Source organism: Sphingomonas gellani (assembly GCF_900110035.1).
Taxonomy (GTDB): Bacteria; Pseudomonadota; Alphaproteobacteria; order Sphingomonadales; family Sphingomonadaceae; genus Sphingomonas; species Sphingomonas gellani.
In genome coordinates this window covers 110,273-220,099 of record NZ_FOCF01000001.1, presented here as the reverse complement: position 1 = coordinate 220,099, position 109,827 = coordinate 110,273, and the positions used below count along the sequence as shown (strand labels likewise).

Sequence of the window (109,827 nt, the reverse complement as noted above, 5' to 3'; positions counted from 1 at the left end):
GTCGCGGGATCGCCGACGAAGATGTTGCGGCTCTGCTCGAACAGCTCGTCCATGCCGGCCTTTCCGGCGCCCGACACCGACTGATAGGTCGCGACCACGACGCGCGTGATCGTCGCCGCGTCGTGCAGCGGCTTCAGCGCGACGACCATCTGGGCGGTGGAGCAGTTCGGGTTCGCAATGATGTTCTTTGCGCGATACAAGTCGATCGCCTCGGCATTCACCTCCGGCACGATCAGCGGCACGTCAGGGTCCATGCGATACAGCGAGCTGTTGTCGATCACGGTGCAACCAGCGGCGGCGAACCTGGGCGCATACACCCGCGTCGCCTCCGACCCGATCGCGAACAGGGCCATGTCCCATCCGGTCGGATCGAAATGCTCGATGTTCTGCACCTTCAGCATGCGACCGGTGTCGCCATACTCGATCTGGTCGCCCTGGCTGCGCGACGAGGCCAGCACCGCGATCTCATCGGCCGGAAACTGACGCTCAGCCAGGATGTTGACCATCTCGCGCCCGACATTGCCCGTCGCGCCCGCGACCACCACCCGGTAACCCATCTCGCCGATACTCCTATGCCCCGCCGTCGCCCTAGTCGGCAGCGACGGGGTTCGCCACCCTAGTGTTGCTTGCTGTCGCCTTCGCTGGGCTTGTCGCGGACCGTGCGGTTCAGGAAATTCATCATGGTCGTGTAGACATGGATGTCCCGCGCCGCCGCATGCGTCTTTCCCGGATAGAACATCATCTCGAACGGCTTGTCCGCCGCCTGCATGGTGGAAACGACCGCGGTCGAGTTGTCCAGGAACACGTTGTCGTCCGCCATGCCGTGCATCAGCAGCAGCGGGTCCGCGATCTTCACCGAATCCGCCACCGCCGCCGATTTCGCATAGGCATCCGGATCGACGCGCGGATCGCCCATGTAGCGTTCGGTGTAATGCGTGTCGTACAGCTGCCAGTCCGTGACGGGAGCGCCCGACACGCCCGCGGCGAACACGCCGGGATACCGCTCCAGCATCTTCAGCGTCATGTACCCGCCATAGGACCAGCCGAACGTCGCGACCTTCGCCGGATCGACGAAGGGCAGCGATTTCAGGTAATTCGCGCCCGCGACCTGGTCGTCGACCTCGACCGAGCCCATGGCGTGGAAGATCTGGCTTTCGAACGCCACCCCGCGATTGGGCGAGCCGCGATTGTCGATCTCGAAAAACACCCAGCCCTGCTGCGCCAGATACTGAGCGAAGGGACTGGTCCAGCCGCGCGTCACCGTCTGCGATCCAGGGCCGCCATAATGCTCCATGAACACCGGGTACTTGCGCCCTGGCTCCAGCACGGGCGTGATCATCTTCCAGTGCAGCACCGACCCGTCCGCCGCCTTCATCGTGCCGAACTGCACCGGGCGGTGATTGGCGAGATACGGGTAGTAGGGATGCCCATCACGCACCGCGTTCTCGTTCACCCAGGCCAGCCGCTTGCCGGTCGCATCGGCCAGATAGACCTGCGACGGCTGTTCGGGGTTGGAGCGCGTGACGATCAGCCGGGTCGCCGACGCATCCATCCGCGCGCCGTTGTTCCAGCCGCGCTCCGTGATGCGGGTCACCACCTTCGGCTTGGCAAGGTCGACGGCGTACAGCTGCTGCTCCAGCACGTCGTCCTTGTTGCCGGTGAAATAGACACGGCCCTTGGCCTGATCGACGCCGACCACGTCGGTCACCATCCAGTCGCCGCTGGTCAATTGGGTCCACTTGCCCGCCTTGAACCGGTAGAGGTGCGCGTAGCCCGACTTTTCCGAGCGCCAGAGCAGGCTGCCGTCGTCCAGCATCCGGTACGCGTCGGTCAGGTTGATCCAGCTCTTCTTCGCGGCCTTTTCCGAAAACAGGATGGTCGACTTGCCCGTGGCGGGATCGACGCGCAGCACGTCCAGCCGTTGCTGGTCACGGGTTTCGCGCTGCACCAGCAGGCCCGATCCGTCCGGCGCCCAATCGACCCGCGCGAGGTAAATGTCAGGGCTTGGGCCCAGGTCGACCTTGATCTTGCCGGTGCCATCGGGGCGCATCACCCACAGTTCGACCAGCGCGTTGGGCGTGCCCGCCGCCGGATAGCGTTGCTCGAACACGCGGGTACCGGTCGCGCCGATCGCCGCGCGCGTGAAGACATGGACCGGCTTCTCATCGAAGCGCTCCACCGCGACGAAGCGTTCGTCGGGACTCCACCAGTAACCGGTGCGGCGATCCATCTCCTCCTGCGCGACGAACTCTGCCTCGCCCCAATGCACGGTCTCCTTGCCGTCGGAGGTGATCGCCTTCGCCTCCCCGCCCGCCAGTGGTTGGACGAACAGGTTCTGATCGCGCACGAAGCTGACGAAGCGACCGCGTGGGCTGATGATCGGATTGAGCTGTCCCCCCGGCGTGCTGGTCAACCGCCGCACATTGCCGTCCAGCGATGCCAGGTACAGGTCGCCGTCCAGCGGCACCAGGATCGACTTGCCGTCGGGCGCCCAGTCATATTGCAGGATACCGGTCTTTCCGGTCAGCGAGCGGTCACGCTCCCGCTGCATCTTTTCCGCCTCCGACAGCTCGGCCCCGCTGCCGACCCGCTTGGAATCGACCAGCATCCTCTCCTGCCCGGTACGCGTGTCGAACGCCCACAGGTCGTACCGCCGCCGCTCGTCGACCCGCGGCCTGACCGAAGTGAGCAGCGTTCCGTCCGGCGATAGGCCCAGCGCCTGCGGCTGCTGCCCGCCCAGATCCGGGCTCGCGAACAGGCGCTCCAACGTCAGTTGTCCACTCGCCTCCGGTGAGGGAGCGGCTTGCGTCACGGGCGCCGTCGGCGCTTGTTGCGGCAGGGGATCAGCGGCCATGGCGGTGGAGCTCAGGAGAACAGCGACAAACAGCATCGGACGCATCGAGGGGCTCCAGCATGGCGACGCTGGACACGCCGCTTTGAACATTCGGGTGCGTCGTCACCGCGCGGCGCAGGGGTGGCAGGGCGGATCGGACCAACACGCGCGCTTGGTGGCAAAGATCAGGCGGCGATGACAGCGAAAACGCGTGCGTCACCCCCGCTCGGTGCGACGAAACGGCAGCGCGCGTCCAGCAACGATCGACCGCCACGCCCATTCGACGGGTGCGATGCGGAAACGGCGCATCCACCACACCGCCAATACCAGCAGCGCCGTGTCAATGACGGCCGCCAGCACCATCAGCGACGCCCATCCGAACTGCCCGTAAAGCCGCAATCCCCATGGCGGGAACAGCAGCCACAGCATCACCAGCGTTTGCAGGATATAGAGGCTCAGCGCCGACCGCCCCGCCGCCGCGAAAGGACGCAACCAGCGCCCACCCCGCCCGCTCGCCAGCAGCCAGTTCACCAGCAGCACATGGCCGAGCGACATGGACAAGCGGCCATATTCCGATGTGGCGTCGGACAAGTGCGGCGCATCCATGAAGCTCATGCTCTCCGTCGCTTCCGTCACCCGCAGCACCAGCGCGAGGGCGTAGACGATCAGCGCCGCGCGCCCGTACCAGCGCGCCGATTGCTCGCCCTGCAACCAGCCGAGCTTAAACAAGGCCGCGCCGATCAGCATCGTCGCCCACGCCTCCAACACCACAAAGGGCTCGAGACCCTCGGCCTGCAACGTCCACGCCTGACGCCACTGGTATTGGACCCACTGCATCGCCGTTCCCGTGCGCGCCGCATCCTCCTCGACGGCGGCTCGCATCTCCTTGGCCAGCCGGCGATCCCGTTCCGCTCGGTGGTCGACAGCCGCCCGCTCCTCCCGGGTCAGCGGCTCATGTGCCGTCAGGTGCGCGGTCGAGGTGCGATAGACGATCGCCTCCTGCCGGGCATCCATATAGCCCAGCCCGCCGCCCACCAGTTGCAACGTCGCGAGCGACAGGCCGAGCGTCAGCAACAGGCGCGGCCTGGCATGGCGCAGCGGAAAGATCAGCAACGCCGCGATGGCGTAGGTGTGCAGGATGTCGCCCGGCCACAACAGGATCAGGACATGGGCGATGCCCAAGGCGAACAGCACGGCATTGCGCCAGCCATAGCGCAGCAGCGCCGCGCCCTCCCCGCCCCTCTCCGCAAAGCGCGCCGTCAGGATCACCATGCCCACGCCGAACAGCATCTCCAGCACGCCGCGCGCGGTGCCGTCCGCGAACACCGCGCGCAGCCACCACGCTACCCTGTCGGGGGCGCTCCAGCCCAGATGCCGCACATCGCCGAACGACGCGTTCATCGACGCGCCCGTGTCGTTGATGTTCATGAACAATATGCCCATGATCGCCAGCCCGCGCAGGATGTCCAGGCTGGGCAGGCGCGGGGCACCATCGGGCTCGTCCGTCGGGACCGGGACTTGGGAGGTTACAGTGATCTCAGCGCTCCCGTCTATGCAGGCCTGACATGATCTCACTATGCAGCGGCGGCCGTTCGCTGTCAGCCAGACCGGCATCGGGGCCGCTGAATCGCACACGTCCTACCCCACCACTGACGGCGTCGCGGTCCTGTAACGCGAAACGGCCGCCCTTCCGATTGGGAAGGACGGCCGCGTTCGTGACCATGAAGGGCCGGTCGCTTACTCGGCGGCCGCGGTGCCCTTGGCCGGACGGGTGTCGCGACGCTCCGCGATACGCGCCGACTTACCGGTGCGGCCACGCAGATAGTACAGCTTGGCGCGACGCACCGCACCCTTGCGGACCACCTCGATCGAATCGATGTTCGGCGAGTAGAGCGGGAACACGCGCTCGACGCCCTCGCCAAAGCTCATCTTGCGGACGGTGAACGACGAACCCATGCCCTTGTTGGCCCGTGCGATGCACACGCCCTCATAGGCCTGAACGCGGGTACGCTCGCCCTCGACGACCTTCACGCCGACCTTCAGCGTGTCGCCCGGACGGAATTCGGGGATCGCACGCTGGCCGGTCAGCTTGGCGATCTGCTCCGCCTCGATCTGCTGGATGATGTTCATGAACTCAGTCCTTCTCGCGCCGCGCGCCAGAGGGCGACCCGACCCGAGCGCCGACATGGCGCTCCCAAAGGTCCGGCCGCCTTAGCCGTGTATCGGTCTCCGCCTGGGCATGACGCCAGGCGGCGATCCTCGCATGATCCCCCGATCGCAGCACTTCGGGGATCGTGCGCCCTTCCCATGTCACTGGTCGGGTATAATGCGGATATTCGAGAAGGCCGCTTTCGAAGCTTTCCTCGACCCCGCTGGACGGCGCGCCCATTACGCCGGGAAGCAGCCGAATGCAAGCATCCAGCAGCACCAGCGCGCCCATCTCGCCGCCCGACAGGATATAGTCGCCGATCGAGACCTCCTCGACCGCTCGCGCCTCGAACAGGCGCTGGTCGAATCCCTCGAAACGGCCGCACAGCAAGGTGACTCCGCCACCGGCCGCCAGTTCGCGCACCCGCTCCTGGTCCAGCGGTCGTCCGCGCGGGGTCAGCGCGATCACCGGGTGGGGTTCCGCCACGCTGTCGAGCGCCGCTGCCACCACGTCGGGGCGCAGTACCATGCCGGCGCCACCGCCCGCCGGCGTGTCGTCGACGGAGCGGTGCTTGTCCGTCGCGAAGTCGCGGATCTGGACGGTGCGACACGCCCAGCGTCCCTCCCGAAGCGCCCTGCCCGCGATGGACGCGCCCAACGGGCCGGGAAACATCTCGGGGTACAGCGTCAGCACGGTCGCGGCGAAGGTCATGGCATGTGCCTATCGCCGCTGCGCAGGCGCCCGGCAAGCAAGCCCTGCCGCGATCGGGAACGATAGCGGCGGCTGGGTTGTTGCGCGGGCGAGATGAAAGACATCGACGACTGCATCATCATCGGCGCAGGGCCGGCCGGTCTCACCGCGGCGATCTACTTGTCCCGCTTCCTGCTCTCGATCCGGTTGTTCGACGGCGGCTCCAGCCGTGCCGCGCTGATCCCGCGGACGAACAATCATGCCGGCTATCCCGACGGCATCCCTGGTACCGACCTGCTGCTTCTCATGCGGCGGCAGGCCGAACGCTTCGGGGCGGTGCGGGAGGCGGTTGCGGTGACGCGGATCGAGCGAGACGGGGAAAACTTCACCGTGTTCGCGGGCGATCGCGCCTTTGCGGCCCGGACGGTTCTGCTGGCGACGGGTGTGGTGAACAACCGGCCGAACATGCCGAACGACGTCCACGATGAAGGCCTGGCACGCGGGCTGCTGCGTTATTGCCCGATCTGCGACGGGTATGAGGTCACCGACAAGCGGGTCGGCATCGTCGGGACGGGCGACCACGGGATGCGCGAAGCACTGTTCCTGCGCGGCTACACCCGCGACGTCACGCTGATCGCACCCGAGGCGGAGCACATGCTGGACGACGCCTGCCGTAAAAAGCTGGACGAGGCCGGCATCGCGCGGGTCGATGGGCCGTGCGGCGGCTGGGCGATCGAGGGCGACCGCATGGCGCTCGACACCGCCGCCGGGCGCCTGTCGTTCGACAGCATCTATCCGGCACTTGGGTCGCAGATACGATCCGAACTCGCGGTCGATGCGGGCGCCAATGCGACCGACGAAGGATGCATGGAGGTCGACGATCACCAGCGGACCAGCATCCCGGGCCTGTTCGCGGCGGGCGATGTGGTGAAGGGGCTGGATCAGATCAGCCACGCCATGGGCGAGGCCGGCGTGGCAGCAACGACGATCCGCAACCTGCTGAGCGAGCGCGCGCCACTCTGGCGTTGATTCCTCCGAGGAGGGAAGCCCCGTTTGAAGTTGTTCAGCGCGACGATCCGCTCTGACGTAGAATACGACGTTCAGGTGGGCCAGCAGCTCAAGCAAAAACGGCACTGGTCGCCGCAAATCGGGTAAGCCCCAGTAAATCTAGCTGACGTCCGGTCATCCGACACCTGAGCGACCGGACCGTCCCACATTAAAGGCGCGTCGCCCCTACTCCGCGTAGGCAGGTTCCACGACCAGCCGCTCAGCACTCCATTCGGGCACCGCCTCTGGCCGCATAGGCACCATGAACCGCTTGCCATCAGGCCGCTCGATTTCGATCACGTCACCTGCGCCGAAATTCTCGACCAATGCTACGAGACCGACCGCCTCGCCCGTGGTCAGCACCACCGGAAGGCCGATCAGATCGGCGTGGTAATACTCACCCTCTTTCAACGCAGGCAGCGTGCTGCGCGGCACGGTCAATTCCGTACCCCGCAACGCCTCCGCCGCCGAACGATCGCCGACCTCGGCGAAGCGGGCGATCAGGCCGCGCAGGCTCTTCACCGTCAAGGAACCGCCATTGAAGACGGTGTACCCCGACAGATCTTCGGTGAAGAGCTTCAGCCGCACCTCACCGCCGATGCCATGCGCGCCGGTGACGACCGCCATGACAACCTCGCCCGCAGGCTTAGTCAGCGGCCGGCGATCCCTGGTTTCCACCTGGGCTGTCGTCCGCACCTTCGGCCGGTTCGGTGTTCGAGACGCCTTCGTTGCTGGCATCTGGCTGGTCATCACCCTTGTTCTGGTCCCGGTCGGGCATCACGCGCTACTCCATTGGCTGTTGAACCAAGGAAACGCATGATGCCGCGATCCGATGCCGAATGTTATTCCGCGGTCGCTTCGGCCGGTGCGTTGGCGGCTTCCTCGGCGGCCTTCGCCTTCTCGGCACGCTCCTCGGCGCGCTCCTTGGCCTTCTCGCCCGGCTCGCCCTTCTTCGGGTTCTGGCGGGCCGCACGCTCACGCACGCCGGCGGCGTCCAGGAAGCGCGCAACGCGGTCGGTCGGCTGCGCACCGACGCTCAGCCAGTGCTTGGCGCGCTCTGCATCGAGCTGGATGCGCTGGTCGGAATCTTTGGCGAGCAGCGGGTTGTAGTTGCCGATCTTCTCGATGAACTTGCCGTCACGGGGCGAGCGCGCATCGGCGACGACGATGCGATAGTACGGACGCTTCTTGGAACCGCCACGCGACAGGCGAATGCTGAGAGCCATTGATAGTCTTCCTTGGTTTGAAGTGTTGAACCGACTTATTTCTTGGTCTTGTTGAGCAGATTGGCGAGCTCGGGCGGCAGGTTCGGCATACCGCCTGGCCCCTTGCCCATCCCGCCCAGGCCGGGAAGGCCGCTGCCGCCCCCCGCCTTGGTCATCATCTCGCCCATGTCCGGGCCGCCCAGCGCGTTGCCGAGGCCGCCCAGACCGCCCTTGCCCAGCATGGACAGCATCCCCTTGATGCCGCCCATCTTCTTGATCTTCTTCATGGCGGTGGACATTTCCTGGTGCATCTTCAGGAGCCTGTTCACCTCCTGCACCGTGGTGCCCGATCCCTTGGCGATGCGGATCTTGCGCTTGGCGTTGATCAGGTCGGGCTTCGACCGCTCCTTGACCGTCATCGATCCGATGATCGCGTCCATATGGACGAGCACCTTGTCGCTGCCCGGCACCGCGTTCATCGCGGCCTGCGCCTTCTTCATGCCGGGCATCATGCCGGCCAGCGCACCCAGGCCGCCCATGCGCTTCATCTGCGCCAGCTGGCCGCGCAGGTCGTTCATGTCGAACTGGCCCTTGGCGAGCCGGGTCGCCATGCGCTCGGCATCTTCCTGCTGGATCGACTCGGCGGCGCGCTCGACCAGCGAAACCACGTCACCCATGCCCAGGATGCGACCGGCGACACGGCTGGGGTGAAATGCCTCCAGCGCGTCCAGCTTTTCGCCGGTGCCCGCGAACTTGATCGGCTTGCCGGTGACGGCACGCATTGACAGGGCAGCACCGCCGCGTGCGTCGCCGTCCATGCGGGTCAGCACCACGCCGGTCAGCGGCACCTGGTCGGAGAAGTTCTGCGCGACGTTGACCGCGTCCTGGCCGGTCAGCGAGTCGACGACCAGCAGGATTTCCTGCGGCCGGGCGATGTCGGCGACCGCCTTCATCTCATCCATCAACGCCTGATCGACATGCAGTCGGCCGGCGGTGTCGAGCATCAGCACGTCGAAACCCTGCAGCTTCGCCGCGGACAGCGCGCGACGCGCGATGTCGACCGGCTGCTGCCCGGCGATGATCGGCAGGGTCGCGACCTCGACCTGCCCGCCCAGCGTCGCAAGCTGTTCCTGTGCCGCCGGACGGTTCACGTCCAGCGAGGCCATCATGACCTTCTTGCCGTCGCGCCCCTTCAGCCGACGCGCGATCTTGGCCGTGGTGGTGGTCTTACCCGATCCCTGCAGACCGACCACCATCACGATGGCGGGCGGCGCGACGTTCAGTTCCAGCTCGGCCTCGTCGGCGCCCAGCATCTCGACCAGCGCGTCGTTGACGATCTTGACGACCTGCTGCCCCGGCGTGACCGAGCGCAGGACGTTCTGGCCGACCGCCTTTTCGGTGACGTCGTCGACGAACTTGCGCGCCACGGGCAGCGCCACGTCCGCCTCCAGCAGCGCCACGCGCACTTCGCGCATCGCGGTGCGGACGTCCGCCTCCGTCAGTGCGCCGCGTCCGCGCAGGCGATCGAAGACGCCGCCAAGCCGGTCGCTCAGACTGTCGAACATCGCCTCAAAACCCCATACAAGCCACCAAACGCAAGAAACGCCGGCGGGCGAAACCTCGCCGGCCAGCGTACGCCCGTGGGCGCAGGGTCACATGCGTTCCGCGACGGAACCCGTGCGCCCTACCCCCGATCCGTCGGAAAGGCAAGTCGAGCGCGAGGGGGAGCGGCTTAAGACTCTCTACACCTGTGACGTGCGAGGGTCGCGCCACGAACAGGTTGGGATTGTCGATGACTTTGGCAAGCGGAGCGGAACGGCAGGCGAAGCGGCCGCACGGCGAATACCTGACCGGCCCGGTCACCGGTGCGGCGATACTGCTGTTCATCGGCACGGGCAGCATGGTGCTGGGCTCCGTCCTGTCGAACATGTTGGGGCGGGAGAGCACGATCGACCAGACCCTGCTGGTCGCCATGCTGCTCAACATCGCCATCATCATGCTCGGATGGAGTCGCTATCGCGCCATGACGGGCGAGGTCCGCAACCTGACCGCCGCCAGCGAGCGCGCGGAGCACATGGCGGCCCACGATCCGCTGACCGGTTTCCTCAACCGCCGCAGCGCCGCCGACGAGGGGGCGGCGCTGTTCGCGCTCGCCGCCCGTCGCGGCAAGGCGCTGGCCATGCTGATGCTGGACCTCGACCGGTTCAAGACCGTCAACGACCTGCATGGCCACGCCGTGGGTGACGCGCTGCTGCGTCATGTCGCGACCGAGATCGCAGGCCAGATGCCGCAAACCGCGATGATGGCACGCCTGGGCGGCGACGAGTTCGCCTGTGCCTTCCTGTTCGATCCGGCACATCCCGACACGGTGGAGCGTGCGGCGGAGGGACTGCTCGCCCGGTTGTCGCGCCCGATCACGCTCGACGGTATCCACCTGCATATCAGCGCGTCGATCGGCCTCAACCGTTCCGACATCGACTGTTCGTCGGTGGAGGCGATGATGCGGTCGGCGGACATCGCCATGTACGCGGCCAAGACGGCGGGCCGGAACCGCTTCGCCTGGTTCGATCGTTCGATGGAACACGCGCTACAGGCCCGCAACGAGGTCGAATCGGGCCTGCGCGACGCCATCCCGCAGCAGCAGATCGTGCCCTATTTCGAACAGCAGGTGGATCTGGCCACCGGACAATTGTCGGGTTTCGAGGTGCTGGCGCGCTGGGAGCATCCGCTGCGCGGCCTGATCGGTCCGGAGGCCTTCATCCCGGTGGCCGAGGAAACCGGCATGATCGCGGACCTGTCGCTGTCGATCATCCGCCAGGCCTTCCTCGCGGCACGCGACTGGCACCCGTCGCTGACGCTGTCGGTGAACATCTCGCCATGGCAGCTGAAGGATGCCTGGCTCGCCCAGAAGATCATCAAGGTGCTGACCGAAACCGGCTTTCCCGCCAGCCGGCTGGAGGTGGAGATCACCGAAAGCTCGCTGTTCGACAATCTGGCGCTCGCGCAATCGATCGTGGGCAGCCTCAAGAACCAGGGCATCCGCCTGGCACTGGACGATTTCGGCACCGGCTATTCCAGCCTGGCGCACCTTCGCGCCCTGCCCTTCGACCGCATCAAGATCGACAAGAGCTTCGTCACCTCCATCTGCGAGAATCCGGAAAGCGCGGCGATCGTCACCGCCATCGCGAAGTTGGGCGACAGCCTGAACCTGCCCACCACCGCCGAAGGGATCGAGGATGCCGACACGGAGGAGCGGCTGCGCGGCATCGGCTGCGCCAAGGGTCAGGGATATCTGTACGGCCGGCCGATGAGCGCGGCCAAGGTGCGCCAGTTGCTGGCCGAACGCGGATTGCTGATCGCCAGCGGGCCGACGGACGCGCGCTCCGTGATCGTGCCCCTGCCGACCGCACGCCGGGCGATCGGCTGAGCCTCACCAGCCGGCGCCGGGTTCCGCCAGATAGGCTTCCTCCTCCGGCGTGGAGTGTCGGCCCAGCGCCGCGTTACGCCCCGGAAAGCGGCCGAAGCGACGGAACACATCGGCGTGGTCATGGGCGAAGCGGGTGTTCTCCGGTCGATCGAGCGCCTCGAACCGGTTCACGCTCAACGCCTGCAACCCCGCATCCTCGGCATGCATCAGGGGCATCAACAGGAACACGCGCCGCTCCGGTGGAAAGCGCTCTTCCCAGCCACGATCGATCGCAAGCAGCGTCAGCGAGGCGGCAAGGTCGTCGCCGCGAAACGCCTCCGCCGACCCGCGATGAATGTTGCGGGAAAACTGGTCGAGCAGGATGATCGCGGCCAGCAACGTGTCGGGATCGTCGCGCCAACCCTCCGCCTTGTCGGCAAGCACCCGGTCGCGCATGCCCGCGAACCGTGCTCGTATCTCCGCGTCCAGCGCGTCGTCCTTTGCGAAATGCCGGTCTGCCGGCAGGCCGAACCAGAAGCCCAGCACCTCCCGCGCCTGTTCCACGACATCCCGGTCGTGGACTTCGCGCCTGTCGCCACCTAGATCGCCCAGCATGTCCCCGTCTCCCCAGCCGGAGGTCGTCAGCCTCGGCTGCCGGCTCAACATCGCCGAAAGCGAAACGATCCGCTTGCTGGCGGCGGGCCGCGACGTGGCGGTGGTGAACAGCTGCGCCGTGACCAACGAGGCGGTGAAACAGAGCCGCGCCGCGATCCGCCGCCTGCGTCGCAGTCGTCCGAGCGCGGAGTTGGTGGTGACCGGCTGTGCGGCGACGATCGATCCCGCCGGATTCTCCGCTATGGCGGAGGTGGACCGCGTCGTCGCCAATCCGCACAAGCTGTCGCCGCCCAGCTGGGGATCGGACCAGCCGAACGCACCGGTTTTCGCCTTTGCCGGCCACGCCCGCGCCTTTGTGGAGGTGCAGAACGGATGCGATCATCGTTGCACCTTTTGCGCGATCCCCTTCGGACGGGGCGCGAGCCGGTCTCTCCCCGCCGGCGCGGTCGTCGATCGTGTCCGCGCGCTGGTCGATGCCGGGCACCATGAGGTGGTGCTGACCGGCGTCGACGTGACCAGCTGGGGCAGCGACCTGCCCGGCCGGCCGAGCTTCGGTGCGCTGGTGGAGCGCATCCTCGCGCATGTGCCCGCCCTGATGCGCCTGCGCCTGTCGTCGCTCGACTCGATCGAGATGGATGAGCGGCTGATCGCCTGCATTGCCGGTGACAGGCGGGTGATGCCGCACATCCACCTGTCGCTTCAATCGGGAAGCGACCTGATCCTGAAGCGCATGAAGCGCCGCCATGGCCGCGCCCAGGCGATCGCGCTGGTCGAACGGCTGAAGGCGGCGCGGCCGGACATTGCGATCGGCGCCGACATCATCGCCGGCTTTCCGACCGAGGACGATGCGATGTTCGCCGACAGCCTGGCGATGGTCGAGGCCTGCGACATCGTGCACGGCCACATCTTCCCCTACTCTCCGCGTGCGGGCACGCCGGCCGCACGCATGCCACAGGTCGAACCCCAGATTCGCCGCGACCGTGCCGCCCTGTTGCGCGAAGCGACGGCGACACGACGCGCGCGCTGGCTGGCCGGACTTGTCGGCACCCGGCAAAGCGTTCTGGCCGAGCGGCCGGGAAGCCACGGCCATGCCGAGAATTTCGCCGAGGTCCGGCTCGAGCGGGCGGTACAGCCCGGCACCATCCATCCGGTGACCATCACCGGTGCAACCGATTCACACCTGTTGGGCACCATCGCATGAGCACCAATCCATCCTGGCACGAAAAGCTGCTGGGCGGTTTCCGACGCACGTCCGACCGGCTAATCGGCAATCTTGCCGGCCTGGGCGGCGCGCGCCTCGAGTACGAGACGCTGGACGACATCGAGGAGGCGCTGATCGCGTCCGACCTCGGTCCCGAAACCGCCGGGCACATCAGGAGCCGCCTGGCCGAGGGGACGTTCGAGCGCGACATGGAGGACCTTGGCATTCGCCTGGTCGTGGCGGAGGAGGTGGAAAAGGCGCTGGCCAAGGTCGCCCGCCCGCTGGAAATCGACGCCTTCCCCCGGCCCCAGGTGATCCTGGTCATCGGCGTGAACGGATCGGGCAAGACCACCACCATCGCGAAGCTGGCGCATCTGTTCATGGAACAGGATTACGGGGTGATGCTCGCGGCCGGTGATACGTTCCGCGCGGCCGCGATCGGACAGCTCGCGACCTGGGCCGAGCGTGTCGGCGTGCCCATTGTGACGGGACCGGAGGGCGGTGACGCCGCCGGCGTCGTCTGGGACGCCGTCAAGCAGGCGACCGCGACGGGCATCGATGTGCTGATCGTCGACACCGCCGGCCGCTTGCAGAACAAGCGCGAGCTGATGGACGAACTGGCCAAGATCCGCCGCGTGCTCGGCCGTCTTAACCCTGAGGCTCCGCACGATGTGGTGCTGGTGCTCGACGCGACCACCGGCCAGAACGCCCTGTCGCAGATCGAGGTGTTCGGCGAGGTGGCCGGCGTTACGGGGCTGGTCATGACCAAACTGGACGGAACCGCCCGTGGCGGCGTGCTCGTGGCGGCGGCGGAACGCTTTGGCTTGCCGATCCACGCGATCGGCGTTGGCGAAGGCATGACCGATCTGCGCCCGTTCGATGCCAATGAAGTCAGCCGGATCATCGCCGGCGTCGATGGAGCCCGCAAGTGAACACAGTGTCCTCGTCCGGCGGAGCCCCAGCTCCCGCGCCTGCCGGCCTCAAGATGGCGATCGAGTATGCGCCATTGATCGTGTTCTTCCTGGCGAACTTCCTGGTGCCCGGCGACGCCGCGCGCACCATCGTCGCACGTTTCACGTCCAGCCTGGACACGCTGCAGCAGATGGAGGCGCTGCTGATCGCGCGCGTTATCGTCGCCACGGCGGCCTTCATCCTCGCAAGCGGCGTCGCAATGCTCTATTCGCGCATCCGCCTCGGCCATATCTCCGCGATGCTGTGGATTTCGGGCGGGCTGGTCGTCGTGTTCGGCGCGTTGACCATGTATTTCCACGATCCCCGCTTCATCCAGATGAAGCCGACCATCGTGTACGTCATGCTCGCCGGCGTGTTGGCGTTCGGCCTGAAGACCGGCCGCCCCTTGTTGCAGGAGCTGCTCGGCGGCACCTATCCGGGCCTGTCGCAGGACGGCTGGCGTAAGCTGACAGTCAACTGGGTCTGGTTTTTCGTAGTGATGGCGATCGGCAACGAGGCGGTGTGGCGGATCGCTCGCGCCAGCATGGGCTCGACCCGGGGATGGGATGCCTGGGCGATCTACAAGGTGTGGATCGTGATACCGCTGACGCTGGTGTTCGCGATCGCGAACGTGCCCATGCTGATCCGCAACGGGCTGAAGCTCGGCGGCGAAGCGCCTCTGCCGCCGGAGGGTTGAGGGATATGCGGGTGGGTCGCCCCACCCGCGCACCCGGTCAGTTGGTGCCCGACACCGCCGCGTCGTAACGCTGACCGACCTTGTCCCAATCGACCACATCCCACCACGCCTTCAGATAAGCGGCGCGATCGTTCTTGTAGGTCAGGTAATAGGCGTGCTCCCACACGTCGTTGCCGAGCAGCGGCGTGCCGCGATCCGCGACGTCATCCATCAGGGGATTGTCCTGATTCGGCGTGGACGTGATCTTCAGCTTGCCCGACCCGTCGACGATCAGCCATGCCCAACCGGACCCGAACTGACCAGCACCCTTGGTGTTGAAGTCTTCCTTCAGCTTGTCCAACCCGCCCAGGTCAGCGTCGATCGCCTCGGCCAGCTTGCCCGACGGCGCGCCGCCACCCTTCTTCATGGTCTTCCAGAAGAAATCGTGGTTCCAGTAACCGCCACCATTGTTGCGGACCAGCGGCGGCTGCGACGACATGTTCGCCAGGATGTCCTCGATGGACTTGCCCTGCAGGCCGGCGTCCTTCTCGACGCCCTCGTTCAACTTGTCGGTATATGCCTTGTGATGCTTGTCGTGGTGGAACGTCATCGTCTCCTTGGAGATGGTCGGCTCCAGCGCGTCATAGTCGTAAGGCAGCGGGGGCAGTTCAAAGGCCATAACTGTTCTCCTTGAGGATCTGCGAGGCAAACGCAGGAAGCGGCGTAGCGCTCCCAGACCGTTACGCAACCGTCACGCATTTCGACGGGCGATCAGCTCGTCCCGTCGCCGGGCTTCGCCTCTCCCGCGCGGATCAGGTCGTGCCGGCGCAGCGCGTGGCGCAACTGGTCATAGGTCAGCCCCAGCGCCTCCGCACAGGCGCGCTGGTTGAAGCGGTGCTCGGCCAGCGTTCGTGCCAGCAGCTCCCGCTCGAAGCGGGCGACGCGGCTCTTGAAGTCCGAAGGGCCCGCCTCGCACGCGGCCACCACATCATCGTCGGGCTGCGCGGCAGGTGCCGGCGCTTCGGCGGCCAGGGCCGGCGGCGCCGCGTTGCCGCGAGCGCTCGCCATCGCCTGCGGCCGATAAGGTGACTGGAACGGATCGACTTCGATCAGGTCGACCGGGCCGTCATCGTCCCAGCGATACACCGCGCGCTCCACCACGTTGCGCAGTTCCCGGACGTTGCCAGGCCAGCGATGCGCATTCAGCGCCTCCGTCGCGGCCGGGCCAAAGCCGGGCCAGGTCTGCCACCCCAGCTCCGCCGCCATGCGTCGTCCGAAATGGTCCGCCAGCACGATGATGTCAGACCGTCGCGCCCGCAGCGGCGGCAGCGTCACCACCTCGAACGACAGCCGGTCGAGCAGGTCCGCGCGAAAGCTGCCTCCGTCGACGCGATCCGGCAGATGTTCGTTGGTCGCCGCGACGATCCGCACATCCACGCGCATCGGCCGCGACGAGCCGATCCGCGTCACCTCGCCATATTCGACCGCACGCAACAGCCGTTCCTGCGCGCCCATGGACAGCGTGCCCAGTTCGTCCAGGAACAGGGTGCCGCCATGCGCCTCCTCGAACCGGCCGACCCGCGCCTTGGTCGCGCCGGTGAACGCACCCGCCTCATGGCCGAACAGTTCCGCCTCGATCAGCGTTTCGGGCAGCGCGGCGCAGTTCATCACCACCAGCGGCTGATCCCAGCGTTGGCTGAGCCTGTGCAGGCGCTCCGCCACCAGTTCCTTGCCCGTACCCCGCTCGCCGATCACCAGCACGGGACGGTCGAGCGACGCCGCGCGACTTGCCCGCTCCAGGGCGTCCATGAAGGCACCCGATTGCCCAATGACCTGCGTAGCGCGCTCCATGAGCCAAGGTCTGGCGCAGAATCCCGACACTTGGCAACCCATCAACTGTGTTTGTCAGTCAACACACCTGTTAAGTCGCTGTTTCAGCACGAGAAGAAGTTTGGCACGGCACCTGCAATGCTTGGGGCAACCGCGCTGGACGCGGAGATGAGACACACAGGTTCACGGAGATTTCGCCATGTTCACCGACTTCCGCCGCCAGTTCGCCGTTCTGGTCTGCACCGTCCTGATGAGCTCCGCCTGCGTGCTGAGCGCGGTCGGACCGGCTCAGGCGGGCGCGTCCCCCTCGGTCGCCAAGGCCGCGCGGTTCGTGGCATAAGGGGTCGTTCACAGGAGTAGCCGCAGCATGGGCATATTTTCCCGCACCCGCGACATCATCGCCGCCAACATGGCCGACCTGCTCGAAAAGGCGGAGGACCCGGCCAAGACCATTCGCCTGATCATCCTGGAGATGGAGGAAACGCTGGTGGAGGTTCGTGCCTCCGCCGCGCGCACCATCGCCGACCAGAAGGAAATGCGCCGCCACGTGGCAAAGCTCGAGTCGCTCCAGGACAGCTGGACCGAGAAGGCGGAGCTGGCATTGTCCAAGAACCGCGAGGATCTGGCCAAGGCAGCGCTTGTCGAAAAGCAGAAGGCCGGCGACATGGCCGACCAGCTGAAGGCGGAGATCGCCGTACTCGACGACGCCCTGCGCGCCAACGAGGAGGACATCGCCAAGCTGCAGGGCAAGCTGCGCGAGGCACGGGTCAAACAATCGAACGTCCAGACCCGACTGGAAAGCGCCACCAACCGCTATCGCCTGCGCGAGATGTATGCGGGGCCGAAGACCAACGAAGCGTTCAGCCGCTTCGACGTGCTGGAACGCCGGGTGGACGAGGCCGAGGGCCGTGCGGACGCCATGGGCCTGGGCGCGATCAAGAGCCTGGACGACGAATTCGCCGAACTCCGCTCGTCCGACAAGGTCGACGCCGAACTCGCCGCGCTGAAGGCGCGCATCGCCAAGCGGGAGGATTGAGATGGATCCGCTCGGCCTTATCGCCATCGTCGCCAGCCTGATCGGCCTGCCGTGGCTGATCCTCCATTACATCACGAAATGGAGACAGGCGCCCAAGATCACCGTCGAGGATGAGAGGATGCTCGACGAGATGTACAATCTCGCCCGCCGGCTGGAGGAACGGGTCAACACGGTCGAGCGCATCATCAGCGCCGACAACCCCGACTTCCGCCCCGGCCTGACCGGTACGTCGCCCGAGTGGAAGGCTGGAGCGACCGCTGAATCCCGCTACCAAATCGATCGGAGGAACTGAGATGAGCGACAGCCGCACCAAGTTCTACCTCGACAAGCAGAATGCCAAGATCAAGGGCGTGTGCGCCGGCATCGCCGACTATACCGGTCTCGACCCGCTCTGGGTCCGCCTGGGTGCAGCCGCGCTGATCGTCGTGGCGCAGCAATGGTGGATCGTGCTTGCATACTTCATCATGGCCTGGGTGGTGCCGACCAAGCCGTTCGGCCTGTACGACACGCCGGAGGATGCACGCTTCTGGCAGGGCGTCCGATCCAACCCGAAGCGTTCGACGGCGGAGGTCCGCTCCACGTTCCGCGAACTGGACCGGCGGCTGGCCGACATCGAAACCTTCTACACCAGCCGCAACACGCAGCTGGCCAACGAGATCGACAGCCTGCGCTGACCTGACCGACAGGGGGAATCATCATGAGCAACTGGGGAGTTCTGGTGCCGGTCGCCGCGATCACGGTCGGACCGGTGGTGTGGGCCTTCAACAACTGGACGCGGGCACGCCACGGCTATGTGCCCGAACGGTTCGAGGGCGAGTTCGAGAAGCGCGACGCCGAGGAGCGTCGCCGCATGGACCTGCTGGCCAGCGACAATGAACGGCTGGCGGGCCAGGTCACCCGATTGGAGGAGCGGCTGCGCGTGCTGGAACGCATCGCCACCGACCCGGCCACCCGCACCGCCCAGGCCATCGAAGCCCTTCGCGACTGAGGAGCACGACCATGTCACCCGAGCAATATCAGATCATCACCCTGCTCCTGCCGCTGGTTGCGGTGGTGGTGGCCGCGTCCATCGGCGGATGGGTTCTGAACACCTGGCTTCGCATCAAGAACGGCTATCCGCTGGAAACCAGTTGGGGCCGTCCGATCTATCCTCAGCGCAACGAGGAAACGACCGAGCGCGTGAAGCTGCTCAGCCAGGAAAACGCGCAGCTGCGGGCCGAGCTCGGCTCCGTCAAGGACCGGCTCGCCAATGTGGAGCGCATCGTCACCGACGGCAGCCACAACCTCGACCGCGAGATCGAGCAACTGCGCACCCGCGCCAACTGAGGGAGGCCGATCATGGTCGATGACCTTGTTCCCATCTTTGCACTGATGATCCCGATCGTCGCCATCCTCAGCGCACTGGTCGTGCGCCCGTGGCTGAGACTGAAGGAGCGACAGATGCAGGCGAGTTCGGCCGCCACCGCCGAAAAAGCGGCGCAATATGCCGCGCAGACCGAGCGCCTGGAGCAACGGGTGCGCGTGCTGGAGCGGATCATCACCGACCGCGGCATCGCGGTCGCCGACGAGATCGACCGGCTACGCGACGATCGGACGACCGATCCGCGCCCGCTGAACTGAAACCAAGAATAGGGAGACTGACGGACATGGGTCCGGGAACTGTGATCATGGTGTTGGGGATCGTGCTGATCGTGATGATCGGCCGGGTCCTGAGAGCCCGCTACGAAGCGCATGGCGGCGCCGGGATGACGCCCCGCGACAATCACGACAGCCTGCGCCTGCGCGACGAAGTGCAACAGCTGAAGGACCGCATCCAGGTGCTGGAGCGCGTCATCACCGACAATCATTCCAGCGTCGACCTCGATCGTCAGATCGAGCGCCTCCGCGATCGGTAAGGGACATGGGAGCCATGGACGTCAACACCTATATCGTGGTGGCCAGCGCCGGTCTGGCCGGCCTTGGCATGGTCACGGTGGCCGGACTGAACGGCTGGCGCGGCTGGTTGCAGTTGAAGCGGCAGGAGATGGACCATCTCCACGCCGCGGGCGCAGCCCAGCACGGCGCCGGCGCGCGGATCGAGATCGCGGACCTGCGCGAACGCATCCGCAAGCTGGAGGCGATCGCGGCCGGCATCGAATTGTGATCGCAGCGACGGCGTGCCGCGGACCGACTGGGCGCTGCCTGTCGTTCAGCCTTGAAGATGCACCGTGCCAGGTTGCGGCGGAGGCAGGGTCGCTGTACCCGCCCAGCCATGGCGAACCTGGCCGATATCCGCGACGAATATGAATTCCTGGAGGGCGACGATCGGTATCGCCTGCTGATCGATCTGGGCCGCGCGCTGGAGCCGATGCCTGATCCCCTCAAGACCGATGCCACCCTCGTGCGGGGATGTTCGGCCGCCGTGTGGGTCTATCCGGCACGACAGGCGGATGGCACGCTGCACTTCTTGGCCGACAGCAACGCCGCCATCACCAAGGGGATCATCGCCCTCGTCCTGCTGACCGTGCAGGACCGCGCGCCGCAAGACATCCTGGCGGCTGATGTGGAGGGCGCACTCGCGCCGTTCGACCTGCGCGCACAGCTCAGCTCGAACCGCACGCAGGGCATCCCGAACATGATTGCACTGATCCGCGAAACCGCGCGTCGCTACGCGGGCGGCTGATCCATCAGCCGTCGGGCCAGTTCGTCCATCTCGGCGCCCTCCGGCATGATCAACCAGTCGCCGGGACGCCGGGTGTCGACCAGCACCGCCGCGCCTTTCGGACACACCTTCAGACAGCCGGTCTCGACCACACCCAGCGCAGCCTTGCGCCCCTTTTTCAGGCCGAGCGCCCGGCGCAGCGCCTTGGCCAGCGAACTGCGCCCCTTGTCGCCAAAGCCACCGTCCAGCTTGCGCGAGCATTTGCCGCACACCAGCACGGCGCCGGACCAACTCGATCGGACGTGACGCATCAGGCGGGTCGGCCGATCCCTGCCCGTTGCCGTTCGTCCTCGTTCGCGCGCAACACCTCATAGGCGGTCTGCACGGCCTGGAAACGGGTGGCCGCATCGGCGTCGCCGGGGCGCACGTCGGGATGATTTTCCTTGGCCAGCCGCCTCCACGCGGCCTTCACCGCATCGTGGTCGGCGTCGCTGTCCAGTCCGAGCACGTCCAGCGCGCGCATCTCGTCGCGCGATCGCGAGCCGTCGCCGGGACCGCCCCAGGCATAATGGTTGGCGCTGGCGTAACCCGCCGCCCCCCGCCGCTCCGTCCGTTCGCGCGACGCGGCCTCTTCGGCGTCCAGGCCCGCGAAATAATCCCAGCCCTTGTTGTATTCCGCCGCATGGGCTTGACAGAAATACCAGCGGTCGGGGCTGTTCGGGGACTTGGGCGCCGGACAATCGCCGGGTTGCTCACACCCGTTCCGGTCGCACAGCCGCACCGGCTTCGCCTCACGCGCGGACCCATAACCCCGCCAACGGGGAAAGCCCCAGTCCTGTGATCGGGTCGGTCGCGTCATGGCGGTTGCAGATAAGCCCTCCCGCCGCCGACGCAACCGCCCAGTCGATCACACTCAGTGCGGCATTAGGAAGCGAACGCGCGACGTGCTCGCGCCGCAGCCCAACTCCCCCCCCGGGCGGAACGTCTTGGCATAGCGCGCGTCCGCCATGGTCTGAGTGCCCGCCTTGGAGAAGACGAACGGGGGATAGCTCAGGATCGCGCGTTCGTTGACCACCCGGCCGTCGGCGGTGATGTCGAACTGGGTTTGCGTCCAACCCTCAAACCCCCAGCGCACCGCCTCTTGCGGATAGGTCCCGCCGACCTTGACCAGCTTGGGCGGCGCATCGATCAGGGAACATTGGCTGGGGTCCAGCCCGGTCTTCTCGAATGTCGTTCGGGCAAGTTCGGTGTTGCCCCCCTCCTGCTCCAGCGATGCCAGCCGGACCAGCGCTCCAACGCGGAAGCGGTTGTCCTTGGCAAGGGCGGCATCCTCGGCGACCTGAGCCAGTAGCGGCCGCTGCGCGTCGTCCTTGCGCCCCATGCTCTCCGCCATCACCAGCCGTGCCGCCGCCCGCGCCTCCGGGTCCGCGGTATAGACCGGGTCGGTCAGCAGGGGGCGGTACGGCATTTCCCCTCGACGAAAGGACGCCTTTGCGGTGCGCCGCGCGTCCACGTCGAGCGCCAGCAGCACGAGCGCCGGCGCCTTCTTGGCACGGGCGATATCCATCGCGCGGAGGAGCAGGTCGTGGGTTTCCTCGCGCCCCACCACCGCATTGACGCTCAGCGCCCACAAGGCGGCGAGCGTCTGCAACCCGGCGGGATCGGCGGCGACCGCGCGCGCCAAGGCGGCACGTTGCGTCGCGACCTGCCGCGCGTCGCCGTCGCCCGCATCGGACGGCACCTCGACCCCGTGATCGCCCAGCCAGCGGACCAGATCCGCCGCCAGCAGGCTGGACACGCCGGGCCGCTCGAACCCCGTCGAACAGCGCATCTCGACCCGCGCCATGTAGCGGAAGAAGGTCGGAAGCCCCTTCACCTGGTCCGGCGTCCAGGACCAGCCGCGCGCGGCCTGTGCGAAGTGCAACGCCACCTGATGGCCGTTGGTCGCATAGATCGGGGCGACGTGGCGAACGGCGCCGTCATCGTCGATGGAGAACTGGACCACGGCGACATCGCTCGGCTTCAATCCGGCATCGCCGCCGCAATCCGGCACGCTCATCTGCACGGCCGGATCGAACTGACCACTCGGCAGGCGGCCCGCGCCGGTCATCGCCATGTACTCGCGCGCCGAGTCCCCCGATCCGGCCAAGAGCAGCGCCAGCGACGCGGTGGAGCGTGCCGCGACGTCGCGTAGGTCGGTACGTTGGGTCAATCCCCCGAGGCGCGTCACGGCCAGCTTCGCAGGGACCACCGCTGCGGCGAACTGGCCCTGGTTGAGCAGCAACAGCGCCCGCGCCTGTTCGACCGCCGCCTGCACCACGGGCGCCGCACCATTCGCGGCGACCACGGCATCGACCCGCCCCATGGCCGTCGTCGCCAGCGCCGGGTCGGTGAAGGTCGCCACCTGAACCAGTCCCAGATTGGCGTTGAGCTTGTCGGCGGGCGTGGCGGCAAAGGTCGCGGCACGGCTGAACGCCTCCGCCGCGCCGGCATAATCCAGGCTGTCCTTGTTGGCGAAGGCGACCGTGGTCAGCGCATCGAAGCGGTCGGCATCCAGCGTGCGGTCCGACTCCGGCAGGTCGGCCAGTCCGGCCCGCGCCGCGACCAGCGCATCATCCTCTCGCCGCAATTGCAGCAACGCCTGACTCTTGCGGATCAGAACGATCGCGTGGGTGCGGCGATTGCGCGCCACCCTGCCCTCCAGTGCCTCCCAGGCCGCCAGCGTCGCTGCCGCATCCGTACCCTGCGACAGTTTCGTCGCAGCGTCGAACTGCTGCTGTACCGTTTGTGCCGTTGCCGTCGGCTGCTGCGCCGCGATTCCTCCGGCCGAGACGGCGGCCGCGATGATGCCTCCCGCGACGGCGACCAAACGTCCACTCGACATGCGAACACTCCCCTCTTCCCCTGCGCGCATCCTGCCGAACGGCACGGCCCGCGCAAGGGGCTTCGGGAAGGAGCAGAGTGCCAGAGGGTCTGTAAGCCGGGTTCTGTCCACCTTCCGCAGGGGAAGGATAGGCGACCATTCCTCTCGGACGACGCTTGCGCGCCGTCTCCAGCAACCAACCCGGGCAGTGGGCGGGAACACGCCCTGGTGCCTTTCGGCCCCGTACCGCCCCTATTCGGTCTTGCTCCCGGTGGGGTTTACCTTGCCGCACCTGTTACCAGGCACGCGGTGCGCTCTTGCCGCACCCTTTCACCCTTGCCTGCCCGAAGGCAGGCGGTCTGCTCTCTGTGGCACTGTCCCTGGGGTCGCCCCCGGCGGGCGTTACCCGCCACCGTTGTTCCGCGGAGCCCGGACTTTCCTCGACATGCGCATGGCATGACGCGGCCGCCCGACCCTCTGACCCGGCCCCCTTACGCGTCGCCTTGCGGTTTGGGAAGCAGCAGCGCGAGCAGGATCATGCGGCATTCCGCATCGATCTCCCCATCGATCAGCTCGGGGCGAAAGCGGCGCTGGAACGCCATGATCGCGGCCATGCGGTCCGTGACGTCATAGCCGAAACGCTCCAACGCCAGGCAAAAGCCCGCCTCCGTCCAGTTCGGGTCCATCAAACCCTTGGTCGGACGGGGGAGCGCCAGCCGCAGCCGGGCGAGGCGATGCCAGGGGAACAGCTCGCCCGGGTCGCGCTTGCGTGCAGGCGCAATGTCGGAATGGCCGACAACGTTGCCGCGCGTGATCTCGTGCCGATCCTTGATCTGCGCCACCAAGGCGATCACCGCATCCATCTGTTCGTCGGGAAAGGGGCGGTATCCCCAATCATGGCCGGGATTGACGATCTCGATCCCGATGCTGGCGGAATTGACGTCCTCGACCTCGCGCCAGTGACTACGCCCAGCGTGCCAAGCGCGCTTCGCCTCGTCCACCATGCGCAGCACGGTTCCGTCTTCCGCGACCAGGTAATGGCAGGACACCTTTGCCTCCGGATCGCGCAGCCGTGCGATCGCCCCTTCCGCATCCTGCATGCCGGTATAATGAAGGACGATCATGGAGATCGGCAGGCTGCGCTCGTCCCAATTGGGAGACGGCGTGTCGATGATCCTCATTCAGCCCCTGCCCGCGCCACGGTGAGCTGTCAGGATTGGCGAAGCCGGGCCTGAATGTAAACCATGACCGCCGAACCGCGCAGCCGGCGGCTCACTTGGCTCCGGGCACCGGAACGGCCAGCTCATAGAATCCGCGCAGGCGCCGGCTTGGCTCGAACGCGCTGGTCTGGCCGATCACCGTCTCGCCCGCTCCCAACACCAGCAATCCATCGGGCTTCAGCGCAGCGGCCAAGCGGGAGAAGACGCCCGCCTTTCCCTCTGCGGACAGGTACAGCAGGACGTTGCGGCACAGGATCACGTCGAACCGTCCGGGCGGCCAATGGGGGGACACCAGGTTCAGCGGGCGAAAGACGACCTGGCGGACCAGATCGGAGCTGGCGATCCAGTCGCCCTGCGGCTCCGGCTCGAACCAGCGCATGGCACGCCGGATCGGCAGCCCACGCTGGACCTCGAACTGGCTGAAACGTCCCGCGCGGGCGCGGCTCAGCGCGGTTTCGGACACGTCGGTCGCGACGATCTCCGGAATCGGCGCGCCGGTCTCCTCGCGCCGCTCCGCGAACAGCATGGCGAGCGACAGTGGCTCCTGACCGGTCGAGCACCCGGCGCTCCAGATACGTGCACGACACCCCTGCGCCTCCACCTCGGTCACGGCAGCGAGAATGCTGTCGAACACCGTCGCTTCGCGGAAGAAGGATGTCTCACCATTGACCAGCGCATCGACGATCTGGTCCGCGAGCGGCAGGTCATGCCCGCCAAGCAGGCGGGACACGAGCTGGTCCAGCGTGGCGAGGCCACGATCCCGCATCAGCGGCTTCAGCGCGGTGTCGATCCGCCAGGAACGATAGCTGGCGATCTGCTGACCGGTTCGTGCCTCCAGCAACTGGGTCAGCACGGCCATATTCTTCGGCGACACGGAAGAGGTGGCGGCCGCTGTCGCGGTCATCGCGGTCATGGCCGGCGCCGTTCGATCATCAGGCGGCCGATCCGGTCGGGGGGCAGCTGTGCGTCGGCTATCCCCATCGCGGCGACGGTGCCGGGCATGCCCCACACGACGGAGCTTTCACGGTCCTGCACCACGACGCAGCCACCCGCCTCATGCACGCGTCGCGCGCCATCGGCACCGTCGCGGCCCATGCCGCTCAGGACGATGGCCATGACGCGGTCGCCAAAGGCGGCTGCGGCGGACTGCAACATGGGATCGACCGAGGGCAGGCATCCGCTTGGCACCGCATCCTGCGACAGGCGGATCGCACCGCTGCCATCGGACAAGCGGATGCATCGGATATGCGCGTCCCCCGGCGCGATGACGATACGGCCCGGACGCAAGCGAAGGTGGTCGGTCGCCACATCGCACGGGCGGCCGGCGACCAGCGCCAGTTGCGCCGCAAAGTACGGCATGAACGATGCCGGCAGATGTTGCGTCACGAGGACCGGCAAAGTGAAGCTGACGGGCAGCATGCGCAGCACGCTGCTGAGCGCGTGGATGCCGCCGGTGGAGGCGCCGATCGCCACCAGGTCGAACGCGTCGCCCACTCCCCCCGATTTGCCGAGCGGGCGCACCGGTTTACGGTTGTCCGGCAATGGACAGATCAGCAGGGAGGGCGGGACCGCGCCGTCCAGCCTGTCTAGCTTGTCGATCAGGTCCCGCCGGAATCGGCTCTGCGATTCACCCGATGCGGGCTTGGCCAGCGTGTCCGCGGCGCCCTGCGCCAGCGCCTGCACGGTCACCGCCGCACCGACATTGGCGGTGGTGGACACCACGATCACCTTTGCGCCCCGGCCCGCGACAAGCAGGTCGGGCAAGGCGGTGATGCCGTCGACGCCGGGCATCTGCACGTCGAGCAGGATGAAGTCGACACGCTGGGTCTGCAGGAAGCGCAGCGCCGCCGCGGCGTGCGCCACCGATCCGGCCACGACGAATCGTTCCGTCGGCTCCAGGCAGCGCGCGATCACGGCGCGTGCGACGGCCGAATCGTCGACGATCAGCACGCGGCTTCGATCGCCTGCGGGCTCCGCCATGTTGGCAAGGGCGACGCTCACGGCGCAGCCTCCCGAATAGGAGTTCAGGCGAGCCCGACGATCTGGAGCTTGCTTTCCAGCGTCTCGCGATCGAACGGCTTCATCACATATTCGTCCGCACCCGCCTCGATCGCGGCGCGGATGTGCGCCATGCCGTTCTCCGTGGTGCAGAACACCACCTTCGGCCGGCCAGGCAGTGCGCTTTCGCGAAGGGCGCGCAGAAAATCCATGCCGTTCATCACCGGCATGTTCCAGTCGAGCAGCACGACGTCGGGCGGGGAAGCCATGCAATGGTTCAACGCCTCGCGCCCGTCCGCCGCCTCGCTGACGGTGAAGTTCAGCGTTTCCAAGATGTGGCGGGCGACTTTGCGGATGACCTTCGAATCGTCCACCACCAGGCACGTCTTCATCGTTCGACCTTTTCACTGACGGCAGGAGTCACCGACCTGTTCCGCCTATGCCGGATAAGCGTAATCAGCACGTTAAGCCGAACCCTCGGATATCCACGGGTCACGCCGCCAACGCCTTGATCGCGCTCGGCACTAATGCCGACAGGTCGAGGATCAGCAGCGGATCGCCGTCGCGGTCGACCAACCCCTTGCCCGCCCCCGACCATCCGCGATCGAGCGCGAGGCCCGACGACAGCGGCAACGGCTCGAAATGCGCGACATCCTCCAGGCTGTCGACCAGCACGGCGTAATGATGCCCCTCCACCCGCGTGATGACGGCGCGGCGACTGGATGCCGGCATCGGCTCGATGCCCAGCGCGGTACCGGTGTCGATCACCGTCATGACGCGGCTGCGCAAGGCGGACAGGCCGCGGACGGACGCCGCCGCACGGGGCACGGCCACCACATCGCCCAGATCTACGACCGATTCGACCTGCTCGGTGGGGATCGCCACGCCCCGTCCGGCGATATGCGCGATCAGGAACAACTCCATCAGCCTGCCCTCCGCGCGGCAACGGCATGGGCCAGCGCCGACAACAGCGCGTCCTTGTCGTATCGGTAGATGCTCGGATCGGTGCCGAGCGGCGCTGTGCGTTCGCGACGCAACCGCACCACCGGCACTGCATCATCGGCCGGTGCGCCGGCATCGCCCGCCGCCATCGTCAACGTCACCGCCGGCCGGCATCCGTCCTCAATCCGAGACACGCAGCGATAGCCGGCCATTTCCAGAACCGGGCGCAGGAAGACGTTCATCCATCCCGCGTCATCGTCCCGCAACAGACACAGCGCGGGCTCTGCGGACACGGACTCGGCATCAGCGAAAAGGGCCAGCGGATCGAGAAGCTCGACCTGCTCGCCCTCGATCAACACCACGCCGGCGACCAGGCCGTCGCCGCGCGCCGGCGCGATCTCGGTCGGGAGTGCCACGATATCGAGTGGCTCCGCGATGCCATAGGCGATCTCGGAACTGCCATCGGTCAGGCGCAGCACCGGCAGCTCGTCGCGTCCGGCCAGGTCGCCGACCAAGCGAATAGGAAGCACAGCGCCGTCCACGGTCAGGCGAAGGCAGCCGCCCGCCCGTCGGATCGCACCCACGGGCACCGTCTCCACCCGGTCGATCGCCGCCAGCGCCATCGCGCGACGCTGACCGTCCAGATCGTCGAACAACAGGGCCGGCACCTGCTGGTCCGCCAGCGCCTCCGGCTGCACCTCATCCGCCATGATGCCGCGGTCGAAGTGCAATCCGGCGACCGCCGCAATCCCCGCGCCGTCCAGCAGCAACATGGGAAGGCCGCTGTCGGGCAGCGACTGGCCGGCATAAACGCCCGTTGCCATCACAGCCGGGGCGGCCGGCTTGATGACCAGTTCCTCCGTGTCCAGCACGGTGTCGATCGCCAGTGCATAGCTGCCGTCGCGCGTGCCGACGATCGCAAGCGTGCGCGCCGCACCGCCGGTCAGGCCGAGCAGCGGCGCCAGCGTCACCAGCGGCAGGCGCGTGCCACGCACGGTCGCCACCGCCGCATCGCCGACGGTGTCGATCCGCACGGTTTCGCCGCGCAGGGTCACGATCTCGTCGATGCTGGCACGCGGCAGCGCGAACCGCTGATCGCCGCACCCGATCACGATGGTCGGCATGATGGACAGGGTCAGCGGCACCTGGATCGTGATCGCCAGCCCTTGGCCCGCTCGATTGGACAGCGCGATGCGCCCGCCGATCTGCTCCACGTTCGCGCGGACCACGTCCATGCCGACGCCACGCCCCGACACCGACGTCACCGAATCTCGGCTCGACAGGCCCGGGGTGAAGATCAGCGCCAGACGGGCGGCATCGTTCATCCGCTCCGCATCGGCGCTGGTGCACACGCCCCGCTCGACCGCCTTCGCGACGAGGCGCGGCACATCGACGCCCTGACCGTCATCGGCGATCTCGACCAGAATCTGGTTGCCGGACTGTCGCGCGGACACGGTCAGGCGCCCCATTTCCCGCTTGCCGGCCCTGCCGCGCGCAGCGGGCATTTCAATGCCGTGATCGATCGCGTTGCGGATGATGTGGACCAGCGGATCGCGCATCATCTCGATCATCTCGCGGTCAAGCTCAACGTCGGAGCCTTCCAGCGTCAGCGCGACCGTCTTGCCCAGCTCCGCCGCGGTGTCGCGCACCATGCGCGGCAGCGCGGAGAACAGCGCCTCTATCTTCTGCATCCGGGTGCGGGTCACGGCGTCGCGCATTTCCGCCACCGTCACCGACAGGCGCTCCAGCGCCGCCTCTACACGCGGATCGCTACCCTCGTCACGCAGGCGGCGGGCGAGTTCGTTGCGCGCCAGTACCATGTCGGACATACCGCTCATCATGCGGTCGAGCAAATCGACGCTGAGGCGAACGGATCGCGCGGGCGCACGGTGCCCGGTGTTGGTCAGGTTGTGCGACACGGGGCGAGCATCCTCGGCCAGTGCGGCGACCAGCAGGTCCTCGCTGGAATCGTCCAGCGGCACGCCGGCGTCGATCGCCTCCACGATCTCCCCGATCCTGTCGACGATGGCGAGCACGGCATTGACCAGTGCGGTGTCGGGCGCACGCGTCCCTTCGCGCACGGCCGCCAGCACGTCCTCCGCCGCATGGCTGAGGCGCGAGAGCCTGGGCAGGTCCAGGAAACCGCAGCTGCCCTTTACCGTGTGGACGAATCGGAAGATCGCATCCAGACGCGCGCCGTCGGTCGGCTGCGCCTCCCACGCGACGATCTCTCCCGCCAACGCTTCCAGCGTTTCACGGGTTTCCGCCACGAACTCCTGCAACAGATCGTCCATGGGGCTGTCCTGCCCCGTGGGGGGTTAAAGCGCGGTTTACCCCGCCCGGAACGCCGCGCCGAACACAGCCACGCCGTCCTCGTCCTGCGACACCATCACGCGCCCGCCGCCATGGGTGACGATGCTGTGCACCAGATACGCCGCCGCGCCGCGCGACGTCACGCCCTCCGTGCCCTCTCCGTTGGTCAGCGTGTCGCGCAGTTCGGGGTCCAGGATGATGCGCGGACCGGCGATCCGAACCACGATCTCCACCTGACCCTCATTGGTCTCCGCGCCGATATCGAGCTTCCCGCCCCGCACCAGCGCCTCGTTGGCGATCAGCGCCAGGTTGAGCAGCACCTTCAACGCGGCCTTGGGCAGTTCGGCGCCCTCGACCAGCCAGCCCAGTTCCGTCCGCTTCTGGTCCCCCAGCAGGGCCTCGATCGCGGAGCGAGCCTCACGGACGTCCACCATCTCCCCGAACCCGCCGCCGGCACCGAAGGCGAGGCGAAAGAACTTCAGCTTCGCCGCCGACGTGCGCGCGCTTTCGTGCAGCAGTTCCACGACACGCTCGCGCATCGCGGGGTCGGTTTCGTCCGCCAGCAATTCCAGCCCGTTGTTCAGCGCGCCCACCGGCGACAACAGATCGTGGCACAGGCGCGAACATAACAGGCTGGCAAAGTCGACGGGGCTGACCGGCATGGATAAGACCTTAGATTCGATCGGCTCTTGTGGCCGCTCAATCCACGACGTGCAAGGAGAGCGGCGTGAACCGGCCCTCCACCGTGCCGGCTTCCACCGCCCGCCACGCCGTAACCTCCATGCCCGCCACGATCAGCCAGATCGATCCGTCCGGCGCCGCATCCTCCGCATCGCGGGGCGATGGCCGGGCGATGCCGGCGGGATGCGAGTGGTAATGGCCGATCACCGGCGTGGCGCCCGTGCGTGCGGCCCTGTGTGCCGCGAGCAAAGTCAACGGATCGATCTCGAACCGGCGCCGTGTGTCGGATGCGACGTTCCGGCTCGGCACGACCTGGGCGATATGGCTTTCTCCGCCCAGCAGCAGGCCGCACACCTCGCGGCCCTCATCCCGCCGCGCGTGGGTCAGAATGCCATCGCGAAGGGCGCTTGAAATCGTCACGGCAGTTCCCATCTCCCGGTCAATGGACCGGGGGGTCTCTATCATTCAAGCGACCATCGGGTCTGGATCGGACGGCTGGCGGCTGGACCGCGCGCTGGCCGATGCCGTGCCGACCCTGTCGCGGGAGCGGCTGAAGGTGCTGATCGCGTCCGGCGCCGTGTCGCGCGACGGCACCCTGTTCCGCGACCCTGCGCGAAAGGCTGCGGCGGGTGAGACGTTCGCGGTCGCGGTACCCGCGCCTGCGCCGGCGCATAACGAGGCGCAGGACATCCCGCTCGTCATCGCGTTCGAGGACGAACATCTGCTCGTGGTCGACAAGCCCGCCGGGCTGGTCGTGCATCCCGCCGCCGGAAACCTTGACGGCACGCTGGTCAACGCGCTGCTCCACCATTGCCGGGGTTCGCTGTCGGGGATCGGCGGGGTCGCCCGCCCGGGCATCGTGCATCGCATCGACAAGGATACGTCCGGGCTGCTGGTCGTCGCCAAGACGGATCGGGCGCATGAAGGGCTGGCGAAGCAGTTTGCCGCCCACTCGATCGATCGTCGCTACCGCGCGATCGTAGGCGGGCGACCGCTGGCGGAGGGAAAGGTCGACGCCCCCCTCGCCCGCTCGCCATCGAATCGGAAGAAGATCGCGATCGTCTCAAACGGGAAACGTGCCGTGTCGTTCTATCGCACGCTGCGCACGTTTCGCGACGCGGCCCTGGTCGAATGCCGCCTGGAAACGGGCCGGACGCATCAGGTCCGGGTGCACATGGCCTCGATCGGTCACGCGCTGCTTGGCGATCCGGTCTATGGCCGCGACAAGGGTGCGACGAAGGCACTGCTGGAGACGCTGGGTTTCCGGCGCCAGGCCTTGCACGCCGCCACTCTGGGGTTCATCCACCCCATCACGACACAATCCATGTCGTTCAGCAGCGAAATGCCGCCCGACATGCAGGAACTGTTCAGCGCGCTTCACGTATAGAGTGTGCCGATGTGCCGCATCGCGGCAATCGTGCCTCCGCCAGGAAAGGGAGTTTGGATCATGGCCAACCGCAGCAACGTCCCCGCGACGGTTCCTGCCCTGGGCGGGGAGCAGAGCCTCAACCGCTACCTGTCGGAGATCAAGAAATTTCCGATCCTGGCACCCGAGCAGGAATACATGCTCGCCAAGCGCTTTCAGGAGCATGGCGACCCTGACGCCGCGGCACAGCTGGTCACCAGCCACCTGCGGCTCGTGGCCAAGATCGCGATGGGCTATCGCGGCTATGGCTTGCCGACGTCCGAGCTTATCAGCGAGGGCAATATCGGCCTGATGCAGGGCGTGAAGAAGTTCGAGCCGGATCGCGGCTTCCGCCTCGCCACCTACGCCATGTGGTGGATTCGCGCCTCGATCCAGGAATATATCCTGCGGTCGTGGAGCCTGGTGAAGATGGGCACCACTGCGGCTCAGAAGAAGCTGTTCTTCAACCTGCGGCGCATGAAGTCGAAGCTGGACGCGTTCGAGGACGGCGATCTGCGTCCGGAGGACGTGACCAAGATCGCGACCGACCTTGGCGTGGCCGAGGCGGACGTGGTGTCGATGAACCGCCGCATGGCGATGGGTGGCGACACCAGCCTGAACGTCTCCATGAACGAGGACGGCGAGGGCCAGTGGCAGGACTGGTTGGCCGATGAGGGTCCGTTGCAGGATCAGGTTGTTGCGGAGACGCAGGAAGCCGACGTACGCCACGGCATGCTGGTGTCCGCGATGGACGATCTGAACGATCGCGAAAAGCACATCCTGACCGAACGGCGGCTGACCGACGACCCCAAGACGCTGGAGGAGCTGTCGCAGGTCTATGGCGTCAGCCGCGAGCGCGTCCGGCAGATCGAAGTTCGTGCATTCGAAAAGCTGCAAAAGGCGATGATGCGCCTGGCCGGCGAAAAGCGGATGCTGGCAGCGGCGTGATCCCGACCGGCTGCACCGTCGTCGTGGGCGGCGGTGCGGCCGGGATCGCCGCCGCGCGGGTGTTGCACGACGCCGGTTCTGACGTACTGCTGCTGGAAGGCTCGGACCGGCTGGGCGGCCGGGCGCGCTCGATCGCACTCGCCTCGCCTACCGATCGCGATGTTCGTTGGACGGTCGATGCTGGTTGTGGCTGGCTACATTCGGCAGCGCGTAATCCCTGGACCCGCTTGGCGGAGCAGTACGGCTTCCACGTCGACCAAACATCGCCGGGTTGGGACGAACAGTGGCGAGACCTTGGCTATCCTCGCCAGGAGCAACAGGCATTCGGCGCGGCATGGTCGCGCTGGGAGGCGGACGCGCACGCTGCTCTGGGTGGCCCCGATCGGCCCTTGTCCGACTTCATCGGGGAGGACGATCCTTCCCGCCCGATGATTGATGCCATCTCCGCCTATGCGAACGGCGCGCCATTGCGTGACGTGTCGCTGCACGACTGGGCCGCCTACGAAGATGCTGCCTCGGATGACAATTGGGCCGTGCGCGAAGGGTACGGCACGCTGGTCATGGCCCATGCAGCCGGAATTCGCACGCGACTATCAACCCCCGTCACGCGCATCGATCATGGCGGCCGCACCATAAGGCTGCATACCCCGGACGGCGTGATTGAGGCCGACCGGGTCGTCATCGCCGTGCCGACAACCATCCTGGCACGCGGCGACATCGTGTTCGACCCGCCCTTGCCCGACAAGCAGGTCGCTGCCGAGGCGCTGCCGCTCGGGCTGGCGGACAAGGTGTTTCTGGCCGTTGACCATCCACCATGGCCGGCTCACGCGCACCTTATCGGCGATCCGCATACTGCGCTGACCGCCAGTTATCGCCTGTCGCCGTTCGGTTGGCCGGTGGTGGAGGCTTTCTTCGGTGGCGATCTGGCCGAGACGCTGGAACGGAAGTCGGGTGCGGCGGAGGCATTCGCGATCGACGAGCTGGTCGCCCTGCTCGGCAGCGACTGGCGCGATCGGCTACACCCCTTGGCCAGCACGCGCTGGAGGGCGGAGCCCCTGATTGGGGGCAGCTATTCGCATGCGCGGGTCGGCCATGCCGGCGCCCGCCGCGTCCTGGCGGAACCGGTCGAGGCCCGCATCTTCTTCGCCGGAGAAGCCTGTTCTCGCCATGACTTCTCGACCGCGCACGGCGCTTACGAGACGGGGGTCGCTGCGGCTCGCGCGATCTTGTCGGGATCGGCCGCCCTCGCCTAAGGACGCGGCATGACCGCGTTACGTGTGATCCGCTGGGCGCTGAAGGCGGCCCTCGCCTTTGTGCTCGTGACGGTCGCCTGGGTAGCGCTGTACCGGTTCGTGCCACCGCCCTTCACCTTCACGATGCTGGGGGACGTCGTCCATGGCCAAGGCGTGACGAAGACGTGGATGCCGCTCGACCGGATCGATCCGGACATGCCGCGCGCCGCCATCGCGGGAGAGGACGCGCGCTTCTGCGTCCACAACGGCTTCGACTGGAAGGGGATCGCGAGCGCGGCGGCGAGCAATGCGGAGGGCCGCCGCATCCGGGGCGGATCGACCATCAGCCAGCAGACCGCGAAGAACGCCTTTCTGTTTCAGGGCGGCGGCTATGTGCGCAAGGCGTTCGAGGCCTATTTCACCGTCCTGATCGAGGCGATCTGGGGCAAGCGGCGGATCATGGAGGTGTATCTCAACCTCGCGGAAACCGGCATCGGCACGTACGGCGTGGAAGCCGGGGCGGAGCGCTATTTCAACCACAGCGCCACGACGCTCAGCCCGACCGAGGCCGCCCGTATCGCCGCCGTCCTGCCACTTCCGAAGAAAAGAGCGGCCGTCGATCCGCATGGTTTCGTGCGCCGCCACGGCAACCGGCTGGCCCGCTACGTCGGCACTGTCCGCCGTGCCGGGCTGGACAGCTGCCTCCGTTAAAAGAACGGGGAGGACCGCACCTCCCCGTCCGTAGCGATTACTTCCCGCCGATCGCGGCGCCGGCCTTGTCGGCGGTCGACTGGACGCTCTTGGCGGCGGAGGTGACCGCGTTGTTCTTTGCCGTCTCGCTGCTGTTGCGCGCGAACAGGAAATACCCGCCGATCAGCACCGCGATCAGCAGGACCACTGCTAGCAACGTCGTGCCGCCGCCGCCACTCCGCTCAATCACGGTCGTGTGGGTGTTGCCCGGCGCGGACGTCGACGATGCCGCTGGGGTTTCCACGATACGCTCATCGGCCATGTTACACTGCTCCCTGTTGATCAGGCGCGTAACGTGGATCAACCCGTGCGGTTCCCGACGGCGCTATGCGGACACGCCGATCAGAAGGGCAGCTTGAAGCCGGGGGGAAGGGGCAGACCGCTGGCCATCTTGCCCATCTCCACGCTGGATGCGGCATCCGCCTTCGCCCGCGCGTCGTTGAACGCAGCGATGACCAGGTCCTCCAGCATGCCCTTTTCGGACACGTTGACCAGGCTGTCGTCGATGTTGAGGCCGATGATCCGCCCCTTTGCCGACGCCCGTACCTTGACCAGGCCGCCGCCGGCCTGACCCTCGACCTCGATCGTGTCGAGGCTTTCCTGCGCCTTGGTAAGTTCGGCCTGGACGTTCTGCGCCATGGCCATGATCTGTTCGATGTCTTTCATGCGATGCTCCGTTTGTCCGGCCATTGTTCGAGTTCTGCGTCGGGAAACGCCTGAAGCGCCGCCAGGACCAGGGGCGATTGCAAAAGGGCTTGCCGGGCCGCCTCCGCCGCGACGTCTTCCGCCTCCTTCAGCGTCGGCTCGCCGGGCTGGTCGACCAGCGCCACCTTCCACACCCTGCCCGTCAGCCCCTTCAGCGCCAGGGACAACTCTGACAGCGTGTCGGCCGCGATCGGCCGGCTGCCGCTGAGCAGCAGTTCGGGCGGATCGTACCGGACCAGGCGGCCGCCATGCTTCAACCTGGCGGCAAGTGCCAAATGGCCGGCCGCATCCAGCCGCTCGATCATGGCGGGATAATCGCGCGGGTCACGGCTCTCCTCGACGGGAGCAGGCGGGGCGGGCGGCGGCGCAGCCGAAGCGGCGGCCGGACCAGGCGTCGGCAACGGCTGTCCGCTTTGCAGGCGCCGGGCGAGGTCGCCGGGGTCCGGCAGTGACGACGCGTGGATCGCCCGCAACAGCGCCATCTCCGCCGCCTCGATCGGCAGGGTCGCGCGGGCCACCTCGTCATGCCCCTTCAGGAACAGCTGCCACAGGCGATGCAGCACCGGATAGCTGAGCCGGGATGCCCAATCTTCGCGCGCGGCACGCTCCTCGGCCGATTGCGCGGGATCGGGCGACGTGCCGACCTTGACCAGCGTGATGCCGTGCACCGCCTCCAACAGGCCGCGCATGACCGACTGCGGATCGGTGCCGCCGTCATATTGGCGCCGCAACCCGTCCAGCGCACCCGGCGCGTCGCCTGCCAGAACCGCCGACAACACGCCGCGCACCGCGCCACGATCCGACAGGCCGAGCATCTGGCGGACCGATTCGGCGGTGATGCCCCCGCCCTCCAGCCCGGCATGGGCGATTGCCTGATCCAGGATCGACAGGCCGTCGCGCGCCGACCCTTCCGCCGCGCGCGCGATCAGCGCCAGCGCCTCAGGCTCGGCGACCACCCCCTCCAGCTCCAGCACGCCCGCGAAATGAGCCGCCAGCATCTCGGCCGGGATACGACGCAGATCGAAGCGCTGGCACCGCGACAGCACTGTGACCGGTACCTTGTTCACCTCCGTCGTGGCGAGCAGGAACTTCACATGCGCCGGCGGTTCCTCCAGCGTCTTCAACAAGGCGTTGAACGCCGCCTTCGACATCATGTGGACCTCGTCCACGATGTAGATTTTGTAACGCGCGGACACCGCGGCATAGCGCGAGGCCTCCGTGATCTCGCGCACGTCGTCGATGCCGTTGTGGCTCGCGGCGTCCATCTCGATCACGTCGATATGCCGCCCCTCCGCGATGGCGCGGCACGGCTCGCACACGCCGCACGGATCGATGGTCGGTCCACCTTGCCCATCCGGTCCGATGCAGTTCAGCGCCTTTGCGATCAGGCGGGCGGTGGACGTCTTTCCGACGCCACGGACGCCGGTCATCAGGAACGCGTGCGCGATGCGGTCACGCTTGATCGCGTTCTCCAGCGTGCGCACCATCGCCTCCTGCCCGATCAGCTCGGAGAAGGTGCGCGGGCGGTATTTGCGGGCGAGGACGCGATACGCCTCTGGCCGGGTGGGCTGGGACGGTTCGCCAAGGTCGAGGAAGTCGGCCATTACGCCGCCCATATAGAGGCGCGGGGCCGAGAGTCGAAGGGGAAGCTTGTGGAGCCGACGCCGAGCGGGCTTATGCGTGTCAGCCGCGGCCACCTGGCAATGGGCGCGCCAAACGGAATGCCCCCATCAGGAAGGCAGAGACACCAACAAGGGCGCTTACCGCGGTGTAAAGAGGTGGGAGCCGGAACGACCCGTGGCGAAATCGTTGTGGCTGCTGCCTTCCGGCCCTGACCAGGTTGGCGACGACCACGCCCGCCCGACTCCCAAGCGCCCTATGGCCGAGGCGGACGGCGCAATCAAGTCGCGCCGCCCGTTCTCTATTGCGGCCGGTGGATAGCCGGCCGGCGGGGATCAGCGATAGCTGCGCACCGTGCGGCACACGCGCTCGCGATGACCATGGCGCCACTCGCGCTGGCACACCCGGCGGGTATGGACGCGACGGTGGTGGTATCCGCGATCGTCATGGCGCACGACGGTGCGCTCCCGCACCACCGTCCGATGCTGCGCGGCGGCGGGTGTGGCGATCGCCACCGGGGCCAGGCCGGTCAGCAGGGTCAGGCCGGCTGCTGCAAGGGTGAACAGTTTCATATCGTCTCTCCCAGGTTGAACGGATCAGTAAGCTTGAAAACAACGGCGTTCGGGGCCGTAATAGCCGCGATGCACCCGGCACACGACGCGTGGCCTGCCGCGATAACCGCGCCAGCCATGACGCGGGCCACGATAGCCATAGTCACCGCGATAACCGTAGCCGCCCCGATAGCCGCGATGGTCATAACCGCCGCGATAGCCGTGGTGACGATAACCCGGACCGCCGCGATAGCCGTCATGGCCGCGGTACCCGTCGCGATAGCCATGATCGTAACGCTGCGCCGCCACCGGAAGCGCGGTCACCGTGCCGGCCACCAGAGCGCCGACACCAAGCAGAGCCATCAGTTTCATGAGGCCAACTCCCTTCACTCGCGCCCGACAGACACTGTGGGCACGATCGGGAAATGCACGACACCCCATGCATCCCGGCTGAACCCGCCGTTGTGAAAACGACAGCCTCGCTGACACTGTTCCGTCAGGGTACGCGGACGGTGATCGCGCCCAGTGCCGCGTCCAGCCTGACCTGACAGGCCAGCCGGCTGGTGCGCGTCGCGGACGGTGCCAGGTCGAGCAGGTCCTCCTCCTCCTCGCTGGCCGGTGGCAGGCGTGCGAAGTCGGCGGCGTCGATCACGACGTGACAGGTGGCACATGCCATATCCCCGTCGCATGTGCCCTCCAGCGGCTGCCCGGCGGCCTGCGCGACATCGAGCAGGCGCGCGCCCGCTTCCGCCGTCGCCCGCATGGCTTCGCCGTCGCTGCCGACAAAGGTCACGATCATGACAGACCCTGCCGCCCGGCGGCGGTGGCGATCCGGTCGATCGCCTCGGCCAGTTCATCCTCGCGCGTGTAGCGGCCGAAGCCGATGCGGATGGACGATCGCGCCTCCGCATCGGACAGCCCCAGCGCCTTCAGCACATGGCTCGGCCGGCCCGACCCGCTCGCACAAGCAGACCCGGCGGAGAAGGCCACGTCGCGCACGTCACTCATCAGACGCCCGACATCCAGACCGGCGCGGCGGACGTTGATATTGCCACGGTATCGTTGCACCCGGTCGCCGTTGAGCAGCCATTCCGGCCCGCGCAGACGATCAAGCGCGATCCGCCACAATTCCTCCGTCCAGCCGATATCGTCGCTGGCCAGGCTTGCGGCGGCCGCCCCGAAACCCGCGCACAGCGCCGGGCTGAGCGTTCCCGAACGGATGCCGCCCTCCTGTCCGCCACCATGCAGCAGGGCATCGGGTTCGTGGCCGTGGCGTACCCACAGCGCGCCGATCCCCTTGGGCCCATAGACCTTGTGCGCCGACACCGCGACGAGGTCGCAGGCCCATAACGGCAACGGAACGCGACCCCAGCCCTGCACGGCGTCGCAGAACATGGTCGCGCCGGCACGCCCCGCGAGCCGGCCGAGTGCCTCGATCCGCTGGATCGTGCCGATCTCGTTGTTGGCCAGCATCGCCGCGACCAGCGCGGTACGGTCGTCGATCGCCGCAGCTGCCGCGTCCATGTCCACCAGTCCGACGCCGTCCACCGGCAGCACGACGACCTCCGCCCCCTGCGCCGCCAGCGCGCGTACCGTGTCGAGAACGCAGGCATGTTCGGTCGCTATGGTGACGATCCGCGGTCGCGTTGCCAGCCGTCGCTGCCAGGTGCCGGCGATCGCCCAGTTCGCCGCCTCCGTGGCGCCGCTGGTGAAGAACAGACGACCCGCGTCCGGACCGTGGGGGCGGCGGGCGGCGACCTCGGCCTCCATGTTCTCCAGCACCTTCACCACGCCCGGCTCCAGCCCATCGGTGACGACGGGATGCGGCACGACAGGATCGCCGACCAGAGCGGTCAGCACCTGATCCCGCGCGACTTCGACCGCCGCACGCGCGCGACGCCCTTCCCGATGCGCGGAATGCGGGTTGGCGTGGCCATCGCGCAGCCAGGGCAGCATTGCCTCCAGTGCCTCGGGTGCCAGCGGCGTCGTCGCCTGATAATCGAGATAGGTCATGGCGTCGCGATCAGGCGGCGAAACGATTGGTGGCACGCGCCATCGTCCGCCACGCGGCGATGAAGGCGTCGACCTCCGCCTGGGTCGTGGTGCGGCCGAAGCTGACGCGGATCACCTCTTTCGCGGCATCGGGCGCGTATCCCATCGCCGCCAGAACATGACTGGGTTTCAGGCTGCCGCTCGCGCATGCGCTGCCCGCGGACACGGCGATGCCCGCCAGGTCCAGTCGGATCAGCTGCGCCGCCGATGGCGTGCCCGCCAACCGGTACGATCCGACCGCCGGATGCCGCGGCGATCCGGCCGCAACCACCTCGCCGCCCGACCGAACGATCGCATCGTCCAGCCGCGCCCTAAGCCCCGCCCAGTCCCCGATCGGCTCCGCCTCCGCCAGTGCGGCGGCATAGGCCAGCGCGCCCGGCAGGTTCTCCGTGCCGGGTCGATAGCCCCGCTCCTGCCCGCCGCTTGGCCGGATCAGCGACAGGTCACGCACCAGCAGCGCACCCACGCCGGGTGGCCCACCGCGCTTGTGCGCCGAGAGCGCGACCAGATCAGCGTGCTCTGCCAGTTCCGCGTCGACACCGGCCGGCATCTGCGCCGCGTCGACCAACAGGCGACACCCGGCCGCGTGCGCCGCCTCGGCGATACGCGCGATCGGCTGGCGCACCCCGGTCTCGCTGTTCGACCATTGCACGCAGACCAGCGTTCCCGCTGGAAGGCTGGTGATCGAGTCGGGATCCACCAACCCGTCGGCTCCGACGCGGATCACGTGCGCGCCGTCACCGGCGGCGCGAATGGCGGCGTCATGTTCCACCGCACTGATCGCCACGGCCGGCAACGTCGAACGGCCGATCGCCAGCCCCAGCGACTCGCTGGCCCCGCTGGTCAGCAGCACCTCTCCCGTCCATCCATGCGCGGCGGCGACGGCGGCCCGCGCCTCCTCCAGCGCGGCACGGGCGGCGCGACCCTCCGCATGCGGGCTGGACGGGTTCGCCCAGCGCGCCATGCCCTCCAGCATCGCCGCGCGTGCCGCCGGGGTCATCGGGGTGGTGGCGGCGTGGTCCAGATAGATGCGGTTGGCCAAGGACGTTCCATTTCGGTGTTCCCGCCCTATATAGCGCGGCAATCCGGCGGGTTCGACCCGCTGTTCCCTGTTCCGTCTTCGCTCAAGGTCCTGCTATGCCCGAAGTGATTTTCCCCGGCCCCGAGGGTCGCCTGGAAGGGCGTTTCGCCCCCGCGCCCCGCCCGCGCGCGCCCGTCGCCATGATTCTGCATCCGCACCCGTCGTCGGGCGGCACCATGAACAACCGTATCGTGCAGGAGCTCTACAAGACGTTCCAGCGGCGCGGTTTCGCAACCTTGCGCTTCAACTTCCGCGGCGTCGGCAAGAGCCAGGGGACGTTCGACAATGGCGTGGGCGAGTTGTCCGATGCGGCGTCGGCGCTCGATTGGGTGCAGAGCTTTCACCCGGAGGCGCAGCAGACCTGGATCGCGGGTGTCAGCTTCGGCGCGTGGATCGGCATGCAGCTGTTGATGCGGCGGCCGGAGATTCGCGGCTTCATCTCTGTCGCACCGCCAGCCAACATGTACGACTTCACCTTCCTGGCCCCCTGCCCGTCATCGGGAATCATCATCCAGGGTGAAGGCGACGAGGTGGCGACCCCGGCCGCGACGCAGAAGCTGGTCGACAAGCTCCGTACGCAGAAGCACATCACCATTCACCACGACACGATTCCGAAGGCGAACCACTTCTTCGAGCATGAGATGCCGCAGCTGATGGGGTCTGTGGACAAGTATCTGGACATGCGGCTCGATCCAAACTCGCCGATCCGTTGAATCCTTCCCCGTTCAGAGCGGGGCGAGTTCGCAGAACGCGCTTTTGACCTCGCGCGCATTGATCGGCTTCATCAGCACCACGCCCGGCGGCTGGCATGGGGCGCAATCCTCGGGCGTGGCGGTGATGAAGATGACGGGCACGTCGCCCAGTTCATCCTGAATCTGTTTCACGGCGGCGGGCCCGGTGCCCTCCAGCAGATGCACGTCCGACGCGATCAGATTGGGCTGATGCTCGCGCGCCAGACACACCGCGTCCCGCTCGGTCGCGGCGAAAGCGAAGGATGTCGCGCCCACTTCCTCGAACAGGTCCTGCAACAACATCGCGACCATTGGCTCGTCTTCAATGACCAGGACGTGACACATACGCTCCTCGGCATCCTCGATGGTTGATGCAGATTAACCGTTCGGAAGCGCGGTCGATCCCTCCCCGCCGCAATCTTTTGATACGAAAGCGCATTCTACAGCGTCCAGATCAGCACATTGGCCAGCAGCACGGCCGCCGCGACCAGCAGCAGGATGCCCTTTCGCCGCTCCTTCCCCCTCGCGATCATGACCACACCGCCGATACCGCAGGCGAACACCGCCAGCATGGCAATCGCCGGTGCCGCCGCCGCGACGCCGGTAAGGGGACCGGGCAGTGCCGCCGTCATCGGCCCAGCACCCGTGCATAGGCCGCCATGTCGACATTGCCCCCAGACAGGATCACCAGCGTGCCGGGCGTCAGGTCGACACGACCGGACAGGCACGCCGCCAGCGCCACCGCGCCACCCGGCTCCACCACCAGCCGCAGCCGCTCCGCCGCCCAGCGTTGCGCCGACGCGGTTTGCTCCTCCGACACGGCCACCCCGCGCGCGCCACGTCCCGCGAGGACGTCAAAGGTCAACGACGACACCCGCATCGTCTGCAACGCGTCGCAGGCGGTGGTGGGCGGATTGGCTCCGACAGGCTCGATGCAGCCCGCCTCCAGGCTGCGTCCCATGTCATCCCAGCCCTGCGGCTCCGCGACGACGATCCGCGCCTCGGGCAACGCCAGCGCGGTTCCCGCCGCCAGTCCGCCGCCCCCACATGGCACGATCACCTGCTTCGGCTCAGCCAGGCCGGCCGCCTGCATCTGCGCGCGCGCCTCGACGCCCGCCGATCCCTGCCCCTCGATGATCCACGGATCGTCGAAGCTTGGCACCAGCGTCGCCCCGCGCGCCTCGGCGAGTCGGGCGGCGATCGCCTCCCGGCTTTCGGCGGCGCGGTCATAGTCGACCACCTCCGCGCCCAGCTTGATCGTGCCCTCCCGCTTCGCGCGCGGCGCGTCGGCCGGCATCACGATCGTCGCCGCGATCCCCAGCCGACGCGCAGCCCAGGCGACGCCCTGCGCATGATTGCCCGACGAGAACGCGACGACCCCCCGACCTCGCGCCGCGTCGTCCAACTCGGTCAGCCGATGCCACGCGCCACGGATCTTGAACGCACCGACGGGTTGCAGCGATTCGACCTTGAAGCAGATGGGTATCCCCTTGATTTCATGGACCAACAGGGGCGTCGGCGGCAGGATCGCCGCCACCTTCGCGGCCCCGTCCCGAACACCCGCCGCGGTGGGTCGTCGCACAATCGTCACAATTCATCCTCCACCCGGATTCGACCGCTTTACAGCCGGGATAGTCGATCCTATGTGCGCCGTCCGCTGCCCCATGGGACTTCCAACCGCAAGGCAGCTTTCGAACGTCGTCGCCGCAAGGCACTTGGAGGTCCCTTGAATTGCACAAGCATCATCGCGCGCTGGGGCTAGCTGCCGCCTCCTTCCGCAACGCCCTTGACGTTGCGCAGGCATTGTCGCCCGTTCAGCCGGTTACGCTGACTCGTCCCCACGCCGCGGCGCGGGCCGCCCGCTTCTTTTCGGAGAAGTTTCCGGGCCGCTCGATGTATGCGGTGAAGGCGAATCCGTCGCCCGAACTGATCCAGATCCTGTGGGACAATGGCATCACGCATTTCGACGTCGCCTCCATCGCGGAGGTGCGGCTGGTCGCGCGTACCCTGCCCGATGCGACGCTCTGCTTCATGCACCCGGTCAAGGCCGAGGAAGCGATCGCCGAGGCGTATTTCACGCACGGCGTGCGCGTGTTCAGCCTCGATTCGCTCGAGGAACTGGAAAAAGTGCAGCGCGCGACGCGTCATGCGTCCGACCTGACGCTGTGCGTGCGGCTGCGCGTGTCGTCCGAACATTCCAAGCTCAGCCTCGCCTCCAAGTTCGGGGTCGCCCCGCACGAGGCGAAGGCGCTGCTGTTCGCGGCACGCCAGGCGGCCGACGCGCTCGGCATCTGCTTCCATGTCGGCAGCCAGGCGATGTCGCCCGACGCCTATGCTCAGGCGATGGAGCGCGTGCGCCAGGCGATCGTCGAGGCGGCGGTGACGGTGGACGTGATCGACGTCGGCGGTGGCTTCCCGTCCGTCTATCCCGGCATGGAGCCGCCGGCGCTGGAGCGGTATTTCGAGGTGATCGGCCGCGCGTTCGAGAGCCTGCCCATCTCCTACTCCGCCGAATTGTGGGCGGAGCCGGGCCGGGCGCTGTGCGCGGAATATTCCTCCCTGCTGGTCCGCGTCGAAAAGCGTCGGGGCAACGAACTGTACATCAACGACGGTGCTTACGGCGCGTTGTTCGATGCGGCGCATATCGGCTGGCGTTTCCCGGTGAAGCTGCTGCGTGAGCCGGAATCGACGGTGCGCGACCATCCGTTCAGCTTCTACGGGCCGACCTGCGACGACCTCGACCACATGGCCGGGCCGTTCGAGTTGCCGGCCGACGTGGGCGCGGGCGACTTCATCGAGATCGGGATGCTCGGCGCCTATGGGGCGGCGATGCGGACCGCGTTCAACGGCTTCACGTCCGAACAGACGGTCGTGCTGACCGACGAGCCGATGGCCTCGCTCTATATGGACAGCGACCGATCCGCCGTGGCCGACATGGCCAGCAACGTCGTCAAGCTGTAAGACAGCGCGATCACAATGACCGGCCGGCGGGGTGCAAGCGCCCCGCCGGACCAACGGGTTTCCGCGTCCCCTTCAACGACGCCGGCTTTGACTAACCAGAGGCCAGTCATGACCGACACCCTGAACAAGACCCAGTCCGCGAACGCGCCGATCAACGACACCCGCAAGGCGGAGCTGTTGTCGAAGCAGGTCAAGCATATCGACATCACGTCGTTCGACGCGCGTCCGATCGTCGACGCGATGAGCGACATGAGCTTCACCAGCCGCGATCTAGGCCGCGCGACGAAGATCTACAACCAGATGCTCGCCGACAAGGACTGCACCGTGTGCCTGGTCGTCGCCGGTTCGACCTCGGCCGGCGGCTGCATGGACCTGTATGCGGAACTGGTCCGCAACAACATGGTCGACTGCATCGTCGCGACCGGGGCCACCATCGTCGACATGGATTTCTTCGAGGGCCTGGGCCACAAGCATTTCCAGGCGCTGGAGATCCCGGACGACGACACGCTGCGCTCGCTCTACATCGATCGCATCTACGACACCTATATCGACGAAGAGGCGCTCCAGAACGTCGACCACACGATCTTCGAGATCGCCGAGTCGCTGGAGCCCAAGGCCTATTCGTCGCGCGCCTTCATCCGCGAGATGGGCAAGTATCTGGTCGAGCATGGCAAGAAGGAGAACAGCCTGGTCAAGCTCGCCTATGAGCATGACGTACCGATCTTCTGCCCGGCGTTCGTCGACTCCTCGGCAGGCTTCGGGCTGGTCAAGCATCAGGTCGACGCGGCCAAGGCGGGCAAGCCGTACCTGATGATCGACGCGGTCGCCGATTTCCGCGAACTCACCCAGATCAAGATCGAGGCCGGCACCACCGGCCTGCTGATGATCGGTGGCGGCGTGCCGAAGAACTTCATCCAGGACACGGTCGTGTGCGCCGAAATCCTGGGCCATGAGGATGTCGCCGTCCACAAATATGCGGTGCAGATCACGGTTGCCGACGTCCGCGACGGCGCCTGCTCCTCCTCTACCCTTCAGGAGGCGGCGAGCTGGGGCAAGGTCAACACCGGCATCGAGCAGATGGTGTTCGCCGAGGCCGGTTCGGTCATGCCGCTGCTCGCATCCGACGCCTATCATCGCGGTCACTGGAAGGACCGGGCGAAGCGCGGCTGGGCGAAATTGTTCGCCTGAGGGGCACGCGGGTAGCGAAAGCTATCCGGGAGACCGCGAACGGCCGGCGGGCGCGGCAACACCGCGTCCGACGTCACGGGGTTCGGCCCCGTGACGGCCGCCCGATAGGAGCATGGCATGAGCGTCGCCTTTCGCCGCGAGTCCGATGAGGAGCATCTCGAACCCAAGTTCGAGCGGCCGATCGCGCCCGGCCCGAACCTCGTCACCCCGCGCGGCCTCGATCTGATCCGGGCGGAGGTCGTCAGGCTGGAAGCGGTGATCGCGTCCGCCGCCCCCGACGCCGTGGACGCGCTCAGGCGCGACCTGCGCTACTGGCACACGCGCCAGGCCACCGCCGAGCTCGCGCCACCCCCACCGGAGGGAGAGATCGGCATCGGCTCGCGCGTTACCATTCGCCAGAACGGTCAGGCCCGCACGATCGAAATCGTCGGCGGCGACGAGGCGGATCCTGCCGCCGGTCGCATCGGCTTCCAGGCGCCGCTGGCTCGCGCCCTGATCGGCGGCTACAAGGATGAAGCGGTCGCGTTCGCCGGCAACACCATTACCATCGTGGAGATCGCCTGATGGCCAAGGACAAGGACTTCGAACGGCATCGCCAGCCCTGGACGACGGACGAGATCCAGAAGCTGCACACGCTGGCCAAGAAGGGCATGGCCCTGCGCGCGATCGCAAAGGCGCTGAAGCGATCCGAGGAATCGACCAAGGAACGCGCCAAGCAGGACGGACTGTCGATCGCGAAGCTGCACTAGGCCTGCGCCGTGCTGCTTCAATCGGCGCCGGCCATCCTGTCGATCAGCGTGGCAGGCTGCCCTGCGGCCCGCAAGAATGCGGCGATTACCTCGCGCGGGTTTCCCTTCGCCTGACGCTCTACCGACAGGTGCAACGCCACCGCCTGTTGCGAGCCGCCCAACAGCCGGGCGCGCAGCGTTTCCAGCTTCACGCGGCGCGGGTCTGAGGTGACGATCCCGCCGATCCGGTACCAGGTCGCGACCGTGCGCTCCACCGGACCCGGCGCGATGATCCGCACCACCGACCCACCGGCCAGCGGCGCATCGTCGCCAACACGTACCCAGGGGGCACCCGCCCGCAATACGCCGATGCCGTAGCCGACCAGCTCCCGCCCCTCTTCCTGCCGCGTGAAGATCGCCATCGACAGGTCGACCGCATGGCCGGCACCGTCGACGTAGCGCGCCTGGACCGTTCGTGAGGCGCCCGGGTACCAAGCCGTCCACCGCGCCGCGCTGTGCGACCGTGCGAGATGCCATCCCGGAACGCGGAGAAAGTGCACGGCCGGAGCTGTCGCTGCCTTGCCTGCGGTGACGTGCGACCAGCTGGGGAATAGGCTCGCCAGCAGCAACACAGAAGTCACCCCGGCCGCCAACGGCACCCTGCCCCTGACCGGACGGCGCAAGGTCTGGGGGTCGAACGCAGGCGCATCGGCGGGGCGGTCGAACCACCGCCAGCCGATGGCCAGCATCGCGGCCATCACCACGCCGAAGAATATCCAGCCGTACACGATATGATCGAACCCGGCGGCCGTCTGAACGCTGGTGCGATCCGCAACCCAGATCGTCCCGAACGCGCGGACGCCGTTGGCCATCACCGGCACGACCAGACAGGCCAGCAGAAACGCCAGCCGCCGTCGCCACGCGGTGAAGCATATGTTCGCAACCAGCACGCCGAACGCCGCCATCGACAACAAGAACTTTGCCCCGGAACAGGCCTCCGCAACCTCGAACCAGTATCGGCCGGCGTGGATCATGACGCCATCGCTTGCCGCGGGAATGCCCGCCTGGGCCAGCAACGGCATGACAAGCCGCACGGTCACCTGCTGCAAAGGTGGCTCCAGCCACTCGCCGAACGGCACCAGGAAGACGGCATAGGCCAGGGGGAAAGCCAGGCCGCGCGCGACGTTCGGGCCGAGCAAGGTCACCACAGCGCCCTGCATCATCAGCAGCAGCCCGAATTGCCGCGCGAACGCGAAGGTCGCGGCATCGCCCACCAGCCACGCCGCACCACCGCCGGCGACCAGCGCCAGACCCGGTGCCCAGGCCACCGGCTTCAACTGCGCGAGTTCGGGCCGCCGCTGCCAGACCAGCCAGGCGAGCACGGGACCGATCATCAGACAATGGCCGAACGTGCTGCTGGTCAACCAGATGCCGACCATGTCGACGGCATCACGACGGAACAGCAACAACAATGCCGCCCAGCACAGCGCCAGCCCCAGCAGGTGGGTCGGCCACCGGCCAAGGGTGCGCGCGTTCGCTCCGACGGGCAGCGCCAGCGTCACGCCTCCGGAAACCCCAGCAATCCCGCCAATGGCTGCAGGCGCACGTTCCAGTCGTACCGTGCAAGCACCTGCGCGCGCGCCGCGCGGCCAAGCGCGTCGGCCGCGTCCACATCGTTCAGCAGCGCGGTCACGGCCGCGGCGAATGGCTCCGGCCCGTCAGCGACACGCAGCGTACCCCGGTGGTCTATCCCCTCGGCCGCGGTGGGCGTCGCCACCACGGGCAGCGCCATGGCCATCGCCTCCAACACCTTGTTCTGGATGCCACGCGCGAGGTGAAGCGGCGCCACCGCCAGCTTGGCCGCAGACAGCCACGGGCGGGTATCCGCCACCGCCCCGGTGACGATCACGCCGGGCCGCCGGGCAAGGTCCCGCACGGCCGCCGTGGGTGCCCGGCCGACGATCGCAAATCGGACCTGCGGATGCGTGCGCTGGACGGTCGGCAGGACCTCGGTCGCGAACCAGGTCGCCGCCTCCACATTGGGGGCGTAATCCATCTGACCCGTGAACACGATGTCCGCGCCGGAGGGCTCAGGCGCCACGTCCGGCGCGAAGGTCACCGCGTCGATTCCGTTCTCGACCACGTCGACCCGCCCGTCCCCGCCGCCGGACAGGAAAAGCGCAGCCTCCGCATCGCTGACGAACAGGCTCGCATCGACCCGCGCCGCCACCTCGCGCTCGAACCGGGCGAGCAGCCTCGCCTCGCGCGCGAGCAACCAGGACATCGGGACGGAAGCCTTGCCGGACAGATCGGCGAATTTGGCAGAATCGACATCGACGAAGTCCATGACCCTCCGCCCGGTCGGCGGCAGATACTGCGCCATCTGCCCCGAAAACGCATAGATCGCGCCGATCGGATGCTCCGCGAGCACCCGCCGCACCGCCTGCGCCACCTGCCGATCGGCAAAGGCGGCGACCGACGCCGCGCAACCCGTCGCGAGGCCTTCGATCAGCGCCAACGCCCGCGACTTGCGCCGATGCACCAGCGTGCAACTGGCGGTCAGCGCCTGCAACTCGGGCGCAGGATTCGCCTCCTGCGCTTCATCGACGAACGCGACCAGGTGGACGCGGGCACGCGCCGCCAGATGGCGCAGGACGTGATAGCTGCGGATGCGGTCGCCGCGATCCGGCGGAAACGGCGCGCGATGCGCGAGGAACAGGATATCCACTATCCCAGGCCGCGCGAAATCCACGGCCCCAGCATCGTCGCGACGGGCAGCGGCAGCCGTTTCCAGTTTCGCACCATCAGCGTGTATTTCGGGTTGAGCGGATTGACCTCTCGCACCGGACCCTCCGACCGGCGCACGTAACGGCGCGGGACCGGATCGAAGCCCCAGTTCTTCTTGAACGCGGCCGCCCCCGTTTCCGTCTTCGACCGGCCGAAATCGAACCGGGTGCAGCCCCGTTTGCGGGCATGGTTCATCAGCGCGAAGTACATGCGGTCGTTGGCGCGTAGACCCCGCGCCGCCGGCGTGCCGCCCCCCCAATAGGGATAGATCACGCCCTGCCAGTACAGGCTGAGCACCGATGCCACCGCGCGCCCCTCACTCCGCACGGTCAGCACGTCGCTGTCGATGCGCGCCGCCACTTCGCGGAACAGCCGCCGTGGAAAGACCGGGGTGCCAAGATTGCGCACCGACTCCGCGTACACGCGGTAATGCTCGTCCAGTTCCGAACCCACCGTCACTTCGAGGTCGAGGCCGAGCGATCGCCGCACCTCCGCCCGCTGCTTGCGGGGGATCGCCTGCAATTGCGACGCCTCGTCCGCCGCCAGGTCGCGCACGAAGCCCTGGTAGCTGGTGTCATCGACGCTCCATCCGGGCGGAGCGGCGCCCCCGCGCAACTCGACATCACCGCACCCGATCCGCTGCGCCAGCGCCCAGGCCGCGTCCGCCAGCGACTCCGCGCCCTCTCCCAGCACGCCGCCATCGACGCCGAAGCCGGTGGAAACCAGCGCGCGCCCGAACAGCAGCGACCGCATCTCGGTCAACGGCAACACGCCCGCAAGCGCGCCGTTAGGCCGCTCGGCGATCAGATAGCGCGCCGGGTTGCGCGTGGCGGTCGCCACGGCAATGCTCCAGCCGGGAAGGTGGAACGGCGTCGAGTCCGGCGCTTCCGCAACGAACGCGTCGATGCGCGCACGCTGGCTGGCATCCGCCAGGTCCAGTTGCCTGACGAACAGCGTCACGCCGGCAGCCCGTCGATCGCCCGGTCCACGCGCCCCCATTCGTGCCGCCCGAGCAATCCGGCCAGCTTGCCGCGCATGGCACCCAGCCGGCTGTAATGGCGCAGGCGGGACCGCAGCGGCGCGGCGCGGACGCGCGGCTGGTCGGGGTCGATCTCCCATGGATGGAAATAGAACATCGCCGGCTGATGCTGCGCGTTCACCGCGCGCACCGCCCGGTCGGTGACGCCGGCAGGCAGCAGCCGGAAAAAGCCGCCCCCCGCGGTGATCCGCTTCGGTCCCAGCGCGGCGATCGTCACCGGCACTTCCACCAGATCGCTGTCCGGCAGGGGCCGATGCGCGAAGCGTGGTGCGTCCGGCCAGCCATAATGATCGTGTGCGATCGGTGCGATGCTGGAGGAGTAATGATACCCCGCCTCCGCCAACACGGCATGAGCCCAAGGCGTGCGCCGATCGATCGAGAAGCTGGGTGCACGATACCCGGTGACCGCGTGGCCGCCGGCATCCTCCAGAGCAGACCGTGCCCGCGCCAGATCGGCGCGGAACGCCGCCGCGTCCATCGTGAACACGCGCGCATGGTCCCAGCCGTGACTGGCGATCTCATGCCCGGCATCGACGATGCGCCGGATCAGCCGTGGATGACGATCCGCCACCCACCCCAGCGTGAAGAAGGTGGCGGAGACACCCGCCTCCGCGAACAGGTCCAGCACGGCCCCGGTGTTCGCCTCGACCCGGCTTTCCAGGGTCCGCCAGTCCCCCTTATCGATCACGCGCTCGAACGCGCCGACCTGGAACCATTCCTCGACATCGACCGACATGCCGTTCAGCATCGTTGCGGTCTCAGGCAGCTTCGTCGCGCACGGCCGCCAGCGAGGGGCGCGTCGCATCACCCTCGACCCAATCGACCAACAGCATCAGCACGCGGCGGAGCGCGCGATCCTGTTCGTCGATGCGTGCTTCCAGCTCGGCCAAGCGCGCATGGTCCGCCGCTTCGTCACCGGCGAGTGGCGGGTGTTCCGCCTCCTGGTCCGACGCGGCGACCGCTTCGACAACCGTCACACGACCGGGCGACGGCAGGTCGGCGCGCAGATCGGCCACGACCGCCTCCACGACGTCGCCGTCGATCAGGTCATTCCCGGTCAGCGCCGCGTGCAGCATCAACCGGTTGGCGATGCTGTTGACCTGGCGCGGGATGCCGCCCGACGCACGATGCAGCGCGGCGAACGCGTCCGGAGTGAAGTCAGGCCGCCCTTCCCAGCCGACCACCATCAGCCGATGCGCGACATAGGCGTCGATCTCCTCGACGCCCATCGGGTCCAGATGATGGATCGCGACGACCCGCTGGCGCAGCTGTTCCAGATGGTCGGACCCGTGCAGCCGTTCCCGGAACTCCGGCTGGCCGAGCAGGATGATCTGCAACATGGCGCGGCCGCCGGCCTGGAAGTTGGAGAGCATGCGCAGCTCCTCAACCGCCGACACGGACAGCGCCTGCGCCTCGTCCACGACCAGCAGCGTGCGCCGCCCGGTCCGCGCCACGGAGTGCAGCCCCCGCTCGATCGCGACCAGCAGGTCGGCCTTTGCCAGCCCGGCCGTCGCCACGTCCAGTTGCCCCGCGACCGTGCGCAGCAGATCGTCGGCATCCAGCGCGGTGGACACAAGCCGGATCGCGTTCAGCGCCTCTGGATCGATGGTGGCGAGCAGATGCCCCATCAGCGTGGTCTTGCCCGCGCCGATGTCGCCCGTGACGACCACGAACCCCTCACCCTGTTGCAGGCCATAGCCGAGATAGGCCATCGCCTTGCGATGGGTCGCCGTCTCGAACCAGAAGGTCGGGTCCGGCGTCAGTTGAAAGGGACGGCCCGCAAGCCCGAAATGTTCCTCGTACATCACGCCTGTCCTTAGAAGGTGTAACGCGCCGCCAGCAGCACCTGCGCCGACAATTCGCTGTCGAAATCGCCGATCTGGAAGCTGTAGATGCCCACGCTGGCAATGGTGCTGACGCGGCCGAACGCATGATTGTAACTGCCCGTGGCGCCATAGGACCAGACGCCCTCCGCCAACCGGCTCGCCGGATCGTAGTAATTGACGAAGATGTTGGCGTCGACGCTGGACACTGGGCTCAGCCGGCGGCCGAAGAACGCCTGCGCGTAATAGCTTTCGTCCTCCAGGCCGTACAGCGACACGCCCGGCGTGTAGCGACTGTACAGCTTGCGGTTCACGTAACCGACGCCCAGGCCATAGCTGGTCAGGCCGCGCGTCGCGCTGACGATCCCCTCGACACCGCGCGTCCGGTATGTCGCGGTGCTGATCGATTGCAGCACCCGATTGAGACAGGCGCCCGGCGCCGCGCCGGTCGTCCCGAACACGCATCCGTTGAACTGCTGGCTATACTGGTCGCGCGCGGTGATGAAGCTGGTCGGCAGCGAGCCCAGCGAATCGCGCAACTGGTGCCCGAACGTCTCCACGCTGTCATAGACGTTGACCGCGACCCCGACAGACGGGGACGCCGCCCACGTCGCCTGCCCGACATAATAGGTGCTGTCGTAACGGCGACCCACCGCCGCCGACACCGATGTGCGCCGGTTCGGACGCCACACCACGCCTGCGTCGAAGTACACGCCATCCGTGCGGTAATCGACCCGTCGGGGCGCCGACTTGTCGGTCACGAAGCGGCCGTTGCCGTCGACCACCGGCTGTCCATCCTGGGTAAACAGCGGCGCGCGGCTGCTGGAGGTCAGCTTCTCGTATCCGATACCGCCCTGAAGCGCGAGATAGGGCGACACAGGCAGCAGAGCGTCGAGCCGGCCATACCCATCCTCGAAACGCTGATCGAGCTGGTTGGCATCCTCGCGCACATAGCCGCCACTGAGCGTCAGCCCCACCGGCAGCACCGTCCCCGGCGACGTACCCACCCGTGCGGTGACGAGATGCCCGATCGAGCGATCGTAATTGTCCAGCCGCGGCTGACCGGGAGTCAGTCCGCCCGCGCCCGGCACCTCCACCTTTGTGTAGCCGATCCGGTAATCGGCACCGACGTTCAGCGCGCCGAAGCTGTTCGCGTAGCTGGGCCCGGCATATACCGCATACAGCTGCGACACATTGTCGTTGTCGCCCGACAGCAATCCGGGCGCCGCGCCGCCAATGTTCGACCGCGTGCGTGTCGCCAGCGCGCCCGCCTCCACGCTGAGACCCGGCGCCACCAGGGCGGCGACACGAGCCAGGCCGGTGTGCACGTCGCTGTCGCCGAAATCGTCGTTCCAGGGGATGCGCCGCTCGTAGCGATAGCTGATCTGCGCCTGCGTCCGCGCGGTGGCCGCCGCGGCATCGACCCCTGCGGCGAGGTAGGAATAGGTGACGGTGTCGCCACCCTTCAGGTCGGCGAGCAGCACCTGCCCGACTTCGACATAGGGCTGAACCGCGACTTGTCCCCGGCTCGCGGGCGCGGCGGAGGTGGACGATGGGGCCGGCGACCCGGCGTCGGGAATGCCGGCCGGCTGCGCGTCGACGCCGCCGATCTGCGCGGTGGCTGGCGTGGTACATGCGACCGCCAGCAGCCCGGCGCCGGCCAGCAGGGAGCGCAGCCCGCTCACCGCCTGTCGTCCTGACCGTAATAGCTGCCGAAGCGCGCATTGCCGGACACGAACGACACGGCGTTCAGCACCAGCGAGATGTGCTCGCACGCGTCGAGCAACCCGACTGCCTGCCCAACCTCGGACTCCGGCGTCCGGTCCGCGCGCACGACCAGCATCACCTGCCCGACCAGCATCGCCAGCACAGACGCCGGGCTGGCGGCGAGTGCCGGCGGTGAGTCGAATACCAGCAGCCGATCCGGATCCGCCTCCAGCAATCGCGCGATCACCCCGCGGGTGCGGGCGGAGGCGAGCAATTCGGTGTCCATCGCGGTCCGCGCGCCTGCCGGCAGCACCGACAGATGCGGCACATCCGTGCGCACCACCAGCGTCTCCGGATCGAGCGAACCGTCGGCCAGCGCGTCGAGAAGGCCCGGCCCCTCGGTCAGGCCCAGCTGGCGCATCACATCTGGCTTCGCGAAATCCGCATCGACCAGCAGCACCTTCAGGTCCCGCTCGGCGGCCAGGCTGAGCGCCAGATTGATCGCGCAGAAGGTCTTGCCGTCCGCCGGACGGGCCGAGCACACCAGCACGGAACGCGCCTTGTCGACCGCGCCCCCTTCCACGACCCGCTCGCGGGTGGCGAGCAACTGGCGCTTCACCAGCCGGAACTCCTCCGCCAGCGGGCCGACTGGCGCGCCGGGCACGATCATGCCCGATTGCGCCAGCATCAGCCGGTCGATCGGGGCGACATCGCCGACTCCCTGTTCTGGCGCAGAACCATGGCCAAACCCGTCCGCCGGGCCGAAATGCGGCGCGAAGTCGGACTCCATCTCGTCGAACACCGGCATGGCGGCCTGTTCCACCAGATCGTCCGCTATGCCTTGGCCTTCGGTCGGGACCTCCGACGAAGACCGCTTCGGCATCGCGGGCCGAAACATGCGTCCGAAGTCGTAGGTATCCGCCGCCCTTTCGAGCAGCGACGTTCCGGCCCTGACCGGGTGATCGCTTCGCGCGTTCCTCATGCCGCCACTCCCCGTTGCAGCAGTTCGACCCCGAGCAGCAGCACATAAGCGGCGGCGAGCGCAGCCGTGCCGCCCAGGAACATCTTCATGCGACGCGCCCGGTCCTCCGACTGCTGCCGCGTCAGCACCTCTCCGATCGCGCCGATCACCGGTAGCCCGGAGGCGCGCTCCAGCCGCTCCTTGGTGGCAAATGTGGTGCGCAGCTTACCCATCGCGAAGGCTCCGCCCAGCCCGGCGCCAAGGCCCGCGATCAGAACGCCGGTCAGCAGCAGGAAGCGGTTGGGCGCAGCCGGGGCACGCGGCAGCGTCGGTTTGTCGATCACGGAGAAGCGGACCCTGTCGGTCTGGCTCTGCGCCTGGCCGCGAAGGGCGATCTGCTCACGCTGGGTGAGCAACTGGTCGTACTGGTCCTTCAGGACCTGATAATCGCGCTCGATCTGGCCCTGCTCCGCCGCCACCGCGGGGTCGCCGGCCAGTTTGGCGTTGAGCTGGTCCAGATCGCCCTGCAACTGCGCCTTGCGGATCTTCAGGCCCGCGACCTGGCTCTGCTTGTCCGCGACCATGGACTGGAGCGACGTGTACAGCGGGTTCGGCGTACCGCCGCCTGCGACGCCCGCCGGCTCCGCCTTCGCGGCGGCGGCGGCGGCGGCAAGCTGGCTGCGCAGCGCGACCACGTCGGGATGGTTGTCGGTATAGCCGCGCGCACGCGCATCGGCGATCTGCCCCTGGATCGCCGCCAGCCGGGCGCGAGCGGGTCCCCCCGCGACGCCACCGACGCCCGCCACCGTTGCCGGCGTTCCCGCCATCTGGCCCTGCACGGCCGCCAGGCTGGACTGCGCGGCGGCAAGGTCGCCGTCGACCTGCGACATCTGTGAACGCGCCGCGCCCATGCGATCACCGACCGACCCGGCCCCCGGCAGGCTGCCGAGATAGCGGTTCTGGAAATCGGCCCGCTTCCCCTCCGCATCGGCCAGCTGCTGCTGGCGCTGCGCCAGTTGCTGGTCGAGGAAGCGAAGCGACTGCGCATTGCTCCGCCGGTCGCCGGCCAGATTCTGTTCGACGAAGATGTCGATCAGCTTCTGCGTCACCTGCTGCGCCAGCCTGGGGCTGCTGGCGGTGGTGGTGATGGCGAACATGTTCTGTTGCTGCGCGTCGACCTTGATCTGCTTCGCAAGCCCGGCGACCCGGTCGGCGACATCACGGTCGGTGGACACGGTGTTGGCCAGGTCGGTGCCGCGCACCACCTTTTCCAGGTTCACCGCCGATACCAGCGTCTGACGCACGGTGTCGATGTCGCGCTGCGGGTCCGACGTGCCGCCGAGGCCGGGCAGCAGCGAGTCCATCTGCACCAGCACCCGCGCCTGCGACTCGTACCGGCTGGGCATCTGGGACACCACCAGCCAGCCCAGCACGCACGTGATCCAGGCGATGACCAGCGCCAGCCAGCGCCGGTTCCAGACCGCGTGGATCGCGATGCGCGCTTCGTCGTAGATACCGTTCACCGAGCGCGCCTCAGAACATCGACTCTGGGATGATGATGACGTCGCCCGGTTCCAGCTTCACATTGGCCGACGAATCGCCCCGCTTCAGCAGGCGCGAGATCTGCAGGGCGTATTCCTTCTGCTTGCCCGTATCGCGGTCGTACCGAACCAGCTTCGCCTTGTTACCGGCGGCATATTGCGACAGGCCGCCGACCGCGATCATCGCGTCGAGCAGCGTCATGTTGGCGCGGTACGGGATCGATGCGGGCTTTTCCGTCGCGCCGACGACGCGCACCTGCTGCGAATAGGTGCCGGAGAAGTTCTCCACGATCACCGACACGATCGGCTTGTTCACATATTCGGACAGCGCCGCCTTCATGTCGTCGGCGAGCATCGCGGGCGTCTTGCCGACGGCGGGCATGTCGTTGATCAGCGGCGTGGTGATGCGCCCGTCGGGTCGGACCTGCACCTTCGCCGACAGCTCCGGGTTGCGCCACACGAAGATGTTGAGCTGATCCAGCGGCCCGATCACATATTCCTCACCCGGCTGCTCCTTGGTGGCGACATAGCCGGCGGAGGGCAGTTCGGGCCGTGCCGTCCCGCTGCCGGCACAGGCCGACAGCGCAAAGGCGGCGAGGCCGAGAGTGAGGAACGATCGGGAAACGGGACGCATGGCCGAAAAATCTCCTCGCGGCATGTCACGGGGGACACGCGGCTTCGACCATTTGCGATACGGAGAAGAGGTGAAGATACCGTTAGGCGTGAGCGACCGCCCGCGTCAGGCGACGACCTCCGCGGCGGCGGGGTGGCCCAGGAACGCGGTCGGACTGGCTGTCGCGCCATAGGCGCCGGCCAGGAACACGGCGATCAGGTCGCCCGGTTCGGCATGCGGCAGGCCGACATGATCGCCCAGCCGGTCCAGCGGCGTGCAGAGCGGGCCGACCACGGACACCTCCTCTACTGTCTCGCTACCGATCCGCGTCGCCACGGCCAGCGGATAGTTACGCCGGACCACCGTGCCGAAATTGCCGGTTGCGGCGAGCTGATGATGCAATCCGCCATCGACGATCAGGAACGTCTCGCCCCCGCTCCGCTTCCGATCCACCACGCGGGTCAGGTACACGCCGGCCTCCGCCACCAGCCAGCGTCCGAGCTCTATGGCGAACCGCGTGTCCGCAAGAACCGCCGGTCGCGACGCAAGCGCACCGGCCAGCCCTTCTCCGACCGCCTCGACGTCCAACGCCACGTCGCCGGAAAAGTACGGCACCCCGAACCCGCCGCCCAGATTGACCAGCGGCGGCGCGGCGCCCGCCTCCTCCGACAGGCACGCGGTCAGCGCCAGGGTCGCCGCCTGAGCCTCGATCAACGCGTCGGCCGACAAGGCCTGGCTTCCGGCATAGACGTGAAAGCCGCGCCAGTCGGCGCCCGCCGCGACCAGCACGCGGACCAGCGCGGCGGCGCGATCGGCATCGACACCGAAAGGCGAGGGGCGGCCACCCATCCGCATGCCGGACCCGCGCAGTTCCAGGTCGGGATTGACCCGCACCGCCACCCTAGGCCGCACCCCGATCGCTTGCCCCAGCGACAGCGCGCGCGCCGCCTCGCCCTCAGACTCCAGGTTCAGAATCACGCCGGACCGGATTGCCGCAGCGAGCTCCGCGTCGCGTTTGCCGGGCCCGGCGAAGCTGATCGCGTCGGCCGGCTTGACCCGAACCGCCCGCTCCAGCTCGCCGCCAGATGCGACGTCTAGGCCATCGACCAGCGGCGCGACCGCGTCGAGCAAAGCGGGCAACGGATTGGCCTTGATCGCGTAATGCAGGTCGACATTCGGAAACGCGGTGCGGAAACGCGCCACGCGTGCCGCGACGATCGCGCGATCGATCACGAACACCGGCGTGCCGTGATCCTCGGCCCATGCCGGCGCTTCACGCCCGGCGATGACCAGCACGTCCCTTTGGTCGGCGAACTCGGGCGGCAGCGGCCCCATCGGCTTCATACGCCACCCTCCCCGCGCAAGGTCCGGGTCAATGCGGCCCGGTCCAGCTTGCCATTGGCGTTCCGGGGCAGCGCGTCCAGCCACAGATAGCGTGCCGGCTGCTGAAAGCTGGGCAGCACCGCCTTCAACCGCGCGCGCAGGGCCGCCTCGCCAGCCGGGTTGCCGGCCACTGCGACCGCGATCGCCTGCCCCAACCGGTCGTCCGGCACGCCGACCGCCACCGCCTCGCGCGCCTCTGCACCGTCCAGCACCGCCTCCTCGATCTCGGCGGGGCTGATGCGGTTGCCGGCGGACTTTATCATCTCGTCGTCACGACCGACGAAGCGGAGCAGGCCGTCCTGCCCCTCCACCATCGTGTCCCCCGACCACACGGCGACGCCGCCGGCCGACGACCATTCGGGTGCGGGACGGAAGCGCAGGCCGGTACGTTCCGGATCGCGCCAATATCCTTGCGCCACCAGAGGACCGGCATGGACCAGCTCCCCCGGCTCGCCGCGGTCCGCCCGTGTCCCGTCGGGACGCACCACCATTACCTCCGCGAAAGGAATGGCGGTGCCGACAGCGTCTGGGTGGACGTCGACCAGCACCGGGTCGAGAAAGGTCGATCGGAACGCCTCGGTCAGGCCGTACATCGCGTACAACTCCGCCGCCGGAAAGCGACCGCGAAGCTCGCGCACCAGCCGGGTCCCCAGCGCCCCGCCCGAATTGGTCAGGCGGCGCAGCGGACGGATCGCCGCGTCCGGCCATTCCGCGTCCAGCAACTGCACCCACAAAGGAGGCACCCCCGCCAGCGTGGTCGCGCCGACCCGCTCGACCGCCTTCACCACATCGCGCGCGGTGAGATAGTCGAGCGGCGCCACCGCCGCACCGGCCGCCCATGTCGAGAGGAGCTGGTTCTGCCCATAATCGAAGCTGAGCGGCAGAACCGCGAGCACCCGATCGTCCTGGTCGAGTTTCAGATAATTCGCAACCGAGATCGCACCGAGCCACAGATTGGCGTGGCTCAACATCACCCCCTTGGGCCGCCCGGTAGAACCGGATGTGTAAAGCAACGCGGCCAGGTCCCGTGGGTCAGCATCGGACGGCGGCAAGGCGTCGCCCTCTCCCGCCGCCTCGTAGACGGACGCTCCCGCCGGCACATCGCCCGCCTCCAGCGTCGCGGCGCGCGCCGGCTGGGTCAGCAACGCCACCGCGTCGCTGTCGGCCAGGATATGCGCCACCTGCGCCCGGCGCAGCGCCGGGTTGATCGGCACATGCGCCATCCCCGCCCGCGCCGCCGCGAGCGGCAGCAGGCAGGCGGTTCGTGTTTTCGGCAGCCAACTGGCAATCCTGGCGCCCGGCTCCGCCAACGTGGACAGCCAGCCCGCGAGGCGCGCGACTGCTTGCTCCGCCTGCGCGAAGGTCAGCACATCATCGCGCTCGATCAACGCGACATCCTCCGGCCGGCCGCGGAGCAACAGGTGGTCGAGCGGCCGGGGAACGGGATCGAGCGGGATCATGCCGCCCTGTGTAGCCCGGCACCGTTGCCGAATTCACCCCCACAGATTATCGCGACGCATCGTTCATGGGGTGTGGGGGCATCGACGTTGATCTTCGAGGGCAGCAACGAGGTTGAGGCGGCCGTGCGCGGCGTGCTTGCCGATGTGCTGGGCCTGTTCCCCGAACGGGCGGCCGCGATGACGGATGTCACACCGCTGTTCGGTGCGATGCCCGAACTGGATTCCATGGCGGTCGCGGGAGTGCTGACCGAGTTGGAGGATCGGCTGGGCATCCTGATCGAGGATGACGAGGTCGATGGCGACATGCTGGAAAGCTTCGGCAGCCTGGTCGCGTTCGTTGCCGCCAAGAGCCTGACGTAAGGCGATCGGCCGGACATGACCGGCCATGCCGACAACAGGCTTCGCATCGACAGCTATGACTGGCGCGGAGGGCGGGAGGCGGTGTTGCGCTTCGGCCCGGATCATGGGCCGGCAGTGATCGTCGCGCTGCCGCTACTGGAAGAGGGCAACCGCACACGCAGCCTGGCCGTATCGGTCCTGCGCCTGCTGACGGATCGTGGCATCGGCGGCCTGCTGCCGGATCTTCCCGGCACCGGCGAAAGCATGACGTCGACCGAAGAGATGCGGCTGGCCAATATGCAGGACGCCTTTGCCGCCGCCGCCGCGACCCGGCCGGGTGTGCATGGCGTTGCGATCCGGAGCGGCGCGTTGATCGATCGGGCCGCGACACTTGCCGGACGGTGGCACCTGTCGCCGCAGGATGGAGCGTCCTTGCTGCGCGAGTGGCGGCGCATCGCCGGTCAGGGCGCGGACGCGCCATCCTTGGCCGTCGCGGGCAATGCGGTCGCGCCCGGTCTGCTGGAGGACTTGCGCGAGGCTGAGCCAGCGAAGCACAACGCGCGTACCCTGCGGCTCGCCAACGGAGCGGGTCGTGCGGACGGAACCCTGCCGGGATCGCCGGTCTGGCGCCATAGCGAACCACGCAACGACCCCGTGCTGGCGCAAGCCATCAGCGACGACATCGTGCGCTGGATTTTGATGTGAGGCGGCCTGTCACCTTCGACTGCGGCGGCGACCGGCTGGTCGGCTCGCTCGATCCCGCGGTTGGTCCGACCGGCCTGCTGATCGTGTCCGGCGGCAATGAAGTGCGGTGGGGAACGCATCGCGGCATGGCGATGCTGGCGGCACGTCTCGCCGCGCGCGGGATCGCCGTGTTCCGCTTCGACCGGCGTGGCGTCGGTGACTCGGAAGGGACAAACCAAGGCTGGGCCTCGTCACGGCCAGATATGGAAGTGGCGTTGGCCACCTTCCGCCGCGAACAGCCGCAGATGACCCGCGTTCTGGCGCTGGGCAATTGCGACGCGGCGACGGCGCTTGCCTGTTTCGGCGCGTCGCTTCCGCTCGGCGGGCTGATCCTGACCAACCCGTGGACCGGAGATGACGCGGACGGATTGCCGCCTCAGGCCGCGATCCGCGCCCGGTATCGTCAACGGCTGACCGACCCGATGATGTGGAAGCGCGCCGTGACCGGCCGCCTAGACTTTCGCCGGCTGTTCAGGGGCTTACGCAAGCTGTTTCATACCCGAGCACAGGATGTACCTACCCGCATGGCGACCGGCCTCCAGGCCTTCGCCGGCCCCGTTACGGTCATTCTCGCGCGAGAAGACGCGACCGCGATTGGTTTCCGCGCCTGCTGGACGCAGCACGCCTTTTCGGCCCTGCGCGACCGGGTGCACTGGTTGGAGGTCGCCACATCCTCTCACAGCTTCCAGCATGCGCCCGACACCGCCGCGCTCGAAGCGGCGGTGTACGAGGCGCTCGGCTGAGCTCCTATTCCGCCGCTTCCTTCATCTCCTCGAACTCCACCGCCTGCAGGAAGCGCTCCGCATCCAATGCCGCCATGCAGCCGGTGCCTGCCGCGGTGATCGCCTGACGATATACCTTGTCGGCCACATCACCGCACGCGAACACGCCGGGCACGCTGGTCCGCGCGGTTCCGGGTTCGACCTGGATGTAATGATCGTCGTCCAGCGCCAGGTGACCGCGGAACAGCTCGGTCGCGGGGTGATGGCCGATCGCGACGAAGCCGCCCTCCACGTCGATGCGGCTATGTTCCCCGCTCCGCGTGTCCTCCAGGTCCAGCGCGACCAGCCCGGCGGTGCCGCCGCCGTCGACGAACTCCCGCACCTCCTTGTTCCAAAGCACGGTGATGTCGGGATGCGCGAACAACCGCTCCTGCAGGATGCGTTCGGCACGCAGCGAATCGCGCCGGTGGATCAGGGTCACGTCGGGGGAATGGTTGGTCAGGTACAGCGCCTCTTCGACCGCCGTGTTGCCGCCGCCGATCACCGCCACCTTCTTGCCGCGATAGAAGAATCCGTCGCATGTGGCGCAGGCGGACACGCCCTTCCCCTTCATCGCCTCTTCTGACGGCAGGCCCAGCCACTTGGCCTGGGCACCCGTCGCGATGACCAGTGTCTCGCCCTCGTAGACGTCACCGCCATCGCCGATCAGCCGGAACGGCCGTGTCGACAGGTCGACAGAGATGATAGTGTCCCACATCATGCGCGCGCCGACATGCTCCGCCTGCGCCTGCATTTCCTCCATCAGCCATGGCCCCTGGATCACCTCGCGAAAGCCCGGGTAATTCTCCACGTCCGTTGTGGTCGTCAGCTGCCCGCCGGGCTGAATGCCCTGTACGACGATCGGCTGCATCCCCGCTCGCGCGCCATAGATCGCGGCGGACAGGCCGGCCGGGCCGGAGCCCAGAACAAGCATGCGGGTGGAATGGGTGGTCATCGATGGGTCCCGAACGAAAGAGTCGAATGATGATCTAGGGCACCGGGCCATCATTTTGAACCATACGAAATTCCTGTCACCGGGCATCCAAACCGCCGACGGCTCGTTCCCACGCGAAGCGGAGGATCAGGCGAATGAGCGGCAGCAAGATTCCGGCCGAGGGCGAAGGCCCGGTCGAGATCAAGGAATATACGGGCGCAGCGGGTGGCTGGGGCTCCATGAAGTCGTTGACGACAATCCTGCCCGAGGAGCGGATCGGAACCGACGCCCTCGACGCGCTTCGTCGGCAGAACAAACCCGAAGGGTTCATGTGCGTGTCCTGCGCATGGGGCAAGCCCGCCAAGCCGCACATCGCCGAGTTCTGCGAGAACGGCGCAAAGGCGACGGCGTGGGAGATGACCAGCTTCCGCGTCACGCCCGACTTCTTCCAGAAGCACAGCGTCAGCGAGCTAGACCAATGGCCGGAACATGACCTGGAACAGGCCGGTCGCCTGACCCACCCAATGAAGTACGACGCCGCCACCGACCGTTATGTCGCGGTCAGCTGGGCAGACGCGTTCGAGGGCATCGGCGCGGCGATGAAGCGGTCGGAAGCGAAGAAGGTCGTGCTCTATTCCTCCGGCCGCGCCAGCCTGGAGGCGTCGTACATGTACGCGCTGTTCGCCCGCATGTGGGGGCAGCAGAACCTGCCCGATTCCTCCAACATGTGCCACGAGACCACATCGGTCGGACTGAAGAACGCGATCGGCAGCCCGGTCGCCACCATCCAGCTGGAAGATTACGAGAAGTGCGACGCGATCTTCGCGTTCGGGCAGAATGTCGGCACCAACGCGCCGCGTATGCTCCACACGCTCAGGGATTGCGCGAAACGGGGGGTGGAGATCGTTACCTTCAACCCGTTGCGCGAACGGGGGTGGGAGCGCTTTACCGACCCGCAGAACCCGATCGAGATGGCGACCGGCAAGTCTACGCGGATCTCCAGCCAATATCACCAGGTCCGCGCCGGAGGCGACATCTCCGCGATTCTCGGCATCTGCAAGCTGAGCATAGAGGCGGATGATGCCGCCCTTGCCGGTGGCGGCGAGCGGGTGCTGGACCAGCACTTCATCGACCAGCATACCGTCCGCTTCGAAGAGTTCGCCGCCTTCTGCCGCGCCGCGGAGTGGGACGACATCGTGCGGGAAAGCGGCCTGACGCGTGCGGCGATCGAGGATGCGGCGCGAGTCTACATCAACGCCAAGGCGGTGATCGCGGTTTACGGCATGGGGATCACCCAGCACCGTTTCGGCATGGACAGCCTGTACATGCTGACCAACATGCTGCTGCTGCGCGGCAATATCGGCCGTCCCGGCGCAGGTCCGGGTCCGGTTCGGGGCCACAGCAACGTGCAGGGTCAGCGCACGGTCGGCATCACCGAAAAGACGGAACTCGCCCCCGTCGACCGGCTGAAGGCGCTGTACCAGTTCGATCCCCCGACCGAAAAGGGTTGGGACACGGTGGAAAGCTGTCGCGCGATCCTGTCGGGCGAGTGCCAGGGGTTCGTGCAGCTCGGCGGCAACTTCCTGCGCGCGATCCCGGATTACGGCCGAATGAAGGAGGCGTGGGCCAAGCTGCCGTTCACCGTCCACATCGCGACGAAGCTCAACAAGTCGCACCTCGTGCCGGGCAAGGAGAGCTGGATCCTGCCATGCCTCGGACGGTCTGAACTGGATATACAGGGCAGCGGCCGTCAGGCGGTGTCGATCGAGGATTCGTTCAGCCACATCTATGGCTCAATCGGGAAGGCGACACCCGCCGCCGACACGCTGTTGTCCGAACCGGCCATCGTCGCCGCCATCGCGAAGCAGGTGCTGCCTGAAAACTCCAACGTCCCCTGGGACGCCTGGGTGGCGGATTACGGCAAGGTCCGCACCGCGATCGAGAACACCTATCCCGACAAGTTCGGCAATTATAACGAGCGGCTGTTCCAGCCCGGCGGGTTCTGGAAGGGCAACCCCGCATCCCATCGCAAATGGGAAACCAAGAGCGGCAAGGCGGAATTCAACGTGCCGCGCGCGCTGAACTCCAGCGGGTTCCAGGACAAGGACGGGCGTTTTCGCCTGGTGACGTTGCGCTCCAACGACCAGTTCAACACGACCATCTATGGCTATGACGACCGCTTCCGCGGCATCAAGGGCACACGACAGGTGGTGATGATAAACGTCGCGGACCAGCAGCGCCTCGGCGTGAAGGACGGCGATATCGTGGCGCTGGTGTCCGACGCGGACGACGGGATCGAACGGATGGTCGACGGGCTGCGCGTCACCAACTACAACCTGCCCGACGGCACCATCGCCGGATACTATCCCGAACTGAACGAGTTGATCCCGCTGGAGCATCACGCACTCGAAAGCCACGTGCCGGCTGGCAAGTCGGTGCCGGTGCGGGTGCGGACCGGATCATGACCCGCCTGCTCGGCGCGGTCCTGGCCGGGGGGCGGTCGAGCCGGTTCGGATCGGACAAGGCGATCGCGTTATGGGACGGCAAGCGCCTGCTCGATCGGGCCCGTGGCCTGCTCGACCCGTGGTGCGACGATGTGGTCGTGGTCGGCCGGGACGGAGGTATCGCCGATCTGCCCAGTCCCGGCCTGGGCCCGCTGGGCGGTATCGCGGCGGCGCTGGATCATGGCGCGACACGTGGCTTTCGCTGCGTCCTGACCATCAGCTGCGACATGCCGCGCGTGCCCAAGGAGGTATTCGAAGCACTGTTGCGCCGCGGGCCTTCCTATTGCGTGGAAGCGCCGGTGCTGGGTCACTGGCCGGCTGCACTGGGCGCGCAACTGCTCTCCTATCTGGAAACGGGGCCTAGCCGCTCGGTCAAGGCCTGGGCGCAATCGATCGGTGCACTGCCGATCGATGCGGAGGTGCCGATCGCCAACATCAACACGCCTGCGGACCTGCTCGCCCTGTGACGGATCTGGGCGGCAGCGTCAGGACGGCACCCGTGCTGGTCCTGACGCCCGAGGCGAGCGCCGTCGCCGCAGAACGGCTCGTCGCGGAGGAGGCGCCGGTCGCGATCGAGGTCGACGGCATCGGTTACGCGGTGATGATGATGACCCCGGCCGACCTGCCGGCATTCGCCACCGGCTTCATCCTGACCGAACGGCTGGCCGACCACGCCACCGATATCCTCGACATCGACGTGTTCCAGGCAGAGGCCGGCACGATCGTCCGCGTGGCGTTGTCGGAGCGTTGCCGCGGTCGCATCCACGAACGGGTCCGCCACCGCAGCAGCGACACCAGCTGCGGCCTATGCGGGCTGTCCGGCCTGGAACAGCTTCGCCGTCCCGTCCCCGGTCGGCCGCCCCGACCCGATGTCGCTGTGCCCGCACTGTTCGCCGCGCTGGGGCGTCTGGGCGATCACCAGCCGCTGACCCGCGCCACCGGAGCCGCGCACGCCGCCGCCGCATGCGATGCGATGGGCCGTGTCATGACGGCCTTCGAGGATGTCGGCCGGCACAACGCGTTGGACAAGCTGATCGGCGCGATGGCGCTTGCGGGCATCTCGCCTGCGTTCATCCTCGTGACGTCGCGGATCAGTTTCGAGATGGTGGACAAGGCGCTGGTTGCTCGCGTTCCGCTGCTCGTCGGCATCTCTGCGCCCACTGGCCTCGCCCTCGATCATGCTCGGGAGCACGGCCTGACGCTAGTCGCCCTGGCCCGCTCCGACACGATGCTCGCGATAAACGATCCCTGGCGTGTGTTCGGGGACCTCTGAGCCCCACGCAGGGCACATGGTGCCACGTTAGAAGTAATGGCGACGAAGAACTGACCACACGGCCACCTCTTAGGCGGCGCGACTTGCTTTTGCGGGACAGGGCGGCAAGGCACGCCCATGGATATTCCCGCTCTCTATCATTCATTCATCACGTGGATCGGCGATGGCACAGGCCTGCCCGATTCGATCCTGCACATCCATGCCGGGCTGGCAGTGCTGCTGGTCACGCGCATCCTGACCCGTCGTTCGCTCGGCAGCTTCATCCCCTTCGCGCTGGTCGTGGTGGCGGAAGGAGCGAACGAGCTGCTCGACTATCTCCATTATGGCTGGCGCCCGGCCGACACCTATTCGGACATCGCCAACACGCTGTTCTGGCCGCTGGTCATCAGCGTCGCGGTACGCATGCGCCCGATGACGCTACGTGACAGGCGATCATCGTGAAGCGCCCAGCAGGGCGGTGGTAGCGGAGGAGGGACTTGAACCCCCGACACGCGGATTATGATTCCGCTGCTCTAACCAGCTGAGCTACTCCGCCGTACCTGCTGGGAGCGGCGCCTATAGAAACGCCGCGGCGGCCGGTCAAGCGAACATATGCCGCGACAGCGGTTCCCATGGGCCGCCCCGATACCACCAGGTACCGATCCCCGCGATCTCCACCTCGCGCGGGCGGAAATCGCGTTGCAGCCGCTCCAGCAACAACCGCGCGACGGCAGGTGTCACCTTGTTCTGGATGGTGACGTGCGGGCGCCAACCGCCCGCATCCTGCGGGGTCAGCAATCCCGCGAACGCCTCCGCCAACGAGGCGCGCAACGCGGTGAGTTCCGGCGATTCGATCCGGAACGCCACGCCCCGCCCCAACGACATCAGCCCACCGACCCGCGCGACCGGAGCCCGAACTCCCCGCGTTTCTCCGGCCAGACGATGCTTCAGTTCGTCGGCCGCGGACGGCGGCAGGTGGTGGAACAGCGTCAGGTGCGCGTCCAGCTGGTTGCGCTCTGCGGGGAAGTGCTCACGGCGCAGGGCGTCGAACCATGCCTGATCCTGGCGACCGAACAGGGCCGTCACGATGATCGGCGCGGGGGCAGACAGCTCGCTCAGATCTCGACCTGACTGCCCAGTTCCACCACGCGATTGGTGGGGAGGCGAAAGAACTCCATCGCGCTTTCCGCGTTGCGCAGCATCCAGGCGAACAGCTTCTCGCGCCAGATCATCATGCCCGGCCGATCCGATGCCAACAGGGTTTGTCGCGACAGGAAGAAGCTGGTGTCCATCATCCTGAACGACGCGCCCGACGCATCCACCCCCTTCAACGCGGCGGGCACGTCGATATCGTCCATGAAGCCGTAGCGGAGTACCATGCGGTGGAACCCCTCGCCCAGCGCCTCGGTCTTCGCGCGGTCTTCCTCGGGCCAATAGGGCTGGCCAGTGATCTTCACCGTCAGCAGGATCACCCGCTCGTGCAGCACCTTGTTGTGCTTCAGGTTGTGCAGCAGCGCGTGCGGCACCCCTTCCGCGCTTGAGGTCATGAACACCGCCGTACCGGGTACGCGGCTGGCGCTGTTGGCGGCGGAGGTGATGAACACCTTCACCGGCATGGCCGATTCGGTCAGCCGGTCTATCATCAGCTTCCGCCCCTTCGACCAGGTGGTCAGCAGGGTGAAGATGATGAAGCCGATCATCAGCGGGAACCAGCCACCGTCGGGGATCTTGGTCAGGTTGGCCGTCAGGTACGCACCGTCGACCAGGAAGAACAACGCCAGCAGCGGCATCGCGGCAAATCGCGGCCAGTTCCACAACCGGGTCAGCGCCACGCCCAGCAGGCAGGTGTCGATCGTCATCGCGCCAGTGACCGCGATGCCATAGGCGCTGGTCAGGTTGGACGACGTGCGGAAGAACAGCACCAGCAGGATCACGAAACACATCAGCGCCCAGTTGACGAGCGGGATGTAGATCTGGCCCGCCGTGACCGCGCTGGTATGCTCGATCCGCAGACGCGGCATGAAGCCGAGCTGGATCGCCTGCTGCGTCACGGAAAACGCGCCGGAAATCACCGCCTGCGACGCGATGATCGCGGCCATCGTCGCCAGCAGCACCAGCGGCAGCTGCAGGCCGTCGGGTGCCAGCATGTAGAACGGGCTTTCCAGCGCCGCCGTGCCCTCGCGGAACAACAGCGCACCCTGCCCCATGTAATTCAGCATCAACGCGGGCAGGACGAAGAACAGCCAGGACACGCCGATAGGACGGCGGCCGAAATGGCCCATGTCCGCGTACAGCGCCTCCGCGCCCGTCACCGCCAGCACCACCGACCCAAGCGCCAGGAAAGCGCGCAGCGGATCGAGCAGGAAGAACTCGACGGCATAATGCGGACTGAGCGCCCACAGCACGCCGGGCGTCTGCGACACGCTGAGCACGCCCAGCACGGCCAGCACGGCAAAATAGACCAGCATGATCGGGCCGAAGAACAGACCCACCTTGCCGGTGCCGACCGACTGGATCGAGAACAGGCCGATCAGGATCGCCACCGCGATCGGCAACACGAACAGGCCCAGCGTCGGCGATACGACGCCCAGGCCCTCCACCGCCGACAACACCGACACGGCCGGGGTAATCATGCTGTCGCCGTAGAACAGCGATGTTGCGAACACACCCAGCAGGATGATCCCGGCCGACCAGCGCCGCGTCTTGGTCTTGCCCGACACCAGCGCCAGCAGGGCCAGGCTGCCGCCCTCCCCCTTGTTGTCGGCGCGCATGATGATGGCGACGTACTTCAGCGTCACCACGATCATCATCGACCAGAACATCAGGCTGATCACGCCCATGATGTGCGCGGGGTCGAGCGTCAGCTTGTGATGGCCGGCGAACGTCTCACGAAAGGCGTAGAGCGGGCTGGTGCCGATGTCGCCGAAGACGATGCCGATCGCGCCGACCGCCAGCTTCACCAGCCCTTCGCTGCCATGACCATGGCCGTGGCCGTCATCCGGCGACTCCACCGCGCGCGCGGAGGGAAGGTCGGCGGCCGTGCTGGTCGTCGGAAGAGGCTCGGTGGTCACGGACGAGGGCGACCCGGCATGGCTGGTTCCATCTTGCTGGCGGTACGGGAATGTTCGCCGAAAGGACGAAACGGTGCCAATACCTGTGTGTTCCGGCGGGCGCAATCGATGCCGCCCGGGCCGATGCTCCAGTCAGGGACGCCGGATCACCTCGCGGATGACAAAATGGCTGGCCAGGCGGGTGACGCCGGGCAGGCGGGACAGGGTTTCGCGGTGGATGCGCTCGAAACTGTCGGCCCGCTTGATCTCCACATGCAGCAGGTAATCCGCCTCCCCGCTCATCAGGAAGCAATCGCGGACCTCCGGCACGGCGACGATCTCCCGCTCGAACGCGGCCATCGTTTCCTCGCGCTGGTCCTTCAACGTGACGTTGACCAGCACCACGCCTGGGTCGCCCCGCGCCGCCTTGGACAGGATGGCGCGAAAGCCGGTGATCATGCCGCTCTGGCGCAACTGAGCGACGCGGCGGTGCGCCGCGCTGGCGGACAGCCCCACCGCATCGCCCAGCTCCGCACTGGTCATGTCGGAATTCAGGGCAAGCTGGTCGAGCAGCTTGCGATCTAACGGATCGGGCAAATATCCCTCCAACGGCGCTCCCCGCGCTATAACCTACCGCGCAGGGACGCATCCGTGCGAAATTCGCACATTCCTCCCGCTCATTAGCCGGTACCCTGCCCGCAACAAGAGGAGAGTTGCGTCATGCGAGTCGGTGTTCCCAAGGAAATCAAGAACCACGAATACCGGGTCGGCCTGACCCCGCCGTCTGTCGCGGAACTGGTCGCCGCCGGCCACCAGGTGGTGGTGCAGACCGGCGCCGGTGCCGGCATCGACTTTTCGGACGAGGATTACCGCGCGGTCGGAGCGACCATCCTGCCCGACGCGGCGGCCGTGTTCGCCGGTGCCGACATGATCGTGAAGGTCAAGGAGCCGCAGCCGTCCGAGATCGCGCTGCTGGAGCCGCGCCACCTGCTGTTCACCTATCTCCACCTCGCCGCCGACAAGCCGCAGGCGGAGGGGCTGATGAAGTCGGGCGCGACCTGCATCGCCTATGAAACCGTGACGCAGGCGCGCGGCGGCCTGCCACTGCTGAAGCCGATGAGTGAGGTGGCGGGCCGCATGTCGGTGCAGGTCGGCGCGCACTATCTGGAAAAGGAACAGGGCGGCCGCGGCATCCTGCTGGGCGGCGTGCCCGGCGTGGCACCGGCAAAGGTCGCGATCCTGGGCGGCGGCGTATCCGGCATCAACGCCGCGCAGATGGCGGTCGGCATGCGCGCGGACGTCACCATCTACGACATCAACAACGATCGCCTGGCCGAGCTGGACATGTTCTTCTCCAGCCAGATCAAGACCGCCTATGCCAGCCGCGCCGCGATTGCCGCGGCGGTGAAGAACGCGCATCTGGTGATCGGCGCGGTGCTTGTTCCCGGCGCCGCCGCGCCGAAGCTGGTCACGCGCGACATGCTGAAGACCATGAAGCGCGGCAGCGTGCTGGTCGACATCGCCATCGACCAGGGCGGCTGCTTCGAAACCAGCCATGCGACCACGCATGAAGACCCGGTGTTCGAGGTCGACGGCGTGATTCACTACTGCGTCGCCAACATGCCCGGGGCGGTCGCACGGACCAGCACCTTTGCGCTCAACAACGCGACACTCCCCTTCGCGTTGAAGCTGGCGAATATGGGTGCGGAAGCGGCGATGAAGTCCGATCCGCATCTGGCGAACGGGCTGAACGTGTTCGGCGGAAAGATCGCGTTCAAGGCGGTCGCCGACGATCTCGACCTGCCGTATCAGGCATGGCACGGCTGACGGAACACAATACGAACATGTGGGTTGGGATGGTCCGAAAGGATCATCCCATGGCCGATACCGAAAACCCGAAGAGCAACCCGACCTCCAACGCCGTCAAGGACCCGGACGACTGGACCACCGGCGGAGAGGCGATGACCGGCGCCCAGGCCAGCTATCTGAAGACGCTGTCCGAGGAAGCGCATGAAGAATTCGACGATTCGCTGAACAAGGCGGATGCGTCGAAGAAGATCGACGAACTGCAGGAAAAAACCGGACGCGGCCAGTAAGCGTCCAGGCGTTTCAGCGCTGCTCGGCCATGGTTAGGTACCGGTCGAGCAGCGCGAGCCTTAAGGCGATATCGCGCTTGTACGACGCACCATCCGGCGACAGCGTCATCGCGCGGGCCCATAGCGGGCGCGCCTTCGCGAAGTCCCCTGCCCTGACATAGGCCAGCCCTAGGAAGAACGGCGGCGCCGGGTGTTCCGGCCCCAGTCGCGCGGCCTGCTGGAATGCGAACAGCGCCGGCGGCGATACCTGATTGCCGTCATGCGCGGTCAACGCCATGCCCAGGCCGTTCCACAGCAAAAGGCTGTTCGGTACGCGACGCAGTCCGCCCAGGATGACCTGCACCGCTGCCTTGTCATCCCCCGCACGCGTCATGGCATCGGCGGCGACCTGATAGGCGCCATCGCCGGTGTAGCGGCCCAGCATGCGATCGCGCAGGTCGGTCAGCGCCGGATCATCGGCCACCCGCTCCGCCGACGGTCGGGCGGCACGTGTCGGCATCAGCGGCGATCCCTGCACGGCATACCCGGTCGCGCCAAGCATGAGCGCCGCGCCCACCACCGACCAGAGCAGCCGGGGCACGCGCAATGTGACCAGTCCGCCAAAGCTGAGCAGCCCCAGCACCAGTAGCGCCAACCACCCCATCATCGCCTCCTTTTGCGGAAGCTCGCCCGCGCGATCCAGATCCCCGCCAGCAGCAGCAGGATGGGCGCCAGATACAGTGGCCAGGTCGCGCCCGACAAAGGCGGGTCGTAACTGACATAATCGCCGTAACGGGAGATCAGCCAGCGCCGGATCGCCGCCGGGCTTTCTCCAGCGGCTATACGCTGGCGCACCAGGGCACGCATGTCGCCCGCCATGGATGCGTCCGAATCGGCGATCGACTGCCCCTGGCACACCAGACAGCGCAGCGTTTCCATCAACGCCTTCGCCCGCGCCTCCTGCGCCGGATCGGCCAGCTGGGTGTAGGCGAGCGGCTGTGCGGGCAGCGGTGTGTCCGCCGCGAGAGGCGATACGCCGGACGCTGCCAGCAACGCGAGTGCCGCCAGTATCGCGCGCCTCATCGCAGCCCCCTCACCTTGGCGGCCAGTCCGTCGACCTCCTCGGCCCGAATGTCGCCGACATGCTGTTCGACGATCCGACCATTGCCGTCGACCAGGAACGTCTCCGGCACGCCCGACGAGCCAAGCGCGAACTGCACCGCGCTGTCCGGATCGCCCCCGATCGCGTCATAGGGATCGCCGTAGCGCGCCAGGAACGCCGCCACCGCCGCCGGGGTGTCCTTCACCGCGACCGCGTCGATCGGCACGCCCATCGCCTTCAGCCGCAAAAGCTGCGGCGCCTCCGCGGCGCAGGGGATGCACCAGCTGGCAAAAATGTTGACCAGCCGCGCCTGCCCCTTGGCGAAGCGGCCCGCCTCGATACCGGGCTTCCCCGCCACGACCGGTGCCAGCGCGATCCCCGGCATCGGCTTGCCCACCAAGGCAGACCGCACGGTGCGGTCGGCGGGGCGCCACAGTCCGATCGCGACGATCGCGAACAACAGCACGAAACCGGCAAGCGGCACCCAGATCAGGCGCGACCCGCCCGTGCGCTGCTCGGACGCGGCCGTGCTCATGCCCAACCGCCCCGTTGCGCGGCTCGACGGTCGCGCGCGACCCGGCCGATCAGCGACAGCGCCCCGCCGATCGCGATCAGCGCACCGCCCAGCCAGATCAGCGTGACGAACGGCTTCCACCACAGCCGCACCTGCCACCGGCCACGGCCATCCGGCTGGCCCAGCACGGTATAAAGCTGGCCGTCCCAGAAGCTGCGGATCGACGTCTCGTTCGTGGTGGTCGGCGGGTTGGCGAAAAAGCGTTGCTGCGGTTTCAGGATCAGCACGTCCTCGTCGCGGGTGGCGCGCAATTGCCCCTCCAACCCGGACCAGTTCTCCCCCAGCACCGGCGCGATACCGACCAGCGTCACGGTGAAGGGACCTACCCGCGTGGGCTCCCCCGGCCCGACCGCGACCAGACGCTCCTGCGTCCAGGCACTGCTCGCGGCCATGCCGGCCAGGCTGACCGCGACCCCCAGATGGGCCACCACCATGCCCCAGATCGCGAGTGGCGTCCGCCGCAGCGCGCGTCCCCACAGGGGTGCGATGCTCGCCACCGCCAGTCCCGCCGCCAGCGACAGGGCAAGCAGCGGCAGGATCGCCATGCTACCGCCAAGCGCGATCAGGCCCGCTGCCGTAAAGGCGGATGCCGCGATCGGCCAGGTCATGCGCGCCAGCACCGCCTGCCCATCGTCACGGCGCCACCGGACCAGCGGCCCGACCGCCATGGCGGCGACCAGGATCAGGGCGATCGGCCCCGCCGCCTTGTCGAAGAATGGCGCGCCGATCGACAGCTGCACACCGAAACCGGCGGCGACCAGCGGATAAAGCGTGCCGATCAGTACGATGCCCAGAATCACCGAAAGCAACAGGTTGTTGAGCACCAGCCCGCCTTCGCGGCTGACCAGGTCGAAGGTCGTACCCTGCCGCACCGTCCCGACTCGCAGCGCGAACAGCGCCAGCGCGCCACCGATATAGATGGCGAGCAACGCCAGGATGAACGCCCCGCGCGTCGGATCGACGGCAAAGGCGTGGACGCTGGTCAGGATGCCCGACCGGACCAGGAAGGTGCCGATCATCGACATGGAAAACGCGACCACCGCCAGCATCACCGTCCAGGCGCGCAGGCCGTCGCGGGTCGCCAGCACCGTCACCGAATGGAGCAGCGCCGTCGCGGCCAGCCACGGCATCAACGAGGCATTCTCCACCGGATCCCAGAACCACCAGCCGCCCCAGCCCAGCTCGTAATAGGCCCAATAGCTGCCCGCCGTGATGCCGACCGTCAGGAACGTCCAGGCGCCCAGGACCCAGGGCCGCATCGCACGTGCAAAAGCGGGACCCACGTCGCCCGTGACCAACGCGCCGACCGCAAAGGAGAAGGCGACGGACAGCCCGACATAGCCAACGTAAAGGGTGGGCGGGTGAAAGGCGAGGCCGGGGTCCTGCAACAGCGGGTTCAGGCCCAGTCCGTCGGCCGGCGCCGGCCATATCCGCGCGAACGGATTGGATGCGACCAGCAGGAACGCGTAGAATCCCAGCGCGATCGCCGCCTGCGCCGCCAGGGTCGCGATCAGCGTCCGCTCCTCCAGCCGCCGTTCCAGCAACGCCACCGCCCCGCCGGCCAGGCCGAGGATGGTGACCCACAACAGCATGGACCCCTCATGATTGCCCCAGGCGCCGGCGACCTTGTACATCATCGGCTTCGCGGATTGGCTGTTCTCGACCACCAGCTTCACCGTCATGTCCGACGTGGCGAATACCCAGATCAGGCAGAGCATCGCCACCGCGGAGAGCAACCCCTGCACCACCGCCACGGGCCGGACACTCCCCGCCAGCGCCGCGATCGACGCCGCGCGGCGTGGCGTCGCGTCGGCGCGGCCACCCCAACGGATGGTCAGCGCGCCCAGCAACAGCTGCAACAGCGCAAGCACCGCGGCGAACCACAGTGCGGCAAGGCCCGCCTCCGCCATCATTGCTTCAGCGTCTTGGTCTCATGCATCTTGCCGGCCATTTCCGGCGGCATGTACTTCTCGTCATGCTTGGCGAGCAGGTTGCTCGCGACGAAGCTGCCGTCCGGGCGGAACCGTCCCTCCGCCACCACGCCCGATCCCTCGCGGAACAGGTCGGGGACGATGCCGGCGAACATCACGGGCGTGGTCGCCTGTCCATCCGTGACGGTGAAGCGCACGGTGACGCCATCGGGTGCCCGCTTCACCGATCGTGCCGCGACCATGCCGCCCAGCCGGACGTCACGGTTCAGCGGCAATCCGTTCTTCACGACGTCGGACGGCGCGTAGAAGAACGCGGCCTGATCCTTCAGTGCCGACATGGCGAGCAGCGCCGCCGCCACCACCGCCCCCAACCCCAGCAGGGCGAGCGTCAGTCGTTGATGCTTCGGCTTCATTTCTCGGCCCGCACCATGGCAAGATAGCTGAGCAGCGCCAGCACTCCCGCCCCGCCCAGGGTGACGCCATAGGCGCCGATCACGAACGGCCACGGGTTCATGGCCGCGCCATCCTGCGCATCCGCGCCTCCGATTTCGCCCTCGCCAGCAGCATCCGCATCCGCATCAGCACGACACCGGCGAAGAACAGCGTCGCGCCGGCGAGCAGGATCGGCAGCGGCCACAGGATCGACCGGTCGATGGTGGAACTGGTCAGCCCGATCGACGGCCCCTGGTGCAGCGTGTTCCACCAGACCACCGAATAACGGATCACCGGCAGCAGCACGCTGCCCGCAATGCCGAACACCGCCGGCAGCCGCCCGTCCCCGCCCCGGTCCGCATCGGCGCGGGCCAGCGCGATGTACGCGCAATAGACGAAGAAGAGCAGCAGCATGGACGTCAGCCGCCCGTCCCACTGCCACCATGTGCCCCATGTCGGCCGCCCCCAGATCGCACCGGTCAGCAGGCAAAGCGCCGCGAATGTCGCGCCCGCCGGGGCGATTGCCCGCGCGGCGATAGCGGCAAGCGGGTGGCGCCACACCAGCATGGCGACGCTGGAGATCGCGATGCCGCTCCATCCCCCCATGCCCAGCCATGCGGCGGGCACGTGGATGTAGAGGATGCGCACCGTTTCCCCCTGCAGATAGTCGGGCGGCGTCAGCGTCAGCCCGGCCCAGCATCCGATCAGGGCAAGCGCCACGCCCAGCCAGATCAGCACCGGCGTCAACGGACGGGCGACCTTTAGGAAGCGGGCAGGATTGGCGAAGGCATGAAGAGCAGGCACGGTCGGGCTCGTGAATAAGCCGAAATGCCGGCCGCGTCACCCCGCTAGAACTTCTTAAGGATTGCCGGACATAGGTAATCCCCCGGAGGTTCCCCAATGTACCGCATTGCCGTCGATACCGTCCATGCCGTCGTCGAGGTGACATTGAGCGGGATGATGACCGTCGAGGAAGGCGCCGCGTACATCAACGACCTGAGACGCGCGCTCGTCGTAAACCGGCTGCGGTACGGTTATGCGATGGTGATCGACGTCAGCGAATGCCCCATCCAACAGCAGGACATCATCCAGACGATGCGGGCGCACATGGCCGAGATGCCGAAGGCCAGGGCGCTCGCGATCGTGACGGGCAGTTCGCTGGCCCGCATGCAGGTGCGCCGTCTGTTCACGCAAAGCTACGCGCGCATCGCCGCCTCGATCGACGAGGGACGGGCATGGGTCATCAACGGCGTCGAGCCCCTGGTGGACCGCCCGGTCGTCGCGATCGCCTGAGACCAGTCGAGGGGCGGCCCGGCCATTCTAAGCCGTCCGCACTTCGTCCGTGTAGGCGTCAGCCCCGGCCGATCAGCCGCTGGGCGATGCTATCCGCGACCTCGGCCGCCGGCTTTCCGCTTGCTTCGCTCTCGTCCCAGACCTGGTCCAGGCGCGACGGAATGCGTGCGATCCGCGCCATCACCTCCGCCTCGTCACCCTGGCCGAGATATTCCAGCCCGACATTGATGATGCCGCCGGCGTTGATGACGTAATCGGGCGCATACAGCACCCCCGCCTCGTGCAGGCGCGCATAATCCGCGCGCGTCGCGAGCTGGTTGTTGGCACCGCCCGCGACGATCTTCGCGCCTAGCGCCGGGATCGATTGCTCGGTCAGGATCGCGCCCAGCGCGTTGGGGCTGAAGATGTCCGCCGGCGTGGACAGGATCTCGCCTGCCGGAACGGCGGTCGCGCCCAGCTCCGTCGCCAGCGCTTCGGCACGCCCCGCATCCACATCGGCCAGCGTCAGCACGGCGCCGTCCTTCGCCAGCAGGCGCGCGGTGCCGCCGCCGACCGAGCCGACACCCTGGATCGCGACGCGCACGCCGGCCATGTCGTCGGTGCCCAGCCCGCGCTTCGCCGCAGCCTTTACGCCCAGATACACGCCATGCGCGGTGTAGGGGCCGGGGTCGCCCCCCGCCGCGCCGCTCGCCACCGGCAGGCCGGAGACATAGCGTGTCTCCCCCGCGATGACCTTCATCCGCGCCTCGGACATGCCGACATCCTCGGCCGTCACATAGCGACCGCCGAGCGATTCAACCGCGCGACCGAACGCCTTCAGCTGTTCGTCGGTGATGACGTCGCCGGGTAGTGCCGCCAGGACCACGCCCTTGCCACCGCCCAGTTCCAGACCGGCCATGGCGTTCTTGTAGCTCATGCCCCGCGACAGGCGCAGCGCGTCGGTGATGCCACCGCCGGTGCCGCCATAATGCCAGAACCGGACGCCGCCCGCCGCCGGCCCGAGAGCGGTGGAATGGATCGCCACGATCGCCTGAAGACCCGACGCCGGATCGGTGAAGAGGTGCACGCCCTCGTGATCGTCGAAGTCGGGAAAACCCCAGTCGGCGCTCATGCGAAGTCTCGTCTGTGGGAAAGGGAAAAATGGGGCGATCGACGGGACTTGAACCCGCGACCCTCGGTACCACAAACCGATGCTCTAACCAACTGAGCTACGATCGCCGCGAAGGCCCGAGCCAGTACGAGCCGCCCGGCGTTGCGTCAAGCAGTCAGAAACGCCCCTCGATCGAAAGCTGATGCCCGTCCGCCGATGGCGCAAATCCCGCCGCCTCCAGCTTCTGCGCCGCCGCCGGGTCGGACGGGCGCACCAGGAACCGCGCCGAATAGCTGCCCGCCGACGACATCCGCACCGTGACGCTTTCGCTTCCCGCCGTGCTGACCAGCGGGAGGAGCAGCGCCGTGCCGTCGCAGCGCGGCGTGCCCGTCAGCGTGGCGGGCAGCGCGATCCCGGCCGCGCCCGGTGACAGCGCCACCGTGACCCGTCCGACCGCATCGCGGCAACCACCATCGGCGAAATGGACGCTGACCGCATCCAGGTCGAGCCGCGTGACGGGCAGCGGCGCGAACAAGGCACCAGTCGCCAGCGACGCGGTGAAATCGTCCAGCCCGGCGCGGTGGCGACTGACCGTGACCGCGCCGCGCAGACGGTCCGCCGCATCGCCGCGCCCATCGAGCTCGACCCGAGCCCGCCCGATCAGCAGCGACCATGGCGACAGATGCGCCCGCAGGTCGCCAAGCGCCAGCCGCCCCAGATGCGCATCGGTCAGCGACCCCGCCCACACGCTGCCCCCCGCCGAGCGCGCGGTCAGCCCGACCGAACCGGCGTCGAGCCAGCCCAGCACCAGCCTGAGCGGCAGGAACAGCAGCAGCGCCGCCGCCAGCAACATGCCGAACAGCGCCGAGGGCCCCGCCCGCAATCGGATGCGCCTCATCGACCCTGCGCTTTCAGTACCAGGTCGGCCGACACCGTGCGGTCGCCATTGTCGGTCATCCGTGTCGAATCGATCAGCACACCCGCACGCTCCAGCCGCGCAAGCCATGCGACCAGAACGCCGGGGCGTGCCGAGGACAGCGTGACATGGACCCGGTCGTCCGCCTGGGGATCCAGGCTCGCCAGCGTGAACCCCGCCGCATCGGCGCGCGCGCGCACCGTGTCCGCCAGCGTTCCGGCCAGCGCAGGGCCATGCAGTGCCTGCGCGGTACGTACCGCCTCCACCTGCGCGCGCGTCTCGCCCAGCCGCGTGACGGCATCCGCCTGCCGCTCCTGCGCGCTCGACAGGGCATCGCCTACCGGTCGGATGATGCCCGCCCAGGTCACCGTCACGGCCAGCAGTGCCAGCATGACCAGGATCAGCCGCTGTTCGCGCAGCGAGCGGGCGGCGAACCACGGAAAGGCGCGGGTCATAGCGGTGATCCCGTCATCGCGCCCCGACCGTCATTTCGCCCGTGACCCGCCCGTTCGACGCGGTGAACGTGCTGGCGCTGACCGTCAGCCCCGCCGCCTCCAGCGCCCGCTTGACGTCTGTCGGACCCGCCTCGCTCTGGGTGGCGAGCCCGATGTGCAGGTCGCCGTTCGGCTCGAACGTCATGGCCGTCAGTTCCGCGCCCTGCTGCGCCTGAATGACTGCGAAAACTGCCGCGGCGCTTTCGCTGAACCCGCGCCCCGGCCCGCGCAGCCGCGACAGCCGCTCGTCCAGCTGGCGGCCCGCGTCCGTCACGGTTTCGCCGCGCGGAAGGCCCGTCCGCGCCAGGGCGTCCGCCTGCATCTCCGCGCGATCGGCGGACAGGTTCAACCGAACGATGCGCATCACATCGACGGCCAGCGTTAGCAGCAGCGCTATACCCGCCAGCACGACCAGCCGTCGCACCAGCGCCCAATCGATGGCGAAGCGCCGCCTGCGGGCAAACGCTCCCTGACGCAGGTCGAGGGGCGGTCGCGCGGTCGCGGCGATCAGGCCCGCTTCGCGTGCCTCGTCATCCAGGTCGACCAGGGCGACGCCGCCCGTGACCAGTTCGGTGAAACCTGGCTCGTCCGCGAAGCCGCTCGACGCGCCGCGCACCAGGCCGCGTCCGGCGATCGCGGCGCGGACGAAGCCCTGCTCCGGTTCCGGCAGCAGCAGCGACGCGGGTACGATGGCGTCCGGATCGACGCCGATCGCCGCAAGCTGAACCAGCCAGTCGCGCATGCGGCCGGCGCTGACCACTGCGACCGCGCGCCCGCCGGGGCCGCTATCCGGCTCCCCCACCGCGACATGCAGGTCACCGACCGGCTCCGCGCTGGCCTCCGCGACCAGTATCCGGGCGGCGGCGGCGGCCTGTGCCGGCGAACGGCTGGGCAATTCGGCCCAGTGCAGCGTCACGTCCTCGGCCGGAGCGACCGCGATCACCGCGTCCGCGATCTCGGGCACGCCCTCCCCCTCGCCGGTGGCCATGCCGTCGGCAAAACGCAGCCAGCGCCAGTCTGTACCGTCACCGGGGAGGAAGAGCAGCGTGGTCATGTCGCCTCCCCCCATTGCCGCGAGACGAGCTGCGCGGGAAGCCTTGTTGCGTCGATCAGGCCACGTTCGCTGCGTTCCGCGCCATTCACCGTCACATCGACGCGCAACGCGAACCATTTGGTGGTCACCGCCACCTGGCCGGTATTGCCCAGGCCGGTGTTCACGCCCGCCTGGTTCGCCTGCTGCCAAAATGCGTCGGCGGTGGCCCAGCCCTGTGGCGGGCGCCGCAGGATCAACTGGCGCGCCGTCTCCACCGACAGCGTGTCCGGCACCTGCATCGCCAGCAATGCAGCCTGTTCCGGCAACAGCGTGTTGATGTTGATCGCCACAGGCTCAGCGCGCGGCAACGTGCACAGAAACGGCCGCAGGCGCCGAAACAGGTCGGGCGTCACGCCCGCGACCGCGCGCAACTCGCTGACATCGGCCATCAGCGTGCCCGCGGTCCGATACGGCACCGCCAGCGACATATAGCTCTGGTCCTCGGCCCCGTTCGCCTGCTGATCGGAATCGCTGTCGATCCAGTCGGAGGCCGCCGCGGCGACCGGATCGCCCTGGCCCGGCAGACCGAGCAGCGCGATCAGCCGGGCAAGCTGCGCCCGTGCGAGCGGGTTGCTCGTGTAAACGCCCGGCCCGCCCGCGACGACCAGCCCGTTGAGGTTGAAGCAGTTCCCCCCGTCCGACACTCGCGCGGTCGCAATGCCGCCCGGCAGCGGCAGGGCGAACGGCCGTCCGCTCCAATCGCCGGCCAGGGTCACGCGGTCGCGGCTCTGCGACAGCAGCGCGTCGATCCGGGTCAGCGCCAGCGTCTCCGCCGCGCGGGCGAAGCCCTCGGCCGCCTGCCCGGCCACCGCGTTGCCGGCCAGCCGCGTGGTCAGGGTCAGCCGCTCCAGCGCGGTGCCGGCGATCACCGCGATCACCGCCACCAGCATCAGCACGGTCAGCAAAGCCGCGCCCCTTTCGCGCGGGTTGGTTGGATCACGAGACACGCGTCGACACCCCGGCCGGCCGGTAGCCGGTCCCCACCGCCAGCAACGCGCGATAGGTCACACCGTCGCGGCGCACTACCAACAGCTCCGCCGCATCGGGCAGCGGTTGATCCGGGCCACCCTGCCACACGTCGCTCCACGCGCCGTCATGGCGAAAGCGGAAGCGCAGCGACTTGAGATCGGTCATCAGCACCGCCGCAGGCAACGGCGCGGCTCCATCCAGGAAGGGATAGGCTGTACGCTGCAAGGCGCCGCCGTTCAGCACGTATGCAACCCGCTGCAATGACGGACGCGGGGCACCGTCCAGGTTGCTCCAGCCGCCCCGCACCAGCGTCATGCCGGCACCGTCTCCGGTAAAGGCAGGACGGGTCATACCGCCCTCGTCGCGCCACGGCCGATCCACCGCCTGCGCCAGGTCCGCCGACAGCACCGCCACCGTACGCTGCAACGCGGCCGCCTGATCCAGCCGTGCAGCGCTCACCGCGCCCGCACGCACGCTGAACGACAGGATCGCGACCCCGGCCACCGCCAGCATCGAAAAGATCAGCAGCGCGACCATGACCTCCACCAGGGTGAAGCCCTCCTCCCGCGCCCTAGCCGCGCGGATCACGTCACCACACCGACATAGGGTGGCCGGACCAGCGTCGCGCGCGCGACCACGCGACCCCGCGCATCGCTGACCGCCACGTCGACGCGCAGCACGCGGGCATTGCCCGTCGGCGACACGGTACGCGTCCAGGCCCAGCCGCGTCCGCCATTGACCTCCCGCCCCGTCTGCGCACCAAGCGCCGGGGGACGGGCGCTGGTCACCGCGTCCTCCGCGACGTTGTGCGCGACCAGGTTCGCCGCCGCCGTATCGTCGATGATCGAAACGCCCCGGATCGTGCCGCTTTCCAGCCGCAGCAGCGCAAGCACCGCCAGGCTGAACACGACCAGCGCGACCATGATCTCGATCAGCGTGAAGCCGTTCGGGTCGGAACGATCATCCATCGACCCGTGCGCTTCCGTCCGCATCGATGCTGACCCCCGCCTCCGCACCCCGTCGCTCCAGCCTCAGGTCGAAGGGCCGATCCGCGAGGCCGGTGGTGTCGAAGGTGATCCGGACGCGTCCGCTCGCATCGCCTACGGTCGCGCGCGTCCCCTCACGCCACCGCTCAAGCCGCAGGCCCTTTTGCGCGAACGGCACCCATTGTCCCCCGACACGCTGATCGAAGCCATAGCCGCCGGCGGTGACCCAGACGCTGACCGGACGCGCCAACACGATCGCCTGGTCGCGCGCAGTCCGCGTCCGCACCGCAAAGCGCGCCGCCTCGTCGCTCAGGCGTCCGCGCGGGTCGGGCATGGCCCACATCGCCGCCGCCGCGGCGAGCCCAATCACGGTGATGACGACCATCAGCTCGACCAGCGTGAAGCCGGCCGTTCGACCACAAGGGCGGCAAGGGTCGGGTTCGGTCACGGGCGTCACGATCGCGGTTCCGCCGCCTGGTCCGTTTACTGCCAGCTGCCGATATCAGCGTCGGCGCCATCGCCGCCATCCTTGCCATCGGCGCCCAGCGACCAGACGTCGACCTCGCCATGCTTGCCTGGCGACGCGTACAGATAGGCGCGGCCCCAGGGATCGGTCGGCACCTTGCCCCCCTTCAGATAGCCGCCGGGTTGATAGCTGGCCGAATTGATCCCCTGCGGCGCGCGGATCAGCGCCTCCAGGCCCTGCGTCGTCGTCGGATAGGCACCGTTCTGCAGGCGGTACATTTCCAGCCCGCCCTCGATCGTGGAGATGTCGGCCTTCGCCCGCACCGCCCGTGCCTTGTCGCCCGATGGCAACACGTTCAGCGCGACGATCGTCGCCAGCAGGCCGATGATGACGATCACCACCATCAGCTCGACCAGGGTGAAGCCGTCTTCGCGGCGCCGGCGATTGCGGCGGTTGGGATGAGTGGGCTTGGAATGCATGGGGGTCCTCATGATCCGGCTCACTGGCCGGCAAGGGTGCTGAGTTGCAGGATCGGCAACAGGATGGATAGCACGATGGTCGCGACGATGCCGCCCATGATGACGATGATCGCGGGTTCCAGCAGCGACAGCGCGGTCGCGGTGAAGCGGTCGAATTCCCGCTCCAGATAATCGGCCGCGCGTTCCAGCATCTCGTCCAGCCGCCCCGCCGCCTCTCCCGAAGCGGCGAGGTAGGTGAGCAGCGGCGGAAAGACCGCGGCCCGTCGCATCGCCGCCGACAGGCTGCCGCCGCCCCGGATCGCATCGACGATCTGGTCGGACGCCAGGCGCAGGCGCCGGTTGTGAATCGTGCCCGTGGTCAGCTCCAATCCCTCCAGAAGCGGCAGGCGGCTGGCCACCATGGTCCCCAGCGTCCGCGCCATGCGCGCCGCATGCAGGTCGCGCAGCAGCCGGCCGAGCAACGGGATACGCAACAGAGCGGTATCGAACGACAAACGGATCGCCGGCTCCTTCAACACCCGCCATCCGATCAGCGCGACCGCGCCCAGCCCTAGCAGCAGTGCCCACCACCATCCGGCCAGGAAAGCGGAGAGCCCCATGACGATCCGGGTCAGCAGCGGCAGTTCCTGTCCCACCGTGTCGAACTGCTCCACCACCTGCGGCACGACGAAGATCATCAGCGCGGCGACCACGCTCATCGCCACGAACGCCAGGATGGTGGGATAAGCCAGTGCCGTCAGCAGCTTGCCGCGGATCTCCGCCTGTCGTTCCAGCAACACCGACAGCCGCTCAAGGATCGCGGGCAGCGTGCCGGAGCTTTCGCCGGCGGCGACCATGGCGCGGTACAGCGGCGGAAAGCTTTTCGGCTCGCGTGCCATGGCATCCGCCAGCCGGCGCCCTTCGACAACGCCGGCATGGACCTGCGCCACCACGGCACGGACATGCTCCTGCTCCGTCTGCCGCGTTATGGTGCGCAGCGATTCCTCCAGCGGCGACACCCGGTTGAGCGTCGCAAGCTGCCGTGTGAACAGCGTTAGTTGCTTGCCCGACATGCGGCGGCGGGCGAGTTGCAGGCCGAACAGCGGACGCGACGTGGCGGTCGGCGGCGCGCCCGGCTCGATACGCACGACATACAGGCGTCGCGCGTCGAGCGCCCGGCGCGCGGCGTCGATGTCCGTTGCCGCGACATGCCCGCGCCGCTCACCGCCGCGCGTGTCGATCGCCAGATAATCGAAATCGGCCATGCCCGGCTCAGCTGTCGGGCGGCGGGGGCACCGCCTCGATCACCGGATCGGTGGCGTCGCGCCGTGACACACGGACCGCCTCCTCCGGCGTGGTCAGCCCCGCCTCGACCAATTCGCGCGCGGCCTGCGCAAGCGTCGGCGTGCGGGCAAAGGCATGGCGCGCGATCGCGGTTTCATCGCCGCCCTCGTTGATCAGGCGGCGCACCGTGTCGTCCACGCGCACCGCCTCGAACACCCCGATCCGGCCGCGAAAGCCGGTCCCGTTGCACCGCTCGCACCCTTGTGCCTCGTACACCGTCGTGTGTGGCGCGATGCCGAGCAGGCTGGCGACCGAATGGGCCGCCTCCACCGGTCGGCGGCAATGTTCGCACAATCGCCGCACCAGCCGCTGCGCGATCACCGCGCGCAATGTGGAGGCGAGCAGGAACGGCTCCACCTTCATGTCCCGCATGCGCGTGATCGCGCCCACCGCGTCGTTGGTGTGAACGGTGGACAGCACCAGATGCCCGGTCAGCGAAGCCTGCACCGCGATCTCCGCCGTTTCCCGGTCGCGGATTTCGCCGACCATCACCACGTCCGGGTCCTGGCGCAGGATCGCGCGCAGCCCGGCGGCAAAGGTCAGGCCGACCTTGGCGTTGACCTGGGTCTGGCCGACGCCCTCCACCGCATATTCGATCGGGTCCTCTACAGTCAGGATGTTGCGGCTGCCATCGTTCAGCAGGCGCAGCGCCGCGTACAGGCTGGTCGTCTTGCCCGACCCCGTCGGTCCGGTGACGAGCAGGATGCCGTTCGGCTCCGCCAGCGCTTCGCTCAGCAGCTGGAACATCGCCGGCGTCAGGCCCAGTGCCGGCAGGTCGATGCCCGCATTCTCCTTGTCGAGGATACGCAGCACCACCCGCTCGCCGGCCCGGCTGGGCAGCGTCGACACGCGCACGTCGAGCAGCTTTCCGCCCAGCGTCAGCCCCATGCGCCCGTCCTGCGGCACGCGCCGTTCCGCGATGTCCAACCGCGCCATGACCTTGATACGGCTGACCACCACCGGCGCGACGTGCGGCGGCATGCGCAGTGTCTCGCGCAGAACGCCGTCGATGCGCATGCGGACCACCAGCCCGGTCTCGTACGGCTCGATATGGATGTCCGACACGCCGTTGCGCGCCGCATCCGCGATGATTCCGTTGATGAGGCGGATGGCCGGCGCGTCGTCGGCGGTGTCGAGCAGGTCCTCCGCCGTCGGGATGCCGTCCGCGAGCAGGTCCAGTTCATCCCCCATGCCGACCGCCGCGATCGCCGTCGCCTGCCCGTCCATGGCATAGGCGTCCGACAGCAGCCGGTCGAACGCCGACGGCGCCACGATCGCCACCTCCAGCCGGCGGCGCAGGAACCGGCGCAGTTCCAGCAACGCGCGCGGATCGGCCCCCTCCCTCAGCGCGACGCGCTCGCCATCCATGACCACGCCGAACCGACGCGCGAAGGCATAGGGGATCGCGGGCAGCGGGTGATGCGTGACATCCCCGAACGCCAGCGTCGGAATGCCGTCCGCCGCCGCGATACCGCCCGCAGGCTCCAGCCCCTCGCGGATGACCGGGGCGTCGGTCACTTCCGCCTGCGCTGCCGGATGGTGGTGGTGGATGTCGAGTTGGTGACCACCGGGACGCCGATCCTGGGGTCCTCGATATTGCCGAGCCCGGGCGCGGCCGGGATCGGGGCCGCCGCACCCATGTAATCGCGCACCAGCTCATCGATCGTCGGTTCACGCGTAGGGTCCTGCAATCCCTGTTGCAGGCGCAGATAGCCATAGCGCTGTTCCGCGACACGGCGACTGTCGTCGGACGTACGCAGGATGCTGGGCCGGATGAAGATCATCAGGTTCGTCTTCGCGCGGGACTTCGCCTTGGACTTGAACAGGTTGCCCAGCACCGGGATATCGCCCAGCAACGGGATCTTCTCGATCGTGCGCCGTTCCTCGTCCGACAACAACCCGCCGATCACGCCGATCGCGCCATCGTCCAGCGTCAGCGTCGTCTCCACCTCGCGCTTGTTCAGGATCAGGTCCGAATTGTCGCTGGACACGGGGCCGGCGATGGAGCTGACCTGAAGGTGGATGTTGACCTTCACCGTGCCGGATGAATTCACCTGCGGCCGCACATCCAGGCCGATGCCGACATTCTCACGCTGCGTGGTGCGGAACGCATTGTCGAAATTGGTCGACAGCGCCTGGCCGGTGGTGATCGGGATCTCCTGACCGACAAGGCTGTGCGCCTCCTGGTTGTCCAGCGTGATGAGGTGTGGAACCTGAAGCAGGTTGGACGCGGTGTCGCTCTTCACCGCGTTGATGATGGCGCCGAAGATCGTGCTGCCGATCTTGCCGCCGAAACCGCCAAAACCGCCGGACGAGTTGATGATGGACTGGATCGCCGATTGGGTCAGCTGGTCCGCGCCGCTGGGATTGGTGCTGGTGGTGGTGCGGGTGCCGTCCGGCGCGACCACGGTGGTCGTGTTCGTCGCCAGTTCCCGCGCACCGAGTGCGCCGGCGATCTGAAGAATGTTGGGCGATGCGCTGGAAAAGGTCGACGCGCCGAATGCGCCACCCTTCGGGTCCGCAACGATGAACTGCGCGCCCAGCTTGTTCACCGTGGCATCCGATACCTCGGCCACGATCGCCTCAATCAGCACCTGCTCGCGCCGGGTGTCGAGCTGCCGCACCACCTCCGCCAACTGGCGCTGGATGTCGCCTGGCGCGGCGATGACGATCGCGTTGGCACCGGCGAAACGGGTGACGACCGCCGCCGTCCGCCCACCGGCCGTGGTCAGCGCGGGCTGGCCGCTGCCGGCCGACGCCGCCGCATTCGCGGACTGGACGGGCACGGGCGCGGCCTGTTGCGTCGGGAAGCCCGAGCTGGAGGCATTACCGCCCGAACTACCGCCCGTGGAGCCGAAGCTGGTCCGGCTGAGCTGTTGCGTCTGTGGCTGATCCGGCGTCTGGCCGACCAGCTGCTGGAGGACGGGCAGCAACTGCTCTGCGTCCGAATTCTCCAGGAAGACGACCCGGATCTCGGTGCCGTTCTTTGCCTTCAGGTCCAGATCGGCCGCGACCTGCGCCAACCGCGACACGGTGGACGCGTCGCCGCGCAACACGACGGCATTGGAGCCCTCCACCGCCACGACTGACGTGGGCGTGGCGCCGCCGCCGGGGCCAGCCGACGGTACTCCGCCCGTGCCGCCGCCGATCAGGCCCTGCAACGCCGTCGCGATCTCTCGCGCGGACGCGTTCTTCAACGGCACGACGCGAGTGGACGCGCTGTCGGTGTCGATCCGGGCCAGCACCTGCCGCACGCGCCGGATATTGTCGGCGAAGTCGACGATGACCAGGCTGTTGCCGCCGCGATTGGCGGTCACGGCTCCCTGCGCGCTGACCAGCGGGCGTACCGTCTCCACCGCACTTGCGGCGTCGATGGCGCGCAGGCGGACGATCTCCGTCACGAAGCTGTTGCGGTTGGCGCTGCTTGCGCCGATGCTGCTCGGCTGGCTGGCGGCGTTTTCCAGCGGCTGCACCCGCAGCGCACCGTTCGCGGTCGGCACCGCCACCAGGTTGTTGGCGCGCAGCGTCGACAGGAACACCTCGAAATATTCCGACCGGGACAACGGACGGTCCGTGACCACCGTCACCTTTCCCTGCACCCGGTTGTCAATGATGAAGGTGCGACCGGTCACCTTTGCCGCGTCCGCGATAAAGGCGCGGATATCGGCATCGCGGACGTTCAGGGTCGTCTGGGCATGAGCCCCCACGGCCAGAGCCATGGCTAGGGCCGGAGCAAGGAAAAGGCGCGTCATCGATCCTGCGGTCATGGGGTGGAGATCACCGGAATAGCGAGCGACAGAGTCTGGCGACCGCGCTCCACGGTGACGGGAATGCTGCCGGCGCCACGCAGGTCGCCGCCGACACGGTCGACATCCTGCGGACCGGTGACCGGGCGGCCGCCGATCGCCGTCACGACGTCGCCGTCGCGCAGGCCAGCCTGGCGGAACAGGGCACCCGAGCCCTGCGCACGCACGACCAGCCCACTGATCCGGCCATCGTCGATACGCGGGATGAAGCCGATCTCGCTGCGCAGGCGGTCGGCCGATGACGAGCCGAGGCTCGGTGGCTGCGCGGTCGGCATCGAGGGGGCGCCGATCGCCGAGGCGGCGGGTGTCACCGGTGTCACCGCGCCCGACTGGTCCAGGAACAGGTCCTCGGCTGCGCCACCGCGATCGATCGTGACATGATCGAACGCCACCGCCTTCAACCGAACGCCGGGCGAAACCTCCTCGCCCACCGAAAAGCTCTTCTGCACGCCGTCGGGTCCGGCCAGGATGGCGGAGCCACGGCCCATCGCCTCATCCACACGCGTGCCGAACAACGTCAGTTGCAGCGAGGTCACCGCTGCCGGCTGCCCCCCTGCGGACAGGCGGAAAAAGGGATCGAAGCCGGACAAGATCTCGGTCGATGGCGCCGTGGGCCTGATCGGACGCCAATCGCCAACCGGCGCGACCGGGGTCAGCGTCACCCAGATCAATCGCGCGGCCTGCACCGCCACCGCCGCCATCAGCGCCAGTTCCGCCACCGAGTACAGGTTGACGCGCGGCAATCGCCGCAGGATGCGGCGCGCGCGGGCATCCATCGTCAAGCGCATCGTGCAACCCACCCAAGCATTGGCCGCATCACGCATGGCAGGTTGTGCCGATGCGTCAACCGCTTCCCTGCCGATCCCACTGGCGCGGCACGAGATGCGCTGGCAATCTGCCGGCCATGACCGCCCCCGCCCCTCTCGGTTCCGGGCACCCGTCCGAACCCATCGTGCAACGCATCCTGGCGCAACCGGGCGTCCAGCGCGTTCCCTCGCCCAAGCTGACGCTGTTCATCAAGCGCGCGTTCCTGCCCGCGGACCTGTGCGAAACGCTGATCGCGCAGATCGATGCGGTGCGCCGCCCCTCCACCGTCAGCGACTTCAACGGCGACGCCGCCTACCGCACCAGCGAAACCGGCGACCTGAACCGCGACGACCCCGCGGTCGCCGAGGTGGAGGCCCGTATCGCCGCCTTCACCGGCCTCGACCCCGCGCATGGCGAACCGATCCAGGGGCAGCGTTACGCCGTGGGACAGGAGTTCAAGGGGCATACCGACTATTTCGAACCGACCGGCATCGACTATCACCGCTTCTGCGGGGTTGCGGGCAACCGGACCTGGACGGTGATGATCTATCTCAACGAACCCGAGGCAGGCGGCGCCACCCGCTTCAAGACGGTCGACAAGATCGTGCAGCCCGAGACCGGCAAGCTGCTCGCCTGGAACAACCGCCGCCCGGACGGCACGCCCAATCCCGCCACCATCCATCAGGGGATGAAGGTGCGGAGCGGCGTCAAATACGTCATCACCAAATGGTTTCGCGAACACCCCTGGCGCTGATGACACCCGACCGCGCAGGGGCGGCCGGGCGCATCGATCAGAAGGTGGTGCTGACGCCCAGGGTGAAGATGCGGCCCAGATTGTACCGGTTGATGAACACCTCGTTGCCGCTCGAAAAGGTCTGGCTTTCGCGATAGCGCGTCCGGGTCAGGTTGCGCGCCTCCGCCTTGATCTCGAACCGACCGCCGAACGCCTCGATACCCTGCCGCGCCACCAGGTCCAGCCGGATGCCCGGCCGTTCCACCACGTCCGGCTGGAACCCCACGCCCGACAGGTTCGCCGGACCACGATTGGTCACGCGGTCGCTGGCATAGTTGAACAGCGCCGTCAGCTGCGACAGCGACGCGGTGTCGTCGATGCCCAGTTGCAGGTTGACGAGATGGTCCGACTGGCCCGTCAGCGACGCGCCATCGCGGAATTGCAGGCTGGCCGGACCATAGCCGGTCGCACACCCGCCCAGCGTCTGGTTCAGCACGTTGGGCACGCACTGGCCGCCCGCGTCGATCTTGGACTTGGTGTAGGTGTAGTTGGCCAGCGCGAACAGCCGCCGGGTGGCGAACGCCTCACCCAGGCTGACCAGCGGCAGATATTTCTGCACCTCCACCTCGGCACCGTACAGCGTCGCCTTGGGCAGGTTGGTGAAGCCGGTCTGGAGCCGATCGTCGGCACCGGTGTAGAAACCGACCTGCTCGATCGGATTGTCGATCCGCTTGTAGAACCCCGCTGCCGTGAAGCGCTGATCGCGCCCGAAGAACCATTCGTACCGCCCCTCCAGATTGTACAACTGCGAATCGCGCAGCAACGGATTGCCGAAGAACAGCCGGTCGGAATCCGGATCGCGGAACTGCTGCGGCGCCAGTTCGCGGAACTGGGGGCGGGAGATCGTCTTGGAGAAGGACCCGCGCAGCTGCATGTTGGGCGCGAAGTTCCAGGTCAGCGTCGCCGCCGGCAGGAAGTAATCGCGCTTCAGCCGCGTCGTCGCGGTGTCGATCGGCGTCACCGTCTCCACTGCGTTCTCGTATCGCACGCCGATCACCGCGCGCAGGCCGTCCAGCGCCTCCGCCTCGGCCTGGGCATAGCCGGCATGAATGCGCAGGCCCGCGTCATAGGCATAGGCGCCGAGCGGCGTGTTGAACTGCAACTCGATCGTGCAGGCGCCGGGCCCGATCTGCGGACACGCGTTGAACAGCGCGTCTGGGCCGAGCAGATAGTCGGGACGCAACAGGTTGACCGGATAGCCCGGCGCGGTGCCCCCGCCCAGGCTGGTCTGGTAGTTGAACTGCAGCCGACTCGATTGACGATCGGTGTCCGAGTAGAAATACCCGGTCGACAGGGTGAAGGGCCGGTCGGTGTCCAGCTTGTACGACAGGTCCGCCTGCCCGGTCCAAAGATCCTCGTTCAGGTCGCTGAATATGATCGACGCGAACGGCGTGAAACGACCGGTGACCTGGTAGGCGCCGTTGCAGGTGAACAGGTCGCCGGGCACCGGTTCGTTGTTGTTGACGATCTCCAGCCCGTTGGTGGTGCGGTTGGAACACAGATAGTCGAATTGACGCTCGTAGGGGGCCTTGCGCTTGGAATTGGCATAGGCCCCGCGCGCGTCGACGCGCAGGCGGTCGGTCAGCTTGAACTCGCCGACCAGCTGCGACTCGATCAACTGACGCTCGAACCAGCTGGTGTTCTGCTGGAAGCGGAGGCCACTCGGGTTGTTGTACAGGGTCGCCGCCGCACCCCGCGCCTGCTTCAGCGTGTCGTGAATATAGACGTTGCTCCAGCGGATCGTGTTCTCGCCGAACTCCAGGCCCAGCCCGACCAGCGCGTTGGTGACCGCGCGATTGTCGGTCAGCAGGGTGCGGAAATCGTTGCGCAGCGTGCCCGCCTCGGTGACCGAGTCCTGTTGCGTGCTCAGGCGCGTGCGCCAGGTGTTGCTGGCGGACAGGGACGCGATCACGCCGAGCCGGCTCGATCCCACGTCGAACACGGAGCCGCCGGATACCTCTGCCGACCAGTTGGCGGGCAGCTGGTTGTTGCGCTGGAGCAGCGTGGTGGACGCGTTCGACAGCTGTGCGACCTGAGCGGCCGGGATCAGGCCGTTCCCCTTGGCGGCGTTGCGGATGAAGCCGGGCACGTCGCGCGTGCCGTCGTCGAAGCCGATCCAGTCCGCCTTGCCGCCATAATAGGTGTAGCCCAGCTCGCTCGTCGTCGCGTCGTCCGCGCCGATCGACGCGCCGGCGGACAGGAAGTTCTTGTCGGGCAGCGCCTTGGTGGTCAGGTTGATGACGCCGCCGCCGAACTCGCCGGGATAGTTCACCGAATAGGTCTTCTGCACCAGCGCAGAGCCGACGATCGTGGTCGGAAAGATGTCGAGCGGCACCGACCGCCGCAGCGGTTCCGGACTGGGCAGTGGCGATCCGTTCAACAGCGACGAGGAATAGCGGTCGCCCAGACCCCGCACGAAGACGAAGCCTCCGCCGACCACCGACAGGCCGGTGACGCGGGTCAGCGCGCCGGCGATGTCGCCCTCTCCCGTCCGCGCGATGTCGGCCGTAGAGAGCACCGACACGATCTGCGCCGTCGCCTTGACCGTGTTGGGGATGTTGCGGCCCACCACGACCACGTCGGCCGGCTCACCGGACGCGCCCGGCACCGACACCTCGACCGGCGCGTCGCCCTCTTGCCCCTGCGCTGCCTGCCCCTGTGCCGCCTGGGATTGCGGCGTGCCGCTCTGCGTCGTCGGTGTTTGCGCGTCGGTCGGCGCAGCCGTGTCCGGCTGTGTACCGGTCGTGCTGATCGGCGGGGTGGAAGGCGGCGTGCTCCCCGTCGGCGATCCACCGCCGGTCTGCGCCAGCACCGCCGGCGAGACGAGCTGCGACGTCAGGAGAAGAAGGGTGGCGTAGGCGTGGCGACGCTGCATGGCCGTATCTTTCGCGCGGATATGGAAAAGGACCGGGGCGGCGGAGATGCCGCCCCGGTGAAGGGCACCGAGGCGGGTCGCCTCAGCGGCCGTTGCAGGCGAAGTAGACGGAGTTGAACGAGGGTGGGCCGAAGTCCTGCTTGCTGTCGTCCTTCGGCCGCACGGTGGAGCGGTCCGATTGGCTCGCTTCCTGTGCGATGAAGTTGACGCAGGCGACGTTGCCCGGCGACTTCACGATTCCGTTGACGAAGCGCATGTCCGATCCGCCGCGCTGACGGATCGCAGCCGGTGCCAGCGCGGTCTGGATGAAGGTGAAGTTGGCGTAGCTGGCGAACGTACGCGGCAGCAGGTCCTCCGCACCGTTCGAGTCGATCTCAGTAGAGAAGCTGTCGGCGGTCGCACCCAGAACGCGCTGTGCCGCGATCATGAACTGCATGAAGCCGCGATAGCCGTTGTCGATGTCGAAGCCGTCGTCGTCCGCGCCGGTCACCGCGATGTACTTGATGTTGGTGGTGCCGCCGAAGATCTCGATGCCGTCATCGGCCGAATTGTGGCTCTGGATGTGATCCAGCACGGTTCCCGAGCCCGTGCCGCCCAGCGTCAGGCCCTGCAACTCGTTGCCGTCGCTGATCGCAATGCCTGAGTAACGGATCTGGACGTAGCTCATCTGGCCGCTCGAGTCCGCCGCGGTCGGGCCGCCGTAGAAGCGCCCGGTGACGCCCTCGATCGCCTGCTGGCAGGTGGTGGAGGTGCCGCCCGCATTGTTCGGCCCTGTGCCCGCCGCGCACACGCCGATCGGCGCGCGACCGAGCAGGATGATCCCGCCCCACTGACCCTGCGTCGCGTCCGACACGCCGTTGTTGGCGAGGTTCTGCTGCGAGGTGAAGATGATCGGGTTGTCGCGCGTGCCGACCGCCGAGATCTTCGATCCGCGATTGACGATCAGCAGGTCGTTGGTCGCCTCCGTCGAGTCGGCCGCGATCACGACGCCCGGCTGGATGGTGAGCGTGATCCCGCTGTCCGCGCCGGTAGTGCCGACATCGGTGCCGACCTCCGTCTGGCCACGCAGGCGATAGTACACGCCCGCGATCTTCGGCAGCGTCAGGCTGGCGGTGATGACCGTCGGCAGTCGGCACGCGCGGAACGTCTGCACCAGACCGTCGTCGATCGTCCCGGTCGGGCACGCCGCCGCGGAGCCGCCGGTACCGACCGCCGGCACCGCCGTGCAGCGCGCACCCGATCCGCCGAACTCCGCCGAGGTGGAGTTGCAGGTCCAGCCCTGGAAAGCGGTATCGCTCGCTCCGTTGAGCGCGCCGACATAGTTGGTCGAGGTGAAGAAGCTGTTCAGCGTCGACGGATCGGTCGCGGTGGTCAGCGATGTGCTGCTGGTCGGATAGACACCGTTGATGCCTGTGCCGACGCCATCGACATTGTTGTTGGTCCCGGCCTTCACGATCGCCAGCTGCTCGTCGGCGGTGATGCTGATCGTGGAATTGCCGCCCGATGTCGACGCGAACTGCGCGGCGGTGATGGCGCTGGGGGTCGGCGTCGGCGTCGGGGTGGGCGTCGGCGTCACGGCCGGCGGGTTGATGACGATCGTGCCTGCACCCGGCGACGCCACATTGTCCGCACCGCCGCAGCCCGCGAGCGCCGCGCATGCGGTGCTGACCAGAAGACGCGTCGCACTCCGCTTGAGGACCGCCATTGCCGTAAACTCCCTGTCGATCTGTGTCCGCCGGGCTGATGCCCAGTTGTGATCGACGCGAAAGTTCGCCCCGCCGCCGACCGCCGGACGCCGATCTAGGCGGCTCGTGTGACGGCTAGGTTGGCTTTGCGTGACGCCTGGATGACGCCGCGATGACGATATTGTGACAGCGGGAGGAACGGAGGCGCGTACCGACGCGCGACGCCCGGATGATGACGAACCTACGCTCCCCCTCCATAGCGCGGTCAGGCACTCTCACCCTGCAGGCGCCGAACGCCGCTAATCCAGCGTCAGGACGATCTTGCCGCGCGGATGACCGGACTCCTGGTCACGGTAAGCGTCTGCCGCCCGCACGATGGGAAACGTTTCGGCAACCGTTACCTTGACCGTCCCAGCGGCCATCAGGTCAGCGATCTGACCCAATTGAGCCGCGTTGGGCTCTGCCATGTAGCGTGGCGCGATCCGGACGTTGCGGCCCTGCTTTGCATCGTCAGCAGGCGGCTGCAAGGTCGACACCAGGATGCCCCCTTCGCGCAGGACTGCCAGGGAACGCTCCCCGGTCTCGCCACCGATCAGGTCGAACACCACGTCCACATCGTTCGCCACATCCTCGAAGCGATCCGCCTTGTAATCGACCACCGTGTCCGCCCCGAGCGATCGGACGAAGTCGAGATCGCCGGAGGACGCGGTCGCAATCACCGTGGCCCCTTTCCACTTCGCCAACTGCACCGCCAGATGCCCGACGCCGCCCGCGCCGCCATGGATCAGCACGGTCTGCCCGGCGTCCAGCCCGCCATGGTCGAACAACCCCTGCCATGCCGTCATCGCGGCAAGCCCGGCGCCGGCCGCATCGACAAAGGACACCCCCTCGGGCAGGCCGACAAACTCGGTTGCCTTGGCGACGACATATTCGCTCTGCGCGCCGCGATCAAAACCGATATGCGCCATCACGCGGTCGCCATGACGCACCATGTAATGCGCGCGCGTGCCCACCGCCTCCACCGTTCCCGCCAGATCGCGGCCCATGATCTTGGGCAAGTCGTCCTCGCCGACGGGTGGAAACTCGCCCTGCGCGATCTTGTAATCGACCGGATTGACGCTGGCGGCGCGGACGCGGACCAGCACCTCGTCGTCCCGGGGCTGTGGGATCGGCGTTCGCTCGACCGACAACGCATCCGCGCCGCCGAACCCTTGCAGCACGACCGACACTGCGGTCGTATCGGCATCGGACATGTTGCTGTCGGAGGAAGTGTCGGCGGGACTGGTCATGGGCACGCTCCTGCTTGTGCGTGCCGAACGGTTGAACGTCGCTTGCGGTCCCATGCCCTGCACGCACCGTTACTGGTCCGCTGCCGACCCGCCGATACCGGGTCTGAACGCCAGTCCGAACAACAGTCGCACTCTACCGCGGAATTGCCGCTGCGAACCGCGAACAGAAAAAGGCCCGCTGCCACCGGGCAACGGGCCTGTAGATGGTGGGCGCGACAGGGATTGAACCTGTGACCCCACCCGTGTGAAGGGTGTGCTCTACCGCTGAGCTACGCGCCCGATCCCCTGGATGGCTGACCATCCGCAAACCGGAAGCGGGCCTCTAGACGGCGCCCCGCCCCCTGTCCAGATCGAAAATCATCGACCCGGCGCCGGCACGCATCAGATGTTGACCGAGTCCTTCAGCACCTTGCCCGCCTTGAACTTGGGCTGGCTCGACGCCTTGATCGTCATCGGTTCGCCGGTGCGCGGGTTGCGGCCGCTCGACGCCTTGCGCTTGGAAACCGAAAAGGTGCCGAAACCGACCAGCCGGACCTCGTCGCCCTTTTTCAGCGCGCCGCCGATCGCGTCGAACACCGCCTCCACCGCCTTGACGGCGTCGCCCTTGGTCAGGCCCGACGTGTCGGCGACCGTCGCGATCAGCTCCTGCTTGTTCATCTACTCAAACCCCCGTGGTGGAACGCCGCGACTCCGCCGGAATCGCCCTGGCGGAACGCGGCGCAAGTAAGGCGATGGTCCTAACCTGAGTCAACAGCCACCGCCCTGATCGCGCTCAACCACCACGCCCACGGGCTCTAATGATGCAATTCACCACCCGCCGGTGCGATTGGCGCGGGGGGAAACGCAGCCAGTTCGTCCGCATCGGTCCAGTCGATCGCCTCAAGCGGCTCGGTGAGCGCGAGCCGCAGCACCTCGTCGACATGGCTGACCGGCACGATGGTCAGACCTTCCTTCACATTGGCCGGGATGTCGGCAAGATCCTTTTCGTTCTCCTGTGGGATCAGCACCGTCTCGATCCCGCCGCGCAGGGCCGCGAGAAGCTTCTCCTTCAGCCCACCGATCGGCAGAACCCGACCGCGCAGCGTGACTTCGCCGGTCATCGCCACTTCGCGCCGGATCGGGATACCCGTCATGGTCGACACGATCGACGTGACCATGCCGATGCCGGCGGACGGTCCATCCTTCGGGGTCGCACCTTCGGGAAGGTGGATGTGCACGTCCTTGCGATTGAACAGGCTGGGCTTGATGCCATAGCTGGGCGCACGCGCCTTCACGAAGGAGAAGGCCGTTTCGATCGACTCCTTCATGACGTCGCCCAGCTTGCCGGTCAGCTTCGCCGCGCCCTTGCCCGGCACGGTGACGCTTTCGATGGTCAGCAACTCGCCGCCCACTTCCGTCCAGGCGAGCCCGGTGACCGCGCCGATCTGGTTTTCCGTTTCCGACAGGCCGTGGCGGAACTTCTGCACGCCCGCGAACTGGTGCAAATTGTCCGGCGTGATCGTGACGCTGCTCGCCTTCCCTTCCAGGATCTGACGAAGCGCCTTGCGCGCCAGCTTCGCGATTTCGCGCTCCAGCGTGCGGACGCCGGCCTCTCGGGTGTAGCGCTGGATCAGCGCGCGCAGGCCCTCGTTGGTCAGCGTGAACTCGCCGTTCTTCAGCCCGTGCGCCTCGATCTGCTTTGCGATCAGGTGCCGCTCGGCGATCTCGACCTTTTCGTCCTCCGTATACCCTTCCAGCCGGATGATCTCCATCCGGTCGAGCAGCGGCTGCGGCAGGTTCAGCGTGTTCGCGGTGCACACGAACATCACGTCGGACAGGTCGATGTCGATCTCGAGATAATGGTCGTTGAACTTAGCGTTCTGCTCCGGGTCCAGCACCTCCAGCAGCGCGGAGGCGGGGTCACCCCGGAAATCCTGGCCCAGCTTGTCGATCTCGTCGAACAGGAACAGCGGGTTGGACGCGCCGGCCTTTTTCAGGTTGGTCACGATCTTGCCCGGCAGCGATCCGATATAGGTGCGCCGGTGACCGCGGATTTCCGCCTCATCCCGCACGCCGCCCAGGCTCTGCCGAATGAACTCGCGGCCCGTCGCCTTCGCGATCGACTGGCCCAGGCTGGTCTTGCCTACGCCCGGAGGGCCGACAAGGCACAGGATCGGCCCCTTCAGCTTGTTGGTACGCGCCTGCACGCCGAGATATTCGACGATACGGTCCTTGACCTTCTCCAGCGCGTAATGATCCTCGTCCAGCACGGCTTGCGCCGCGGCGATGTCGCGCTTGATCTTCGACTTCTTGCCCCAGGGCAGGCCCAGCAACACGTCCAGATAGTTGCGCACCACCGTCGCCTCGGCGCTCATCGGCGCCATCGACTTCAGCTTCTTCAGCTCAGACGTCGCCTTGGTCCGCGCTTCCTTCGACAGCTTCAGCGTGGCGATCTTCTGAGTCAGCTCGGCGATCTCGTCGCCATCGCCCTCCTCGCCCTCATTGCCCAGCTCGCGCTGGATCGCCTTCAACTGTTCGTTCAAATAATATTCGCGCTGCGTCTTCTCCATCTGGCGCTTGACGCGGCTCTTGATCTTCTTCTCGACCTGCAGGACGCCCAATTCGCCCTCCATCAGGGCGAAGGCCATCTCCAGCCGCTTGGCGGGATCGACCTCGACCAGCAGCGCCTGCTTGTCGGCGACCTTGACGTTGATGTTCGCGGCGACCGCGTCCGACAGGCGCGCGGCATCGTCAATCTCGCCCAACTGCACCGCGGTTTCCGCCGGCAGTTTCTTGTTCAGCTTGGCATAGCTTTCGAACTGCGACACGACGGAGCGCATCAGCGCCTCGACGTCGGTGCCCTGCGCCTCCACCTCGTCGATCGTCTCGACGGTGGCCGTCAGATATCCTTCGACTGGCGCCAGCTCGCCCAGCCGCGCGCGTGCCTTGCCCTCGACCAGCACGCGTACCGTGCCGTCGGGCAGCTTCAGCAATTGCAGCACCGACGCGGTGACACCCACTTCGTACAGATCGCCGCGCGCGGGGTCGTCCTCCGCCGGGTCGAGCTGCGCTACCAGAAAGATTTCCTTGTCGGCGGCCATTGCCGCCTCAAGCGCCGCGACCGACTTGTCGCGTCCCACGAACAGCGGAACGATCATCTGGGGGAACACCACGATGTCCCTCAGGGGCAGAACGGGAAAATGGGTCATGCACACTCCGGCGGGTGCCGAACGCGGCCACCCCTTACCGCTTGTATATGGGGAGGGTTGCCAGTCCATCAATTGCCCGACGACGCTTGACCGATCGACACCGATGCGGCGAACGACGGACATGCGCCTCCGCCTTCTCGCCGCCCTTTCCCTGACGCCCCTGCTGCTCGCCGGCACCGTGCCGCTGAAAAAGGGAGAGCCGGCAATCAGCGAACAAACGCAGCGATCGGGGGGCATGCGCCCGGCGGAGCAACTTGCGCTTCGGTTCGACTCGGCGGACCTGCAATTCGAGGTGCTACCCGATCGCCAGGCGCTGAACGGGGTCGCGACGCTGACCTTTACCGCCACCGCGCCGCTGTCGCGCCTGCTGGTCGACCTCGACCGCAACCTGCCGGTCAGCGCGATCAGCATCAACGATCAGCCGCTGGCACGATCGGCGTGGAGCAATCCACAGGGACAGCTCGCCATCCGCCTGCCGCGCCCGGCGGCCCGGGGGGAGCGGATCGTCGCACGGATCGGCTATGCGGGCACGCCGCACATCGCGGTCAACGCGCCGTGGGACGACGGCATGGTGTGGTCGAAGACGCCCGATGGACGCACCTGGTTCGCCACAACGGCGGAGGGCTATGGCTGCGACCTGTTCTGGCCCTGCCTCGACTTCCCGACCGGGGAACCGGCAGTCGCGACGATCCACATCACCGTGCCTGCGGGGCTGAAAGCACCCAGCAACGGCGTGCTGCTCGGCATCGATGCGCTGCCCGACGGGCGCACGCGGTGGAATTGGCGGGTGAAGCAGCCCAACACTTACGCCATCGCTCTCAACGTCGCACCGTATGAGGAGGTCGCGGGCGGCTATCGCAGCCGATACGGCAACACCATCCCCATGCATTACTGGTACCTGCCCGGCGAGCGGCGCCAGGCGGAGGGGCTGTTCGCCGAGTTCGCGCCGACCCTCGACTTCTTCGAGGCGAACATCGGCCCCTACCCCTTTGGCGACGAAAAGCTGGGCGTGGTCGAAACGCCGCACAAGGGCATGGAGCACCAGACGATCAATGCCTACGGCAACGGCTATGCCAAGGCGCCGGAGGGGTTCGACTGGCTGTTTCAGCACGAGTTCGCGCACGAGTATTTCGGCAACCAGCTGACCGCCGCGGACTGGGACGATTACTGGCTGCACGAGGGCTATGCCGAGTACATGCAGCCCGCCTACGCGCTCTGGCGGGAGGGCGAGGCGCGCTACGCCGCGATGATGCTCGACCAGCGCAACCGCATCCTGAACAAGCAGCCGCTGGTGCGCGGCCGCGAGGTCACGGAGGAGGAGGTCTATGAGGATGCGAAGGGCGGCCCGGCCCAGGACATTTATTACAAGGGCGCGTGGGTCCTGCACACGCTGCGCTGGTTGGTCGGTGACAAGGACTTCTGGGCGATCACCCGCCGCGCCGTCTATGGCCGACCCGATCCCAGACCCGGCAACTTCGCCCCGCGCTTTGGCTCCACGGCCGAGTTTCAGCGCATCGTTCGGGAGGTCACGGGCAAGGATTATGGCTGGTTTTTCGAAGTTTATCTGCGACAGGCCGCGCTGCCGGACCTGATCGAGCGCCGCACAGCCGGTCGCCTGTCGCTGACCTGGGCTGCACCGGGCGGCGGCGCTTTCCCGATGCCCGTCGACGTCGAGGTGAACGGGACCGTGCGGCGGGTCACTCCCCCCGTCAGCATCGACGTACCCGCCGACGGCCATGTCGTCATCGACCCCTGGGCGCGCATCCTTCGCCGCAGTCCGGCGGTTGAAGCATTCCAGGCCTATCAGGCGCAGCAAAGGGCGAAGAAATGAACGACAGAGACTCACCCACGCATGACGCCAACGATGCGGAGAGCAACCTGTCGATCGGTCTGAAGCGCGCGGCGGAAATGGCGGCCGTGTTCATGATCGGCGACGGCGCGCTGGGATTGATCCAGGCGGTACGTCACGTCGACCTGTGGCGGTCGGACGTCGCGGCGGTGGACGCGCTGGTGAAACCGTTTGGTGGGCGACCCGGCCGCCGGCGCCTTTACGGGGTCGCGCAGATCGCCGCCGGACTGGCCTTGGCCGCCAGCCTCCGTCCGCGCCGCAAGTAACCAGCCGCGCGGCTTATTGCAGGGCCAGCGTCAGGCGCCGCACCAACGTGCGGGCAATCGACCTTTCGAAACGGCATCCGGCCAGCCCCGCCTCGCGCCAGATCAACTCGATGGCCGCTTCCTCGCCATCATCGAAGCGCAGCACCAATCGGCTGCCCGCCTCCGACGCGCCGGCGCACAGCATGCGGCATCCGAAAGGCGAAATGTCGAGCAGCATCGCGGCCAAGGGCTGCGCGCCCTCTCCTGCCCCGATCAGCTGGACATGCGCGGTCGGTCGCCGCAACGCGGCGCGGTTTTCAACCAGCGCCGGGTGCACCCGACGATCAACAGTGAAACGCGTGGCCATGCCGCCCTCCCATGCTGCTCATGTAGCCGAGTCAAGATGAACGGTTGTTCAACTTCGCACGTCATGAGAGGGCGAAGAACAGGCCTGCACCTCCGCCTGTCCCGCGCCACGAACCGTTCAACTGTAATGCGTCCGAGGCGAACAGTTCAGCTTCGACGATATACGTAATAGCAGCCGATGTTCCGCCGCTTGACCGACTCGACTCGGGACGCGCCGGCCAGTGCTCACTTCTCGAAAGAGGCGTCAGTAGATGCCAGCATACGGTCGAAAGGCGCGTAGAGCCGTTCGGCCCACCGAACGAGATATCAGAGCAGGCGCGTTACGTTGGCCACGCCCACTTTGCAGGCGCCATGAGTACGCTTCCGACCGCGCACGAGGCGCTGATTAGCCAAGCGGGTTCCCAAACCGACCCTGTCCCAAGCTCCGCCATTTCGGGCCATGCCCTTCTGTCAGGGGAACCGGACGTGAAGCAGAGGGCGGCTAGAGAGAATTTGTCGCGCCGTTGCGCAGGCAGAAGCGCTCTATGAAGACCGTCGACCTAGTTCACGAACACGGCGGCAGAAGATCGGCATTGCACGCGTGAGAGGTCGGATACCGTGGCATGGATCATTGGCAAACGCGTCAGTCGACGGCGTCTGAAGAGAAAACATGCAGCTCAAGCGCCTCTCCCAAATTGTTCGACAATGCCGTCGAGGATTGTGCCAAAACACGGCAGAGCCTGATGCTCGTCGGACAGGTGCCAAACAAGTGATTGCTCTGCGTTCGCGAGCGTAGAGCAGGCAAGGTCACCCCCGCTCGCGGCGCATTGCGAGGGCATAGTCCTACCCAATTGCGAGACCGAACTATGGCCTAGGCTGCGGTATAGCACGCTGGAGCGTCGGTGCTTCGGTTACAGGCCGGGCCATAAGCCAGCGAAGTCTGCGCGATCCCGCGGGCGGTACCGCAGGCATCATGCCGACGGATAGGTCACGGTAAAAAGGTGACCTTACCCGTCTAGGTCGTGAACCCATAAACGCGTAGGTGGCGGATGGTGAGTGCGATATGATCATCGCACGTTGCGGATGGTCAGGCGGCCGATCGTTGCGTTGGTGGCGGGTGTAGCCGCCGTCGCTCTCTATGGTGCGCTTGGGCCGGCCGGCGCCGGTAAGTTTTAGTACATCGTCCGGGCGCTCATTTGGGGAGGCGTTTGTGCTCGGCGGCGGCAGGATATATCTACACGCCTAGCTTCCGGATCTAGCGAGATACAGAAACCGGACGAGAGTTCTGGTCTGCCTGGGGCGTGTCTTGCGTGCTGGCGCTGCTGGTGAGCTATCTGGCGCTTCGAGCTTCCGTTCCGATCCAAACAGGCGCTGGAAGCCATGCTTCAGCAAGCCGCTCTACCGCGGCGCAACCTGATCGAGGGGTTCTCCTCCAAGTCGAAGCACTTCAGCCGCGTAGCCACCCGCGACGACAAGCTCGCCGTCAACTTCCTCGCTATGGTCCAACTCGCCTCAATGAGGCTCTGGCTGCTAGCTTACGAGCCTACGGCCTAAGACGAGGCGAACTTCTTCCGGGCCGAAGCGGCCGCGATGCGAGAACAACACATCCCCCATCACGACCGCTTCAACCGGCAACCAATATCAGGCTGCGTCGCCCGCCTTCTTCTTCTCGGCATAGACCCGGATCGGTTCCTTGCGGCCTTCCACGACGTCCTTGTCGATCATCACCTCGTCCACGCCGTCCATGCTCGGCAGGTCGAACATCGTATCGAGCAGGATGCTCTCCAGAATGGAGCGGAGGCCGCGAGCACCCGTCTTCCGCTCGATCGCCTTCTTCGACACCGTAGTCAGCGCATCGTCGGTGAAGCCGAGATGCACCTCCTCCATGTCGAACAGCTTCTGATACTGTTTGACCAACGCGTTCTTCGGCTCCGTCAGGATCTTGATGAGAGCCTCGACGTCCAGATCCTCCAGCGTCGCGATTACCGGCAGACGGCCGACGAACTCTGGGATCAGCCCGAACTTCAGCAGATCCTCCGGCTCGGTCTGCCGCAGAACCTCACCCGTCCGCTTCTCTTCGGGCGCCGCGACATAGGCGCCGAAGCCGATCGACTTGCCTTGCAGACGGTCGCCGATGATCTTTTCCAGACCTGAGAACGCGCCGCCGCAGATGAACAGGATGTTCGTTGTGTCGACCTGCAGGAACTCCTGCTGCGGATGCTTGCGGCCGCCCTGTGGCGGCACCGATGCGGTGGTGCCCTCCATCAGCTTGAGCAGCGCCTGCTGCACGCCCTCGCCCGACACGTCGCGGGTGATCGACGGATTCTCCGCCTTGCGGCTGATCTTGTCGATCTCGTCGATGTACACGATGCCGCGCTGCGCCCGCTCGACATTATAGTCGCTCGCCTGGAGCAGCTTCAGGATGATGTTCTCGACATCCTCACCGACATAGCCGGCCTCGGTCAGCGTGGTCGCGTCGGCCATGGTGAACGGCACGTCGAGGATGCGGGCCAGCGTCTGCGCGAGCAGCGTCTTGCCGCAGCCGGTCGGACCGACCAACAGGATGTTCGACTTGGCCAGCTCGACATCCGCGCCCTTGGCGCCGTGGTTCAGCCGCTTGTAATGATTGTGCACCGCCACCGACAGCACGCGCTTGGCCTGCTTCTGGCCGATCACATAGTCGTCCAGGACGTTGCAGATTTCCTGCGGGGTCGGCACGCCGCCGTCCTTCTTGGCCACCAGCGCCGACTTCGTCTCCTCGCGGATGATGTCGTTACACAGCTCCACGCATTCGTCGCAGATGAAGACGGTGGGACCAGCGATCAGCTTGCGCACCTCGTGCTGCGACTTGCCGCAGAAGGAGCAATACAGGGTGCTCTTGGAGTCGCCACCGGACAGTTTCGTCATTCACTCACCTCTTGCGCCGAAGCGCTCATCGGGATGGGGAGTGTAGCGTTCCCACTCCCCGCTTCAATCGAAAGATTCGCCACGCGTCCGGCCCGTGCGTCGGGCTACCGCCAAGCGCCCCTCATATCATTATCGCCGACGCCGGCTTCAAGAAGCGTAAACACCCGGGCCGCTGCGCGCCCTCGATGCGGCTGACGGCGACTAATCCTCCATCATCGCGAGCAAAAGCCGCTCCCGAGTCATCAGGAAGGGAACAGCCGCCGACGCGCGGAGCCTCTCGCGCGTCGACAGGATCACAAATCAGGCCGCGGCAGCCGCCTCGTCGCTCGGCGCCGGACGCTTGTCGAAAACCTCGTCGATCAGGCCGAACTCCTTGGCCTCCTCGGCGCTCATGAACTTGTCGCGGTCCATCGCGCGCTCGATCTCCTCCAGCGGCTTGCCGGTGTACTTGGCGTAGAGCGAGTTGAGGAAGTGGCGCATGCGCAGGATCTCGCGCGCCTGAATCTCGATATCGGACGCCATGCCCTGCGCCCCGCCCGAGGGCTGGTGGATCATGATCCGGCTGTTGGTCAGCGCGACCCGCATGCCCGGTTCACCGGCGGCGAGCAGGAAGCTGCCCATGGACGCGGCCTGACCGACGCAGACAGTGCCGACGCGCGGGCGGATGTACTGCATGGTGTCATGGATCGCCATGCCCGCCGTGACGACACCGCCCGGCGAGTTGATGTACATGAAAATGTCCTTTTTCGGGTTCTCCGATTCTAGGAACAGCAGCTGCGCGGTGATCAGGCTGGCCATGCCATCCTCCACCCCGCCGGTCACGAACACGATCCGCTCCCGCAGCAGGCGGGAAAAGATGTCGAACGAACGCTCGCCGCGGTTCGACTGCTCGATGACGATGGGCACCAGACCGGCATTGGTCGGGCGCAGACCGAGGCCGGCATTCGCCAGGGGTGCCGCAAAGTCGCCGGTCTCGAACGGATTGTGCATGGAAGAACTCTCTTGTGCCCTTTGGATGCGCCTATGTCGCGCCGTCGCGAGAGGACTTCAAGCCCGCCACCCGCGCCATCGGCGAAGAAGGTGGCGGAACCGGTGCGCGTCAGGCGTCACCCGGCGCCGGAAGCTGCAGATAGGCGAGGCGCCGGACCTCTCGCCGCCCGCGAACCACCGTGTCGAGGATCAATCCCGCGAACAGGCACAGCGCCGCCAGGATCACCAGACCCGTTGCCCCGATCGCCGTCGGAAAGCGCGGGACCAGCCCGGTGCGGGCATAGGTCAGGACCAGCGGGATCGCGAGCAGCACCGCCAGCATCGCCAACGCCGCGCCGATGATGCCGAAGAACAGCAGGGGCCGTTCGATCCGGTACAGCGTGGCGATGGTGCGGACGATGCGCCAGCCGTCGCGATAGGTGGACAGTTTCGACGCAGACCCCTCCGGCCGCTCGAAATAAGGCGTCTCCACCTCCCCCACGGGCATGCGCAGCTCCAGCGCGTGAACAGAGATGTCGGTTTCGATCTCGAAGCCTGTGGACAAGGCGGGATAGCTCTTCACGAACCGTCGCGAGAACACGCGGTAACCCGACAGGATGTCGGAAAAGCTGCGGCCGAACAGCCGGGCCAGCATGCCTGTCAGCAGCCGGTTGCCGAACACATGGCCGCGTCGGTAAGCGGCGCTCGCCTGCCCCACCCGCGCACCGACCACCATGTCGAGTTGCTCCGCGATCAGCCGCGACACCATGGCGGGGGCGGAGGCGGCATCGTAGGTCGCATCGCCATCGGCCATGACATAGACGTCGGCATCCACGTCGGCGAACATCCGCCGCACCACCGCGCCCTTGCCCTGGACACGCTCCTGACGAACGATCGCGCCGGCCGCACGGGCGACCTCCACCGTCCGGTCGCGGCTGTTGTTGTCGTACACGTAGATCGCGGCGTCGGGCAGCGCGGAGCGGAACGCTCCCACCGTCTGCGCGATGGCGGCTTCTTCGTTGTAGCAGGGCAGCAGGACGGCAATGCGCGGGGTCATGCTGCGTTCCTTACCGCCGATCCGGGCGATGGCGATGGTCTTTTGCAGCCTGCAGTTCCCGCTCCTTTGACGCGAACCGGAGCGAACGTCACCATGACGCCCGAACAGGGGTGTGGCAGATGCTGGACAATCGAGGGTTGAGACGACTTGGCGGCGCAGTAGTCGCGATGATCGCGATCAACGCGCTGTGGACACCCATTATCCTGGGCACCAGCCGGGTCTTTCCGTCCTTCTACATGGAGCATGTTGCGCCCTTAGCCGGCATGATCGACGACGCCGCCGCGGTGTTCAAGCTCACCACGATGGTGATGTTCGCCCTGTGGCTGTATCAGGCGGGACAGAGGCTGATCGAGGCCGACCTGGATGGGCTGGAATTCAGCCCCGCGTCCCGCATCTGGTGGTTCTTCATCCCCTTCGCCAATCTGGTGAAGCCGTACCAGGGTGTGCGTGAGCTCTACAACGCCAGCCGTGGCCGCGTCCCTTACGACACGAACAGCGTGTTGTTGGGTATGTGGTGGGCATTGTGGCTGGCCAACAGCCTCATGGGAAGCCTGATGAACATCGCCGGGCAACGCGATCATATCGACCTGACCATGCTGGCGATCTCTTCCGCGATCGACATCGCGGTGGCGCTGGCGGCGATCCTGCTGGTCCGGCGGATCACGGCTGGTCAAGCAAGGATCGCGGAGTTCAACCTCGCAGCTATTTTCACGTAAGGCTGGCTAAACAGGGCGCCGTCGGTGGAAATTGGGTGAAGCCGCAGGACGTAGAACCTAAGGGCAAACCGATCGGGCCGCCGAGCAAAGCCTGAACCCGCCTGCATTCATCGGCCGCGAAGCCCGCCCCGGCGAACCGGAGCGGGCTGAACGCGATCAGGCCTCGGTCGGCTTGGCCTTCTTGGCGCGAGGCTTCTTGGCAGCCGCCGGCTCGGCGGCAGCGGCGTCACCTTCCGCAGCGGCGGGCTCGGCCTCGGCCACCTTCTTGGCGCGCGGCTTCTTGACCGGAGCGGGCTCCGCCTCGGCGCCGGCATTGTCGTCCTTGGCGACGGGCTTGGCAGCCTTCTTCGCCTTGGCCGGCTTTGCCTCCGCCTCAGGGGCGGCGGTGTCGGTGGCCGCATCGTTCACTTCGGTCGCGGTCGCCGCTGCGTCGGTCGCCGCATTGCCGTGATCGTGGTCGGCGTGATCGTGATCATGTCCATGATGGTCATGGTCATGGTCATGGTCATGGTCATGATCGTGGTTATGGACGTGAGTGCCCGTGGCAAAACCGTCCTCGCTCTCGATCGCGGCTTCAAGCTCCTCACGCGTAGTCTCGCGGTCGGTGATCTCCGCCTTGTCGAACAGGAAGTCGACGACCTTGTCCTCATACAAGGGCGCGCGGAGCTGGGCTGCCGCCATCGGCTCCTGCTGGATGTACTGGACGAAGCGTTGGCGATCCTCGGGACCGTATTGCTGCGACGCCTGCGCGATCAGGCGGTTCATCTCCTGCGCCGTCACCTCGACGCCGTTCGCCTGGCCGATCTCCGACAGCAGCAGGCCCAGGCGCACCCGCCGCTCGGCGATCTTGCGGTAATCCTCGCGGTCGGACTCCATGTCGGCGCGTGCCTTCTCCGGGTCGGCCTCATGGCCCGCCTCATGCTCCAGCTGCGCCCAGATCTGGCCGAATTCCGCCTCAACCATCGACGGCGGCACTTCGAAGTCGTGACCCTCGGCCAGCTGGTCGAGCAGCTTGCGCTTCATATAGGTCCGCGTCAGGCCATTATGCTCCTGCTCGATCTGCCCCTTCAGCAGCCCCTTGAGCTGTTCAAGGCTTTCCAGACCGAGGTTCTTGGCCAGCTCGTCGTCGATCTGGCTCTCGCCGGCGGTCTTGACCGACTTGATCGTCAGGTCGAACGTCGCCGGCCTTCCGGCCAGTTCCTTGGCCTGATAATCCTCGGGGAAAGTGACGGAGATCTGCTTCTCGTCGCCCGCCTTCACGCCGACCAGCTGGTCCTCGAAACCGGGGATCAGGCGACCGGAGCCGATCTCGACGGCCATGTCGGTGCCGGTGCCGCCGTCGAACGCCACGTCGCCGGTCTTCCCGACGAAATCCATGGTGACCAGATCGCCGGTTTCGGCCGCCTTGTCCTCGGCGTCGTCCCAGCGCTTGGACTGATCGGCGAACTTCTTCAGCTGCTCGTCCAGCGCCTCGTCCGCGACGGGCACGGTCAGCCGCTCCAGCTTCAGCGAATCGATCGCGGGCGCCGGCACTTGGGGCAGGACCTCCAGCGCGACCTTCACCTCGGCATCCTTGCCGCGCTCATAGCCTTCGCCCAGCTCGACCGACGGCTGCATCGCGGGGCGGAGGCCGTTCTGGCCGATCAGATCCTGCACGCCTTGCTGGATCGCGCTGTTCAGCGCGTCCTGCGCCAGCGCCTCGCCATGCATCTTGCGGACGAGGTTGGCCGGCACCTTGCCGGGGCGGAAACCGGGCATGCGGACCTGCGGCGCGACGCGCTTCACTTCCGCCTCGACCTTGGCGTCGATATCCGCGGCGGTGATGGTCAGCGTGTAGGCGCGCTTCAGCCCCTCATTCAACGTCTCGACAGTCTGCATGATCGGCCTTTGATCTGGAGAAATCTTTGTGGTCGAGTCCGCCTTGCGCCGGGCGGACACTGGTGCGGGCGAAGGGACTCGAACCCCCACATCTTGCGATACTGGAACCTAAATCCAGCGCGTCTACCAGTTCCGCCACGCCCGCACGATGGACCCGTCGTTTGGGTTTCCCGCGCGGTTGCGCCGTGCAGGGTTCCCTTGGGCGCGCGTGTATACCAGTCCGACGCGCGGGGGCAAGCGCGCAAGGCAACCCGGCTGCACGCGGCGCGTTGAGCGACCGAAGGAGAAGACATCATGGCTACCCAGCCTCCCGCCGAAAGCCCCATCCCCTCGTCGCAGCCTGTGGCGCCCGACGCCCCGCCCCCGGAAGTGACGCCGATCGGCCCCGACATCGACCAGCCCTCCCCCGGCACGTCGCCCAGCGATCCGGGCACCAGCCAGCCGGCGGAGATCTGACACCATGGCGACCAACGATCCCAACGCACCTGATCGCGAAGACGAGCGTCCCGACATTCAGCAGGCTGTCGAGGCGCGTTCCGACGCCGTAGCGCGCGGCGAAGGCGGCGAAGAGCCCGCCCGCTTCACCGACACAGGTGAATTCGACGGCAACAGCGGCACGGGTGGCGAGGTCAAGAATCAGGACCTTACCCAGCAGTGATACAATAGGGGGAGCGTGGCCGACCGGCCCGCTCGCCCGCCTCTTATGCGCCTGCCCTGATCCGGCGCGCCGTGACGATCCTTACCGCCGACACAGGCACCTCCCCCTTGAAGGCCCCGCGCAAGGTCGCCGTCGGTGAGACTGGCGCATCCATGATGGCCGTCACGACATCCATTCCCTCAACCACATGGCCGAACGCGGCATAGCCGAGATTGTCGCCCGGCTTTGTCGGGTCCGCATCGAAGCCGGGCTGATCACCGACCGCGATGGTGAACTCGCCGCGCGCAGTGCCGGGCGCGAGGCGCGCGGTCGAGACCGTGCCGCTGACATGCTTCAAGCCGGTCGCGGTCGTGGGCTCATGCTTGATGGGTGGCAGCGACCGTTTCGGGT

The 109,827-nt window shown here is 67.3% G+C and carries 118 protein-coding genes, 4 tRNA genes, 2 other RNA genes and 1 pseudogene (2 of these 125 only partly in view); 41 read left to right on the top strand and 84 right to left on the bottom strand.

Going from position 1 to position 109,827, the window contains the following annotated elements; all coding sequences use genetic code 11:
• The 5 genes from BMX37_RS01205 to trmD form a co-directional block, all read right to left on the bottom strand.
• On the bottom strand, positions 1-557 hold the 5' portion of the coding sequence (locus tag BMX37_RS01205) for an aspartate-semialdehyde dehydrogenase (RefSeq protein ID WP_093663649.1). Its footprint begins 502 nt before the window's first position; only the first 557 of its 1,059 coding nucleotides appear in the window; it begins with the start codon at positions 555-557; its stop codon lies off the left edge, out of view.
• A 59-nt stretch (positions 558-616) separates the two neighbouring features.
• Positions 617-2,854: a S9 family peptidase gene (locus tag BMX37_RS01200; protein WP_425288430.1), complete on the bottom strand. Its 2,238-nt coding sequence runs from the start codon at positions 2,852-2,854 to the stop codon at positions 617-619.
• A gap of 195 nt (positions 2,855-3,049) precedes the next feature.
• Positions 3,050-4,276 carry a DUF418 domain-containing protein gene (locus BMX37_RS01195; RefSeq protein ID WP_244501330.1) on the bottom strand — a complete coding sequence of 409 codons (1,227 nt, stop codon included), beginning with the start codon at positions 4,274-4,276 and terminating at the stop codon, positions 3,050-3,052.
• Positions 4,277-4,570: 294 nt separating this feature from the next.
• Complete coding sequence (rplS, locus tag BMX37_RS01190) at positions 4,571-4,963, bottom strand: 50S ribosomal protein L19 (protein WP_093663646.1); 393 nt, start codon at positions 4,961-4,963, stop codon at positions 4,571-4,573.
• 4 nt (positions 4,964-4,967) lie between these two features.
• Positions 4,968-5,693 carry a tRNA (guanosine(37)-N1)-methyltransferase TrmD gene (trmD, locus tag BMX37_RS01185; protein WP_093663645.1) on the bottom strand — a complete coding sequence of 242 codons (726 nt, stop codon included), beginning with the start codon at positions 5,691-5,693 and terminating at the stop codon, positions 4,968-4,970.
• A 93-nt stretch (positions 5,694-5,786) separates the two neighbouring features.
• Between trmD and BMX37_RS01180 the strand changes: the two genes are divergently transcribed.
• Entirely contained in the window at positions 5,787-6,701 is a 915-nt protein-coding gene (locus BMX37_RS01180) for an NAD(P)/FAD-dependent oxidoreductase (RefSeq protein WP_170841786.1), read from the top strand.
• 204 nt (positions 6,702-6,905) lie between these two features.
• Here BMX37_RS01180 and rimM read toward each other — a convergent pair whose 3' ends face one another.
• The 3 genes from rimM to ffh all read right to left on the bottom strand — a co-directional run bounded on the left by rimM (position 6,906) and on the right by ffh (position 9,489).
• Complete coding sequence (gene rimM / locus BMX37_RS01175) at positions 6,906-7,346, bottom strand: ribosome maturation factor RimM (RefSeq protein WP_244501373.1); 441 nt, start codon at positions 7,344-7,346, stop codon at positions 6,906-6,908.
• 215 nt (positions 7,347-7,561) lie between these two features.
• Positions 7,562-7,945 carry a 30S ribosomal protein S16 gene (gene rpsP / locus BMX37_RS01170; RefSeq protein ID WP_093663643.1) on the bottom strand — a complete coding sequence of 128 codons (384 nt, stop codon included), beginning with the start codon at positions 7,943-7,945 and terminating at the stop codon, positions 7,562-7,564.
• A 35-nt stretch (positions 7,946-7,980) separates the two neighbouring features.
• Positions 7,981-9,489, bottom strand: a complete 1,509-nt coding sequence (ffh, locus tag BMX37_RS01165; protein WP_093663642.1) for a signal recognition particle protein — start codon at positions 9,487-9,489, stop codon at positions 7,981-7,983.
• A 227-nt stretch (positions 9,490-9,716) separates the two neighbouring features.
• On the opposite strand from ffh, the gene BMX37_RS01160 reads away from it, so the two are divergent.
• On the top strand, positions 9,717-11,351 hold the full coding sequence (locus BMX37_RS01160) for a putative bifunctional diguanylate cyclase/phosphodiesterase (RefSeq protein WP_093663641.1): 1,635 nt from the start codon (positions 9,717-9,719) through the stop codon (positions 11,349-11,351).
• Between the two features lie 3 nt (positions 11,352-11,354).
• On the opposite strand, the gene BMX37_RS01155 is transcribed toward BMX37_RS01160, so the two are convergent.
• Positions 11,355-11,945 carry a DUF924 family protein gene (locus tag BMX37_RS01155; protein WP_093664211.1) on the bottom strand — a complete coding sequence of 197 codons (591 nt, stop codon included), beginning with the start codon at positions 11,943-11,945 and terminating at the stop codon, positions 11,355-11,357.
• On the opposite strand from BMX37_RS01155, the gene mtaB reads away from it, so the two are divergent.
• The 3 genes from mtaB to BMX37_RS01140 are packed head-to-tail and all read left to right on the top strand — an operon-like array spanning position 11,944 to position 14,794.
• A complete protein-coding gene (gene mtaB, locus BMX37_RS01150; protein ID WP_093663640.1) occupies positions 11,944-13,146 on the top strand; it encodes a tRNA (N(6)-L-threonylcarbamoyladenosine(37)-C(2))-methylthiotransferase MtaB in 1,203 nt (400 codons plus the stop codon). The two genes, BMX37_RS01155 and mtaB, sit on opposite strands and share 2 nt — an antisense overlap.
• Complete coding sequence (gene ftsY, locus BMX37_RS01145) at positions 13,143-14,078, top strand: signal recognition particle-docking protein FtsY (RefSeq protein WP_093663639.1); 936 nt, start codon at positions 13,143-13,145, stop codon at positions 14,076-14,078. Before mtaB ends, ftsY begins: the two co-directional genes overlap by 4 nt.
• Positions 14,075-14,794, top strand: coding sequence for an inner membrane-spanning protein YciB (locus BMX37_RS01140; RefSeq protein ID WP_342027834.1), 720 nt, complete (start codon positions 14,075-14,077; stop codon positions 14,792-14,794). Before ftsY ends, BMX37_RS01140 begins: the two co-directional genes overlap by 4 nt.
• 37 nt (positions 14,795-14,831) lie before the next feature.
• Here the strand turns inward: BMX37_RS01140 and BMX37_RS01135 are convergent, their stop codons facing one another.
• Both BMX37_RS01135 and pspF read right to left on the bottom strand, forming a co-directional pair.
• Positions 14,832-15,452, bottom strand: coding sequence for a superoxide dismutase (locus BMX37_RS01135; RefSeq protein WP_093663637.1), 621 nt, complete (start codon positions 15,450-15,452; stop codon positions 14,832-14,834).
• A 92-nt stretch (positions 15,453-15,544) separates the two neighbouring features.
• A complete protein-coding gene (gene pspF / locus BMX37_RS01130) occupies positions 15,545-16,624 on the bottom strand; it encodes a phage shock protein operon transcriptional activator (RefSeq protein WP_093663636.1) in 1,080 nt (359 codons plus the stop codon).
• 178 nt (positions 16,625-16,802) lie between these two features.
• Between pspF and BMX37_RS18615 the strand changes: the two genes are divergently transcribed.
• From BMX37_RS18615 to BMX37_RS01085, 10 genes are all read left to right on the top strand, one after another.
• On the top strand, positions 16,803-16,943 hold the full coding sequence (locus tag BMX37_RS18615) for a hypothetical protein (protein WP_170841785.1): 141 nt from the start codon (positions 16,803-16,805) through the stop codon (positions 16,941-16,943).
• A gap of 27 nt (positions 16,944-16,970) precedes the next feature.
• Positions 16,971-17,639, top strand: coding sequence for a phage shock protein PspA (gene pspA, locus BMX37_RS01125; protein WP_093663635.1), 669 nt, complete (start codon positions 16,971-16,973; stop codon positions 17,637-17,639).
• Between the two features lies 1 nt (position 17,640).
• Positions 17,641-17,931: an envelope stress response membrane protein PspB gene (pspB, locus tag BMX37_RS01120; protein WP_093663634.1), complete on the top strand. Its 291-nt coding sequence runs from the start codon at positions 17,641-17,643 to the stop codon at positions 17,929-17,931.
• A 1-nt stretch (position 17,932) separates the two neighbouring features.
• Positions 17,933-18,313 (top strand): envelope stress response membrane protein PspC, encoded by a 381-nt coding sequence (gene pspC, locus BMX37_RS01115; protein ID WP_093663633.1) that lies wholly within the window; start codon positions 17,933-17,935, stop codon positions 18,311-18,313.
• A gap of 23 nt (positions 18,314-18,336) precedes the next feature.
• Positions 18,337-18,627, top strand: a complete 291-nt coding sequence (locus BMX37_RS01110; RefSeq protein WP_170841784.1) for a hypothetical protein — start codon at positions 18,337-18,339, stop codon at positions 18,625-18,627.
• An 11-nt stretch (positions 18,628-18,638) separates the two neighbouring features.
• Positions 18,639-18,965: a hypothetical protein gene (locus tag BMX37_RS01105; protein WP_093663631.1), complete on the top strand. Its 327-nt coding sequence runs from the start codon at positions 18,639-18,641 to the stop codon at positions 18,963-18,965.
• A 12-nt stretch (positions 18,966-18,977) separates the two neighbouring features.
• Positions 18,978-19,259, top strand: a complete 282-nt coding sequence (locus tag BMX37_RS01100) for a hypothetical protein (RefSeq protein WP_093663630.1) — start codon at positions 18,978-18,980, stop codon at positions 19,257-19,259.
• Positions 19,260-19,285: 26 nt separating this feature from the next.
• Positions 19,286-19,534: a hypothetical protein gene (locus BMX37_RS01095; protein WP_244501329.1), complete on the top strand. Its 249-nt coding sequence runs from the start codon at positions 19,286-19,288 to the stop codon at positions 19,532-19,534.
• A 14-nt stretch (positions 19,535-19,548) separates the two neighbouring features.
• On the top strand, positions 19,549-19,782 hold the full coding sequence (locus tag BMX37_RS01090) for a hypothetical protein (RefSeq protein WP_093663628.1): 234 nt from the start codon (positions 19,549-19,551) through the stop codon (positions 19,780-19,782).
• A 108-nt stretch (positions 19,783-19,890) separates the two neighbouring features.
• Positions 19,891-20,301, top strand: coding sequence for a SufE family protein (locus tag BMX37_RS01085; RefSeq protein ID WP_093663627.1), 411 nt, complete (start codon positions 19,891-19,893; stop codon positions 20,299-20,301).
• Here BMX37_RS01085 and BMX37_RS01080 read toward each other — a convergent pair.
• The 12 genes from BMX37_RS01080 to BMX37_RS01025 form a co-directional block, all read right to left on the bottom strand.
• Positions 20,286-20,591 carry a (2Fe-2S) ferredoxin domain-containing protein gene (locus BMX37_RS01080; protein WP_093663626.1) on the bottom strand — a complete coding sequence of 102 codons (306 nt, stop codon included), beginning with the start codon at positions 20,589-20,591 and terminating at the stop codon, positions 20,286-20,288. The genes BMX37_RS01085 and BMX37_RS01080 overlap by 16 nt on opposite strands.
• Positions 20,591-21,139, bottom strand: coding sequence for a J domain-containing protein (locus BMX37_RS01075; protein ID WP_093663625.1), 549 nt, complete (start codon positions 21,137-21,139; stop codon positions 20,591-20,593). The genes BMX37_RS01080 and BMX37_RS01075 overlap by 1 nt, the downstream gene beginning before the upstream one ends.
• A gap of 54 nt (positions 21,140-21,193) precedes the next feature.
• A complete protein-coding gene (locus tag BMX37_RS01070) occupies positions 21,194-23,164 on the bottom strand; it encodes a hypothetical protein (protein ID WP_139197922.1) in 1,971 nt (656 codons plus the stop codon).
• A 76-nt stretch (positions 23,165-23,240) separates the two neighbouring features.
• An RNA gene (gene rnpB / locus BMX37_RS01065) (RNase P RNA component class A) lies at positions 23,241-23,624 on the bottom strand.
• Positions 23,625-23,634: 10 nt separating this feature from the next.
• Positions 23,635-24,324: an N-acetylmuramoyl-L-alanine amidase gene (locus tag BMX37_RS01060; protein WP_093663623.1), complete on the bottom strand. Its 690-nt coding sequence runs from the start codon at positions 24,322-24,324 to the stop codon at positions 23,635-23,637.
• Between the two features lie 91 nt (positions 24,325-24,415).
• Entirely contained in the window at positions 24,416-25,276 is an 861-nt protein-coding gene (locus BMX37_RS01055) for a CheR family methyltransferase (RefSeq protein WP_244501328.1), read from the bottom strand.
• Positions 25,273-26,343 carry a chemotaxis protein CheB gene (locus BMX37_RS01050; RefSeq protein ID WP_093664209.1) on the bottom strand — a complete coding sequence of 357 codons (1,071 nt, stop codon included), beginning with the start codon at positions 26,341-26,343 and terminating at the stop codon, positions 25,273-25,275. Before BMX37_RS01050 ends, BMX37_RS01055 begins: the two co-directional genes overlap by 4 nt.
• A 44-nt stretch (positions 26,344-26,387) precedes the next feature.
• On the bottom strand, positions 26,388-26,753 hold the full coding sequence (locus BMX37_RS01045) for a response regulator (RefSeq protein WP_093663622.1): 366 nt from the start codon (positions 26,751-26,753) through the stop codon (positions 26,388-26,390).
• Positions 26,754-26,853: 100 nt separating this feature from the next.
• Positions 26,854-27,285 carry a chemotaxis protein CheW gene (locus BMX37_RS01040; RefSeq protein WP_093663621.1) on the bottom strand — a complete coding sequence of 144 codons (432 nt, stop codon included), beginning with the start codon at positions 27,283-27,285 and terminating at the stop codon, positions 26,854-26,856.
• Positions 27,285-29,597 carry a chemotaxis protein CheA gene (locus BMX37_RS01035; protein ID WP_093663620.1) on the bottom strand — a complete coding sequence of 771 codons (2,313 nt, stop codon included), beginning with the start codon at positions 29,595-29,597 and terminating at the stop codon, positions 27,285-27,287. The genes BMX37_RS01040 and BMX37_RS01035 overlap by 1 nt, the downstream gene beginning before the upstream one ends.
• Positions 29,598-29,633: 36 nt before the next feature.
• Complete coding sequence (locus BMX37_RS01030) at positions 29,634-30,278, bottom strand: histidine phosphotransferase family protein (RefSeq protein WP_093663619.1); 645 nt, start codon at positions 30,276-30,278, stop codon at positions 29,634-29,636.
• 37 nt (positions 30,279-30,315) lie between these two features.
• Positions 30,316-30,717 (bottom strand): M67 family metallopeptidase, encoded by a 402-nt coding sequence (locus BMX37_RS01025; protein WP_244501327.1) that lies wholly within the window; start codon positions 30,715-30,717, stop codon positions 30,316-30,318.
• 22 nt (positions 30,718-30,739) lie between these two features.
• On the opposite strand from BMX37_RS01025, the gene BMX37_RS01020 reads away from it, so the two are divergent.
• From BMX37_RS01020 to mtgA, 4 genes are read left to right on the top strand one after another with little or no spacing between them, the layout of a single operon-like run.
• Positions 30,740-31,684 (top strand): RluA family pseudouridine synthase, encoded by a 945-nt coding sequence (locus BMX37_RS01020; RefSeq protein WP_093663617.1) that lies wholly within the window; start codon positions 30,740-30,742, stop codon positions 31,682-31,684.
• 60 nt (positions 31,685-31,744) lie between these two features.
• On the top strand, positions 31,745-32,650 hold the full coding sequence (gene rpoH / locus BMX37_RS01015) for an RNA polymerase sigma factor RpoH (protein ID WP_093663616.1): 906 nt from the start codon (positions 31,745-31,747) through the stop codon (positions 32,648-32,650).
• The gene (locus BMX37_RS01010; RefSeq protein WP_093663615.1) at positions 32,647-33,903 is read left to right on the top strand and encodes a flavin monoamine oxidase family protein; all 1,257 of its coding nucleotides are present in this window, start codon (positions 32,647-32,649) and stop codon (positions 33,901-33,903) included. The genes rpoH and BMX37_RS01010 overlap by 4 nt, the downstream gene beginning before the upstream one ends.
• A gap of 9 nt (positions 33,904-33,912) precedes the next feature.
• On the top strand, positions 33,913-34,593 hold the full coding sequence (mtgA, locus tag BMX37_RS01005) for a monofunctional biosynthetic peptidoglycan transglycosylase (protein WP_093663614.1): 681 nt from the start codon (positions 33,913-33,915) through the stop codon (positions 34,591-34,593).
• A 37-nt stretch (positions 34,594-34,630) separates the two neighbouring features.
• On the opposite strand, the gene BMX37_RS01000 is transcribed toward mtgA, so the two are convergent.
• The 9 genes from BMX37_RS01000 to BMX37_RS00960 form a co-directional block, all read right to left on the bottom strand.
• The gene (locus tag BMX37_RS01000; RefSeq protein WP_093663613.1) at positions 34,631-34,894 is read right to left on the bottom strand and encodes a hypothetical protein; all 264 of its coding nucleotides are present in this window, start codon (positions 34,892-34,894) and stop codon (positions 34,631-34,633) included.
• Positions 34,895-34,974: 80 nt separating this feature from the next.
• On the bottom strand, positions 34,975-35,298 hold the full coding sequence (locus BMX37_RS00995) for a YbaB/EbfC family nucleoid-associated protein (RefSeq protein ID WP_093663612.1): 324 nt from the start codon (positions 35,296-35,298) through the stop codon (positions 34,975-34,977).
• A complete protein-coding gene (locus tag BMX37_RS00990; RefSeq protein WP_093664208.1) occupies positions 35,295-36,941 on the bottom strand; it encodes a DNA polymerase III subunit gamma/tau in 1,647 nt (548 codons plus the stop codon). The genes BMX37_RS00995 and BMX37_RS00990 overlap by 4 nt, the downstream gene beginning before the upstream one ends.
• A gap of 170 nt (positions 36,942-37,111) precedes the next feature.
• Positions 37,112-37,209, bottom strand: an RNA gene (gene ffs, locus BMX37_RS00985) — signal recognition particle sRNA small type.
• A gap of 83 nt (positions 37,210-37,292) precedes the next feature.
• On the bottom strand, positions 37,293-37,529 hold the full coding sequence (locus BMX37_RS00980) for a hypothetical protein (RefSeq protein ID WP_093663611.1): 237 nt from the start codon (positions 37,527-37,529) through the stop codon (positions 37,293-37,295).
• A 24-nt stretch (positions 37,530-37,553) separates the two neighbouring features.
• The gene (locus tag BMX37_RS00975; protein WP_212611373.1) at positions 37,554-37,880 is read right to left on the bottom strand and encodes a hypothetical protein; all 327 of its coding nucleotides are present in this window, start codon (positions 37,878-37,880) and stop codon (positions 37,554-37,556) included.
• Between the two features lie 124 nt (positions 37,881-38,004).
• Positions 38,005-38,307 carry a 2Fe-2S iron-sulfur cluster-binding protein gene (locus BMX37_RS00970; RefSeq protein ID WP_093663610.1) on the bottom strand — a complete coding sequence of 101 codons (303 nt, stop codon included), beginning with the start codon at positions 38,305-38,307 and terminating at the stop codon, positions 38,005-38,007.
• Positions 38,304-39,521 (bottom strand): cysteine desulfurase family protein, encoded by a 1,218-nt coding sequence (locus BMX37_RS00965; protein ID WP_093663609.1) that lies wholly within the window; start codon positions 39,519-39,521, stop codon positions 38,304-38,306. Before BMX37_RS00965 ends, BMX37_RS00970 begins: the two co-directional genes overlap by 4 nt.
• Before the next feature lie 10 nt (positions 39,522-39,531).
• A complete protein-coding gene (locus tag BMX37_RS00960) occupies positions 39,532-40,602 on the bottom strand; it encodes a cysteine desulfurase family protein (protein WP_093663608.1) in 1,071 nt (356 codons plus the stop codon).
• A 95-nt stretch (positions 40,603-40,697) separates the two neighbouring features.
• On the opposite strand from BMX37_RS00960, the gene BMX37_RS00955 reads away from it, so the two are divergent.
• Complete coding sequence (locus tag BMX37_RS00955) at positions 40,698-41,354, top strand: alpha/beta hydrolase (RefSeq protein ID WP_093663607.1); 657 nt, start codon at positions 40,698-40,700, stop codon at positions 41,352-41,354.
• A 12-nt stretch (positions 41,355-41,366) separates the two neighbouring features.
• Here BMX37_RS00955 and BMX37_RS00950 read toward each other — a convergent pair whose 3' ends face one another.
• The 3 genes from BMX37_RS00950 to BMX37_RS00940 all read right to left on the bottom strand — a co-directional run bounded on the left by BMX37_RS00950 (position 41,367) and on the right by BMX37_RS00940 (position 42,963).
• Positions 41,367-41,717, bottom strand: a complete 351-nt coding sequence (locus tag BMX37_RS00950; protein ID WP_093663606.1) for a response regulator — start codon at positions 41,715-41,717, stop codon at positions 41,367-41,369.
• A 95-nt stretch (positions 41,718-41,812) separates the two neighbouring features.
• Positions 41,813-42,004: a hypothetical protein gene (locus BMX37_RS00945; protein WP_170841782.1), complete on the bottom strand. Its 192-nt coding sequence runs from the start codon at positions 42,002-42,004 to the stop codon at positions 41,813-41,815.
• Positions 42,001-42,963, bottom strand: a complete 963-nt coding sequence (locus tag BMX37_RS00940) for a threonine ammonia-lyase (protein ID WP_093663605.1) — start codon at positions 42,961-42,963, stop codon at positions 42,001-42,003. The genes BMX37_RS00945 and BMX37_RS00940 overlap by 4 nt, the downstream gene beginning before the upstream one ends.
• 140 nt (positions 42,964-43,103) lie before the next feature.
• Here BMX37_RS00940 and BMX37_RS00935 point away from each other — a divergent pair, with 140 nt between their 5' ends.
• The 4 genes from BMX37_RS00935 (at position 43,104) to BMX37_RS00920 (ending at position 46,270) form a co-directional block, all read left to right on the top strand.
• The gene (locus BMX37_RS00935; protein WP_093663604.1) at positions 43,104-44,333 is read left to right on the top strand and encodes a type III PLP-dependent enzyme; all 1,230 of its coding nucleotides are present in this window, start codon (positions 43,104-43,106) and stop codon (positions 44,331-44,333) included.
• 108 nt (positions 44,334-44,441) lie between these two features.
• On the top strand, positions 44,442-45,521 hold the full coding sequence (locus BMX37_RS00930) for a 1,9-bis(guanidino)-5-aza-nonane synthase (RefSeq protein WP_093663603.1): 1,080 nt from the start codon (positions 44,442-44,444) through the stop codon (positions 45,519-45,521).
• Positions 45,522-45,638: 117 nt separating this feature from the next.
• Positions 45,639-46,085, top strand: coding sequence for a GreA/GreB family elongation factor (locus tag BMX37_RS00925; RefSeq protein ID WP_093663602.1), 447 nt, complete (start codon positions 45,639-45,641; stop codon positions 46,083-46,085).
• Complete coding sequence (locus BMX37_RS00920; RefSeq protein ID WP_093663601.1) at positions 46,085-46,270, top strand: hypothetical protein; 186 nt, start codon at positions 46,085-46,087, stop codon at positions 46,268-46,270. The genes BMX37_RS00925 and BMX37_RS00920 overlap by 1 nt, the downstream gene beginning before the upstream one ends.
• A 17-nt stretch (positions 46,271-46,287) precedes the next feature.
• Here the strand turns inward: BMX37_RS00920 and xrtA are convergent, their stop codons facing one another.
• The 11 genes from xrtA to BMX37_RS00865 form a co-directional block, all read right to left on the bottom strand.
• Complete coding sequence (xrtA, locus tag BMX37_RS00915; RefSeq protein ID WP_244501325.1) at positions 46,288-47,811, bottom strand: exosortase A; 1,524 nt, start codon at positions 47,809-47,811, stop codon at positions 46,288-46,290.
• Positions 47,808-48,980, bottom strand: coding sequence for a TIGR03087 family PEP-CTERM/XrtA system glycosyltransferase (locus tag BMX37_RS00910; protein WP_170841825.1), 1,173 nt, complete (start codon positions 48,978-48,980; stop codon positions 47,808-47,810). The genes xrtA and BMX37_RS00910 overlap by 4 nt, the downstream gene beginning before the upstream one ends.
• On the bottom strand, positions 48,977-50,035 hold the full coding sequence (locus tag BMX37_RS00905) for a FemAB family XrtA/PEP-CTERM system-associated protein (RefSeq protein ID WP_093663599.1): 1,059 nt from the start codon (positions 50,033-50,035) through the stop codon (positions 48,977-48,979). Before BMX37_RS00905 ends, BMX37_RS00910 begins: the two co-directional genes overlap by 4 nt.
• Complete coding sequence (locus BMX37_RS00900) at positions 49,993-50,823, bottom strand: XrtA system polysaccharide deacetylase (protein ID WP_093664206.1); 831 nt, start codon at positions 50,821-50,823, stop codon at positions 49,993-49,995. Before BMX37_RS00900 ends, BMX37_RS00905 begins: the two co-directional genes overlap by 43 nt.
• Positions 50,824-50,833: 10 nt before the next feature.
• Positions 50,834-51,880 carry an ExeA family protein gene (locus BMX37_RS00895; RefSeq protein ID WP_093663598.1) on the bottom strand — a complete coding sequence of 349 codons (1,047 nt, stop codon included), beginning with the start codon at positions 51,878-51,880 and terminating at the stop codon, positions 50,834-50,836.
• Positions 51,881-51,891: 11 nt separating this feature from the next.
• Complete coding sequence (locus tag BMX37_RS00890; protein WP_093663597.1) at positions 51,892-53,583, bottom strand: hypothetical protein; 1,692 nt, start codon at positions 53,581-53,583, stop codon at positions 51,892-51,894.
• Positions 53,580-54,587 (bottom strand): P-loop NTPase family protein, encoded by a 1,008-nt coding sequence (locus BMX37_RS00885; protein ID WP_093663596.1) that lies wholly within the window; start codon positions 54,585-54,587, stop codon positions 53,580-53,582. Before BMX37_RS00885 ends, BMX37_RS00890 begins: the two co-directional genes overlap by 4 nt.
• Positions 54,584-56,089, bottom strand: a complete 1,506-nt coding sequence (locus tag BMX37_RS00880; protein WP_093663595.1) for an XrtA system polysaccharide chain length determinant — start codon at positions 56,087-56,089, stop codon at positions 54,584-54,586. Before BMX37_RS00880 ends, BMX37_RS00885 begins: the two co-directional genes overlap by 4 nt.
• 10 nt (positions 56,090-56,099) lie before the next feature.
• Positions 56,100-56,741: an XrtA/PEP-CTERM system exopolysaccharide export protein gene (locus BMX37_RS00875; RefSeq protein WP_093663594.1), complete on the bottom strand. Its 642-nt coding sequence runs from the start codon at positions 56,739-56,741 to the stop codon at positions 56,100-56,102.
• A gap of 105 nt (positions 56,742-56,846) precedes the next feature.
• Positions 56,847-58,064 carry a pyridoxal-dependent decarboxylase, exosortase A system-associated gene (locus tag BMX37_RS00870; protein ID WP_093663593.1) on the bottom strand — a complete coding sequence of 406 codons (1,218 nt, stop codon included), beginning with the start codon at positions 58,062-58,064 and terminating at the stop codon, positions 56,847-56,849.
• On the bottom strand, positions 58,061-59,563 hold the full coding sequence (locus tag BMX37_RS00865; protein WP_093663592.1) for an AMP-binding protein: 1,503 nt from the start codon (positions 59,561-59,563) through the stop codon (positions 58,061-58,063). Before BMX37_RS00865 ends, BMX37_RS00870 begins: the two co-directional genes overlap by 4 nt.
• Before the next feature lie 87 nt (positions 59,564-59,650).
• On the opposite strand from BMX37_RS00865, the gene BMX37_RS00860 reads away from it, so the two are divergent.
• The 3 genes from BMX37_RS00860 to BMX37_RS00850 are packed head-to-tail and all read left to right on the top strand — an operon-like array spanning position 59,651 to position 61,389.
• Positions 59,651-59,923, top strand: coding sequence for an acyl carrier protein (locus BMX37_RS00860; RefSeq protein ID WP_093664205.1), 273 nt, complete (start codon positions 59,651-59,653; stop codon positions 59,921-59,923).
• 15 nt (positions 59,924-59,938) lie between these two features.
• Positions 59,939-60,607 (top strand): alpha/beta hydrolase family protein, encoded by a 669-nt coding sequence (locus tag BMX37_RS00855; RefSeq protein WP_093663591.1) that lies wholly within the window; start codon positions 59,939-59,941, stop codon positions 60,605-60,607.
• Entirely contained in the window at positions 60,604-61,389 is a 786-nt protein-coding gene (locus BMX37_RS00850; RefSeq protein ID WP_093663590.1) for a hydrolase 1, exosortase A system-associated, read from the top strand. The genes BMX37_RS00855 and BMX37_RS00850 overlap by 4 nt, the downstream gene beginning before the upstream one ends.
• 4 nt (positions 61,390-61,393) lie before the next feature.
• Here BMX37_RS00850 and trxB read toward each other — a convergent pair whose 3' ends face one another.
• The gene (gene trxB, locus BMX37_RS00845) at positions 61,394-62,362 is read right to left on the bottom strand and encodes a thioredoxin-disulfide reductase (protein WP_093663589.1); all 969 of its coding nucleotides are present in this window, start codon (positions 62,360-62,362) and stop codon (positions 61,394-61,396) included.
• Between the two features lie 134 nt (positions 62,363-62,496).
• Here trxB and BMX37_RS00840 point away from each other — a divergent pair, with 134 nt between their 5' ends.
• The 4 genes from BMX37_RS00840 to BMX37_RS00825 all read left to right on the top strand — a co-directional run bounded on the left by BMX37_RS00840 (position 62,497) and on the right by BMX37_RS00825 (position 66,559).
• On the top strand, positions 62,497-64,806 hold the full coding sequence (locus BMX37_RS00840) for an FdhF/YdeP family oxidoreductase (protein ID WP_093663588.1): 2,310 nt from the start codon (positions 62,497-62,499) through the stop codon (positions 64,804-64,806).
• The gene (gene mobA / locus BMX37_RS00835; RefSeq protein WP_093663587.1) at positions 64,803-65,312 is read left to right on the top strand and encodes a molybdenum cofactor guanylyltransferase; all 510 of its coding nucleotides are present in this window, start codon (positions 64,803-64,805) and stop codon (positions 65,310-65,312) included. The genes BMX37_RS00840 and mobA overlap by 4 nt, the downstream gene beginning before the upstream one ends.
• Before the next feature lie 32 nt (positions 65,313-65,344).
• A complete protein-coding gene (gene fdhD, locus BMX37_RS00830) occupies positions 65,345-66,118 on the top strand; it encodes a formate dehydrogenase accessory sulfurtransferase FdhD (RefSeq protein ID WP_093664204.1) in 774 nt (257 codons plus the stop codon).
• A 117-nt stretch (positions 66,119-66,235) separates the two neighbouring features.
• The gene (locus BMX37_RS00825; protein WP_093663586.1) at positions 66,236-66,559 is read left to right on the top strand and encodes a hypothetical protein; all 324 of its coding nucleotides are present in this window, start codon (positions 66,236-66,238) and stop codon (positions 66,557-66,559) included.
• Between the two features lie 17 nt (positions 66,560-66,576).
• Here the strand turns inward: BMX37_RS00825 and BMX37_RS00820 are convergent.
• From BMX37_RS00820 to BMX37_RS00805, 4 genes are all read right to left on the bottom strand, one after another.
• Positions 66,577-66,653 (bottom strand) — tRNA-Met (locus BMX37_RS00820).
• 44 nt (positions 66,654-66,697) lie between these two features.
• Complete coding sequence (locus BMX37_RS00815; RefSeq protein WP_093664203.1) at positions 66,698-67,207, bottom strand: 2'-5' RNA ligase family protein; 510 nt, start codon at positions 67,205-67,207, stop codon at positions 66,698-66,700.
• A 5-nt stretch (positions 67,208-67,212) separates the two neighbouring features.
• Positions 67,213-69,108 (bottom strand): potassium transporter Kup, encoded by a 1,896-nt coding sequence (locus tag BMX37_RS00810; RefSeq protein ID WP_093664202.1) that lies wholly within the window; start codon positions 69,106-69,108, stop codon positions 67,213-67,215.
• A gap of 192 nt (positions 69,109-69,300) precedes the next feature.
• The gene (locus tag BMX37_RS00805) at positions 69,301-69,744 is read right to left on the bottom strand and encodes an Lrp/AsnC family transcriptional regulator (RefSeq protein WP_093664201.1); all 444 of its coding nucleotides are present in this window, start codon (positions 69,742-69,744) and stop codon (positions 69,301-69,303) included.
• A 123-nt stretch (positions 69,745-69,867) separates the two neighbouring features.
• On the opposite strand from BMX37_RS00805, the gene ald reads away from it, so the two are divergent.
• Both ald and BMX37_RS00795 read left to right on the top strand, forming a co-directional pair.
• A complete protein-coding gene (ald, locus tag BMX37_RS00800; RefSeq protein WP_093663585.1) occupies positions 69,868-70,974 on the top strand; it encodes an alanine dehydrogenase in 1,107 nt (368 codons plus the stop codon).
• A 50-nt stretch (positions 70,975-71,024) separates the two neighbouring features.
• The gene (locus BMX37_RS00795) at positions 71,025-71,243 is read left to right on the top strand and encodes a DUF3072 domain-containing protein (protein WP_093664200.1); all 219 of its coding nucleotides are present in this window, start codon (positions 71,025-71,027) and stop codon (positions 71,241-71,243) included.
• Between the two features lie 13 nt (positions 71,244-71,256).
• On the opposite strand, the gene BMX37_RS00790 is transcribed toward BMX37_RS00795, so the two are convergent.
• The 6 genes from BMX37_RS00790 to ccmC form a co-directional block, all read right to left on the bottom strand.
• Entirely contained in the window at positions 71,257-71,889 is a 633-nt protein-coding gene (locus BMX37_RS00790) for a tetratricopeptide repeat protein (protein WP_244501324.1), read from the bottom strand.
• Positions 71,886-72,305 carry a cytochrome c-type biogenesis protein gene (locus BMX37_RS00785; RefSeq protein ID WP_093663583.1) on the bottom strand — a complete coding sequence of 140 codons (420 nt, stop codon included), beginning with the start codon at positions 72,303-72,305 and terminating at the stop codon, positions 71,886-71,888. The genes BMX37_RS00790 and BMX37_RS00785 overlap by 4 nt, the downstream gene beginning before the upstream one ends.
• Complete coding sequence (locus BMX37_RS00780; RefSeq protein WP_093663582.1) at positions 72,302-72,859, bottom strand: redoxin family protein; 558 nt, start codon at positions 72,857-72,859, stop codon at positions 72,302-72,304. The genes BMX37_RS00785 and BMX37_RS00780 overlap by 4 nt, the downstream gene beginning before the upstream one ends.
• Positions 72,856-74,811 carry a heme lyase CcmF/NrfE family subunit gene (locus BMX37_RS00775; RefSeq protein WP_093663581.1) on the bottom strand — a complete coding sequence of 652 codons (1,956 nt, stop codon included), beginning with the start codon at positions 74,809-74,811 and terminating at the stop codon, positions 72,856-72,858. Before BMX37_RS00775 ends, BMX37_RS00780 begins: the two co-directional genes overlap by 4 nt.
• Positions 74,808-75,242 (bottom strand): cytochrome c maturation protein CcmE, encoded by a 435-nt coding sequence (gene ccmE / locus BMX37_RS00770; RefSeq protein ID WP_093663580.1) that lies wholly within the window; start codon positions 75,240-75,242, stop codon positions 74,808-74,810. Before ccmE ends, BMX37_RS00775 begins: the two co-directional genes overlap by 4 nt.
• A gap of 97 nt (positions 75,243-75,339) precedes the next feature.
• Positions 75,340-76,065 carry a heme ABC transporter permease CcmC gene (ccmC, locus tag BMX37_RS00765; protein WP_093663579.1) on the bottom strand — a complete coding sequence of 242 codons (726 nt, stop codon included), beginning with the start codon at positions 76,063-76,065 and terminating at the stop codon, positions 75,340-75,342.
• Positions 76,066-76,161: 96 nt separating this feature from the next.
• Here ccmC and BMX37_RS00760 point away from each other — a divergent pair, with 96 nt between their 5' ends.
• Complete coding sequence (locus BMX37_RS00760; RefSeq protein WP_093663578.1) at positions 76,162-76,554, top strand: hypothetical protein; 393 nt, start codon at positions 76,162-76,164, stop codon at positions 76,552-76,554.
• 58 nt (positions 76,555-76,612) lie between these two features.
• Here the strand turns inward: BMX37_RS00760 and BMX37_RS00755 are convergent, their stop codons facing one another.
• The 14 genes from BMX37_RS00755 to BMX37_RS00690 all read right to left on the bottom strand — a co-directional run bounded on the left by BMX37_RS00755 (position 76,613) and on the right by BMX37_RS00690 (position 88,964).
• A complete protein-coding gene (locus BMX37_RS00755; protein WP_093663577.1) occupies positions 76,613-77,665 on the bottom strand; it encodes a Glu/Leu/Phe/Val family dehydrogenase in 1,053 nt (350 codons plus the stop codon).
• A 30-nt stretch (positions 77,666-77,695) separates the two neighbouring features.
• Positions 77,696-77,772: transfer RNA gene (locus BMX37_RS00750), tRNA-His, on the bottom strand.
• A 47-nt stretch (positions 77,773-77,819) separates the two neighbouring features.
• Entirely contained in the window at positions 77,820-78,542 is a 723-nt protein-coding gene (gspN, locus tag BMX37_RS00745) for a type II secretion system protein N (protein ID WP_093663576.1), read from the bottom strand.
• The gene (gene gspM / locus BMX37_RS00740) at positions 78,539-79,015 is read right to left on the bottom strand and encodes a type II secretion system protein GspM (protein WP_093663575.1); all 477 of its coding nucleotides are present in this window, start codon (positions 79,013-79,015) and stop codon (positions 78,539-78,541) included. Before gspM ends, gspN begins: the two co-directional genes overlap by 4 nt.
• A 13-nt stretch (positions 79,016-79,028) precedes the next feature.
• On the bottom strand, positions 79,029-80,108 hold the full coding sequence (gspL, locus tag BMX37_RS00735; RefSeq protein WP_093664199.1) for a type II secretion system protein GspL: 1,080 nt from the start codon (positions 80,106-80,108) through the stop codon (positions 79,029-79,031).
• The gene (gene gspK / locus BMX37_RS00730; protein ID WP_244501323.1) at positions 80,105-81,094 is read right to left on the bottom strand and encodes a type II secretion system minor pseudopilin GspK; all 990 of its coding nucleotides are present in this window, start codon (positions 81,092-81,094) and stop codon (positions 80,105-80,107) included. The genes gspL and gspK overlap by 4 nt, the downstream gene beginning before the upstream one ends.
• The gene (gene gspJ / locus BMX37_RS00725) at positions 81,084-81,704 is read right to left on the bottom strand and encodes a type II secretion system minor pseudopilin GspJ (protein WP_093663574.1); all 621 of its coding nucleotides are present in this window, start codon (positions 81,702-81,704) and stop codon (positions 81,084-81,086) included. Before gspJ ends, gspK begins: the two co-directional genes overlap by 11 nt.
• The gene (gspI, locus tag BMX37_RS00720) at positions 81,701-82,084 is read right to left on the bottom strand and encodes a type II secretion system minor pseudopilin GspI (RefSeq protein WP_093663573.1); all 384 of its coding nucleotides are present in this window, start codon (positions 82,082-82,084) and stop codon (positions 81,701-81,703) included. Before gspI ends, gspJ begins: the two co-directional genes overlap by 4 nt.
• Positions 82,077-82,550, bottom strand: a complete 474-nt coding sequence (locus tag BMX37_RS00715) for a GspH/FimT family pseudopilin (RefSeq protein ID WP_244501322.1) — start codon at positions 82,548-82,550, stop codon at positions 82,077-82,079. The genes gspI and BMX37_RS00715 overlap by 8 nt, the downstream gene beginning before the upstream one ends.
• Before the next feature lie 35 nt (positions 82,551-82,585).
• Positions 82,586-83,059 carry a type II secretion system major pseudopilin GspG gene (gene gspG, locus BMX37_RS00710; protein ID WP_244501321.1) on the bottom strand — a complete coding sequence of 158 codons (474 nt, stop codon included), beginning with the start codon at positions 83,057-83,059 and terminating at the stop codon, positions 82,586-82,588.
• 8 nt (positions 83,060-83,067) lie between these two features.
• A complete protein-coding gene (gene gspF, locus BMX37_RS00705) occupies positions 83,068-84,291 on the bottom strand; it encodes a type II secretion system inner membrane protein GspF (RefSeq protein ID WP_093663570.1) in 1,224 nt (407 codons plus the stop codon).
• 7 nt (positions 84,292-84,298) lie between these two features.
• A complete protein-coding gene (locus BMX37_RS00700) occupies positions 84,299-85,822 on the bottom strand; it encodes a GspE/PulE family protein (RefSeq protein WP_483151388.1) in 1,524 nt (507 codons plus the stop codon).
• Between the two features lie 62 nt (positions 85,823-85,884).
• Complete coding sequence (gene gspD, locus BMX37_RS00695) at positions 85,885-88,122, bottom strand: type II secretion system secretin GspD (RefSeq protein ID WP_093664196.1); 2,238 nt, start codon at positions 88,120-88,122, stop codon at positions 85,885-85,887.
• Positions 88,123-88,133: 11 nt separating this feature from the next.
• On the bottom strand, positions 88,134-88,964 hold the full coding sequence (locus BMX37_RS00690) for a type II secretion system protein N (protein WP_093664195.1): 831 nt from the start codon (positions 88,962-88,964) through the stop codon (positions 88,134-88,136).
• A gap of 116 nt (positions 88,965-89,080) precedes the next feature.
• Here BMX37_RS00690 and BMX37_RS00685 point away from each other — a divergent pair, with 116 nt between their 5' ends.
• A complete protein-coding gene (locus tag BMX37_RS00685) occupies positions 89,081-89,737 on the top strand; it encodes a prolyl hydroxylase family protein (RefSeq protein WP_093663569.1) in 657 nt (218 codons plus the stop codon).
• Positions 89,738-89,774: 37 nt separating this feature from the next.
• Here the strand turns inward: BMX37_RS00685 and BMX37_RS00680 are convergent, their stop codons facing one another.
• From BMX37_RS00680 to lon, 6 genes are all read right to left on the bottom strand, one after another.
• Entirely contained in the window at positions 89,775-92,651 is a 2,877-nt protein-coding gene (locus BMX37_RS00680; RefSeq protein WP_093663568.1) for a TonB-dependent receptor domain-containing protein, read from the bottom strand.
• A gap of 82 nt (positions 92,652-92,733) precedes the next feature.
• Positions 92,734-94,356 carry a hypothetical protein gene (locus tag BMX37_RS00675; protein ID WP_093663567.1) on the bottom strand — a complete coding sequence of 541 codons (1,623 nt, stop codon included), beginning with the start codon at positions 94,354-94,356 and terminating at the stop codon, positions 92,734-92,736.
• 279 nt (positions 94,357-94,635) lie between these two features.
• Positions 94,636-95,625 (bottom strand): NADP-dependent oxidoreductase, encoded by a 990-nt coding sequence (locus BMX37_RS00670; RefSeq protein WP_244501320.1) that lies wholly within the window; start codon positions 95,623-95,625, stop codon positions 94,636-94,638.
• A 204-nt stretch (positions 95,626-95,829) separates the two neighbouring features.
• Positions 95,830-95,904: transfer RNA gene (locus tag BMX37_RS00665), tRNA-Val, on the bottom strand.
• 102 nt (positions 95,905-96,006) lie between these two features.
• Entirely contained in the window at positions 96,007-96,282 is a 276-nt protein-coding gene (locus tag BMX37_RS00660; RefSeq protein ID WP_093663566.1) for an HU family DNA-binding protein, read from the bottom strand.
• 137 nt (positions 96,283-96,419) lie between these two features.
• Entirely contained in the window at positions 96,420-98,813 is a 2,394-nt protein-coding gene (gene lon / locus BMX37_RS00655) for an endopeptidase La (RefSeq protein ID WP_093663565.1), read from the bottom strand.
• A 121-nt stretch (positions 98,814-98,934) separates the two neighbouring features.
• Between lon and BMX37_RS00650 the strand changes: the two genes are divergently transcribed.
• Complete coding sequence (locus BMX37_RS00650) at positions 98,935-100,644, top strand: M1 family metallopeptidase (protein WP_093664192.1); 1,710 nt, start codon at positions 98,935-98,937, stop codon at positions 100,642-100,644.
• Positions 100,641-100,928: a hypothetical protein gene (locus BMX37_RS00645; protein ID WP_170841781.1), complete on the top strand. Its 288-nt coding sequence runs from the start codon at positions 100,641-100,643 to the stop codon at positions 100,926-100,928. Before BMX37_RS00650 ends, BMX37_RS00645 begins: the two co-directional genes overlap by 4 nt.
• Positions 100,929-100,941: 13 nt before the next feature.
• On the opposite strand, the gene BMX37_RS00640 is transcribed toward BMX37_RS00645, so the two are convergent.
• A complete protein-coding gene (locus BMX37_RS00640) occupies positions 100,942-101,274 on the bottom strand; it encodes a hypothetical protein (protein ID WP_093663564.1) in 333 nt (110 codons plus the stop codon).
• A gap of 1,341 nt (positions 101,275-102,615) precedes the next feature.
• Here BMX37_RS00640 and BMX37_RS00635 point away from each other — a divergent pair.
• Positions 102,616-102,806 (top strand): annotated as a pseudogene (locus tag BMX37_RS00635) (IS5/IS1182 family transposase); the annotation flags it as partial.
• Between the two features lie 87 nt (positions 102,807-102,893).
• Here BMX37_RS00635 and clpX read toward each other — a convergent pair.
• From clpX to BMX37_RS00620, 3 genes are all read right to left on the bottom strand, one after another.
• Positions 102,894-104,159: an ATP-dependent Clp protease ATP-binding subunit ClpX gene (gene clpX, locus BMX37_RS00630; RefSeq protein ID WP_093663563.1), complete on the bottom strand. Its 1,266-nt coding sequence runs from the start codon at positions 104,157-104,159 to the stop codon at positions 102,894-102,896.
• 300 nt (positions 104,160-104,459) lie between these two features.
• Positions 104,460-105,149 carry an ATP-dependent Clp endopeptidase proteolytic subunit ClpP gene (gene clpP / locus BMX37_RS00625; protein ID WP_093663562.1) on the bottom strand — a complete coding sequence of 230 codons (690 nt, stop codon included), beginning with the start codon at positions 105,147-105,149 and terminating at the stop codon, positions 104,460-104,462.
• 109 nt (positions 105,150-105,258) lie between these two features.
• On the bottom strand, positions 105,259-106,185 hold the full coding sequence (locus tag BMX37_RS00620) for a glycosyltransferase family 2 protein (RefSeq protein WP_093663561.1): 927 nt from the start codon (positions 106,183-106,185) through the stop codon (positions 105,259-105,261).
• Positions 106,186-106,304: 119 nt separating this feature from the next.
• Between BMX37_RS00620 and BMX37_RS00615 the strand changes: the two genes are divergently transcribed.
• Positions 106,305-106,901: a DUF4328 domain-containing protein gene (locus tag BMX37_RS00615; protein ID WP_093663560.1), complete on the top strand. Its 597-nt coding sequence runs from the start codon at positions 106,305-106,307 to the stop codon at positions 106,899-106,901.
• Positions 106,902-107,057: 156 nt separating this feature from the next.
• Here the strand turns inward: BMX37_RS00615 and tig are convergent, their stop codons facing one another.
• Positions 107,058-108,779, bottom strand: a complete 1,722-nt coding sequence (tig, locus tag BMX37_RS00610) for a trigger factor (protein ID WP_093663559.1) — start codon at positions 108,777-108,779, stop codon at positions 107,058-107,060.
• Between the two features lie 60 nt (positions 108,780-108,839).
• Positions 108,840-108,924: transfer RNA gene (locus BMX37_RS00605), tRNA-Leu, on the bottom strand.
• A 149-nt stretch (positions 108,925-109,073) separates the two neighbouring features.
• Between BMX37_RS00605 and BMX37_RS18610 the strand changes: the two genes are divergently transcribed.
• Both BMX37_RS18610 and BMX37_RS00600 read left to right on the top strand, forming a co-directional pair.
• Complete coding sequence (locus BMX37_RS18610) at positions 109,074-109,235, top strand: hypothetical protein (protein ID WP_170841780.1); 162 nt, start codon at positions 109,074-109,076, stop codon at positions 109,233-109,235.
• Positions 109,236-109,239: 4 nt separating this feature from the next.
• Entirely contained in the window at positions 109,240-109,437 is a 198-nt protein-coding gene (locus tag BMX37_RS00600; RefSeq protein WP_093663558.1) for a hypothetical protein, read from the top strand.
• 43 nt (positions 109,438-109,480) lie between these two features.
• On the opposite strand, the gene BMX37_RS00595 is transcribed toward BMX37_RS00600, so the two are convergent.
• Positions 109,481-109,827, bottom strand: the 3' portion of a protein-coding gene (locus tag BMX37_RS00595) for a peptidylprolyl isomerase (RefSeq protein WP_093663557.1). It continues 316 nt past the right edge of the window; 347 of the gene's 663 nt are visible here — the last part of the coding sequence; its start codon lies off the right edge, out of view; the stop codon is at positions 109,481-109,483.

Coding starts and splice junctions, on each gene's coding strand:
- BMX37_RS01070 (WP_139197922.1), bottom strand. CDS start 23,164: ATGTCGAGTGGACGTTTGGTCGCCGTCGCGGGAGGCATCATCGCGGCC.
- BMX37_RS01155 (WP_093664211.1), bottom strand. CDS start 11,945: ATGCTGGGCGATCTAGGTGGCGACAGGCGCGAAGTCCACGACCGGGAT.
- rpsP (WP_093663643.1), bottom strand. CDS start 7,945: ATGGCTCTCAGCATTCGCCTGTCGCGTGGCGGTTCCAAGAAGCGTCCG.
- BMX37_RS00600 (WP_093663558.1), top strand. CDS start 109,240: ATGGCGACCAACGATCCCAACGCACCTGATCGCGAAGACGAGCGTCCC.
- BMX37_RS00980 (WP_093663611.1), bottom strand. CDS start 37,529: ATGAAACTGTTCACCCTTGCAGCAGCCGGCCTGACCCTGCTGACCGGC.
- trxB (WP_093663589.1), bottom strand. CDS start 62,362: ATGACCACCCATTCCACCCGCATGCTTGTTCTGGGCTCCGGCCCGGCC.
- BMX37_RS00640 (WP_093663564.1), bottom strand. CDS start 101,274: ATGGCCACGCGTTTCACTGTTGATCGTCGGGTGCACCCGGCGCTGGTT.
- BMX37_RS01020 (WP_093663617.1), top strand. CDS start 30,740: ATGGACCGGGGGGTCTCTATCATTCAAGCGACCATCGGGTCTGGATCG.
- BMX37_RS01035 (WP_093663620.1), bottom strand. CDS start 29,597: ATGGACGATCTGTTGCAGGAGTTCGTGGCGGAAACCCGTGAAACGCTG.
- rimM (WP_244501373.1), bottom strand. CDS start 7,346: ATGGCGGTCGTCACCGGCGCGCATGGCATCGGCGGTGAGGTGCGGCTG.
- gspN (WP_093663576.1), bottom strand. CDS start 78,542: ATGAGGCGCATCCGATTGCGGGCGGGGCCCTCGGCGCTGTTCGGCATG.
- BMX37_RS00925 (WP_093663602.1), top strand. CDS start 45,639: ATGAGCGTCGCCTTTCGCCGCGAGTCCGATGAGGAGCATCTCGAACCC.
- BMX37_RS00825 (WP_093663586.1), top strand. CDS start 66,236: ATGGATATTCCCGCTCTCTATCATTCATTCATCACGTGGATCGGCGAT.
- BMX37_RS01030 (WP_093663619.1), bottom strand. CDS start 30,278: ATGCCGGTCAGCCCCGTCGACTTTGCCAGCCTGTTATGTTCGCGCCTG.
- BMX37_RS01050 (WP_093664209.1), bottom strand. CDS start 26,343: ATGGCGGAGCCCGCAGGCGATCGAAGCCGCGTGCTGATCGTCGACGAT.
- BMX37_RS01085 (WP_093663627.1), top strand. CDS start 19,891: ATGGCGAACCTGGCCGATATCCGCGACGAATATGAATTCCTGGAGGGC.
- BMX37_RS00675 (WP_093663567.1), bottom strand. CDS start 94,356: ATGGCGGTCCTCAAGCGGAGTGCGACGCGTCTTCTGGTCAGCACCGCA.
- rplS (WP_093663646.1), bottom strand. CDS start 4,963: ATGAACATCATCCAGCAGATCGAGGCGGAGCAGATCGCCAAGCTGACC.
- gspI (WP_093663573.1), bottom strand. CDS start 82,084: ATGGATGATCGTTCCGACCCGAACGGCTTCACGCTGATCGAGATCATG.
- pspA (WP_093663635.1), top strand. CDS start 16,971: ATGGGCATATTTTCCCGCACCCGCGACATCATCGCCGCCAACATGGCC.
- BMX37_RS01075 (WP_093663625.1), bottom strand. CDS start 21,139: ATGACGCGACCGACCCGATCACAGGACTGGGGCTTTCCCCGTTGGCGG.
- BMX37_RS00795 (WP_093664200.1), top strand. CDS start 71,025: ATGGCCGATACCGAAAACCCGAAGAGCAACCCGACCTCCAACGCCGTC.
- BMX37_RS00690 (WP_093664195.1), bottom strand. CDS start 88,964: ATGCGCTTGACGATGGATGCCCGCGCGCGCCGCATCCTGCGGCGATTG.
- BMX37_RS00670 (WP_244501320.1), bottom strand. CDS start 95,625: ATGACCAGTCCCGCCGACACTTCCTCCGACAGCAACATGTCCGATGCC.
- BMX37_RS00945 (WP_170841782.1), bottom strand. CDS start 42,004: ATGACGGCGGCACTGCCCGGTCCCCTTACCGGCGTCGCGGCGGCGGCA.
- BMX37_RS00855 (WP_093663591.1), top strand. CDS start 59,939: ATGACCGGCCATGCCGACAACAGGCTTCGCATCGACAGCTATGACTGG.
- tig (WP_093663559.1), bottom strand. CDS start 108,779: ATGCAGACTGTCGAGACGTTGAATGAGGGGCTGAAGCGCGCCTACACG.
- BMX37_RS00970 (WP_093663610.1), bottom strand. CDS start 38,307: ATGATCGTGACCTTTGTCGGCAGCGACGGCGAAGCCATGCGGGCGACG.
- BMX37_RS00840 (WP_093663588.1), top strand. CDS start 62,497: ATGAGCGGCAGCAAGATTCCGGCCGAGGGCGAAGGCCCGGTCGAGATC.
- rpoH (WP_093663616.1), top strand. CDS start 31,745: ATGGCCAACCGCAGCAACGTCCCCGCGACGGTTCCTGCCCTGGGCGGG.
- BMX37_RS00785 (WP_093663583.1), bottom strand. CDS start 72,305: ATGAGGCGCGCGATACTGGCGGCACTCGCGTTGCTGGCAGCGTCCGGC.
- BMX37_RS00885 (WP_093663596.1), bottom strand. CDS start 54,587: ATGAGGAACGCGCGAAGCGATCACCCGGTCAGGGCCGGAACGTCGCTG.
- gspF (WP_093663570.1), bottom strand. CDS start 84,291: ATGGCCGATTTCGATTATCTGGCGATCGACACGCGCGGCGGTGAGCGG.
- BMX37_RS18615 (WP_170841785.1), top strand. CDS start 16,803: ATGTTCACCGACTTCCGCCGCCAGTTCGCCGTTCTGGTCTGCACCGTC.
- BMX37_RS00950 (WP_093663606.1), bottom strand. CDS start 41,717: ATGTGTCACGTCCTGGTCATTGAAGACGAGCCAATGGTCGCGATGTTG.
- BMX37_RS00620 (WP_093663561.1), bottom strand. CDS start 106,185: ATGACCCCGCGCATTGCCGTCCTGCTGCCCTGCTACAACGAAGAAGCC.
- BMX37_RS01045 (WP_093663622.1), bottom strand. CDS start 26,753: ATGAAGACGTGCCTGGTGGTGGACGATTCGAAGGTCATCCGCAAAGTC.
- lon (WP_093663565.1), bottom strand. CDS start 98,813: ATGACCCATTTTCCCGTTCTGCCCCTGAGGGACATCGTGGTGTTCCCC.
- mtgA (WP_093663614.1), top strand. CDS start 33,913: ATGACCGCGTTACGTGTGATCCGCTGGGCGCTGAAGGCGGCCCTCGCC.
- mobA (WP_093663587.1), top strand. CDS start 64,803: ATGACCCGCCTGCTCGGCGCGGTCCTGGCCGGGGGGCGGTCGAGCCGG.
- BMX37_RS01180 (WP_170841786.1), top strand. CDS start 5,787: ATGAAAGACATCGACGACTGCATCATCATCGGCGCAGGGCCGGCCGGT.
- BMX37_RS01060 (WP_093663623.1), bottom strand. CDS start 24,324: ATGAGGATCATCGACACGCCGTCTCCCAATTGGGACGAGCGCAGCCTG.
- BMX37_RS00685 (WP_093663569.1), top strand. CDS start 89,081: ATGACCGCCCCCGCCCCTCTCGGTTCCGGGCACCCGTCCGAACCCATC.
- BMX37_RS00955 (WP_093663607.1), top strand. CDS start 40,698: ATGCCCGAAGTGATTTTCCCCGGCCCCGAGGGTCGCCTGGAAGGGCGT.
- BMX37_RS01100 (WP_093663630.1), top strand. CDS start 18,978: ATGGTCGATGACCTTGTTCCCATCTTTGCACTGATGATCCCGATCGTC.
- BMX37_RS01000 (WP_093663613.1), bottom strand. CDS start 34,894: ATGGCCGATGAGCGTATCGTGGAAACCCCAGCGGCATCGTCGACGTCC.
- gspG (WP_244501321.1), bottom strand. CDS start 83,059: ATGAGGACCCCCATGCATTCCAAGCCCACTCATCCCAACCGCCGCAAT.
- BMX37_RS00755 (WP_093663577.1), bottom strand. CDS start 77,665: ATGAGCGCCGACTGGGGTTTTCCCGACTTCGACGATCACGAGGGCGTG.
- ccmE (WP_093663580.1), bottom strand. CDS start 75,242: ATGAAGCCGAAGCATCAACGACTGACGCTCGCCCTGCTGGGGTTGGGG.
- BMX37_RS01110 (WP_170841784.1), top strand. CDS start 18,337: ATGAGCAACTGGGGAGTTCTGGTGCCGGTCGCCGCGATCACGGTCGGA.
- ffh (WP_093663642.1), bottom strand. CDS start 9,489: ATGTTCGACAGTCTGAGCGACCGGCTTGGCGGCGTCTTCGATCGCCTG.
- BMX37_RS00895 (WP_093663598.1), bottom strand. CDS start 51,880: ATGTACGAGGAACATTTCGGGCTTGCGGGCCGTCCCTTTCAACTGACG.
- BMX37_RS01040 (WP_093663621.1), bottom strand. CDS start 27,285: ATGGAGTTGTTCCTGATCGCGCATATCGCCGGACGGGGCGTGGCGATC.
- ald (WP_093663585.1), top strand. CDS start 69,868: ATGCGAGTCGGTGTTCCCAAGGAAATCAAGAACCACGAATACCGGGTC.
- ftsY (WP_093663639.1), top strand. CDS start 13,143: ATGAGCACCAATCCATCCTGGCACGAAAAGCTGCTGGGCGGTTTCCGA.
- BMX37_RS01195 (WP_244501330.1), bottom strand. CDS start 4,276: ATGGGCATATTGTTCATGAACATCAACGACACGGGCGCGTCGATGAAC.
- BMX37_RS00865 (WP_093663592.1), bottom strand. CDS start 59,563: ATGATCCCGCTCGATCCCGTTCCCCGGCCGCTCGACCACCTGTTGCTC.
- BMX37_RS00900 (WP_093664206.1), bottom strand. CDS start 50,823: ATGCTGAACGGCATGTCGGTCGATGTCGAGGAATGGTTCCAGGTCGGC.
- clpX (WP_093663563.1), bottom strand. CDS start 104,159: ATGACGAAACTGTCCGGTGGCGACTCCAAGAGCACCCTGTATTGCTCC.
- gspD (WP_093664196.1), bottom strand. CDS start 88,122: ATGACGCGCCTTTTCCTTGCTCCGGCCCTAGCCATGGCTCTGGCCGTG.
- BMX37_RS01160 (WP_093663641.1), top strand. CDS start 9,717: ATGACTTTGGCAAGCGGAGCGGAACGGCAGGCGAAGCGGCCGCACGGC.
- pspB (WP_093663634.1), top strand. CDS start 17,641: ATGGATCCGCTCGGCCTTATCGCCATCGTCGCCAGCCTGATCGGCCTG.
- pspC (WP_093663633.1), top strand. CDS start 17,933: ATGAGCGACAGCCGCACCAAGTTCTACCTCGACAAGCAGAATGCCAAG.
- mtaB (WP_093663640.1), top strand. CDS start 11,944: ATGTCCCCGTCTCCCCAGCCGGAGGTCGTCAGCCTCGGCTGCCGGCTC.
- BMX37_RS01080 (WP_093663626.1), bottom strand. CDS start 20,591: ATGCGTCACGTCCGATCGAGTTGGTCCGGCGCCGTGCTGGTGTGCGGC.
- pspF (WP_093663636.1), bottom strand. CDS start 16,624: ATGGAGCGCGCTACGCAGGTCATTGGGCAATCGGGTGCCTTCATGGAC.
- BMX37_RS00870 (WP_093663593.1), bottom strand. CDS start 58,064: ATGAAGCCGATGGGGCCGCTGCCGCCCGAGTTCGCCGACCAAAGGGAC.
- BMX37_RS00780 (WP_093663582.1), bottom strand. CDS start 72,859: ATGAGCACGGCCGCGTCCGAGCAGCGCACGGGCGGGTCGCGCCTGATC.
- BMX37_RS18610 (WP_170841780.1), top strand. CDS start 109,074: ATGGCTACCCAGCCTCCCGCCGAAAGCCCCATCCCCTCGTCGCAGCCT.
- BMX37_RS01055 (WP_244501328.1), bottom strand. CDS start 25,276: ATGACCGCGATGACCGCGACAGCGGCCGCCACCTCTTCCGTGTCGCCG.
- BMX37_RS00965 (WP_093663609.1), bottom strand. CDS start 39,521: ATGACCTATCTCGATTATCAGGCGACGACGCCGCTGGCACCCGAGGCA.
- BMX37_RS01105 (WP_093663631.1), top strand. CDS start 18,639: ATGTCACCCGAGCAATATCAGATCATCACCCTGCTCCTGCCGCTGGTT.
- BMX37_RS00615 (WP_093663560.1), top strand. CDS start 106,305: ATGCTGGACAATCGAGGGTTGAGACGACTTGGCGGCGCAGTAGTCGCG.
- BMX37_RS00975 (WP_212611373.1), bottom strand. CDS start 37,880: ATGAAACTGATGGCTCTGCTTGGTGTCGGCGCTCTGGTGGCCGGCACG.
- BMX37_RS00920 (WP_093663601.1), top strand. CDS start 46,085: ATGGCCAAGGACAAGGACTTCGAACGGCATCGCCAGCCCTGGACGACG.
- gspM (WP_093663575.1), bottom strand. CDS start 79,015: ATGACCCGCGCCTTTCCGTGGTTCGCCGCCCGCTCGCTGCGCGAACAG.
- BMX37_RS01095 (WP_244501329.1), top strand. CDS start 19,286: ATGGGTCCGGGAACTGTGATCATGGTGTTGGGGATCGTGCTGATCGTG.
- BMX37_RS00645 (WP_170841781.1), top strand. CDS start 100,641: ATGAACGACAGAGACTCACCCACGCATGACGCCAACGATGCGGAGAGC.
- BMX37_RS01090 (WP_093663628.1), top strand. CDS start 19,549: ATGGACGTCAACACCTATATCGTGGTGGCCAGCGCCGGTCTGGCCGGC.
- BMX37_RS00790 (WP_244501324.1), bottom strand. CDS start 71,889: ATGATGGGGTGGTTGGCGCTACTGGTGCTGGGGCTGCTCAGCTTTGGC.
- BMX37_RS00905 (WP_093663599.1), bottom strand. CDS start 50,035: ATGGGGGCGCGTGGACCGGGCGATCGACGGGCTGCCGGCGTGACGCTG.
- BMX37_RS00680 (WP_093663568.1), bottom strand. CDS start 92,651: ATGCAGCGTCGCCACGCCTACGCCACCCTTCTTCTCCTGACGTCGCAG.
- clpP (WP_093663562.1), bottom strand. CDS start 105,149: ATGCACAATCCGTTCGAGACCGGCGACTTTGCGGCACCCCTGGCGAAT.
- BMX37_RS00995 (WP_093663612.1), bottom strand. CDS start 35,298: ATGAAAGACATCGAACAGATCATGGCCATGGCGCAGAACGTCCAGGCC.
- BMX37_RS01135 (WP_093663637.1), bottom strand. CDS start 15,452: ATGGCCTTTGAACTGCCCCCGCTGCCTTACGACTATGACGCGCTGGAG.
- BMX37_RS00930 (WP_093663603.1), top strand. CDS start 44,442: ATGACCGACACCCTGAACAAGACCCAGTCCGCGAACGCGCCGATCAAC.
- BMX37_RS00660 (WP_093663566.1), bottom strand. CDS start 96,282: ATGAACAAGCAGGAGCTGATCGCGACGGTCGCCGACACGTCGGGCCTG.
- BMX37_RS00875 (WP_093663594.1), bottom strand. CDS start 56,741: ATGCGTCCCGTTTCCCGATCGTTCCTCACTCTCGGCCTCGCCGCCTTT.
- trmD (WP_093663645.1), bottom strand. CDS start 5,693: ATGACCTTCGCCGCGACCGTGCTGACGCTGTACCCCGAGATGTTTCCC.
- BMX37_RS00775 (WP_093663581.1), bottom strand. CDS start 74,811: ATGATGGCGGAGGCGGGCCTTGCCGCACTGTGGTTCGCCGCGGTGCTT.
- gspL (WP_093664199.1), bottom strand. CDS start 80,108: ATGACCACGCTGCTCTTCCTCCCCGGTGACGGTACAGACTGGCGCTGG.
- BMX37_RS00760 (WP_093663578.1), top strand. CDS start 76,162: ATGTACCGCATTGCCGTCGATACCGTCCATGCCGTCGTCGAGGTGACA.
- BMX37_RS01200 (WP_425288430.1), bottom strand. CDS start 2,854: ATGGCCGCTGATCCCCTGCCGCAACAAGCGCCGACGGCGCCCGTGACG.
- BMX37_RS00990 (WP_093664208.1), bottom strand. CDS start 36,941: ATGGCCGACTTCCTCGACCTTGGCGAACCGTCCCAGCCCACCCGGCCA.
- BMX37_RS00650 (WP_093664192.1), top strand. CDS start 98,935: ATGCGCCTCCGCCTTCTCGCCGCCCTTTCCCTGACGCCCCTGCTGCTC.